We start from the raw sequence: 111,698 nt of genomic DNA, 5'->3' as shown, positions 1-111,698 counted from the left end.
CGGTTCGCTGTTCATCTTCACCCTGTTCGGGCTCTTGATAAAACTGCTGGGCGACCTGTGCTACACGCTGGTCGATCCGCGTATCGACTTTACGGCGAGGGCTGCCTGATGCTGAGACTTTCTCCCATCGGGCAGCGCCGCTGGGCGCGGTTCAAGACTCACCGGCGCGGCTGGTGGTCATTGTGGCTGTTTCTCGCACTCTTCGGATTGAGCCTTGGAGGTGAACTGGTCGCCAACGACAAACCGCTGTTGGTGACGTACCAGGGCGAATGGTATTTCCCGGCCTTCAAACGTTATACCGAGCAGGATTTCGGCGGCGAGCTGCCATTTCAACCGGACTATCGCAGTGCCCAGGTGCGCGAGCTGATCGAGGGGCAGGGCGGCCGCATGTGGTTTGCGCCAATCCCGTTCGGTTTCGACACGGTCAATTACGACCTCACGGAACCGGCACCGAGCCCGCCCTCCGGAGACAACTGGCTGGGTACCGATGATCAGGCGCGGGATGTGCTGGCGCGGGTGATTTTCGGCACGCGGGTGTCTCTGCTGTTTGCCTTGGCATTGACCGCCACCAGTGCGCTGATCGGCATCGCCGCCGGTGCCTTGCAGGGCTATTACGGCGGTTGGGTCGATCTGCTCGGGCAGCGTTTGCTGGAGGTCTGGTCGGGGCTGCCGGTGCTGTATCTGCTGATCATTCTGTCCGGATTCGTCGAGCCGAATTTCTGGTGGCTGCTGGGGATCATGGCGCTGTTTTCCTGGCTGAGCCTGGTGGACGTGGTGCGCGCCGAGTTCCTGCGCAGCCGTGGGCTGGAGTACGTGAAAGCCGCGCGGGCGCTGGGTGTCGGCGATACGCAGGTGATCGTGCGGCACATCCTGCCCAACGCCATGAGCGCGACGCTGACGTACCTGCCGTTCATTCTTACCGGGGCGATTGCGACCTTGTCGGCACTGGACTTTCTCGGCTTCGGCATGCCGGCGGGCAGTGCTTCGCTGGGTGAGCTGATCGGTCAGGGCAAGACCAATCTGCAAGCGCCGTGGCTGGGCCTGACGGCGTTCTTTGCGCTGGCGCTGATTCTTTCATTGCTCGTCTTCATCGGCGAAGCCTGCCGTGATGCCTTCGACCCGAGGACTTGATATGCGTGAACATTTGATCGAAATACGCGACCTGAGGGTTGCCTTCAAAGGCCAGGAAGTGGTCCACGGCATCGACCTCGACATCCGCCCGGGTGAATGCCTGGCGCTGGTGGGCGAGTCCGGTTCCGGCAAGTCGGTGACGGCCCACAGCATCCTGCAACTGCTCGACCCGAACATCACGCAGATCGAAGGCAGCATTCGCTATGAGGGCGAAGAGTTGCTCGGCGTGCATGAGCGTTATCTGCGGCAATTGCGCGGCAACCGGATCGCGATGATCTTTCAGGAGCCGATGAGTTCGCTGAACCCGCTGCACAGCATCGAGCGGCAACTGGGTGAAAGCCTTGCGTTGCATAAAGGCCTGGCCGGGGCTGCGGCGCGGGAACGGATTCTGGAGTTGCTGGAGCTGGTGGGTATTCAACGCCCCCATGAACGCTTGAAGGCTTACCCCCATCAGCTTTCCGGTGGGCAACGGCAACGGGTGATGATCGCCATGGCGCTGGCTTGCGAACCGCAACTGCTGATCGCTGATGAGCCGACCACTGCCCTCGACGTTACCGTGCAACGCAAGATCCTGCTGCTGCTCAAGGACCTGCAACAACGACTGGGCATGGCGCTGCTGATCATCAGTCATGACTTGAACCTTGTACGCACGATTGCCCAGCGTGTTGCGGTGATGCGCGCGGGCGAGATCGTCGAGCAAGCGACTTGCGAGCAGTTATTCCGGACGCCGCAGCATCCCTACAGTATCGACTTGCTCAATGCCGAACCCGGCGGCGTGGCGCTGCACAGGGGCAGTGCGGAGGATCTGCTGCAAGTGCGCGATCTCAATGTGCGCTTCCGGCTCGGTGGTGGCTGGTTGCGCCGCAAGTCCTGGCTGCACGCGGTCAATGGCATTGACCTGAGCCTGCAACGTGGACGGACCCTGGGAATCGTCGGTGAATCCGGTTCGGGAAAGTCCACCCTTGGGCAGGCGATCCTGCGTCTGATCGATGCCGATGGTGGCATCTGTTTTGACGGTGAAGCGCTGGAACATTTGAGCGGCAAACAACTGCGACCATTGCGCAAACGCCTGCAAGTGGTGTTTCAGGACCCGTTCGGCAGCCTCAGTCCGCGCTTGTGCGTGGAGCAGATCATCGCCGAGGGTTTGCAGGTTCACAGTGACTTGAACGCGCAGGAACGCGAGCAGGCCGTGATCGATGTCCTGCGGGAAGTGGGACTCGACCCGGCGACACGTCATCGCTATCCCCACGAGTTTTCCGGCGGCCAGCGGCAACGCATCGCCATCGCCCGGGCGCTGGTGCTCAAGCCGGATCTGATCCTGCTGGACGAACCCACTTCGGCACTGGATCGTACCGTACAGAAACAGATCGTCGCGCTGTTGCGCCGGTTACAGGAGGAACACGGTCTGACGTATCTGTTCATCAGTCATGACCTGGCGGTGGTACGAGCGCTGGCCCACGACTTGATTGTGATGAAGGACGGCGAGGTGGTGGAACGAGGGGAAACTGACGCGTTGTTCGGCTCGGCGCGGCATCCGTATACACAGGAGTTGTTGGCAGCGTCGTTTGCCGGTTTGAGCGCCTGAAACGACAAATCCCGCCACAGGGGCGGGATTTGTTCGCAGTCTGGCTGCCGACTTACGCCGGGAACAGCTCGGACAGTTTCATCGACAGCATCATGTCGCCTTCAACGCGCAGTTTGCCGCCCATGAAGGCCTGCATGCCGTCGGTTTCGCCGCTGACGATGCCTTTCAGGGTTTCGCTGTCCAGCACCAGTGTGCAGTTGGCGTCGGCGTTCTCGCCTTCCTGGATGTCGCAAGTGCCGTCTTTGACGATCAGAGCGTATTGCTTGTCTTCGTCAGTGATGTTGAAACCGAAGACCAGATCCAGGCCGGCAGCAGCGGCTGGGTTGAACTTGGCTTGCATTGCTTTTACGGCATCAGCTACGGAGGTCATGGTTCGATCCTTTTTGGTTGATTGCAGCAGGGTCACAGTAATCCGGACTCAGCGGAAAGTGATGAGTTCCGGGGCCTTCAGCAGTTGCAGGTGTGCATGACTGTTGAAGGAAGCCAGAGCCACCTCGCGACCGCGGAACTTCAGCTGGTTGAGCGAGGTGTTGACGATTTGCCAGTTCAGTTCAAAGGCCTGTCGGGCAGGCATTTGCGTGATCAGGTGGAGCAGGGCGGTGATGGTGCCACCGGAGGTGAACACCGCGATTTTCTGGGTGTTGTCGGCCTGATCGAGAATACGGTTCAGACCGGCCTGGACCCGTTCGACGAACCCCAGCCAGCTTTCCAGGCCGGGCGTGTCGTAGGTGCCGGCCAGCCAGCGTTCGATGATCAGGGCAAAGATGCGCTGGAACTCGCCACGGTTCTGTGCGGCGTTGCGCAGGATGTCCAGCGCTTCGGGTTCTTCGGGCAGCATGGCCGGCAGCAGGGCGCGGATCACGGCGTCGGCGTCGAATTCGTTGAAGGCTGAATCGATTTCCAGAGCCGGAACCGGCAGACCGGCAGCGGCGAACTGTTCCAGTGCGCTGTTGGCCGTGTGCTGCTGGCGGCGCAGATCACCTGACAGGCAACGGTCGAAGCTGACGCCGAGTTCGGCGAGGTGGCGGCCGAGGATCTCTGCCTGGCGCACACCCGTCGACGACAGGACGTCATAGTCGTCTGCACCGAAGGAGGCCTGGCCATGTCGAATCAAGTAGATGCTGCCCACGTCCGCGTCATCCCGGTACGTTGAAGGTTGTGGCGAGGTTATGGGGATGACGGAGAGCTGTCAATGAAAAAACATACGCTTGTTTGAAATGCCCGTTACAGGGCTGTTTCCAGAGGTTTCACGGCTGGCCGACGAGGCGGTGCATGGGTATGCTGGAGTCATCCCCGCGCGCGTTTTTCAACGGCGCATCGTTTGAAGGAGTCACTGTGGAGTTTTTGACTGAATACGCCAGCTTCCTGGCCAAGACCGTCACACTGGTCATCGCCATTCTGGTGGTGCTGGCCAGTTTCGCTGCGTTGCGCAGCAAGGGCCGGCGCAAAACCGCGGGCCAGCTGCAGGTCAGCAAGCTCAACGATTTCTATAAAGGCTTGCGTGAGCGCCTGGAGCAAAGCCTGCTCGACAAGGATCAGCTCAAGGCCCTGCGCAAGGGCGAGGCCAAATCCGAGAAAAAACAGAAGAAACACCCCGAAAGCAAACCCCGGGTGTTCGTGCTGGATTTCGATGGCGACATCAAGGCCTCGGCTACCGAGAGCCTGCGCCATGAAATCACTGCCTTGCTGACCCTGGCCACACCGAAGGATGAAGTTGTCCTGCGTCTGGAAAGCGGCGGTGGCATGGTGCACAGCTACGGTCTGGCCTCGTCGCAACTGGCGCGTATCCGTGAGGCCGGCGTGCCGTTGACCGTGTGCATCGACAAGGTGGCGGCCAGCGGCGGCTACATGATGGCGTGCATCGGCGAGAAGATCATCAGCGCGCCGTTCGCGATTCTCGGCTCGATCGGCGTAGTCGCGCAGTTGCCGAACGTCAACCGCTTGCTGAAAAAGCATGATATCGACTTCGAAGTGCTGACCGCCGGCGAATACAAACGTACCCTGACCGTGTTCGGCGAAAACACCGAGAAGGGCCGGGAGAAATTCCAGGAAGACCTGGACATCACCCATCAGTTGTTCAAGAACTTTGTCGCCCGTTATCGCCCGCAGCTGGCGATCGACGAAGTCGCCACCGGTGAAGTCTGGCTCGGCCTCGCGGCGCTGGAAAAACAACTGGTGGACGAACTCAAGACCAGTGACGAATACCTGGCGGACCGGGCGAAAAAATCCGAGGTCTATCACCTGCACTATGCCGAGCGCAAAAGCCTGCAGGAACGTATCGGCATGGCGGCCAGCGGTTCGGTGGACCGTCTGCTGTTGAGTTGGTGGAGCCGGTTGACCCAGCAACGTTTCTGGTAAAGCGGGCATAAAAAAACGCCGGTCGAATGACCGGCGTTTTTTTTGAGTACGCCCCGGGAATTTACCGGCGACGGAACAGCGGCAGCGGTTCGTCCGTGGCGGCCTGATAGGTCACCGAGAAGTCCTTGAGGCTTTCAAGGGCGTCGTACGGGTCTTTGTCCGCGCGCAGGGCGAAGGCATCGAAACCGCAGCGGCGCATGTAGAACAACTGGTCGCGCAGCACGTCGCCAATCGCCCGCAGTTCGCCTTTGAAACCGTAACGGTCACGCAGCAGACGGGCGTTGGAGTAGTTGCGGCCGTCGGTGAACGCCGGGAAGTTCAGGGCGATGACCTGGAACTGATCCACGTCGTCGCCGATTTCCTCGGCTTCTTCGTCGGCGTCCAGCCACACACCCAGACCGCCATCGCGGGCCTTGAGCATGCGGGCGTGTTCACGCCACAGCTGCAGCGGGACGATCAGGTCGTCGCAGTTGCTGATTTCGTCGATGTTGAAATCCTTGGGCAGCAGGTGCCAGGTTTCGTCGACGACCTCGTTGTTCTTAATGATTCGCTGCATAGACGCGTTCCTTGAAGAGGTCGATGCCAATACGCTGGTAGGTGTCGATGAAGCGCTCGTCTTCGGTGCGCTGTTCCACGTACACGTCGATCAGCTTGGAGATCACATCCGGCATGTCGTCCTGGGCAAAGGACGGGCCGAGGATCTTGCCCAGGCTCGCATCACGGCTGGCGCTGCCACCGAGGGAGACCTGATAGAACTCTTCACCTTTCTTGTCCACCCCGAGAATGCCGATGTGGCCGACGTGGTGGTGACCGCAGGCGTTCATGCAGCCGGAGATGTTCAGGTCCAGTTCACCGATGTCGAACAGGTAGTCCAGGTCGTCGAAACGGCGCTGGATCGATTCGGCGATCGGGATCGACTTGGCGTTGGCCAGAGAGCAGAAATCACCGCCAGGGCAGCAGATGATGTCGGTCAACAGGCCGATGTTCGGCGTGGCGAAACCGCTTTCACGCAACTCGCCCCACAGGGTGAACAACTGGCTCTGCTCGACGTCGGCGAGGATGATGTTCTGTTCGTGGGACGTGCGCAGTTGACCGTAGCTGTAGCGGTCCGCCAGGTCGGCGACGGCATCGAGCTGTTTGTCGGTGATGTCGCCCGGTGCAGCACCGGTCGGCTTCAGGGACAGGGTGACGGCGACGTAGCCCGGCTTCTTGTGCGGCAGGGTGTTGCGGGCGCGCCAGCGGGCGAAACCCGGGTGTTCCTTGTCGAGGGTGGCCAGTTCGGCGGTCTGGTTTTCCAGCGCCTTGTAGTCCGGGTCGACGAAGTGTTTGGCCACGCGATGCACTTCGGCTTCAGTCAGGGTGGTCTGGCCGCCGCGCAGGTGTTCCATCTCGGCATCGACTTTCTGGGCGAAGACTTCCGGAGTCAGCGCCTTGACGAGGATCTTGATCCGCGCCTTGTATTTGTTGTCACGACGGCCGTAGCGGTTGTAGACCCGCAGGATCGCGTCGAGGTAGCTCAACAGGTCCTGCCACGGCAGGAACTCGTTGATGAACGCGCCAACCACCGGAGTACGGCCCAGACCACCGCCAACCAACACGCGGAAACCGAGTTCGCCAGCGGCGTTGTGCACCGGCTCGAGACCGATGTCGTGGACTTCGATGGCCGCACGGTCGGAGGTCGAACCGTTGACGGCGATCTTGAACTTGCGCGGCAGGTAGGCGAATTCCGGGTGGAACGTGGTCCACTGACGAACGATTTCGCACCACGGACGCGGGTCGATCAACTCGTCGGCCGCGACACCGGCGAACTGGTCGGTAGTGACGTTGCGCAGGCAGTTGCCGCTGGTCTGGATCGCGTGCATTTGCACGGTGGCCAGCTCGGCGAGGATGTCCGGGATGTCTTCGACCGCCGGCCAGTTGAACTGCACGTTCTGGCGAGTACTGATATGGGCGTAGCCCTTGTCGTAGTCGCGGGCAATCTTGGCCATCATGCGCATCTGACGCGAAGTCAGCTGGCCGTAAGGCACCGCCACCCGCAACATCGGTGCGAAACGCTGGATGTACAGGCCATTTTGCAGGCGCAGGGGGCGGAATTCTTCTTCGCTCATCTCACCTGCCAGATAGCGTCGGGTCTGATCACGGAACTGCTTGACGCGGTCCTCGATGATCCGCTGATCGTACTCGTCGTATACGTACATATAAGTCCTGTTCTCAGGCTTTGGGCTACTCGGAAAACGCTGCGTTTTCGCTTGCTGGAGTCCGATGGTGCCTCGGCAATTACGCGCGCACGGCCGCGCACTCCCTAATGGAGCCGGGGCAATATACCCGTTTGCAGTTATGCGCAAAAGTGATGTTTGAGTATATGTAAAGAACCAAATCGCCTAACGAGAACGGGTGTCAACTAACCCACATTTGTCGTGCGGACAATCATCGTCTTAACTGTGGTCGAGTCTTTCTGCAATCACCGATAAAACCGACAAGAGGCGATGCAATGAGCAATCCAACCAAGGCAAGGAAAAGCGATAGCAGTGTCGATGCGTGGGCCATTCTGTTCCTGATCATTCTGGTCGTGGGCACAGCGGTGTTCTGGGTCAGTCATCAGTAAAACGACCCCTCCGGGCCCGCTGCCGACGATTGTCGGACAAAAAGCGGGATCAGGCGCTAATGGCCGGCGATTGAATGGCTATAATGCGCGGCCATTTTTCCCCGGGCCCGGATGTTTCATGTTCAAGTTTCTCCACATCAGTCTGCTTGTGCTGGGCCTGGCCTTTGGAGTCGGCGCGCGGGCAGAGTCTGTGCTGTTTCTGAATCCGGGTGCCACCGACGAAGCGTTCTGGGTCAGCTACTCGCAATTCATGCAGGCTGCCGCGCGAGACCTGGGTGTCGATCTGCGCATCCTCTATTCCCAGCGCCAGCCCGAAATGACCCTGGCCCAGGCCCGGGTAGCCCTGCAGGGCCCTGATCGCCCCGACTATCTGATGTTTGCCAACGAGCAATACATCGCGCCGCAGATCCTGCGCATGGCCAATCAGAGCGGGGTAAAGCTGTTTATCGTCAATGCCGCTCTGACCCCCAATCAGCAAGCACTGGTCGGGGACCGGGCCGATCGGATCGGCAGCCTCGTGCCCAATGACGAGGAGGGCGGTTACCTGTTGATGAAGGAGTTAATCCGCCTGCATCCACCGGTGGCCCCCGGCGCCAGCATTGAACTGCTGGCGTTCTCCGGCCTGAAGATCACGCCGTCGTCGCAGTTGCGCGAGCAAGGCATGCAGCGGGCGCTGGCCGAACATCCTGAAGTCCGTTTGCGGCAACTGGTCTACGGCGGCTGGACACAGCAGCGCGCTTACGAGCAGGCCCGGCAGTTGCTGGTTCGTTACCCCAAGGTGTCATTGGTGTGGGCGGCCAACGACGAAATGGCCTTCGGTGCGATGCGAGCGGTTTCCGAGATCGGGAAAGTGCCGGGCAAAGACGTGCTGTTCAGCGCGGTCAATACCTCGCCTGCGGCGTTGCAGGCCATGATCGACGGACGCTTGAGCGCCTTGCTCGGCGGTCATTTCACCCTGGGAGGCTGGGCGCTGGTAGAGGTGCACGATCATGCACAGGGAGTCGATCTGAGCGAGTACGGTGGCCGCGACCGACAGATTCCCTTGCTGCAACTGATCGACAAGGATCATGCCCGCCGAATGCTGGCCATGGGCACGTCGCCGGATTACGGCGTGCACTTTCACAAGATGTCGGCGAAGGGCCGCCCGGCCTCGTACCGCTATCCGTTCAACCTGCAGACCCTGATGCACTGAGGCGGTTCAGGCGCCCGCCAGATGCACCACCAGCTGCACGATGCCAAACAGCGTCAGGGCGAACACCGCCGTGAACGCAATGCCCAGGAAGATGAAATGGCTGGGCTTGCCATGGGTGAAGTCCCTTGCCCGGTTCTTGCCACTCTGCACGCCGAACGCCGCCGCCATGACGCTGTGCAGCATCTGCCAGAAGGTCGGTGGCTTGTTGTCGACTGGATCGTCCATAAATCCCTCGTCTGCCGTGTGTGTCAGACAAGCATAGCCAACCCATGAAAAAAGACCGCAGCCTGCGGGGCAGGCTGCGGTCTTTTGTTCGGGCTTTGGGTTAGTTGTCGTAACCCAGGTTCGGCGCCAGCCAGCGCTCGGTCAGGCTCAGTTCCTGGCCTTTGCGCGAGGTATAGCTCTGCACCTGATCCTTGTCGATCTTGCCCACGGCGAAGTATTGCGCCTGCGGATGGGCGAAGTACCAACCGCTTACCGCCGCCGCCGGGAACATTGCGTAGTGTTCGGTCAGGAACACACCGCTGCGGCCGGCGCGCATTTCCTGCGCCTCGGGGTCGAGCAGGGCGAACAGGGTGGCCTTCTCGGTGTGATCCGGGCAGGCCGGGTAGCCCGGAGCAGGACGGATGCCGGAATACTGCTCTTTGATCAGCGCTTCGTTGTCGAGCACTTCGTCCTTGGCATAACCCCAATGTTCTTTACGTACCTGCTGGTGCAGCCATTCGGCGCAGGCCTCGGCCAGACGGTCGGCCAAGGCCTTGACCATGATCGAGTTGTAATCGTCGCCAGCGTCCTGATAAGCCTTGGCCACTTCTTCGGCGCCGATCCCGGCGGTGGTGATGAAACCACCGACATAGTCGGTCACTTCGCTGTCCTTCGGCGCAACGAAGTCGGCCAGGGAGAAGTTTGGCTTGCCGTCGGTCTTGATGATCTGCTGGCGCAGGTGATGCAGGCGCGCCATTGGCTTGCCGTCATCGCCGTACAGCTCGATATCGTCATCGTGTACCTGATTGGCCGGCCAGAAGCCGAACACCGCACGGGCGCTGATCAGCTTCTCGTCGATCAGTTTGGTCAGCATTTCGCGAGCGTCCTTGTACAGCGAAGTCGCCGCTTCACCGACCACTTCGTCTTCGAGGATGCGCGGGAATTTGCCGGCCAGGTCCCAGGAGATAAAGAACGGTGTCCAGTCGATGTATTCGGCCAGAACGTTAAGATCGATGTTGTCCAGCACCCGGGTGCCGGTGAAGGTCGGTTTGACCGGAGTGTAGGAAGCCCAGTCGAACTGCGGTTTTTTCGCAATCGAGGCGGCGTAGCTCAGGCGTTCGGTACGGGCGCTGCGATTGGACGTGCGTTCACGCACGTCGATGTACTCTTCGCGGGTCTTCTCGACGAAGCCGGCCTTGAGTTCCTTGGACAGCAATTGCGTCGCCACGCCCACGGCACGGGAGGCATCGGTCACGTAGACCACCGCGTCGTTGCTGTACTTCGGTTCGATCTTCACCGCCGTGTGCGCCTTGGAGGTGGTCGCGCCGCCGATCATCAGCGGCAAGTGGAAGTCCTGGCGTTGCATCTCGCGGGCCACGTGGACCATTTCATCCAGCGACGGAGTGATCAGGCCGGACAGGCCGATGATGTCGCATTTCTCTTCGCGGGCCACCTGCAGGATCTTCTCCGCCGGCACCATCACGCCGAGGTCGACGATGTCATAGCCGTTGCAACCCAGCACCACGCCGACGATGTTCTTGCCGATGTCGTGCACGTCGCCTTTTACCGTGGCCATGAGGATTTTGCCCTTGGCTTCCGGCTTGTCGCCTTTTTCCAGTTCGATGAACGGGATCAGGTGGGCCACGGCCTGTTTCATCACGCGGGCGGATTTCACCACCTGCGGCAGGAACATTTTGCCGGCGCCGAACAAGTCACCGACGATGTTCATACCAGACATCAGCGGGCCTTCGATCACTTCGATCGGGCGAGCGAAGGACTGACGGGACTCTTCGGTGTCCTCGACGATGTGGGTGGTGATGCCTTTGACCAGTGCGTGCTCCAGACGCTTGTTGACGTCCCAGCTACGCCATTCTTCGGTCTCGGCTTCCTTGACGCTGCCGTCGCCCTTGTACTTGTCGGCGATGGCGAGGAGGGCGTCGGTGCCTTCCGGCGTGCGGTTGAGGATCACGTCCTCGACGGCGTCACGCAGTTCCTGCGGGATCTGGTCGTAGATTTCCAGCTGACCGGCGTTGACGATGCCCATGGTCAGGCCGGCGCGGATCGCGTACAGCAGGAACACCGAGTGAATCGCCTCGCGCACCGGGTTGTTGCCGCGGAACGAGAACGACACGTTGGACACTCCGCCGGAGCTCAGGGCATACGGCAGCTCGTCACGGATGTAGGCGCAGGCGTTGATGAAGTCCACAGCGTAGTTGTTGTGTTCTTCGATACCGGTGGCCACGGCGAAGATGTTCGGGTCGAAGATGATGTCTTCCGGCGGGAAGCCGACTTCGTTGACCAGAATGTCGTAGGAGCGTTTGCAGATTTCTTTTTTGCGCGCTTCGGTGTCGGCCTGGCCGGCTTCGTCAAACGCCATCACCACCACGGCAGCGCCGTAGCGTTTGCACAGTTTGGCGTGGTGGATGAACTGCTCGACGCCTTCTTTCATGCTGATCGAGTTGACGATGCCCTTGCCCTGAATGCACTTGAGGCCGGCTTCGATCACGTCCCATTTCGAGGAGTCGATCATGATCGGTACGCGGGAGATGTCCGGTTCACCGGCAATCAGATTGAGGAAGGTCACCATGGCCTTCTTCGAATCGAGCATCCCTTCGTCCATGTTGATGTCGATCACCTGGGCGCCGGCCTCGACCTGCTGCAGGGCGACTTCCAGGGCTTCGGTGTAGTTGTCTTCGCGGATCAGGCGGGCGAATTTGGCCGAGCCGGTGATGTTGGTCCGCTCGCCGACGTTGACGAACAGCGAGCTGCGATCGATGGTGAACGGCTCCAGACCCGACAGGCGGCAAGCCTTGGGAATGTCCGGAATCTGCCGTGGCGCGTAACCGGCGACGGCTTTGGCGATGGCTTCGATGTGGCCAGGGGTGGTGCCGCAGCAACCCCCGACGATGTTGAGGAAACCGCTCTGGGCGAATTCTTCGATGACCTTGGCGGTGTCCACCGGTAGCTCGTCGTACTCGCCGAATTCGTTCGGCAGGCCGGCGTTCGGGTGCGCCGAGACGTGGGTGCTGGCCTTGTCCGACAGCTCTTCCAGGTACGGACGCAGTTCACGGGCGCCGAGGGCGCAGTTCAGACCGACCGAAATCGGCTTGGCGTGGGCCACGGAGTTCCAGAATGCTTCGGTGGTCTGGCCCGACAGGGTACGGCCGGAGGCGTCGGTGATGGTGCCGGAAATCATGATCGGCAATTCGATGTGCAGCTCTTCGAACACGCCTTGCACGGCGAAGATCGCAGCCTTGGCGTTGAGGGTGTCGAAGATGGTTTCGATCAGGATCAGGTCGGCGCCGCCCTCGATCAGGCCTTTGGTGGCCTCGGTGTAGTTTTCCACCAGTTCATCGAAGGTGACGTTGCGGTAGCCCGGGTTGTTGACGTCCGGCGACAGCGAGCAGGTACGGCTGGTCGGGCCGAGGACGCCGGCGACGAAACGCGGCTTGTCCGGGTTCTCGGCGGTCTTGGCGTCGGCCACCTTGCGCGCCAGTCGTGCGCCTTCTACGTTGAGTTCGTAGGCCAGCTCTTCCATGCCGTAGTCGGCCATGGAAATGCGGGTGGCGTTGAAGGTGTTGGTTTCCAGGATGTCGGCGCCGGCGTCCAGATAGGCTTTCTCGATGCCGCCGATCACGTCGGGACGGGTAATGACCAGCAGGTCGTTGTTGCCCTTGACGTCGCTCGGCCAGTCGGCGAAGCGCTTGCCGCGATAATCCTGCTCTTCGAGCTTGTAGCTCTGGATCATCGTGCCCATGCCGCCATCGAGTATCAGGATGCGCTCTTTGAGGGCTTGCTTGAGAGCTTGAAGGCGGACGCTGCGATCGGACATTGGGACTACTCGAAAAAGACCATGACGAAGGAGCGGGATCATAACAAACCTGTGCGGATTTAGAGCATGTGGCGCTTTTGCATGAATATCGCTCATGTTGGCACGGGCGTCATAACGGTAGAATCGCGGCGTTTTTATTCAGGATCAGGATCAGGGATATGTCGTACCGCGTCGTCAGCATGGTGTTGCTGTTTTTGAGCTTTGGCGCGGCGGCGCAAAGTCCTGCGATCTCGCCTGCCATTTCTTACACCCGCGACATCCAGCCGATCTTCACCGAGAAGTGCGTGGCCTGCCATGCGTGCTACGACTCTGCCTGCCAATTGAACCTGGGCAGCGGTGAAGGCGCGGCCCGTGGCGCGAGCAAGATGCCGGTCTACGATGGCGAGCGCACCCAGGCAGCGCCGACCACGCGGCTGTTCTACGACGCTTTTGGCAAACGTGCCTGGCAGCAGAAAGACTTCTATTCGGTGCTCGACGCCCAGGGCAGTCAGGCGGCGCTGATGGCGCGCATGCTGGAGCTGGGGCACAAAACGCCGCTGACACCCAACGCCAAACTGCCGGAAGACATCGTCCTCGGCCTGCAACGGGAAAACATGTGCGCGATGCCCGCCGAGTTCGACGGCTATGCCGGTGCTCACCCGAAAGAGGGTATGCCGCTGGCGGTGACCGGCCTGACCGATCAGCAATACCAGACGTTGCAGCGCTGGCTGGCGTCCGGTGCGCCAATCGATGAGCAAGGCCTGGCGCCGAGCGCCAAGGAAGCGCTGCAGATCGTTCAATGGGAAAACCTGCTCAACCAGCCGGGTGCGCGGGAGAGTCTGGTCGGGCGCTGGCTGTTCGAACACTGGTTCCTGGCGCACATCTACTTCAAGGACGGCGAGCCGGGGCACTTTTTCCAGTGGGTGCGTTCGCGCACGCCGACCGGCCAGCCGATCGATCTGATTGCCACCCGCCGTCCCAATGATGATCCGGGCACCCAGGTGTATTACCGCCTGTGGCCGGTGCAGGGCGTGATCGTGCACAAGACCCACATCACCTATCCGCTGAGCGCGGCGAAGATGGCGCGGGTCAAAAGCCTGTTCTACAACGGCAACTGGCAGGTGCATGCGCTGCCGGGCTACGGGCCGCAGAGCCGGGCCAATCCGTTCGCCACCTTCGAGGCGATTCCGGCCCAGGCGCGGTATCAGTTCATGCTCGATAACGCCGAATACTTCGTGCGTACCTTCATCCGCGGCCCGGTGTGCCGTGGGCAGATCGCGACCGACGTGATCCGCGACAACTTCTGGGCGCTGTTCCAGGCGCCGGAACATGACCTGTACATCACCGACCCGAACTATCGCGGCCAGGCCACGCCGTTGCTGGCCATGCCGGGGCAGAACGACGATGTCGGCAGTGTCCTGAGCCTGTGGCACGACTACCGCAACAAGCGCAACAAGTACGAAGCCCTGCGCCGTGACAGCTACGCCGACCAACCGGCACCGAGCTGGTCGACCCTGTGGGCGGGCAACGACAATGCGCTGCTGAGTATCTTCCGCCACTTCGACAGCGCCTCGGTGACCAAAGGCCTGATCGGTGAAGTGCCACAGACCATGTGGCTGTTCGACTATCCGTTGCTGGAACGCACCTATTACCAGCTGGCAGTCAATTTCGATGTGTTCGGCAACGTTTCCCATCAGGCGCAGACCCGGCTGTACTTCGACTTGATCCGCAACGGCGCCGAACAGAACTTCCTGCGCCTGATGCCGGCCGACTCCCGCGAGGATTACCTCGACGATTGGTACCAGAGCAGCGGCCAGTTCAAGATGTGGCTGGATTACGAGTCCATCGACGACGACAAGCCGACCGCGCTGAAACTCGACGAAAAGGACCCGAAACACGACTTCGCCATGCAGTTGCTCGCTCGCTACGGCGACCTCAACGCACGGCCCGATCCGATCAACCGCTGCGTGGACGCCTACTGCTCGCGGCCGAACATCGACCCGGCGCTGCAAAATGCCGAACAGGCCCTGAGCCGCCTGACGGCGCGTCCTGCGGCGGGGCTGAAGGTGATTGATCAATTGCCGGAAGCGACCATGCTGCGCATCGAAACCCGCAGCGGCAAACGCGAGGTCTACAGCCTGCTGCGCAACCGCGCCCATAGCAACGTGGCGTTCCTGCTCGGAGAGTCACTGCGCTATCAGCCGGGGCTCGATACTCTGACCATTTATCCGGGCGTGCTCAGCAGCTACCCGAATTTCATGTTCAACATCCCGGCGGACCAGGTGCCGGCGTTTGTCGATGCCATGGAAAGCGCCAGGGATGCGCCGCAGTTCGAGAAGATCGTCGAACGCTGGGGCATCCGCCGCAGCCATCCGCAGTTCTGGTTTTATTTCCATGATCTGAGCCAGTACATCCACGAAACCGACCCGGTCGAAGAGGGCGTGCTGGACATGAACCGGTACGAGAATCTTTGATCGTTTGAACGATGGCCGCTGTCCCAATCCTGTGGAGTACGGGATCGGGAGCGCCATCGATGTTGATTTCAGTGCAGGCCTTGCGAGCGCTCGCCGCGTGGACGGTGGTCTGCCATCACTTCATGCAGATTTTCTTCGACTTCGAGGCGCGCGGGCCGATAGGGCAGTTGTTCATCGACAAGGGCGCGGTGGGCGTCGATATCTTTTTCGTGATCAGTGGACTGGTGATTTTCCTGTCCACCGAAGGCAAGGCGCTGCCGCCGGCTCGGTTTCTGCTGTATCGGCTGTTTCGGATTGTTCCGGCGTATTGGCTCTACACCGTGCTGATGGCGTTGCTGGTGGTGTTTGCCCGGCCGCTGCTGCCGGATCAGACGGTGGACTGGCGTCATTTGCTGCTGTCGTTGCTGTTTATCCCGACGGAAAACCCCGGCGGCTACGGGATCTACCCGACCCTAAATGTCGGCTGGACGCTGAACTACGAAATGCTGTTCTACGTGCTGTTCGCCTGGGCGCTGCTGTTTCGGCTGCAAGTGCGCCTGCTGGTGGTCGCGGCGCTGTTGTTTGCGGTGTGCCAGGCCTGGACCGGGTTTGGCTGGGTCAGCGAGTTTTATCGCTCGGACATCGTTTACGAATTCCTGCTAGGGATCGGCATCGGCATGCTCTATCGTCGTGGCTGGATCGGGCCAGCGCTCTGGCTGCCGTTGCTGGGGATCGGTGTGGCGTTGCTGGCGATCTATCACCTGCCGCCAGAACCCCGATTGCTGAATTGGGGCGTACCCAGCGCGGTGCTGGTCATGGGATGCATGGCGCTGGAGCGTTATGTCGAACGCAGCAGGCTGCTCAAGCTGCTGGGCGACTGTTCGTACTCGGTGTATCTGATGCACGTGCTGGTGCTGTCGGCCGGCGCTTATCTGGCCCGACGCTACGGGATCAACCCGTATTCGATGTTTATTGTCTGTGCGCTGGCCATCGGTATCGGTTCGTGGCTGAGTTACGAATGGATAGAAAAACGCAGCTATCAGTGGCTTAAAGCGCGGATTGACGGCGAACCTGGCGCTTAGCCGATTTGCGAACTATTCCTACGTAAATACTAGGACTTTGTGCCGCGCGCCGATTGGCGTAAACTCCGCCCAAGCCTGCGAGGAGTTTCCATGACCGCTATTACCATTACCGACGCCGCCCATGATTACCTGGCCGATCTGCTGTCCAAGCAGAACACCCCGGGCATCGGCATCCGCGTCTTCATCACCCAGCCTGGCACCCAGTACGCCGAAACCTGCATTGCCTACTGCAAGCCGGGGGAAGAAAAACCTGAAGACACCGCACTGGGGCTGAAAAGCTTCACTGCCTATATCGACTCGTTCAGCGAAGCGTTCCTCGACGATGCTGTCGTCGACTACGCCACCGACCGCATGGGCGGCCAGCTGACCATCAAGGCGCCTAACGCCAAAGTCCCGATGGTCAACGCCGACAGCCCGATCAACGAGCGCATCAACTATTACCTGCAAACCGAAATCAACCCGGGGCTGGCCAGCCACGGCGGTCAGGTCAGCCTGATCGATGTGGTTGAAGACGGCATTGCCGTGTTGCAGTTCGGCGGCGGCTGCCAGGGCTGCGGCCAGGCGGACGTGACCCTGAAGGAAGGCATCGAGCGCACCTTGCTCGAGCGCATTCCGGAACTCAAGGGCGTTCGCGACGTGACCGACCACACGCAGAAAGAAAACGCCTACTACTAAGGCGTTCGCTGCGGCAAAAAAAACGGCGCCCCGTGAGCGCCGTTTTTTTATGTCAGAGATTCAGCGCCCATATTGCGAGCAGGCCGTCATGGGCGGTAAAGATGTGCATGCCCCGCGCGATACAGCGACGACTCACTGAAATGATCGCTGCCCAACACCCGCCCGACCAGAATCAACGCCGTACGCCGAAAGCCCTTGGCGGCCACCTTCGCGGCAATATCCTCCAGCGTCCCCGTCACCCAGTCCTGATCCGGCCACGTCGCCCGGTGGATCACTGCAATCGGGCAATCCGCGCCGTAATGCGGCAGCAGCTCGGCGAGGATCTTCTCCAGATGATTGACCCCCAGATGAATCGCCATGGTCGCCCCGTGCTGCGCCAGGTTGCCCAGTTCTTCCCCGACAGGCATCGCAGTCTTGTCTGCGTAACGGGTCAGGATCACGCTTTGCGAGATGTCCGGCAATGTGAGTTCGGCGCCCAGTAGCGCGGCGCAGGCGGCGGTCGCAGTGACACCGGGTATGATTTCGAACGGGATTTGCAGCTCGCGCAGATAGCGAATCTGCTCGCCGATGGCGCCATACAGGCTCGGATCGCCCGAATGCACCCGCGCCACATCCTGACCCTTGGCGTGGGCGGTCTTGATCAGGTCGATGATCTGTTCCAGATGCAATTCGGCGCTGTTGACCACGGTTTCTGCCGAATGACCTTCCAGCACCGCCGCCGGCACCAGCGAACCTGCATAGATGATCACCGGGCAGCTGCGGATCAGCCGCTGGCCTTTGACAGTGATCAATTCCGGGTCGCCGGGGCCGGCGCCGATGAAGTAAACGGTCATCGTTGGATCCTGTGAAAGTAGGGCGGGTCGAGGCTTCAAGAGCACTTCAGATGAACAATGCTCATGATCGAAAGCGGGGATTATCGGGAATTTACGCCGCGCCGGCCAACGCCAGGGTTGCCTGAGCGTACTTTTGCCGGGAAATCAGCAGTTTTGCCGGGGCTTGAATCAGCTGTTCGGCGAGCGCCAGTGCAGCGCTTTCCGCCACCCCGTAGCAACCGGTGCGTTCGAAGGCGATCTGTGAATGGTGACTCAGTCGTTGCTGATAACTGGCCAGTTCCTCGCTGCTGAAATACAGCAACGGCAGTGCCAGTTGTGCCGCCAGTTCCTGCAGGCCGGGTTCGTCGCGTTTCAGGTCGATGCTGGCCAAAGCCCTGACCGCTTCGAGTTCGATGCGATGCGCCTGCAAGGCCTGGTCGAGCAAGGCGCGCAGCGTACTGGCCGGGCAGCCGCGCTGGCAGCCCAGGCCGACCACGAAGGTCGGCGCTGCGCTGTCATCGGTCATGCGTGGTATTGACCATCGCTTTTGCGGCGGAACAACCAGGCGCTGATCAGGCCCAGGGCCAACCAGAACGCCACGTTGGTCAACTGCGAAGCGATTTTGAACTGAGCTTCCAGTGCTTCCGGCGCGAGCATCGAGTGCACTTCCGGTTGCGGTGCGCCGATTACATGCGGCACGGCAAGGATCGCCACGCCGAGGATCTTCAGCAGCCAGTTGCCGCCGAACGCGATCAGCGCCAGGCCGACAGCGGTCGACGCGGCGGTGCCGATCCACCACATCTGGCGCGATGCCAGGTCAGCGGCGGCAGTACCCGGCAGTTCAGGGGGCAGGCCCATGGTCGGAGCGAGCACAAAAGTCGCGTAACCGGCCAGACCCCAGAGCAGGCCTTGCGAAGTTTTGGTCGGCGCACGCAGGGTATACAGGCCCGCCAGCATCAGGGCGAAACCTACGGCTACCACCAGGTTGCCGCCCGTGGTGGAGACCACGCGCTGCCAGCCGTTTTCCGGTTCCCAGGCTTCGGCATCATGGGTGTGGGCGGCGGTACCTGCGGCGTGTTCGTGAACTTCGGCCACCGGCTCGGCCTTCTCGTAGGTTTCGGCCTGAAGAATCAGCGGCGACACCCAGAAGCTTTGCAGCAACGTCAGGAGCAGGGCAGCCAGAAGGCCGGTGAAACCTGCGGTCTGCGCAATACGCTTGATCATGTCGTCAGGTCTCAGTGGCACGGGAACGCGGCGCTGTGGCGGGTATCGTGCGCAGCGTTGTGCACCGCTTCGATGTGCGAGAAACCGGCGAAGTAGACCAGGCTGGCGCCCAGGATCGAAGCGAAGATCGCAGCGGTCAGGCGTTGGCTCAGGGTGGTGGTGCTGGAGATTTTGTCCGTGTTGCTGCCGGTGCTGCTGATGATCGACATGGCGCTTCCCTCTGGAGTGTCAGCGGGTGAATGGAGCGCATGAAAACCCCTGCGAGCGGGCACGCAGAGGTTCGAACAGCGCCCGCCCACCGCGGGTTTGTTATGTTCAGTGACGCAGAATGCGCACTGTGTGTTGCGGGCCGGTCTCCGGGCTCGCGAGGGGTGGCTGTCTGCCGACCTGCAAGCGTCACCTTCCCATGCCCGTGGGCACAGTGGATCTGACGCTCTCTCGCTTACCGTTGCGGGGGCAGCACCGGACTGACATGGCTTTAGAGTAAAGCACATGATTCACCGGTTTCCCGTTTCACCCTTTGCAGGGCACCCGTAACAAGTTGTGTAGGAGACCATGGGCTGGGGTTTTTAGTCAATTGAATGGGGTGAGGTCTGTTTGGATAGGGGGGGCATATCCGTTGCTTCGGGAGCTGCCGCTGGCGGTTTCGCTCTTACAGCGAGTCACTTTTGGGGCGTTTGCCAAAAGTGACCCGCCGTAAGGGCGGAACCCTAAGTGGCCATAACCGCAGCAACGGATATGCCCCCAATCCAAACATTGACCGGTCAACACACGATGCGTAGCCTTGCGCTTTCGAGGTTCTTCGGCCCAGGCCGAAGCTAAGAAGGGAACGCGGTCCAAGCCGCGGCTGCCCCCGCAACTGTGAACGGTGCTGTTCGCTGCCACGCCACTGCCAGCTCAATCCAGAGCCAGCGGGAAGGCGCAGCGAATACCGGGCCAAGGCCCGAACACCGTCAGCCAGGAGACCTGCCTCGTCACAGATTCTCACTTTCAACCGGGCGGGGTGATCCGGTGGCGAACTCTCCAGGCACGCACTTGCGTTGCCGGTCTCGTCCCGTATGCCCGCCACCTTGCCAAAGGGCATCCGATGAAAACACTGGCCAAACTCCCCGTCACCATCGTCACCGGTTTCCTCGGCTCGGGTAAAACCACCTTGCTGCGGCACATGCTCGACAACGCTCAGGGCCGCCGCATCGCGGTGATCGTCAACGAGTTTGGCGAGCTGGGCATCGACGGTGAAATCCTCAAGCAGTGCACCATCGGCTGCACCGAAGAAGAAGCCACCGGTCGCGTCTACGAACTGGCCAACGGCTGCCTGTGCTGCACCGTTCAGGAAGAGTTCTTCCCGGTGATGCGCGAACTGGTGGCCCGTCGCGGCGACCTCGACCACATCCTGATCGAAACCTCGGGCCTGGCCCTGCCGAAACCACTGGTGCAAGCCTTCCAGTGGCCGGAAATCCGCAGCGCCTGCACCGTGGACGCGGTGATCACCGTGGTCGACAGCCCGGCCGTGGCCGCCGGCACTTTCGCCGCGTTCCCGGACCAGGTCGATGCCCAGCGCAAACTCGATCCGAACCTGGACCACGAATCGCCGCTGCACGAACTGTTCGCGGACCAACTGGCCAGCGCCGACCTGGTGATCCTCAACAAGGCCGACCAGACCAGCCCTGAAGATCTCGCTCGCGTACGCCTGGAAGTCGCCGAAGAGCTGCCACCAGCGGTAAAAATCATCGAAGCCAGCAATGGTCGCCTGCCGCTGGACGTGTTGATCGGCCTCGGTGCCGGTTCCGAAGAACACATCGACAGCCGCCACAGCCATCACGATCACCACCACGGTGAAGGCGATGACGATCATGATGACCACGATCACGACGCCTTCGACTCGATCTCCATTGAACTGCCGCAAGCCGAAGAAAGCCTGCTGCTCGTTGCGTTGACGCAACTGGTGGTTCAGCACGGCATCCTGCGGGTCAAAGGTTTCGCGGCGATCCCGAACAAGCCGATGCGCCTGCTGATCCAGGGCGTGGGCACGCGTTTCGACAAGCACTTCGACCGTCAGTGGGGTGCCGATGAAGCGCGTATCACCCGTCTGGTATTGATCGGCCAGGAACTGGACGCTGCCCAGCTCGAAGCGCAACTGCGCGCCGCGCTCAGCGTTTAAGCCATGCACCTGCTCAGGACCCAGCCCGGCGGTTTCGTGTCGGATGACAACATTGCCGACCTTGGACAAACCCCCGCCGAGCTGGTGATCCTGTGCAGCGGCGACTCCAGCCTCGCGCTGCTCGCGGAAGCGGCGGAGCAACTGCCCGACGATTACCCGAGCGTGCGGCTGGCCAACCCGATGCAGGTGCAGAATCATGCGTCGGTCGATCTGTACGTCGATGAAGTGCTGCGCCACGCCAAGGTCATCCTGATTTCGCTGCACGGCGGCATCGCGTATTGGCGTTATGGCGTCGAGCGGCTGGTCGAGTTGTCCGAGCGTGGCGTGCAGGTGATTCTGGTGCCGGGCGATGATCGTCCCGACCCGGAGCTCAGCGACTTGAGCACCGTGGGCGCCGAGGATCGCGACCGGCTCTGGCAGTTTCTGCGTCAGGGCGGCATGGGCAATGCGCTGGATTTCTTCCGCTGTCTGGCCAACCGCTGGCTGGCGCGGGATTACGTGTGGGGCGAGCCGCAAACCCTGCCGCGCACGGCGATTTACCACCCGAACAAAAACACCGCCGCACTGAGCGACTGGCAAGCCGATTGGCTGCCCGGTCAACCGGTGGCGGCGGTGTTGTTTTATCGCTCGCATTTGCAAGCGGCGAATACGGCGTTTATCGACGTGTTCTGCCAACGGTTGCAGGCTGCCGGACTCAATCCGCTGCCGATGGCCGTGGCCAGTCTGAAAGAGCCCGGCTGCCTGTCGGTGGTCGAGGACTGGCTGGATGAAGTCGAGGTCGCGGTGATTCTGAACACCACCGGTTTCGCCCAGTCCAGCCCGGAAGCGCCGCATCTGCGGCCGTTCCGTCGCAACATCCCGGTGATCCAGGCGATCTGCGCTCAGGACAACGAGCCCGGCTGGCGCGACAGCGAGCAGGGGCTTGGCCCTCGTGATCTAGCGATGCACATCGCACTGCCGGAGCTGGACGGCCGGATCATCAGTCGGCCGATCAGCTTCAAGGATCTGGCCTGGCGCAGCGAGCGCAGTCAGTCCGATGTGGTCTGCTATCGGGCGCAGCCGGAGCGCATGGATTTTGTGGCCGAACTGGCGCGACGCTGGGTCGATCTGGCGCGGGTGCCGAACGTTGAAAAGCGCATCGCCTTGATCCTCGCCAACTACCCGACCCGGGACGGGCGCATCGGTAACGGCGTCGGCCTCGACACGCCGGCCGCCGCGCTGAATATCCTGCGGGCGTTGCAGGCTGAGGGTTATCCGCTGCCGGCCGAATTGCCGGACAGCGGCACCGAGCTGATCCAACAACTGCTCGGCGGCGTCAGCAACGACCTCGACACCCTCGATCAGCGTCCGTGTCAGCAAAGCCTGGCGATGGACGATTACCTGACGATGTTCAACGCGCTGCCCGAAGCCAATCGTACGGCGGTGCTGGAGCGTTGGGGGGCGCCGCAAAACGATCCGATGTGCCGTGACGGGCGGATGATGATCGCCGGCCTGCGGTTTGGCCTGACCTTCGTCGGCATTCAGCCGGCGCGGGGTTATCAGGTCGATCCGAGCGCGGTGTATCACGATCCGGACCTGGTGCCGCCGCACGCGTACGTCGCGTTCTATTTCTGGCTGCGCCAGACCTACGGCGCCCACGGCGTGATCCACGTCGGCAAGCACGGCAACCTCGAATGGCTGCCGGGCAAAGGGGTGGGTCTGTCGGAGAATTGCTGGCCGGATGCATTGCTCGGGCCGCTGCCGAACGTCTATCCGTTTATCGTCAACGATCCGGGCGAGGGCGCCCAGGCCAAGCGTCGCACACAGGCAGTGATCATCGACCACTTGATGCCGCCGCTGACCCGTGCCGAAACCTACGGCCCATTGCGCAATCTTGAACTGCTCGCCGACGAGTATTACGAAGCGCAATTGCTCGATCCGCGCCGCGCCCGTGAATTGCAGCGCGACATCCTGCAACTGGTGCGGGATACGCAGATCGATCGCGAACTGCAACTCGACGAAGGCCTCGACAGCGATGCCGATGCGGCGATCTGGCTGCCGCGTCTGGACACTTATCTGTGTGATCTGAAGGAATCGCAGATCCGCGATGGTCTGCACATTTTTGGCGAGTCGCCGAGCGGGCGTTTGCGCATCGACACCTTGCTGGCGCTGCTGCGGATTCCGCGTGGTGATGGCAAGGGTGCGCAATCGAGTCTGTTGCGGGCGCTGGCCAAGGCGTTTCAGTTGGGGTTCGATCCACTGGATTGCACTTTGGCCGAGCCCTGGACTGGCCCGCGTCCCGAAGAGCTGCAGACGGTTAGCGGAGAATTGTGGCGCACCGCAGGGGATACCCGCGAGCGCCTTGAACTGTTCGCCACCCAGATGATCTCCCAGTCACTGCCATCCCCCTGTGGGAGCGAGCCTGCTCGCGATAGCGGTGTGTCATTCAAAACGGAATGGTCTGATCTGACGCCATCGCGAGCAGGCTCGCTCCCACAGGAGCCGCGCTGGGTTGAAGTCGGTGCAATCCTCGACAACCTGCGCGAAGTGATCGCCCCACGCCTGGACGCCTGCGGCCCGGCCGAAATGCGCGGTCTGCTCGACGCTCTGAGCGGTCGATTTGTCCCGGCAGGCCCAAGCGGTGCACCGAGTCGCGGTCGCCTCGATGTATTGCCCACCGGGCGCAATTTCTATTCGGTGGACGTGCGCAACCTGCCGACCACCACTGCGTGGCGGATCGGTTTCCAGTCCGCCACGCTGATTCTCGAGCGACACCTCCAGGATCACGGCGATCACTTGCGCCAGCTCGGCCTGTCGGTCTGGGGCACCGCGACCATGCGCACCGGCGGTGACGACATCGCCCAGGCCATGGCACTGATGGGTGTGCGTCCGGTTTGGGCGACGGGCAGTCAGCGCGTCGATGATTTCGAGATTCTGCCGCTGAGCCTGCTCGACCGGCCTCGGGTCGATGTCACGTTGCGGGTCTCCGGTTTTTTCCGCGATGCGTTCGCCAACCTGATTCGTCTGTTCGACGCCGCCGTGCAAGCCGTGGCGGAACTGGACGAGCCAAACGATCTCAACCCGTTGGCCGCCAAAGTGCGTGCCGAACGCGAGGCGTTGCGCCAGTCCGGGCTGGATGAAGAAGCGGCGCGGCGTCAGGCCGGCTGGCGGATCTTCGGCGCCAAACCCGGCGCTTATGGCGCGGGCGTGCAGGGCGCCATTGACGGTCGTCTGTGGCAGACCCGTGAGGATCTGGCCGAGGTCTACCTGAACTGGGGCGCCTACGCTTACGGTGGTTCCGACGAAGGCACCGCTGCCCGCGAGCAGTTCGTCCAGCGCCTGAGCCAGGTGCAGGCCGTGCTGCAAAACCAGGACAACCGCGAGCATGACTTGCTCGATTCCAACGATTACTACCAGTTCCAGGGCGGCATGCTGGCTGCCGTGGAAAGCCTGCGTGGTGAAGCAGCGGCCAGTTACCACGGCGATCACAGTCAGCCGGATTTGCCGAAGATCCGCACCTTGAAAGAAGAGCTGAACCGGGTGATCCGCTCCCGGGCGGCGAATCCGAAATGGATCGACGGCGTCAAACGCCACGGCTATAAAGGCGCGTTCGAACTGGCGGCGACGGTCGATAACCTGTTTGCCTTCGATGCCACCACCCAACTGATCGACGATCATCAGTACGCATTGCTGGCCGACGCCTATCTACTGGACCCGGCGACCCGGGAGTTCGTGCGCGAGCATAATCCCCACGCGCTGCGCGACATGACCGAGCGCATGCTCGAAGCGCAGCAGCGCGGGATGTGGCAGGAACCGGGTGCTTACAAAGACGCGCTCGAGAACCTGCTGCTGGATATAGAAGAAGAGAGCTGAACATGACCGACATTCCACATTTCCCGCTCTCCGCCGTGGTCGGCGCCGATGATCTGAAACTGGCGCTGTACCTGACCGCCATCGACCCGAAGATCGGCGGCGTGCTGATCGAAGGTCCGCGTGGCATGGCCAAGTCGACCCTGGCCCGGGGGCTGGCGGATCTGCTGGCCAGCGGTCAGTTCGTCACCTTGCCATTGGGCGCGACTGAAGAGCGGCTGGTCGGCACGCTGGATCTGGATGCGGCATTGAGCGACGGCCGCGCGCAGTTTTCTCCCGGCGTACTGGCCAAGGCTGACGGCGGTGTGCTCTATGTCGATGAAGTGAACCTGCTGCCGGATCATCTGGTGGACCTGCTGCTCGATGTAGCCGCCAGCGGCACCAACCTGATCGAGCGCGACGGCATTTCCCATCGGCATTCGGCGAAGTTCGTACTGATCGGCACGATGAACCCGGAAGAGGGTGAGTTGCGCCCGCAACTGCTCGATCGCTTTGGGTTGAACGTTGCTCTGAGCGGACACACGGCGCCAGTCGAGCGCGGGCAGATCATTCGCCGTCGGCTGGATTTCGATAGCGATCCGCAGGCCTTTTGCGGTCATTGGGAAACCGAGCAGCAAGCCCTGCGCGAGCGCTGTGAAAACGCCCGCAATGCCTTGGCGAATATTCCTCTCGACGATGAAGCGTTGGCACAGATTACCGAGCGTTGCTTTGCTGCCGGTGTCGATGGCCTGCGTGCCGATCTGGTCTGGCTGCGTGCCGCGCGGGCTCATGCGGCGTGGCGTGGTGCCGAAGCGATCGCCGAGCAGGACATCGATGCGGTCGCCGAATTTGCACTGCGTCATCGTCGCCGCGAACAGTCCTCATCCCATGCGCAGTCTACAGCGCAATCGCCGTCCGGCTCCCAGGCCGAGCCGAGTGCAGGGCAGGGGCAATGGGGTGAAATGCCGGCGCCGGCCCTGGCCACCGGCGCGCGCCGCGAAGTCCCTGTCTGGCCAAAAAAGCCTTAGGCATTCGCCCCCGATCCGACGCGGGGGCGAATGCCAGACCCCGCGCCGGACGCCTGGACAATGGTCGGCAAGGCAAGCGACACGCGGCCCGCAGCGGTTCGGTCAACTGGCCGGGCACCTTGCTCAATGGCCGCCCGAAAGTGCGCGCGGACCTGCTGTTTCAACTGCGCACCCGCACACCCCATGAACTGTGGCTGGTGATCGTCGATGCCTCCGCCTCTACCCGTCGTCATCAAGCGTTGAGCGATGCCAAGGGCGTGCTCGCGCAATTGTTCGACGATGCTTACCGGCAACGGGCGCGGCTCGCCTTGCTGACTGCCAGTGGCGCAGCGCCGAAATGGCAGGTGCAGGGTTTGAAAGCTTCCAGCGGATTGCGAACGTGGCTCGATGATTTGGGCGCGGGAGGCGGCACGCCATTGCTGGCGGCGCTGAACGAGGCCGAACACTGGCTGACGGTGCGCCGCAAACGATTCCCCGCCGAACAACAGCGCCTGCTGGTGCTCACCGATGGTCGTTTGAAAGAATGCTCGGGATTGCCGGTGCTGGCCTGTCCGGGCCTGTTGATCGATATCGAGCGCGGGCCGATCCGGTTGGGCCGGGCCAGACAGTTGGCGACCGCACTGGACGCGGATTACAGGCATATCGACGATTTATTGTCTGTCTGATGTCTATGCTGCATCCAGCCCACATCACAAGGAGTGAATCATGCGCGTACTGGTTGCCAATCCTCAGGACGATTTTCGCGTAAAGGCTTACGCCGGCACCAACGGCGTGCTGCTGGCCATGGACCTCGCCGAACCCCGTCGCAAAGGCCTGCTGGGGTTTGCCATCGAGAAGCAGCAGGGCGACAAACCGTGGCAGTTCCTGTTCAACAGCCTGACCTTTCCCGGCAAGGCTCACACCTTCCCGCAGTTTCACGCCACGCCCAGTGATATTGCACCGCTGCAGAAATTTCGCTGGGCCGATTACGCGGTCAATCCCGGTACAACGATGCATTACCGCGTACATCTGGCCTATGGCACGGCCGATGCGCCGGCGCTGGGGGAATCGCTGGAGCTGAGCATTACCTCTGACGATGGTCACCCGGCCAGTCAAAGCGTGATCTTCAATCGCGCCGTGGCTGCAAGCCAGGCGTTCCAGCGCAAGTTTCCGGATCTCGACGCGCAGATCAGCGCCGACAAGAACATGCCCATCGAAGCCTGGCCTGATGCGGCACGGCAATGGCTGGAGAACGGCCTGCTCGGACGCTTGCAGGGGTTCATCGAACGTGCGCCCGATGGCGAATGGGCGCTGGACATCGCGATCTACGAGTATCAGTTGCAAGCCATCATCGATACGGTGAACGCGGCCTTTGATCGCGGTGTGCAGGTACGGGTGCTGTATCACGCCAGGCCCGGTGACGAAGACACCACGATGAACGAGGCCAGCCTCGCCAAGTTGCCGGAAACCAGCAAGCGCGGGCGGGTGACCCACGATATTTTCCATGACAAGTTCATCGTCCTCAGCCGTATCGCTGGCGGTGAGCGGCAGCCCCAGGCCGTGCTGTGCGGCAGTACCAATTTCACGGCCAACGGTGTGTATCGTCAGGCCAACGTGGTGCATGTGCTGGACGACGCGGTCATCGCGGCCAGCTACCTGCAGACCTTCGAGCAGGTCTGGGCCACGCCGGCGGACGTTGGCGCCACCCGCGACTGGATCACTCAGCACAACCCGATGAACCCGGCGCAACCGCTGTTTGCCGGGTTCTCGCCGCGCAGTGGTGGCGCCGATCTGCGCGAGTTCGTCGACATCATCAATGCGGCGAAGAAGGACGTGCTGTTCGTCACCGCGTTCACCTTGCCCGACACCATTCTCAACGCGCTGCTCGGTCAGCCCCATGACGACATCCTGCGTTACGGCCTGCAGAACACCGCCAGTCGCATCACCGGATTCCACGCCGACCGCACGGCCGAGTTCGCCGCGACCGCGCTGCTCAACACCGGGCTGGAAGGCTGGCTGAAAGAGAACATGAAAGGCCAGAAGGGCAACCTGCTGGTGCACACCAAAGCCATCGTCACCGACTTCACCAGTGACAGCCCAACGATTATCAGCGGCAGTCACAACCTCAGCGCGGCGGCCAGCAACGGAAACGACGAGAACTTCCTGATCATCCGCGGCGACACCGAACTGGCGGACCGCTATGGTCTGGAACTGTTGCGCTTCTACGAGCATTACCGCTTCCGCTACTTCGCGAAGAAACTGGCGCTGAAGCAGGTGCAGCCGCTGGCGGCGGATGACAGCTGGACCAACGACTACTACGTCGAAGGGGATTTGCGCCAGCTGTCTCGCCTGCGGTTTGCCGGGCGCTAGAGCTTAAGCATCCATCGCCTGACGGTACTGCCGGGTGCGGCGACTGAGGTACAAGCGGTCGCGGATCAGCGCCCAGAGTGCCGAAACTTCGGGGTGCGGCTTACGCCCCCGGCTCAGGCGCGCCATCTGGAAACGCACCACGGCCATGTTCGCCAGCGCGGCCAGCGGTTTGCGTTTCCAGCGGATCGGCGGCAGTTGCGGTTCGCTGTGGCGGCCTTCGCGCCAGTGTCTGACCAGGCTCGGTTCGATGGCCAGCGCGGTGGCGATGCCGGCCATGTCGATGCCGCTGTCGAGTACCTGTTCGACGATGGGCAGGCGCCGGATGCCGCCGGTGACCATCACCGGCATGCGGGCCACGCTGGCCAGTTCGCTGGCCATTTCCAGAAAGAATGCCTCACGGGCCAGGGTGCGTCCGTCACGGGCTTCGCCCTGCATGGCAGGGGCTTCGTAGCTGCCGCCGGACAGTTCCAGCAGGTCGATCGGCTGTTCGTTGAGCCATTCGATCACCTGACGTGCGTCGTCCGTGTCGAAACCGCCGCGCTGGAAGTCCGCGGAATTGAGTTTCACCGCCACGCAGAACTGTGGTGAAACGGCCTGACGCACAGCCTCGATCACCGACAGCAGCAGGCGCGCACGGTTTTCCAGCGAACCGCCCCAGCGGTCGGTACGGCGATTGGTCAGCGGCGACAGAAACTGGCTGAGCAGATAGCCGTGAGCCGCGTGGATCTGGATGCCGGTGAATCCGGCTTTCTCGGCAAGCGCGGCACTCCTGGCGAAACGTTGAATGACATCTTCGATGTCGTCCTCGGTCATCGGTTTGGGCTCGGCGAACAGTTTCGAGAACGAACCCATTTCCAGCGCCACTGCCGACGGCGCCAGCGCTTGCTGGCCCATATTGGCGAAGGTCTGGCGGCCGGGGTGGTTGAGCTGCACCCAGACCTGCGCGCCGCCACTGCGGGCGATTTCCGCCCATTGGCGGAAACGGTCCAGATGCCGCTCATCTTCCAGCACCACGCCACCAGGGCCGGTCATGGCGCGGCGGTCGATCATGACGTTGCCGGTCAGCAGCAACCCGGCGCCGCCGTCGGCCCAGGCCTGATACAAGCGGAACAATTCGCGGGACGGTGCCTGGTCACGATCCGCGAGGTTTTCTTCCATGGCGGCTTTGGCGATACGGTTGCCGACGGTCTGACCGTTGGGCAGTTTCAAAATCTGGAAGGGCGACATTGCTTGACTCCTCATCAGTGATGGAGAGAGGCTAAGCTTAAAGTTAACTTTAATGTCAAGCAGGCAATTCGAGGCTGAAATGAAAATTGGTGAACTGGCGCAACAGAGCGGGCTGAGCGCTTCAAGCATTCGCTTCTACGAGGCTCAGGGCCTGATTCCCAAAGTGGAACGGCTGGGTAATGGTTATCGGCGCTACCCGCCGCAAGTGCTGCAAACCCTGAACATTATCCGCAGTGCCCAGCAGGCCGGGTTTTCTCTGGAAGAACTCAAACAGTTGCTGCCAGCCGCCGGCACCGGTGAATTCAAGCATGAAGAACTGGTGGAAGGCCTGACGCGCAAGGTCGAGCAGATCGAAGTCATGCAACAGCATCTGGCCCAAAGCAAGGCGCGGTTGCTGGAGGTGATCGACAGCATTCAATCCAAGCCCGAAGGCATGAGTTGCGGCGCGAATGCCGAACGGGTCCTGGCCTCGATTTACCCGGAATCCTGACGCAGCGGCGAAGGCGTACAGATTTTGAAATGATTTCCAGCTGTAGGAAAAGTCATCTGAGCCTGTACGCTTCAAGGCCTTTTTTCATTCAGGATTTGCATGAACACCCTCTCGGAGCCTCCCAGTTCTACTCAAAGAACCACGTTCCCCTCGCGCCATGGCGCGGTCTTGACGCACTCGCAGCATCCGGTTTTCCGACTCCCGACTATCGTTGATGGCGCAGCCTTCGAGCTTTCGCGCCGCACTTTGCCGTGCCCGGCAGCCTGAAATCACTGAAGAGAGATAGAGACAGAATATGGAATGGTTAGCGGATCCCACGGCATGGCTGGGCTTGTTGACACTGATCGTGCTGGAACTGGTACTGGGTATCGACAACCTGGTGTTCATCGCGATCCTGGCGGACAAACTGCCGCCGCATCAGCGCGACCGCGCACGAATCATCGGCTTGAGCCTGGCGCTGATCATGCGTCTTGGCCTGTTGGCGAGTATTTCCTGGCTGGTCACCCTCACGGCACCGCTGTTCGAGGTGTTCGGCAAGAGCTTCTCCGGCCGTGACCTGATCATGTTGTTCGGTGGTGTGTTCCTGTTGTTCAAGGCCACCATGGAATTGCACGAACGGCTTGAGGGCCACGTCGGCGAACGCTCGACCAACACCGCTTATGCATTGTTCTGGCCGATCGTGGCGCAGATCGTTGTGCTCGATGCCGTGTTCTCCCTCGATGCGGTGATTACTGCCGTGGGCATGGTCGATGAACTTGCGGTGATGATGATCGCGGTGGTCGTTTCCATTGGCGTCATGATCGTAGCCAGCAAGCCGCTGACCCGTTTCGTCAACGCGCACCCGACGGTGATCATGTTGTGTCTGGGCTTCCTGATGATGATCGGTTTTGCCCTGACCGCCGAAGGCCTGGGCTTCCACATCCCGAAAGGTTATCTATACGCGGCCATTGGTTTCTCGATCCTGATCGAAGTGTTCAACCAGATCGCCCGGGCCCGTCGCAAGCGCTCGATGCAGGGCTTGCGTCCGATGCGTGAGCGCACAGCCCACGCGGTGATGCGTTTGCTGGGAGGCCGTAAACTGGCGGTGGAAGAGGTGGGCGAGGAGATCTCTGACTTGCTGGACGATGGCGAAGCACCCAGTGCGGAGCTGTTCGACCGCCGCGAACGGGTGATGATCAGCGGTGTGCTGCAACTGGCCGAGCGTCCGATCCGCACGCTGATGACCGTGCGCGCGGATGTCGATCACATTGACCTGGCGGACGACGCAGCGGCGATTCGTACGCGACTGATGCACTCCTCCTATTCGCGTCTGCCGCTGATTCGCAACGGTGCGGTGGATGAACCGTTGGGCTTCGTTCACAAGAAGGAGCTGCTCAAGGAGTATCTGGCCGGTAACGAGCCGAACCTTGAACACCTGGCGCGCAAGACGCTGAACCTGCTCGACAGCTACTCGATCCTCAACGCACTGGAGCAGATGCGAGCGGCGTCGACCCACATCGCTTTTGTTGTAAACGAGTTCGGTGATTTTGTCGGCGTGTTGACCATGACCGACATTCTCGAATCGATCGCCGGTGAGTTGCCGGACGCCAGTGAAATCGCTGGCCCGGACGTGGTCGAGGAGCAGGGCGGGTTTGTGGTGAATGGTGCATTGAATCTGACGCAGATCCGCCAGCGCACCGGTTTCGTGGCGGAGCCGACCGAGGATTACCAGACCCTCGCCGGACTGGTCATGAGCTTGCTGGATCGCTTGCCGATGAAGGGCGATCGCCTGGAGCATGCCGGCTGGGGCATGACCGTGATGGCGGTCGAGGAGCGACGGGTAACGCGAGTGTTGCTCAAGCGTGAGGCCTGACGGCCTCACTGATGAAAGGTATACCGGTCTTTCCCGGTGTGCTTTGACTCATACAACGCTTCATCGGCCTTGATCAGGGCCTGGTTGAGGGTATCGCCATCTTCGACCCGGGCCACACCGATGCTGATGGTCACCGGATGCCGGGTAGTTTGCTCACGCACCACCCGGCATAACTCACCGGCCAAGGCCTCGACGTCCTCGCGGCGAACGCCCGCCAGATAAATCGCAAACTCCTCGCCACCCAGTCGCGCGTACTCGAACGGTGCCATTACCGCTTTGATGTCGGCCGCGATCCGCTTGAGCACTTCATCGCCGATGTCGTGTCCGTACACATCATTCACTTTCTTGAAGTTGTCGATGTCGATCATCGCCAGGTAATGGTCGTGCTCGCGGGGCAACGCTTGCAGGCTCTTTTCGGCTCGGGTCATGAACGAGCGGCGGTTGGGGATTTCAGTCAGCGTGTCGTTGTAGGCCTGATCCAGCAACAGCTTGGACATGATGTAGTTGTAGAGCTTGGTCTCGCGCAGTTTCAAAAACGTATAGATCGTCAAAGCACAGAGAAACACGCTGTAGGCGATGGTCATGACGCCTTTGAGTTCCAGCAGGCCGATACCGGTCCCCATGAAGGGGTTGAGTATCAGCCAGGTGACGACTTGCGCGCCGAAGAACGACCAGCGACTGAGTGGCAGAACGGAGGCGCTGTAAAGCGTGGTGGCGGCAGCGAGCACCAGCCAGATGCCATGAAAGGTCGGCGGCAGGCCGTCGATCACCAGCCGTATGCCCAGGGTGATGAGGAATACGAAGGTCAGGTTCAGCCAGTCGAAATGACGGGCCTTGCGCGTGAACATCAACACCACGGCGAGCACGGCGAACGCTGCGATGAACACCATCGAGCGCCAGGTGAAGCCCTGATCGCCGAGAAAACTGACAATCAGGTCGAAGGCCAGCCAGATACCCATGCTGGCCAGATAGATCAGCAGGCAGAACGAATGCAGCCGTTCGAACTCATGCTGGATGAACTCGTCCCACAGCTCGGCGGGTGCGGTTCGCTTCAGGACTTCGTCTTCAATGGTTTTGTACATTGCTGCCCGGATGCTTGCGCTGGTTGTCGAGAATCACCTGTCCCCACGGCCGGTATCGCAGGGAAAACACTGCACTTTGATGACAGCCGGTGGAAGTGGCATCCGGGGTTGCCGGCTCGGCGCGGAAAGGCTCGCCTTCACGGCTGACCTGACGGAACGCTTCACGCACGACGCCGACGGAGCAGGGCAGTGCGCTGGCATAGCCGTTGCGCACCAGCGGCGACAGGCGCCCGGTGCCGGCGCCGTCCTGCCACCAGACCTGCGCGCCGGCCGCCGTCAGATCCCCCAGCCATTGGGCGTTGACTGTCGGGCCAAGCTTGCCGGCACTGAAGGCGCTGACATGCAGCGGTGCGTCCAGTTTTGCTGCGAAATCCTTCAACTGACGCTGGAGCGTTGCCCGACGGTCGGCTGCCAGAAAGTGCAAATCATCCAGCTCCAGCGGCAGATACCAGCCGCTGACCGGCAGCTTCCACTCTTGGCTCAGCTTCTGTTGCTGCGCCAGCGATTGTCCCAGTTGCGCCTGCCAGTAGGCGCCGAGGCCGGCGCTGTCCAGTTCATCGATACGCTTGTAATACGCCGGGTCCATCGACAGCCCGAGCACCAGTTGCAGGCCTTGTTGTCGGGCGAGTTTCAGGCTGTTGGCGAGCCAGCCATTGGCGCCGCCAAAGTCCGAGTCACCGTACGAAGTCCATTGCACAATCACGGTTCGCGTGCCTTGCCGGGCCGTGTCCTGCCAGACCTTCTGCCACTGCGCCTGGGTCAGGCCGGCGTCGACATTCAGCGGCTGATAGAACACCCGCTCATCGGCCCGTGCAAGCGTGGCGCCCAACAGCAGGCAGAAAAACAACATCCATCGAGCCATCAGAAATTCCACTCCACGCCCAGCAGCACACCGTTGCCGCCTTCATACAGATTGCCGCCCAGCGACTGTTGATATTCGGTGCGTACCGTCAGTTTCGAGCGATAGGCGTTGTAGTGATCCTCGTCGTACCACCATTGCCAACGCAGACCGACACCGGTGCGCAGATCCTGACGCCAGTCGTTGCTTGGATCCTGGCTTGCAAATTCGAGGAAGCCGTAAGGCATGATCGTCTGGGCGCCGCTGTTCGGCAGCTTCCAGGCGTGCCCCTGCTGGAACCGCGACAGCCACTGGTGATCGCCCGCCTTTGTCCACCACGCGGCATCGAGATAGAGAAAGCGCTCGTCCCAGTCGTTTTCGTCGACGCGCCAGTCGTTGCGGTACTTGCCCTGATCGAGGAACGAAGCGGTGGCGCGCAGAAGGTAGTCGGTGCTGGTGTGACCGTCCTGGCGATGATCATTGATCTGATCCAGCAGTTTTTCCGGCACCAGCATCTGGCCCAGGCTCAGGCTGTGATTGTCGTCATCGTTGAACTGGCTCTGTTTGTAGATTTCGCCGTAGAAGTTGATGTTCTGCGTGCCCCACGGCTTGTAGCGCAGGCCGACACCTGCGGCGAGGGATTCGGCGTAACTGGAGCGCCCCTGGCCACCGAGCAGGACCCGGCCATACACAGAGAGCGTACTGCCGGCGCGGCTCGGTTCATCGCCGAGGGCGTGATCCCACATCGCCAACTGCACGTTTTGCGAATCGGCGTGGCGGCGCGAACCTTTGCTCTCGTCCGGGCGCACGAAGTCATTGGTGGAAACCCCGGCCGGTGACCAGGTACTGGCAATCGTCCGGCTGTCACGGCGGGAAAGGGTTTCATGGGCACGGCGCTGACGGTAGCGGCGCGCTTCCATGCTGCCATCCTCGTCGTCGGCGGCCACCGGGTTCTGTTCCATATCGATTACCCGGCGCAGTTCCTTGCGGGCCGAGGTGCTGTCTTCAACTTCGTCATAACGCCAGGCCAGGGTTTCACCGAGTCGGTAATCTTCGGGAAAGTCACGGGTGGCCTGTTGCAGATAGGGGATTGCGGTGGCGCGTTCCTCGCGGGTTTCGGCGCCGGCCAGACGCATGCCGTAGTCGGCGCGGTAACGCGGATTGTTCGGGTTGCGGCGTACGGCCTCGGCCAGCCATGCGGTGCTTTGCGGCAAGTCCCCCGCCTTTTGTGCGGTGACCGACGCTGCGTAGAAGTGCCCGGCGTCCGGTGCTTGTTGCAAGGCTTTACGCTGTCGTTCGAGTGCCTGGACATGATCGCCACGGGCGTCGGCGATGGCCGCACCGAGGGCCCATTCATTGGCGCCACGCGTCGTACTTTGCTGCCAGTAACCTTCAGCGGCCTGGCTATCACCGGCATTCAGCGCGCTTCGGCTGGCGGTGAGGCGGGCGTTGTCGCTCAGTTCTGTTGCGGGAATGCTGCGCCAGATGGCCAGCGCAGCAGCGGAATCGCCAGCGGCTTCGAGAGCGTAGGCCAGCGGCAGCCGGCCGCTGTGGTCACCGAGTTTTTCCGCTTGCTGGTAATACACGACAGCCTCACCTGGCCGGTCCGGCATCGCACAACGACCCAGAGCGCGATAATCGCCGGCGACCTGCGGGTGGTTGCCGATGGCTTGCTGAACGGCATCGCACTGGCCGTTTTCTGCGAGCTGCGCGAGTAACTGGCCACGGGTGGCGCCATCCACGTGGGTGAGCAACGAAGCCATTCGCCGTTGTTGTTCCGGTGTTGTGGTTTTCGAAGCTGCATAAAGCCCGGCCAGACGTTGGAGTGCAGTGGCCGGCAAGCGTCCTTGATGCCGGTCGAAAGCGGTTTCCAGCAATTGCTGCGCGTGGTCGCGATCACCGTTGTTGACTGCCAGATAAGTGGCCTGATTCAGCGAGGCCGGATTGCCGGTCTGCCGGTAGTGTAGCTCCCACAAGGTCTGCGCTTCGGTCATGCGGCCCATGCGTTGCGAAAGTTCTGCCCGACGTTTGACGATTTCAGGCGTTTGGGTCTGGCCGGCCAGCCACGCATCAACCTTGTCGCTGCGCCCCTGATCCTGCCAGACGTTCAAGATTTGCTCCTGACGGCGACTGTCCCACGGCTGCGGCAGTCGGGTGGTTTGCAACAGGTCGGTGGCTTGCAGGCGCTGGGCGAGTATCAGCCAGGTTTGCGGGTCGTCGTCAGGCGTGCAGCCGCGAAATTGCTTGAGCGCTGCTTCCGGATCCTGGCGCGACAACCATTCGGCGGTCTCCAGGCAAGGGCGTTGCAGATCGTTGCTCAAACGCTGCACGGTCGGCACGTCTTCGGTCTTGCGCGCCAGTTCCCACAGGCGCTGGCGTTGTGCGGGATCGGCCAGATCGGAGTCCGGCAACGACTGAATCCAGCGTTGTGCCTGTTGTTCGTGACCCATGGCGATGGCGCGGTCGACCATTGCCAGGCGGACTTTGCGTGCGGCCTCTGGACTTGGCGCCTGCTGCAGCAGTTGTTGCAGCGGTTTCTCGTCGAGGCGCTGCACGTAAGCATTGGCCAGACGTTGCCAGCCTTCGGCATCCAGCTGTTTACGGGCGGCGAGCGGTGCGAGCTGGTCGATGGTGCCGCTCCAGTCGCGCAGTTGCTCCGACCAGTTGGCCCGCGCCAGACGCAGGATATTGTCATCGCCCTTGGGCGACAGTTGCGCCAGCCAGTCGTGGGCCTTGGCTGCGCCGCCGAACTTGGCCAGGCTCAGGCTATAAGCCTGCCACAGGCGTACGCGGTCATTCAGGCTGCTGGTGGCCATCCAGCTTTCAACCTGAGTACTTGTGGGGGGATCCTGTTCGATCCAGGTCAGGCGCAGATCGAGAAGGGCGTCGCTGTTGGCCGGCAATGCTTGCATCGCGTCTTTGTAACGGCGTTGTTTGGCCAGCGACTCAACCAGCAGTGTCCGGGCTTCGTCGTTTTTCGGGACCTTTTCCAGCAAGTGGCGCATCAGACGCTCGACTTCCTTCCAGTTGCCTTTTTTCGCTTCGCGGTAACTGCGGTCCATGTAGGGATAGCTGCGGAACTGTTCGAAATCGCTCAGCGGCGCAGCCTGTAGCGGATACGCAGTGCTCAGGCCCAGCAGCAGGCTGCCCATCAACAGGGTGTGACGATGCACAGGCTTCATGCGACCTCCCGGACAATGCGGTAGGCGGCTTGTTGTTCACTGGCCTGATCGGCCAGGGCCTGTTCAAGGACTTCCTGAGTGATCATGCCCCGGGAAATCAGGTGTTCGCCGAGCGACATCTGTTCGGCATCAAAGTCGATCAGCGCCTGATTGAAAAGAGTCGGCGGCACCATACCGCGTACCTGCAACAGATTGCCCAGCAGCACCTGATGGCGGCTGACCCGCTCCAGCAAGGCTTCATCGTCCTGATGGCGCTCAAGCACTTCGAGCATATGACGCACTTCCTCATTCTGGCGGGGACTGGCGTACCAGTAGCGAATCCCCAATGTGACGCGGCCCTGGGGTGCCAGACGGCTACGCACCGGGCGTTTCAATTGACGGCTGATGGCGCCGAGCGAGACCTGGCTGACCGGGCCTTCGGAGGCCAGAATCAGGGTGTCGCCGTCTTCGGCCACCGGCAGCACGCCGTAGTGCGATGCGACCCGGCGTGGCACGGCATCGATCAGGCGCTTGTCGAGCTTGAACGGGTTGAGCGGAGCCCATTCCAGATCAAGCTGTTCGGCAAGGGTTTGCACAAGCTGCGTACTGTCGATGTATTCGCGCAGCAGCAATTCGCGCCCCAGGCGCCGGCGTACGGGACTGGTGATCGCCGCTTCCAGTTGCTCTTCGGTCAGCAAGCCTTTTTCCACCAGCCGATGGCCGAGCGGGGTGCGTTGTGCCTTGGTCAGTGCCGGGAATTCGTGGGTGGTCTTGTCCCAGGCTACGCGCCGCGAGTCGCCCATCTCCATCACCTGCCGCAGGGCGCGCAGGTTGGCGAAGAAGTTGACGAAGTTGCTCCACATCATGCGCGGCGCCGACAACAGCCCTTCGACCAGCCCGTAGTAGCGTGTGACGAACCAGCCACGCTGGAACAGGCGGTTGAACAGCATCAGCCCGTTGAGCCACAGCAGCACCGAGAGCAACGAGCTGTCGGCGAGGATCGATGGATAGCGCCATGACTCGGGGGAAATCACCGTGACCACCCACATCGCCAGCAGCACCAGGAACAGCAGGTTGACCAGAAAGCTCAGCAAATAAGCGATCAATCCGCGACGGTCACGCCACAGGAAGTAATTGAGCAGACCCTTGCGGCTCCAGCCGAGGTTTTTGGTGCCCTGGAACACGATGCCGACGATCCACCGTGATTTCTGCCGAATCGCATGTTGCAGGTCCCGCGGGAAATGTTCACGTACGCAGATTACCTGGGAGAACTCGCGGTTCATCCCGAACACCCAGGGTTGTTCCAGCGCCAGTTTCGGATCGCTGACCGAGTAGCGGGCGAAGATGCATTTCATGCCTTTCTGTTTCAGACGGAAACCGATGTCGTAGTCTTCGGTGAGACTCTGCACATCGAAGGCAATACCGTCGCCGTCTTCCAGCAGGGCACTGATGGCTTTACGGCTGAAACAGGTGCCGACCCCGGCACTGGGCACCTGGCCGGTGAGGGCTTCGCGGACGATGACGTCCTTGCCGTGGTTCTCGGCAAATTCATCGACGTAGTGCCCGGCGGTGAAACCTTTCCATTCCGGTGCGTAGGGATAGACCGGGATCTGGATCAGATCCTTGTTCGGCAGCAGGTAGTTGTAGAGGCGCAACTCCATGGGCGAAATCACGTCTTCGGCGTCGTGCAGGATGAACCCGGCGAACTGGATTTTCGCCTCGCTCTCGAAGCGCAGGATCGCGTCGATGATGTTGTTCAGGCAGTCGGCCTTGCTGGTCGGGCCCGGTCGGGCGCACACCACTTTGTGTACGTTGGGGTAGTGCTGGCAGACCGCGTCGACATCGGCCTGGGTCTCGGCGTCGTTGGGGTAGGTGCCGACGAAAATCTGATAGTTCTCATAGTCGATGGTCGAGGCGGCAAGGCGTGCCATCTCGCCGACCACGCCGACTTCGTTCCACGCCGGCACCATGATCGCCAGCGGCTTCTCGGGAATCGAGTACAGGCGTTCCTCGTCGGCACGCTTGAATTTTTCGTAGATCCGCCAGCGCCGGATGAACTTGCGGCTCCAGTACACCAGATCGATGAACAGGTCATCGAGGCCGAGGATGAACATCAGCAGGGCGAGGATGATCGCCACATACTTCAGACCAAACAGTACATACGCAAAGAAGTCGACCCAACCCAGACTCATACGCCGTTACCCGCCGCCGAGCGTGCGCTCGACCGGGCGTGGAGAACGGGGTGACAGGTGTTGAACCGGACAGCGGGCCATTGACGCAGAACCCGGGCCAACGGGGCTTTTTCAACAACCCCCGGACGAGTACCGAAAACCATCATGACGTTAAAGGACATGAACCCCTCCTGGGACGTGCAGAGCTACCACTCGAAAGCCGGCAGCACCTATCTCTTTCTGAGAAATAAAGAAAAGCAGCCGGATGGGAGCTTGTCCAATCCGGCCTCGAGGCTAGTTGTTACAGATCAATTGGAACGAAAGTGCCATTACCTGATGGCTCTTAGGTGGCACTTTCAGGAAAAGTTCCATCGTTTTGCTCGGGGGATGGTGCAGAGGGTACGCAGGGTGTGACGAAGCCAGCTCAGGTCATGGGCTGATTTGCGTGGCGTGGCGGGATATCGGGTTTTGCCGAGGAATTGGGAGAAGTCTTGCAGCAGGGATTCATCCGTACCGATGCCTTTCAGTTTTTTGACCAGTACACCTTCCTTGTAGAACAACACTGTTGGTGTACCCGTGACATCCGGATGTCGACACGACTGCGCGGTATCGAGCATGAAGATATCCATCCAGGGCCGGAAGGGCTTGGCGACTTCGAGAAAAACGGGGCCGGAGAACACACAGGCACCGCAATGCTCGTTGAAGAAGTACAGGACGACGAGGCGTCTGGCTTTCAAGACCTTCCGGTACGTCGGGGGCAACGCTGAATATCGAGTCGGCCTCGTCATTGGAGCCTCCTTTATTCGATGCACAAGACGTCACGACGTTAAAGGGGCAGCGGTCGCTGTCGCAACTGTCAGAGTTGACAGGTGCCGAGCACATTTTTTTTGTGCACCGCGCACCGATATGTGGCCCGAATACTCGTCGTGTGTAGCTAACGGTAGCGCGGTGTAATGACACCTCGCGTAACACTGGCTTCACCCTTCTTTTTATCTCTTTGATTCAAAACAAATTTAAATCCATTGCTGATTCCCCTCGAATCCCGTGGCACACTTTCTGCTGTCTATTCCGTAGTAACAAACCGTGTTCCGGTATAGCGGAATAAACAATCCTCTGGAGTGCTTGCCATGCATCGCCGACCATCCTTGTTCAAAGCGTGTGTTTTTGTTCTCGCGGCTTCGTCCGCTGTCATGGGTATGGCCCAGGCGGCCGACAGCAAGCTCGACAGCGTCCTGGCCCGTGGAAAACTGATCGTGGGCACCGGCAGCACCAATGCGCCGTGGCACTTCCAGGGCGCGGACGGCAAGTTGCAGGGCTTTGATATCGACATCGCCAGGATGGTGGCCAAAGGTCTGTTCAATGACCCGAACAAGGTCGAATTCGTGGTGCAGTCGTCCGATGCGCGGATTCCCAATCTGCTGACCGACAAGGTCGACATGAGCTGCCAGTTCATTACCGTCACCGCCAGCCGCGCGCAGCAAGTGGCGTTCACCCTGCCGTACTACCGCGAAGGCGTCGGCCTGCTGCTGCCGAACAACAGCAAGTACAAGGAAATCGAAGACCTGCAGGCCGCCGGCGACAGCGTGACCGTGGCGGTGCTGCAGAACGTGTACGCCGAGGAGTTGGTGCACCAGGCACTGCCCAAGGCCAAGGTCGATCAGTACGACAGCGTCGACCTGATGTATCAGGCCGTGAACTCGGGCCGTGCCGATGCCGCCGCCACCGACCAGTCTTCGGTCAAATACCTGATGGTGCAGAATCCCGGCCGCTACCGCAGCCCGACCTACGCCTGGAGCCCCCAGACCTACGCCTGCGCCGTCAAACGTGGCGATCAGGACTGGCTGAATTTCGTCAACACCACCCTGCATGAAGCCATGACCGGCGTTGAGTTCCCGACTTACGCCGCATCGTTCAAGCAATGGTTCGGCGTGGATCTGCCATCGCCCGCCATCGGTTTCCCTGTCGAATTCAAATGATCCCGTGAGAGTGGGGCGCCCTGACGCGCCCCGTTCAAGGTACTGCCAACCATGAACTATCAGTTGAACTTTGCCGCCGTGTGGCGCGATTTCGACACCTTGCTGGCGGGGCTCGGTCTGGGCCTCGAACTGGCGCTGGTGTCGATCGCCATCGGCTGCGTGATCGGCCTGCTGATGGCGTTTGCCTTGCTGTCGAAGCATCGCGCCTTGCGGGTGCTGGCATCGGTGTATGTGACGGTGATCCGTAACACGCCGATCCTGGTGTTGATTCTGTTGATCTACTTTGCGTTGCCGAGCATGGGGATCCGGCTGGACAAGATCCCGTCGTTCATCATCACCCTGTCGCTGTATGCCGGGGCATACCTGACCGAAGTGTTCCGGGGTGGTTTGTTGAGCATCCCCAAGGGCCAGCGCGAAGCTGGGCTCGCCATCGGTCTGGGCGAGTGGCAGGTGAAGGCCTACGTCACCGTGCCGGTGATGTTGCGCAACGTGCTGCCGGCGCTGTCGAACAACTTCATTTCACTGTTCAAGGACACCTCGCTGGCCGCCGCGATCGCGGTGCCGGAGCTGACCTATTACGCGCGCAAGATCAACGTCGAGAGCTACCGGGTGATCGAAACCTGGCTGGTGACCACGGCGTTGTATGTCGCGGCCTGTTACCTCATTGCCATGCTGCTGCGTTACCTGGAGCAGCGTCTGGCGATCCGCCGATAGGAGGCTGCGATGTACGAATCCCCCAGTTGGTTGCATGAGTTGTGGATTGCCCGCGAAGCCTTGTGGCAAGGCTTTCTGACCAGTGTGCAAGTGTCGGCGCTGGCGATTCTGTTCGGCACGGTCATCGGCGTGTTTGCCGGGCTGATTCTGACCTACGGCAAGTTCTGGATGCGCGCGCCGTTCCGCTTTTATGTCGACCTGATTCGCGGCACCCCGGTGTTCGTGCTGGTGCTGGCCTGCTTCTACATGGCGCCGGCGCTCGGCTGGCAGATCAGCGCGTTTCAGGCCGGTGCCCTGGGTCTGACGCTGTTTTGCGGCTCCCACGTGGCCGAAATCGTGCGCGGTGCGTTGCAAGCCTTGCCACGGGGACAGATGGAAGCCAGCAAGGCCATCGGCCTGACGTTCTATCAGTCCCTCGGTTATGTGCTGTTGCCTCAGGCGCTGCGGCAGATCCTGCCGACCTGGGTCAACTCGTCCACGGAAATCGTCAAGGCTTCGACCTTGTTGTCGGTGATCGGCGTGGCCGAGCTGTTGCTCAGTACCCAGCAGATCATCGCCCGGACGTTCATGACCCTGGAGTTTTATCTGTTCGCCGGTTTTCTGTTCTTCGTCATCAACTACGGCATCGAATTACTCGGCCGGCACATTGAAAAGCGGGTGGCCCTGCCATGACTCAAGCTCAAGTTTCCAACGTCCAGAACGGCCAGCCCCTGCTGGACATCCGTGGCCTGCACAAACAGTACGGCGCGGTCGAAGTGCTCAAGGGTGTCGACCTGAGCATGCAGCGCGGCAACGTGGTGACGCTGATCGGCTCCAGCGGCTCGGGCAAGACCACGCTGTTGCGTTGCGTGAACATGCTGGAGGAATTCCAGGGCGGGCAGATCCTGCTCGACGGCGAATCCATCGGTTATGACGAGGTCAGCGGCAAACGCGTGCGCCACCCGGAAAAAGTCATCGCGCGCCATCGGGCGATGACCGGCATGGCGTTCCAGCAGTTCAACCTGTTTCCGCACCTCACCGCGTTGCAGAACGTCACCCTGGGTTTGCTCAAGGTGAAAAAGATGCACAAGGACGAAGCCGTGGTCCTGGCCGAGAAATGGCTGGAACGGGTCGGCCTGCTGGAGCGGCGCAATCACTTTCCCGGCCAGTTGTCCGGTGGTCAGCAGCAACGTGTGGCGATTGCCCGGGCGATTGCGATGAACCCGAGCCTGATGCTGTTCGACGAAGTTACCTCGGCCCTCGACCCGGAACTGGTCGGTGAAGTGCTGAACGTGATCAAGGGCCTGGCCGAGGACGGCATGACCATGTTGCTGGTGACCCACGAAATGCGCTTTGCCTTCGAGGTCTCGGACAAGATCGTTTTCATGAATCAGGGGCGCATCGAAGAGCAGGGGCCACCCAAGGAACTGTTCGAGCGTCCGCAATCGCCGCGGCTGGCGGAATTTCTCAAAAGCACGCGGTTCTGACTTTTCACTTTTTCAATCAGGAGACACATCCATGAGCATTACGCGTTACGGCACCGGCAGCACTGCCGCTGGCGGCCAGCCACGTCCATTCGCCCGCGCGGTCGAGGCCGATGGCTGGCTGCACGTTTCCGGCCAGGTGCCGGCGGTGGATGGCGAGATCATTGTCGGTGGCATCGTTGAGCAGACTCACCAGACCATGAAGAACCTGATCGCGATTCTCGAAGAGGCCGGGTATGGCCTGGAAGACGTGGTCCGTGCCGGGGTGTGGCTGGACGATCCGCGGGATTTCAGCAGTTTCAACAAAGTCTTCGGCGAGTACTTCAAGCCTGAACACGCACCGGCCCGGGCCTGTGTGCAGGCGAGCATGATGGTCGACTGCAAGGTCGAAATCGACTGCATTGCGTACAAGAAAAAGGCCTGAGCATTGGCCGCTCCCGCGCAGAGCGTGGGAGCGATCTTTCGCGATAAACTCCCGGCACTTTGAATGGGAACCACTGAAATGACCGAAGACACCATCAAGCGCCGGGCACGCGGTCTGGACCGGGCGTTCGATATCCTCGATTTCCTCAAGGAGATCGGCCAGCCACTGCGCCCTAACGACATCGCCAACGGCATCGGCAGCCCGAAATCCACGGTCTACGAACTGGTGGCATCCTTGCTCGAACGGCGGATTCTGGAGCCGGTGGGCAAGGACGGTCACGTCTATCTCGGTCGTCAGTTGTACTTCCTCGGCCAGGCGCACTTGCGGCATTTCGACCTCAGTCGCGAGGCCGATCACGCCTTGCAGGAGATCGTCAGCCAGACTCGGGAAACCGCGCAGATGTGCCTGCTCAACGGGCGCAAATACACGGTGGCGCTGATGAAGGAGGGCGAGCGGCATTTCCGCATTTCCTCCGATATCGGTGAGAACGCGCCGATTCCGTGGACCGCGTCCGGACGTTTGCTGCTGGCGCATTTGAGTGACCAGCAGATCAACGACCTGATCGATCCGGACGATTTCATCCTGCCGGATGGCGAACGCCTGCCGATGGATACTTTTCTCAAGGAAATCCGTCAGGCCGGCATCGACGGATTCTTCTCGTTCGACAGTGTTGCCGACACGTTTACCCATTGCTTTGCCGCCCCGGTCAAAGACCCGAGCGGCGTGGCCATTTGCACCCTGTGCATCGTCGCACCGCGCGCCGATGCCAAGACCAACTACAACGACTATCGCCGGGTTCTGATCGAGAGCGCCAACAGCCTCGCCCGGCGTATCAACGAATAACTGCGCCCGCCAGCGGACGCGACTGTGAGGAGTTCGACCATGACGACTGCCAACAACACTGCTGCCGTGGAAAAGGGTGACGCCGCCATTGGCGCGCAACTGGTGCGTGACATCAGCCTGCCGGCGCTGGTGCTGCACCGCGAAGCGTTGGAGCACAACATCCACTGGATGCAAAAGTTTGTCAGCGACAGTGGCGCCGAACTCGCGCCCCACGGCAAGACCAGCATGACCCCGGCGCTGTTTCGTCGTCAGCTCGACGCCGGCGCCTGGGGCATCACCCTGGCCAGTGCCACCCAGACCCGTGCCGCTTACGCCCACGGCGTGCGCCGGGTGCTGATGGCCAACCAACTGGTCGGCACGCCGAACATGGCGTTGATTGCCGACCTGCTGGCGGCCGATTCGGGCTTCGATTTCTATTGCATGGTCGATCACCCGGACAACGTCGCCGATCTGGGCGCTTACTTCGCGTCACGCGGTGTGCGACTGAACGTGATGATCGAATACGGCGTGGTCGGCGGCCGTTGCGGTTGCCGGACTGAGCAGGAAGTCATCGAACTGGCCAAGGCCATCGGCGCGCAACCGGCGCTGGCCCTGACCGGTATCGAAGGTTACGAAGGCGTGATCCATGGCGATCACGCTGTCAGCGGCATCCGTGAATTCGCCGCTTCGCTGGTACGCCTCGCAGTGCAATTGCAGGACAGTGGCGCGTTCGCCATCGCCAAACCGATCATCACTGCATCGGGTTCGGCCTGGTACGACTTGATCGCCGAATCGTTCGAAGCGCAGAACGCTGGCGGGCGTTTCCTCAGCGTGTTGCGTCCCGGCAGCTACGTGGCTCACGACCATGGCATCTACAAAGAGGCCCAGTGCTGCGTGCTCGACCGTCGCAGCGACCTGCACGAAGGCTTGCGTCCGGCGCTGGAAGTCTGGGCTCACGTGCAGTCGATGCCGGAGCCGGGGTTTGCCGTGATTGCCTTGGGCAAGCGTGACGTGGCGTTCGATGCCGGGATGCCGGTGCCGTTGCAGCGTTACAAGGCCGGTGTGGTGCCAGCGGTAGGCGAGGATGTCGGTGCCTGCAAGGTCACGGCAGTGATGGACCAGCACGCGTTCATGACCGTGGCGCCGGGCGTGGAATTGCGTGTCGGCGACATCATTTCTTTCGGCACTTCGCACCCGTGCCTGACCTTCGACAAGTGGCGCGTGGGGCTGCTGGTGGACGAGCAGCTGTCGGTGATCGAAACCATGGAAACCTGTTTCTGATGAACACGCTCAGTCCATTGGGGCCGAACACCCCGCGCATCGCCCTGATCGGCGAATGCATGATCGAGCTTCAGCAGCGTGCCGACGGCAGCCTGCAACAGAGTTTCGGCGGCGACACGCTGAACACGGCTGTCTATCTGTCCCGCGCCATGGGCGACAAGGCGCAGGTGGACTACGTTACTGCGCTGGGTGATGACAGCTTCAGTGACGCGATGTGTCGCAGTTGGGCCGATGAAAACATCGGACTGGATCTGGTCCAGCGCTTGCCCGGTCGATTGCCGGGCCTGTATTGCATCCAGACCGATGCTGCCGGGGAGCGGCGCTTTCTGTATTGGCGCAACGAGGCGGCCGTGCGCGACTGTTTCACGACCCCGGCGGCTGCGCCGATTCTCGCGGCGTTGCCGGACTACGACGTGCTGTATTTCAGCGGTATCACGCTGGCAATGCTCGGTGCGCAGGGGCGGGCAAAGTTGATCGAGACCTTGATCGAAGCCCGCCAGCGTGACGCGCGAATCGTCTTCGACAACAACTACCGCCCACGCCTGTGGGCCTCGGTGGAGGAGGCGCGGGCGGCCTATCGCAGCGTGTTGCCCCATGTCGATCTGGCGTTGCTGACGGTGGACGATGAGCAGGCGCTGTTCCATTTTGAAGATTGTGACGCGGTGTTTGAGGCGTACGCGCAGATTGGCACGCCGGAAGTGGTGCTCAAGCGCGGTGGCGAAGCCTGCCTGATCCGTTGCGACGGGGAAGCGTTCGAAGTGCCGGCACAGAAAGTCGAGAAGGTGGTGGACACCACGGCGGCGGGGGATTCGTTCAGTGCGGCGTATCTGGCCAGTCGCTTGCTTGGGGGAAGTCCGACGGTAGCGGCGCAGGCCGGACATCTGTTAGCAAGCCAGGTTATTCAAGTACCCGGAGCTCTGATTCCGAAGTAATCGGTGAATGGCCGATTGCCGGGCAATCGGATCGCGAGCAGGCTCGCTCCCACAGTGATTGTGTGTCGTTCACGGTTCTTTTGTGGGAGCGAGCCTGCTCGCGATGGGCCCTGAAGGCAAACACTCAGTCGCGAAAAAACACCTGCACCAGGTGATAGCCGAACTTGCTCTTGATCGGCCCGTGCACGGTGCGCAGCGGTTTCTTGAAGATCACCGCATCAATCGCGCTGACCATCTGTCCCGGCCGCACTTCACCCAGATCGCCTCCGCGCTTGCCGGACGGGCAGGTCGAAAACTTCTTCGCCAGCACATCGAACGCTTCACCGTTGGCGATGCGTTGTTTGAGTTTTTCAGCCTCATCGGCAGTCTTGACCAGAATGTGGCGGGCTTGGGCTTTCATCGTGCAATACCTGTAGCGGGGTGACGGCGGGGCGCGGATTATGCCTCAAGTCACGGGTTTTGGCTGATCATCGTACGGATCTTGCCAGCCAGAAGATCAATGGAGAACGGCTTGGCTACCATGTCCATGCCGTCTTCCAGGAAACCCTGGCGTTCGGCGGCTTTCTGCGCATAGCCGGTCATGAACAGCACTTTGAGCCCCGGGCGATGCTGACGGGCGATTTCCGCCAGTTGCCGGCCGTTCATGCCCGGCAGGCCGACGTCGGTCACCAGCAGGTCGACGCGCAGGTCGGATTCCAGCAACGGCAGAGCACCTTTGGCGTCTTCGGCCTCGTGGGCGCGATAACCCAGCTCCTTGAGCAAGTCCATGACCAGCATGCGCACCGCCGGATCGTCCTCGACCACCACCACGGTTTCGCCGGTCGCGACGGCGGGTGTCTGCGTTGTTTCTTCCGTCACCACCGGTTCCGGCACCAGAGAATGCAGGCGAGGCAAGTACAGGCGTACGCAGGTGCCTTGGCCCGGCAGGCTGTCGAGGCTGACGTGCCCGCCGGATTGCTGGGCAAAGCCATAAATCATCGACAACCCGAGCCCGGTGCCCTGGCCAATCGGCTTGGTGGTGAAGAACGGATCGAAGGCCTTGGAGCGCACCGAGGGCGTCATGCCGGTGCCGTTGTCGCTGACCGCCAGCATCAGGTAATCACCGGCCTTGACCGGTTCGAGGGTGGTGATGTCGTTGCCGTCGAGGTAGACGTTGGCCGTTTCGATCAGCAGCTCACCGCCGTCCGGCATGGCATCGCGGGCGTTGATCACCAGGTTGAGCAGGGCGTTTTCCAGTTGGCTGACATCGGTGCTGACGGGCCAGACGTTGTCGGCCAGGCGCAAGGTCAGTTCGATCGGGTCGCCTTTGGTGCGGCGGATCAGGTCCTCCAGCGAATGGATCAGTTCATTGACGTTGAGGGTCTTGCGATCCAGCGACTGGCGCCGGGAGAACGCCAGCAAGCGGTGGGTCAACGCCGCGGCGCGATTGGCTGATGACACGGCCGCATCGGTGAACCGCCCGATCTCGTCGGCGCGGCCACTGGCGATGTAGCGCTGCATGAGGTCGAGGCTGCCGATGATCCCGGTCAGCATGTTGTTGAAGTCATGGGCGATGCCACCGGTGAGCTGACCGACCGCTTCCATTTTCTGCGCATGGCGCAAGGCGTCTTCGGCGCGTTCGCGTTCGAACATCTCGTTCTGCAAACGCTGGTTGGCCTGGGCCAGTTGCTCGGTACGCGCGCTGACGCGTTCCTCAAGGGTTTCATTGAGGTTGCGCAGGGCTTCTTCGGTTTTTTTGCGTTCGGTCTCGTCGATCACGAAGATGTAGAAACCGTTCACCGCGCCGTCCGGGCCGTGGCGTGGCAGGTAGTTCATCAGCGCATGTCGCTGGCTGCCGTCGCGGTGGGGCGTGTATAGGCTGAACGAGCAGGGGCGGCCGGCGAGTGCTTCGGCGATGTACGGGGCACGCAGGAAATAGGCCTCTTCGCCGATCACCTCGCGGATCGTGCGACCGTACAGCTCTTGAGGCGTGAGGCCGTACCAGTCGAGATACGCGGCGTTATTCAGGCGAAAGCGTTCCTCGTGGTCGACATAACTGATCAGGATCGGCATGGCGTTGATGATCAGTTGCAGCTCTGTCTGACTTTGCCGCAATGCCTGCTCGGTGTGCTTGCGTTCGGTCAAATCCAGCGCCGCGCCGAGAAAACGCATCGGCCGGCCATGATGGTCCTTGTAGCAGCGCCCGCGGGCGAACACCCAGCGCAGCTCGCCATTGGCTTGCAGCAATCGATATTCCTCGGCGTATTCAGTGCCATGGGTGATGCAATGCTTGATGCTGCGGGCAATCAGTGCGCGGTCTTCCGGGTGCACGCCGTGCAGGTATTCGCTGATCGGCAATTGACCGGACAGGCCCGGATCGACCCCGTGCAACTGGGCAAAGTGTGCATCGGCGATGAAGCGGTCTTCGCCGATGTCCCAATCCCAGGTGCCGACCGCATCGGTGGCTGCCAGCGCCAGTTGCAGGCGCTCCTCGGTCTGTTTTTGCGCCTTGAGGCTTTCTTCGGAACGCTGCTTGAGTTCCAGGGCGATTCGTCGGCGTTCGTTGGTCTCGATGGCGGTGACCAGAATGCCGGCCACTTGCGCGCTTTCGTCGCGAATCGGGCTGTAAGTCAGATCCAGCCAGAAGTCGGACTCCTTGCCGTCCCGTTGCAGGGTGAAGCGTCGCTCGCTGTAGGTTCGCACCTGGCCTTGTAGGACGGCGCTGTAAATCGGGTCGGTAAAGTCTCGAAGTTCAGGCCATATCTGGTGCGCCGGCTGTCCGAAAGCGTGCGGATGCTTGTTGCCGGCCAGCAGCGCAAACCCGTTGTTATAGATCTGGGTGAGCTGCGGTCCCCACAACAACAGCATCGGCATCGGCGAGTGAATCACGATGTCCACCGCGGTCCGCAGGCTCTGCGGCCAGGTGCCGGCGGCGCCCAGAGGCGTGCGGCTCCAGTCGGTTCGGGCAATCAAAGCCTGGGCGTCGTTGGTGTTCGGTACAGCGTTCATCACATCAGTCCTGAGCGTCGGTCGGTGAGGCGGCGTCTACTATCCTAGTGCGGTAGACGCTGAAAGGCCCGTCGCGTCACGACGCACGGTCTTTGGTTCATTGAAAGCTTCGCAGGTGATTTGGCCATGGAAATTGACGCATTGCTCAAACAACTGGCGAGCCGTCATGGTTCGGATCTGTTCCTGTCCACCGGCGCGCCGCCCTGTGCGCGGTTCGAAGGGGTGCTGACGCCTTTGAGCGATCAGCCGTTCAAACCCGGCGAGGTGGCGACTGTTGCCGCGTCCCTGATGGACGCTGAGCAGCGCCGGGAGTTCGACCGGGATCTGGAAATGAATCTGGCGATTTCCCGCACCGGGATCGGTCGCTTTCGGGTCAACATCTTCAAACAACGCAATGACGTGTCGATCGTGATTCGTAACGTCAAACTCGACATTCCGCGCTTCGAGGATCTCAAGTTACCCCCCGTGTTGCTGGAAACGGTGATGCTCAAACAGGGGCTGATCCTGTTCGTCGGCGCTACCGACTCGGGTAAATCCACTTCGCTGGCCGCACTGATCGACCATCGTAATCGGCACAGCAGCGGGCACATCGTCACGATCGAAGACCCGATCGAGTATATCCATCGCCACAAGAAGTCGATCATCAATCAGCGTGAGGTCGGGGTCGACACCCGCAGTTTTCATGCTGCACTGAAGAACACCTTGCGCCAGGCTCCAGACGTCGTACTGATCGGCGAAATTCGCGACCGTGAAACCATGGAGCATGCGCTGTCGTTTGCCGAAACCGGGCATCTGGTGTTGTCGACGTTGCACGCCAACAACGCCAATCAGGCGCTGGACCGGATCATCAATTTCTTTTCCGAGGAGCGCCGGCCGCAACTCCTGCATTCGCTCGGCAATCACCTCAAGGCTTTAGTCTCGCAGAGGTTGGTTCGAACAATCGACGGACAGCGCCGGGCGGCTGTGGAGGTGATGCTGGGATCCGCGACCATTGCCGATTTGATCAGGCGCAACGAATTGGGAGAGCTGAAAGGCATCATGGAAAAATCCGAAGAACAGGGAATGCTGACCTTCGATAAGGCGATATACCAACTGGTAATTGAGGGGGCTATCGATGAAGAGGAGGCTCTGAAACATGCGGATTCCATCAATAACTTGCGTCTGGCCTTGAAGTTGCGAGCGGGAGGGAAAGTCGAGGATGAAAACTTGCCAGGAAACTGGGGATTAATGGATTGAGCTGGTGCAACTGCAAACTTTCTCTTGTTTTTAATGATCTTCGGCTGTTCAGATGCCGTGATGTTGTATTGAAAAGTGTCGAGTGGCTTGTTTTGTATTTTTTTGAATGGTTTGGAAAAAGCAACTGACATCCTTGTGATGGATATTAAGTAATGCATGCCTGAATCTGTGTGGGCTGTTTACTTATATTGTAGGTTGTCTTTTAGGATTGTTCGAAATGATAGGTGAGTTGGAAAAGTTGTCTGTGGTAACTGCGGAAGCTGATATGAAGCAACGCGCTGCAGACGAGGTGGAAAAGAATTCTGTCGTATGGCATCTGAGTCAGATTTTAGAAAAATATGGCAATGTCGACTCGATGCAAGTTGATCTCTTGAATGAGTACTTCGACATGGTCGAGGGCTCGACGCTTTACAGTCTGCACAGCCCGCTGGTCAAACTGGTCCAAGACTTCCAGATACAGCCATTTGTAATTGAAAAAATTTCGTCGCTCGGCATCGAGTCGTACGAAGGCTGTGCGGTAACGGAAGATGCGAAGTTGTTGGTCTTCAGTGACGGTGGTCTGCTGCCCTTCTTGCCTCTCCGCAGCCAACAGCCGGACGAGCAGAAACAGATTGCGCTTTTGGCCCAATGCGCCATTAAGACAGGAGGGTTGGTATGGGACAGTCATGAGGGTAGCCTGGCTCAGTGGTTGAAGTTTAATGAGCTCGATGTACCTAATACCGTGGGCGGATGTAAAAAGCTTATTGAACATTTGAACCTTGTAATACCCGCCGCCGAACCGCTTGGCAATTACTGGGGGCAAATACGCGGTGAGGATGAACTGTCTGTAGTACTCACTGCCGAAGAGAAAAATCGAATCAAAACACACACGGCCACTTTGATACCTGACGGTGTGCGTTTGCTGAACAAGATCTCCGAGGAGGCTGGAGTCTCCCTGATAAGTGACAAAAGAAGTATTGCACGAACGATTCGTTCGATTCTGGCTCACGAAAAAGTTCAGAGTCTGGCATCGCGTCTAAATCAATTGCTGGGCTGGTATGGTACGAAGGAAGGAGAGTCGGTCACGTCTCAGGATTTGAGTCAGTTAATGGTGACCGCTGTTATTCTCGATCTGGATGTCGCTGACGCAAACCAGCGGCGTAATGTTGTTTGCGGGTATGACTTGTATCAGGTATCCAATGCCGATCTTCATCCGGACGTAATCCTGAAGGATTTCGAAAGTCACCTTGTGGCGGCACGCTCGGTCGCGCCTGAAACATCCGCCATGGCGGCCTATATCATGCTGGCGGAGCAGGCACCTGAGTTCCTTGTGAGCAATATCGGCGAGGAGATGACAATCGGCTCGATCGCCTGGATCAATTTTTGCGCTACGGTGGCAACCCTTGAGTTGAAATTGCCGGGGAGTGTTCGCCTGATGGATGCCAGTGCAGTCCAGAATGCGTCCGCTATCGAACCCTGTAGTCAGAACTTGCGTGAGTTGCAATCTGTCGCACTCGTTGATCCCATACTGGACTGGGGGCTTGTCAACGGTATTGTGACCCATGAAAAATTGGAGTCGAATGCCAGGGAAGCGCTGGACTTGTTGTTAGCCCGATATGAGGTCCATACGAATCTGCTATCCCGGGCGGTCAACGACCTCGCCAAGCCGTTACCCGACAAACAGATAATTGCATTGGAATTGTTGAAAGCAGCTCTCCCCACTTGTGATTTTCTCGAACAGAATGTTCTTTATGAAAACAATGCGAGCAAGCTCCTGAACTCCCATCTGGACTTTACGCCCGATGGCCTGAGGGAGAACACCCAGCCCGTGGCCAGGTCGATGGTAGAAGTGTATGCATCCGGAGAATTGCAACTCAATCGTTGGGACGTTAAGGACGGCTCGAGCATATTCAGACAATTCGGTGCCCCGTTGTATGCACTGCCATCGATCAAGCCATTTGTTATCACCAAAACCAAGAAATGGTATGCCGCTCTCAAAGACGCGCAGGGAACCTTGCTGAAACTGGCAGTTTCGCGGATGCCCTCTGCCGATCGACAGGTGTTTCTGAATAGCGACATCAGCGTTTTTACTCTGCGTCCTTCAGTTGCCGTCTATTTCACCGAGACGACCTCTACCGATGGCGGCTTTGCTGGCGCCTCTTCGCCGTTGAAAACACGACTGGTTGAAACGCAGGAAACCATCGACGCTTCTAGAGGGCGTTATGGGGTGGTGATATGTGCGCAGCGCGAGAACGGAGAGTTACTGTGTTACGAACTGCTTACTTTGCAGGCAGAGTGCCGTCGAAATGACCGGTTCGCCGTTTTGGCTTCCTTTGCAATGAACAGAAGCGCACGAGTGGACTTTGATGGCGACCCGAAAGAAAAGATAGCGGCAGCAGCCGTTGTAACATTGCCGTCAGACTTGGGTTGTTATACCGAAGGCCGAAAGTACTCCGAAAATGCTTCCAGCAAGGGAGTTATCGAGAAGTTGGGGGTCGTGCCTAAAAGAGCCCGTATCAAAGACTTCGACGGCACTGCTTATCAAGCTTTTAATGACGAACATATGAACGAGCTTGTGGCTTTTGTTCTGGATCATCATCCTCCAGCAACTTACAAGGATATCGAGGCTGTGGCGTTGAAACCCACGTCGCTGGAGGAAGTGCGGCAACGAACCGAAAGGATCAATGAGTACATTCTCAATCTGGTTATTCCCTTCAGAAGTTGTATTGCCGACCTTGCATCCGGTGACAAGGACCGCGTTGGTTCCGGTGTGTTCGGTTGTGTCATGGATGCCATCGGGTTAATCGGAACAGTTGTCGGTGTTGCCAGCAAAATCATGGGCGTAATGGCCAAATCGATATCGACCACGGCGAAAGTCGCGACTCTGGCCAAGTTTGCCCTGACCACGACTATCTCTGTGTTCAATCCACTGGACGGTTTTGGAGCGATGTCCAAAACCGGCGGGAAATTGCTTGCTCGCGGAGGTGCGCAACTAGGCCGCAGCGGGGTGCACGCGTTAACATCGGCGCGACTCCAGCTGCGTCGGTTGATAGGGCGCGCCAGGTCCGTGGATCTGATGAAAGCCAATGATTACGCACGGCTCTGCCAAGGAACGTGGAAACCTTCAGGTTCGACCAAGCTGTTGGATGTATGTGTAACTCAACAAGGAACCAAGTGGTTTGCCACTAACCGTTTCGGCCGTCCCTGGGGACCGAGTCTGGAAAATTTCAAGTTCGGTGACGCATTACGGCCATTAAAACTCAGACAGATGCTACCGGATCATTACACCGGCCATATCGTTCAGCGGGCCATGTCTCAGGCAGGCGTAAAGATTGACGGCGCTTTGGGTGCCCTGGTCAAGTCTGTCGATCGCCTGAACACCGATCTTGCGATCGGTCTCTTGTTTGGAAGCTCCGAAAAAGGGCGAGACAACATGTTGACGTTTCTCAAATTAATAAAAACGGATTTCCACGGATTTTCGTTCGGCAATTGCCTGTTGGAGGCCGTACAGCATGATCGACATACGATGATCATAGACACCGAGACCTATAAAGCATGGAAGGAATCGAAAGGGCAGCCGGCCAATAGTCATGTGTTCCTGAAAGTTTACGGTGAGAACATCCAGGAGCACTTTCATAACGAAAAGTCCAGCTTCAGTGTCATCGCCGGAGATCTCATTCATAAGCTGTTTCATGTCACACCGACCGCCAAGCCTGTGGCCCTCGCATCCAGACCAGATATCCGTTCCGGCGAACTCTATCAGTTGGACGTCACACCGTTGTTGAATCTGGCGCAGGGTCAGTTGCCGGTTGCGTCAGTGACGAAAGTTGAGGGTAAACCCGTTGCGGTATGGAACGGAGACAGTTTCAAGTCCTCCGCCAGTGAAGTGCAGTCCGGTCTCTTCGACAAGACCCGGACCATTGAAAACGCTGATACCTATGTGGTGATGTCCTTGCTGCTGGATCAGGCTTCGGGGGATCAGAGTTGGCGATTCCGTCGCAATGTGCAAACCATGCAGGAAGCCGTGACTGCCAGCAACGGCGAGAGGATAACCGGTGAGGTCCTGCTGGATTTTGACCGATAGGAAAGGCGTTCTCTGACCAGACATCAGTCAGGGTGAGTCAATCTTCAGCTCTGGTCGATCCCGAAACTGTTCCAGCGCTTCGGGATTGGCCAATGCATCAGTGTTTTTGACTGGCTGGCCGTGCACTACATTACGCACGGCCAGTTCCACCACTTTGCCACTAAGCGTGCGTGGAATGTCCGTGACCGCAACAATCTTCGCCGGTACATGGCGCGGTGTGGTGTTCGCACGGATCACCTGACGGATCTGCTGTTGCAGCGTGTCATCCAGCGTTACGCCTTCCTTGAGGCGCACGAACAGTACGACGCGCACGTCGTCCTGCCATTGCTGGCCGATGGCAACGCTGTCCAGCACCTCGGGGAGTTTTTCCACCTGACGGTAGATTTCCGCCGTACCGATGCGCACGCCACCGGGGTTGAGCACTGCGTCGGAGCGGCCGTGAATCAGCATCCCGCCGTGGGGCAATTGTTCGGCGTAGTCACCCTGGGCCCAGACGCCGGGGAACTGGCTGAAATAGGATTTGCGCAGTTTCTCGCCGTCCGGATCATTCCACAGTCCAATCGGCATCGCCGGAAATGGCCGGGTACACACCAGTTCACCTTTCTCACCGATCACCGGTTGCCCGGCGTCGTTCCACACTTCGACCGCCATGGCCAGGCTCTTGCCCATGATTTCGCCCCGGCGTACGGCTGACATCGGGTTGCCGTTGACGAAGCAGGACACGATGTCCGTACCGCCGGACATCGAGGACAGGCAAACGTCCGGTTTGAAGTCGCGATAGACGAAGTCATAACTCTGCGGCGAAAGCGCGGAACCGGTGCAGAGCAGGGTTTTCAGGTGGCTCAGGTCGTGGCTTTCACGGGGCTTGATGCCGCTGCTTTCCAGGGTTGCGAGGAATTTCGGGCTGGTGCCGAACACGCTGACCTGCTCGTCGTCGAGCAGCTCCAGCAATCGCTGGTTGTCCGGAAAAAACGGTGAACCGTCATACAGCACCACCGCGCTGCCGACCGCCAGCGCCGACACCAGCCAGTTCCACATCATCCAGCCGCAGGTGGTGTAGTAGAACAGTCGATCACCGGGGCCCAGATCCACATGCAAACCGTGCTCCTTGACGTGTTGCAGCAACACGCCGCCGGTGCTGTGAACGATGCACTTCGGCACGCCGGTGGTGCCGCTGGAATACAGCACGTACAGCGGATGGTCGAAGGGCACAGGGACGAATTGCGGCTCATCGCCCGGTTCGTAGAAGTCGTCCCACAGCGTGACGTTGGCGGGTGTCCGGTAATCCTTGGCATGGGCGTGAGGGCGTGCGTACGGCACGATGATCAGCTGTTGCAAGGTCGGCAGCTGTTCGAGGATTTCGTTGATCTTTACGGTCTGGTCGATCTCTTTGCCGGCGTAGCGGTAACCGGCACAGGTGATCAGCACTTTCGGTTCGATCTGGCCAAAACGGTCGATCACACCGTGGGTGCCGAAGTCCGGCGAGGAACAGGACCATATCGCCCCGAGACTGGTGGTCGCGAGCATCGCCACCAGGGTTTGCCAGGTGTTGGGCATGCACGCGGCAACCCGGTCGCCGAGTACGACGCCGGCCGCTTGCAGGCTGGCCTGGAACCCGGCGACTTGCCGGGCCAGTTCGGCCCAGGTCAACAATTCACGTTGGCCGTTTTCGCCGATGGCGATCACGGCGATGGCATCGTCCCGTCGACTCAGCAGGTGTTCGGCGAAGTTCAACGTAGCGCCGGGAAACCATTCGGCACCGGGCATCTTCAAGCCTTCGCGCAGAACCGCGTCGGGCTGGGTGTGAAAACTGATGCCGAAGAAATCCACGATCGCCTGCCAGAACGCTTCGCGTTGGTCGATGGACCATTGGTGCAGGGCAGGGTAGTCGTCGAGGTGCACCTGGTGACGCTGAATGATGAAGCGCCGAAAGCCGTCCATGCGGGACCGGGCAATGCGTTTGGCATCGGGCTGCCAGAGGATGTCGGACATGGTTTGCCTCTTGTTTTTGTTGTTCACATGACCTGTGGGAGCCAGCCTGCTGGCGATTGAGGTCGATCAGCCAAATGATGATCCGCTATCGCCAGCGGGCTGGCTCCCACAAGGGCAGAGCTTACTGCGCGAGCCACCCGCCATCGATATTCCACGCCGCTCCGCGCACCTGACTGCCGGCCTCGCTGCACAGGAACAACACCAGTTCACCGAGGTGCGCAGGGGTGACGAACTCCAGCGACGGCTGTTTCTCGGCCAGCAGATCGTGTTGCGCCTGTTGCGGGTCGACACCCTTGGCCGCGCGATCGTCGATCTGCTTCTGCACCAGCGGCGTCAGCACCCAGCCCGGACAAATCGCATTGCAGGTGACGTTGCTGGCGGCGGTTTCCAGGCCGACCACTTTGGTCAGGCCGATCACACCATGCTTGGCCGCGACATAGGCGGCTTTGCCGGTGGAACCGACCAGGCCGTGCACCGAGGCGATGTTGACGATCCGGCCCCAGCCCTTGGCGCGCATGCCCGGCAAACTCAGGCGGGTGCTGTGAAACACCGACGACAGGTTGATCGCGATGATCGAATCCCAGCGCTCCACCGGAAACTCTTCCACCGCCGCGACGTGCTGGATGCCGGCGTTGTTGACCAGAATGTCCACGCCGCCGAACTCGCGCTCGGCGTAGGCGATCATGTCGGCGATCTGCTCAGGGCTGCTGACGTCCGCCGGGTGATGGCCGACCTTGCCGCCGAACTGTTCGACTTCGGCGATTACCTTCGAGGCATCGCCAAAGCCGTTGAGGATCAGGTTGGCGCCAGCCTTGGCCAGCGTGAGCGCAATGCCCAGCCCGATGCCGCTGGTGGAGCCGGTGACCAGTGCGGTCTTGCCAGTAAGAGTCGTCATGAATACCTCACACAATGCCAGTGGCGTAGAAAGTGCCGATTACCACGAAAACCGCCAGGGTCTTGATCAGCGTAATACAGAAAATGTCTTTGTAGGCCTCACGGTGGGTCAGGCCAGTGACCGCCAGCAACGTGATCACCGCGCCGTTGTGCGGCAAGGTGTCCATGCCGCCACTGGCCATCGCGGCCACGCGGTGCAGCACTTCCAGCGGAATGTTGGCGGCGTGGGCGGCGCTGATGAACTGTTCGGACATCGCCGCCAGGGCGATGCTCATGCCACCCGACGCGGAGCCGGTGATGCCGGCCAGCAGGGTCACGGTGATCGCTTCGTTGACCAGCGGATTGGGAATGCTCTTGAGCCAGTCGGCCAGCATCAGAAACCCCGGCAATGAAGCGATGACCGCACCGAAACCATATTCAGACGCAGTGTTCATCGCCGCCAGCAACGCACCGCTGACGGCGCTTTTGCTGCCCTCGGCGAGCTTGCTTTTGATCGCTTTGAAACCGAATGCCAGGACCATCAGGATGCCGACCAACAGGGCTGCCTGCACCGCCCAGATCGCCGTGAGTTTGGCAATTTCGGTGGTGACGGGCGCAGCCATGCCCGGCAGCGCGAGGCTGTGGGTCTTGCCGTACCACTGCGGAATCCATTGGGTGAACAGCAGGTTCATGATGCCCACCGCCAGCAACGGCGACAGGGCGATCCACGGGTTGGGCAGTTTCAGGTCTTCGGCGGTTTCCGGTTCGTTGCGCAGTTCGGTACCGTAGCCTTCGCCGGCGTGTTGAGCCTTGTTGCGTTGGCGCTGCAAGAACAGCATGCCGGCGCAGAACACGAAAATCGTCCCGATCACACCCAGCCACGGCGCCGCCCAAGCGGTGGTATTAAAGAAGGTGCTGGGGATTATTTTCTGGATCTGTGGAGTGCCGGGCAGGGCGTCCATGGTGAACGAGAACGCGCCGAGGGCGATGGTCGCCGGGATCAGGCGCTTGGGGATGTTGCTCTGGCGGAACATTTCCGCTGCGAACGGGTAGACCGCGAACACCACGACGAACAGCGAAACGCCGCCGTAGGTGAGCAGGGCGCAGACCAGCACGATCACCAGCATTGCCTGACGGGTGCCGAGTAAGCGGATGGCGGCTGCGACAATCGAACGCGAGAAGCCCGACAGCTCGATCAGCTTGCCGAACACGGCGCCGAGCAGGAACACGGGAAAGTAAAGTTTGATGAAACCGACCATCTTCTCCATGAACACCCCGGTGAAGGCAGGGGCGACGGCAGACGGGTCGGTGAGCAGGACGGCGCCGAGGGCGGCGATCGGGGCAAAAAGGATAACGCTGTAGCCACGGTAGGCCGCGAGCATCAGCAGCGCGAGGGCTGCCAAGGCGATGATCACACTCATGGTGTGCTCCTTCGATTGTTATTTTTGTGGGTGGAACGGGTGTGAGAGGGGCTATAGCGAGAACTGTGCCAGAAGGTTAACTTGTTGAAATAAAAGGAATTAGTTTGATTTTTGGAGGCGGCTTTCGAGATTTTGTCTCTATTTTGAGACTTCTCTGGCTGTGAGGGAGCTTTCGCGGGCAAGCCCACCCCCGCAGTTGAACGCTTTCCCCCGTAGGAGCAGGCTTGCCCGCGAAGCTTTTGATGTAGTCCAGACTTAGAGAACTGTGTCTCTTTATTGAGACTCTGCGATTCCGAGCGCAAGCATTTTTTTATAAAGCGTCGACCGCCCCAGTCCCAGCCGCTGCGCGGCCTCAGTCACCTTGCCCCTGCATTGCGCGAGGGTGGATTGAATCAGTTGCCGGTCAAACCGCTCGCGAGCCTGACTGAAGGTCTCGTTGGTTGCCGGCTCTGACAGCGGTGCCAGCGTTCGTTCAACCGGTGTAAACGTGCCAATCGCCGCTCGAATGTCGTTCGCCGTCAGCATCAAGTCATCACTGAGCAACGCGGCGCGCTCCAGTACATTGCGCAACTCGCGAATGTTCCCCGGCCAGGCATGCTGCCCCAGTAATTCCAGCGCTTCGCGATTGAGTTCGTGCTGACTGCGCAGCTCTTCAAGAATCGCCTCACTGAGGGCCGGCAGGTCGTCCAGCCGTTCACGCAGCGGCGGCACCTGAATCGGTAGCACGTTGAGACGGTAGTACAAATCCGCGCGGAACTCGCCGCGCTTGATTGCTGCTTCCAGATCCGTCGAGGTCGCGGCAATCACCCGCACATCGCTCTGGATCACGTCGTTGGAGCCTACAGGCTCGAATTCTTTTTCCTGCAATACCCGCAGCAATTTGCTTTGCAATGGCAACGGCATGTCGCCGATCTCATCGAGAAACAGTGTCCCGCCCTGAGCGATCTGCAACTTGCCGGTGCGGCCCTTGCGATCAGCGCCGGTGAACGCGCCGGGCGCGGTGCCGAAGAACTCGGCTTCGAGCAGCGCCTCGGGAATTGCCGCGCTGTTGATGCTGACGAAGGCCTTGTGCGCCCGAGGCGAAGCGCCGTGGATGGCCTGGGCCAGCAATTCCTTGCCGCTGCCGGTCTCGCCCAGCAACAGAACCGGTGACTCGGCGCTGGCGCTGCGGCGGGCGCGACGCTTGACCTCCAGGCTCGCGGCGCTGGTGCCGATGAAGTGGGCGAAGTTGTATTTGGTCTGGCGTGCGCGCAGCAGCGAACGGGTCGAGGCCAGCTCCTCCTGCATGCTCAGGTAACGTTTGAGCATCGGCGACAGCGTGCGCAATTCGTCAAACAGGGCGAAACCGATGGCGCCGATGACCGATCCGGCGTCGTCATGGATCGGCAGACGCATCACCACCAGCGGTTCTTTCGGGGTGTCCTGCATGTCCAGCAGTATCGGCCGCCCGGTGCGCACCACCTCGCGCAGTAAGCTTCCGGGGATCACGCTTTCGCAGGGCTTGCCGATGGCCCCGGCGGCGGAGTCGAGCCCGAAGCGCCGGGCGTAGCGCTCGTTCATCCAGACGATGTTCGCATCGCGGTCGACAATCACCGTGCCTTCACTGGATTGCTCGATGATCTCGAACAGCGAACGGATCGCCAGGGTGCGAACCCGTTGGTAATCCTTGAGGCTTTCGGTGGTGTTCATGGCGGCGTCCATTGGCGGAAGTCAGGTGGCGCGATTATGCCTATCCCGGATGCGCCGCCGCCAACAGCTCTTTGGTATAGGGGTGCTGCGGCGAGTCGAACACGTCATGGCTGGCGCCGCGTTCGACCACCTTGCCGTCTTTGATCACGATCATGTCGTGGGCCAGTGCCCGCACCACCGCCAGGTCGTGGCTGATGAACAGGTACGTCAGGCCGTGTTTTTCCTGAAGCTGGCGGAGCAGGGCGACCACCTGTTTCTGCACGGTACGGTCCAGCGCCGAGGTCGGCTCGTCGAGCAGGATCAGCGCCGGTTTGAGCACCAGTGCCCGGGCAATGGCGATGCGTTGGCGTTGGCCGCCGGAAAATTCGTGGGGGTAACGATGACGGCTTTCGGGGTCGAGGCCGACTTCCTTGAGCACGCGGATCACCTGGTCGTCGCACTCGTCAGCGGTGGATTGGCAATGCACTTCCAGCCCTTCACTGATGATCTGCGCCACCGACATGCGCGGGCTGAGGCTGCCGAACGGGTCCTGAAACACCACCTGCATCTGGCGGCGCCACGGTCGTAGTTGCTTTTGGTTGAGGCCGTCGAGAGACTCGCCGTGAAAGCGAATGCTGCCTTCGGAGTCGAGCAATCTCAGGATCGCCTGACCCAGTGTCGACTTGCCCGAGCCAGACTCGCCGACGATGCCCAGGGTCTTGCCGCGCTGGATGTTCAGGCTGATACCGTCCACGGCGCGCAGGTATTGCTTGCGCTGGAACAGTCCGCCGCCAACGACGAAATCCACCCGCAGGTCTTCGACTTCCAGCACGTTTTCACGCTCGTCCCGGGGCAATGCTTCGCCTTCGGGTTCGGCATTGAGCAACACGCAGCTGTAAGGGTGTTTCGGCTCGGTGAACAGGGTTTCGCAAGGTGCCTGCTCGACGATTTTCCCGGCCTTCATCACGCACACCCGCTGGGCAATGCTGCGCACAAGATTCAGGTCGTGGCTGATCAGCAGCAGCGACATGCCAAGACGTTGTTGCAGGGATTTGAGCAGCACCAGGATCTTGCGCTGCACGGTGACGTCGAGGGCCGTGGTGGGTTCATCGGCGATCAACAGTTCCGGTTCGCAGGCAAGGGCCATGGCAATCATGACCCGTTGTCGCTGGCCGCCGGACAATTGGTGCGGGTAAGCCTTCAACCGTTCTTTCGGCTTCTGGATGCCCACCAGTTCAAGCAGTTCGAGAATGCGTTTCTGCGCTTCTTTGCCACCCATGCCTCGATGCAGAAGCAGGGTCTCGCCGATCTGCTTTTCGATTGTATGCAGCGGGTTGAGCGAGGTCATCGGCTCCTGGAAGATCATGGCGATGCGGTTGCCCCGCAGGTCGCGCAAGGTCTTGGGATCGGCACCGACCAGCTCCTGGCCGCGATAGCGAATGCTGCCGGTGGTTGTGGCTTCGCTGTCGGGGAGCAGTTGCAGGATCGAGTGGGCCGTCACCGATTTGCCCGAGCCCGATTCGCCCACCAGCGCCAGGCACTCGCCGGGGCGGATGTCCAGGCACAGATTGCGCACCACGGTCTGGCCATGGAAGGCGACGCTGAGGTCACGGATTTCGATCAGGTTGTCAGTCATTTCAAGGATCCGTTCATGAGCGCGGGTCAAAGGCATCGCGCAATGCTTCGCCAATGAATACCAGCAAGGACAGAATCAGCGCGAGGGTGAAAAACGCCGTCAATCCCAGCCACGGTGCCTGCAGGTTCTGCTTGCCCTGGCCGATCAACTCGCCCAGGGAAGCGCTGCCCGCCGGCATGCCGAAACCCAGGAAATCCAGCGCAGTGAGCGTAGATATCGCCCCGGTCAGAATGAACGGCAGGTAACTCAATGTGGCATTCATTGCATTGGGCAGGATGTGCCTGAAGATCACCTTGCGGTCGGTCAGGCCCAGGGCCCGCGCTGCCTTGACGTATTCCAGGTTACGCCCGCGCAGGAACTCGGCGCGCACCACGTCCACCAGCGCCAGCCAGGAAAACAGCGCCATGATCCCCAGCAGCCACCAGAAGTTCGGCTCGACGAACCCTGACAGAATGATCAGCAGGTACAGCACCGGCAGCCCCGACCAGACTTCGAGCAGACGCTGCCCCATCAAGTCGATCCAGCCACCGTAGTAGCCTTGCAGGGCGCCGGCCGCGATGCCGATCAGGGCGCTGACGAAAGTCAGCATCAAGGCGAACAGGATCGACACCCGCGCACCGAAAATCACCCGGGCCAGCACGTCCCGCGCCTGATCGTCGGTGCCCAGCCAGTTGACCGAAGTCGGCGGGCTTGGCGCCGGTTTGTTGAGGTCGTAGTTCGGTGTGTCGTCACTGAACGGGATCGGTGGAAACAGCAGCCAGCCACCGTCCTTGCGGATCAGGTTCTGCACATAGTCGCTGCGGTAATCGGCCTGGAACGGCAACTGCCCGCCAAACTCCTGTTCGGTATGGCGCTTGAATACCGGGAAGTACCACTGACCTTGATAACTGACGACCAGCGGTTTGTCGTTGGCGATCAGTTCGCCACCGAGGCTGATCACGAACAGACCAATGAACAGCCACAACGACCACCAACCCCGGCGGTTCTTCTTGAAGCGTTCGAAACGGCGACGGCCCAGAGGCGAGAGCTTGAGCATCAGGCATTCCTCGCGGCGAAGTCGATGCGCGGATCGACCAGCGTGTAGCACAGGTCGCCGATCAGTTTTATCAGGAGACCGAACAGGGTGAAGATGAACAGCGAGCCGAACACCACCGGGTAGTCCCGGGAGACAGCTGCTTCGTAGCTCATGCGCCCGAGGCCGTCGAGGGAGAAGATCACCTCGATCAGCAGCGAGCCGGCAAAGAACACACTGATGAAGGCCTGTGGGATGCCCGAGACCACCAGCAGCATTGCGTTGCGAAACACATGGCCATACAGCACCCGGCGTTCGCTCAGGCCTTTGGCGCGAGCGGTGACCACGTACTGACGGGTGATTTCATTGAGAAACGAGTTCTTGGTGAGGATGGTCAAGGTCGCAAAGCCGCCGATCACCAGCGCAGTCACCGGCAGAACAAGGTGCCAGAAGTAGTCGGCGATCTTGCCCAGGGTCGACAGGGATTCGAAGTTGTCCGAGACCAGCCCGCGCACCGGAAACCAGTTCAGTGACGTTCCGCCGGCAAACACCACGATCAGAAACATCGCGAACAGGAACGCCGGCATCGCATAACCGACGATGATCGCCGTACTGCTCCAGATATCGAAATGACTGCCGTGGTGCACGGCTTTGCGGATGCCCAGCGGGATCGACACCAGATAGGTGATCAGCGTGGCCCACAGCCCGAGGGAAATGGTCACCGGCATTTTCTGCAGGATCAGGTCGGTGACCGTGGCGCCCCGGAAGAAACTCTTGCCGAAATCCAGTTGCGCGTAGTTCTTGAGCATCAGCCACAGGCGTTCATGGGCCGGTTTGTCGAAACCGTACTGTTTTTCGATGTCCTTGATCAGTTGCGGATCAAGGCCTCGGCTGGCGCGGGAAGTGCTGCTCATGGTCTCGTTTGCGCCGCCGCCGACACTGGCGCCGCCGATCCCTTGCAGATGTGCAATGGCCTGTTCCACCGGACCACCCGGGGCGGCCTGGATGATCACGAAGTTGACCAGCAGAATGATCACCAGCGTCGGGATGATCAGCAGCAGACGCCGCAGTATGTAAGCCCACATCAGTGCGGTCCTCCGGGTCTGCCACGGCTGATTTTCTCGGCCGTCATCTGCTGGTTGGTCAGCGGTGTGCTGCTGATCTCCCACCAGCTTTCGATCGCTTCGTCATTGCTCGCCTGCACAGAGGGGATGCCGAAGCGGTTCCACCACACGGTCGATGTGCCCGGCGGGTAATAGTTGGGAATCCAGTAGTAGTTCCATTGCAGCACCCGGTCCAGCGCATGGGCGTAATGCAGCATGTCGGCCTGGGTCGAGGCGCGGATCAGGCCGTTGATCAAGGTGTCGACCGCCGGATTCTTCAGCACCATGTAATTGTTGGCGCCGGGATCGTTGGCCGACGCGGAACCGAAGTAATTGAGCAGCTCGCCGCCGGGCGACGTGGTGACCGGGTAACCGGTGACAATCATGTCGTAATCGCGGCTCATCAGGCGATTGACGTACTGCGAAGAGTCGATGCGGCGGATGTCGAGGTTGATGCCGATCTGTTTCAGTGTGCGCTTGTAAGGCAGCAGCAGCCGGTCCATGCCGTTCTGGCTGACCAGGAAGGTGAAGCTCAACGGTTCGCCCTGTACGTTGACCAATTGGTCTCCGTCCGGTTTCCAGCCGGCCTGTTCCAGCAGTTCCAGTGCTTGCAACTGTTTGTCACGAATCAGGCCGCTGCCATCGGTTTTCGGCGCCTCGAAGACCTGGGTGAATACCTCGTCGGGAATCTGCCCGCGCAACGGTTCAAGAATCTTCAGTTCGGCAGCGTCCGGCAGTTCCCGGGCGGCGAGGGCACTGTTGGAAAAGTAACTCTGCTGGCGGATGTACATGTTGCGCATCATCTGCCGGTTGCTCCATTCGAAGTCCCAGAGCATGGCCAGGGCCTGACGTACGCGGCGATCCTGGAACATCGGTTTTTGCAGATTGAACACGAAGCCTTGCGCCGATTGCGGTGCTTCGGTGGCCAGATGAGCCTTCTGCAGACGCCCGTCGCTCAGGGCCGGGCTGTCGTAGCCGATCGAGTAGCCGGTAGCGGAAAATTCGCGGTTGTAGTCGTAGGCGCCGCCGCGCAATACCTGACGAGCGACATCGGTGTCGCCGAAGTACTCGATGCTGAAGTGGTCGAAGTTGTAGAGCCCGCGGCTGACGGGCAAGTCCTTGCCCCACCAGTCGGGGTTGCGCTCGAAGGTGATACTGCGCCCGGAATCGACCTTGCCTACCCGGTAAGGGCCGCTGCCCAGCGGTGGTTCATAGCCGCCACCGCCGGCGAAGTCACGGGTCTTCCACCAATGCTCGGGAAACACTGGGAGGGTCGCGATGTCCAGTGGCAGCGTGCGGTTTTCATTGCTCTTGAAATCGAAACGCACGGTCAGTGGCGCTTCCACCTCAACGCCTTTGACGTCGGCGAACTGGGTGCGATAGCGCAGGCTGCCTTGGGTCATCAACAAGTCGTAGGTGTAGCGCACGTCTTCGGCGGTGATCGGTTTGCCGTCGGCGAAACGTGCCTTGGGGTTGATGAAAAAACGCAGGGACAGACCGTCTTCGGAGCGCTCCATCTTCTGTGCCACCAGCCCGTAGACGGTGTAAGGCTCGTCCATAGAACGCTGGGCCAGCGGGGAGTACAGCAGGCCGTCGATCTGGGTGACGCCGATGCCCTTGTCGATGTAGGGCAGGACATGGTCGAAGTGACCGATCTCGATCGCCGAGCGGCGCATCGTTCCGCCCTTGGGCGCTTGCGGATTGGTGTAGTCGAAGTGACTGAAATTGGCCGGATACTTCGCCGGTTCGCCGTAAACGGTCAATGCATGTTGCGGTGCAGCGCTCACACCGGCGGCGCCCATCAGCAGAGCCACGGCAGTGAACATCAAAGTGGAAAAAGCCAGTCGCATTGTCAGCCTTAGAGCCGGATGATCGATAAGCGCAATTTGTACGCGAGCCCGACACTGTTCGCCAGCCGCGTGGTGTAACCAAAACACAACGGCCCGCCATCTGGCGGGCCGTTACACAGCGCAAGGGACTAAGGATCAGTCCTGACGGCTGGTGACTTCCAGCAGGTGATAGCCGAACTGAGTCTTGACCGGGCCTTGCACGACGTTGATCGGTGCGCTGAACACTACGGTATCGAATTCCTTGACCATCTGGCCCGGGCCGAACGAGCCCAGGTCGCCGCCCTGACGGCTGGACGGGCAGGTGGAGTTGGCTTTGGCGACTTCAGCGAAATCGGCGCCGGCTTCGATCTGGGCCTTGAGTTCGTTGCACTTGTCTTCGCTGGAAACCAGGATGTGGCGGGCAGTGGCTTTGGCCATGGGGGAAATCTCCAATCAAATCAGTAAAGGGTGGAGCCTACCGGATTCAGTGGCCGATTTCTCGGCAAAGTTCCGTTCAGTTGTCTGATGCCGGCGCTCAGAGGTTGGCGGCCTGCAGGCGCAAGGCGTGCTCGACGTACAACTGGATCGAATCGACTGCTCCGGCGTGCTTGTCAGCGGTTCGACCCAGGCTGCGCAGATGATCAACTGGATAGTCGGAACGGATCACGGTGCCCAGATGAGAACTGTAGCGCCCGACGAAGCCATCGTTTTGCAAGGGTTCGGTCATGAAGTACTGCGACAGGGCCCGGCAGATGTCTCGCATCGGGTCGGGTTTCTGCATATTTATTGACGGCACGACACCACTCCAGGAGTAGTAGCGCACCTCATTGACCTGTTCGGCACCTTGCCCGCCCCAGCTCTGCGGCAGGCCTTGCGGGTACTTGTCATTGAAGTCGCCGACGCCTTCGGTCGTCAGGGCATTCAATGCGGCCAATGCATGTTGCGGCAGCGCCGTGGTCCCGCTGAGCAGGCACAGAAAGTCAGAAAACAGTGTGGCGACGTTCTGCGCCACGATTTCCGGCAGCTTTCCGGGGACCAGTGCCTTGCGCAGGAAGTCCGCCAGTTCCGAACCGTGATTCGGCCCGCTGACCGATGTCACGGATGCAACCTTGTGTGGGGCAAACGCTGCCGCGTACCGAGCAGCGAGTGCACCCTGGCTATGGCCGATCAGGTTGACTTTCGCCGCACCCGTGCCCTTGAGCACGGAGTCGATCTGGCAAAGCAGTTGTCTGCCGCGTACTTCGTTGTCGTGAATGGCTGACAAGTGAGGTACGAAAACCTGCACGCCGATGGCCTTCAACGCCTGCCTGACGTCGTGGAACAGCTCAAATGGGCCGATACGCTCGAATCCGAACAAACCGTGCACCAGGAGGATGGGGTAACGGGTGGTGGTGTCTTGTTGCATTTTTCATCCTTGATCGCAGAAGTTCATCGATATTTTCCGGGTGCCACTCTAAATCAGTCTTGGAGCTCTCGATGTATGAAGCGTCTGTCTCGGGAGACGGAAACTGGGTCGGTGTGCGCAGGAAATATCCTCAAAGTTTGGAATCCGGATCGGAATATCTGGACGTCTTTTGCCTCATCCAATGTATTTGTTCTGTAATTGCCTACCGGTTGCGATGCGATTGCCGCCGGAACGCGGTGTGGATGGACGACATCATTTTTCTTGTCTGACTGATTGAATAGAGGCTCTTCGACGCAGCAGTGAGCTGCAGGGCGTTTCCAGGGAGTGGAGCTACGAATGAATATGCAGAGCGCGCAAGAAGCGACACGGGGCAATGTTTTAGCCGTAACAACGATCGGCTCATCAGGGCACGCATGCCTGCGCGAACCGTCGGGTTCATTGCCTGCGGTGACCCTCGAATCGGTGGAAGGAGGTGTCCTTGATCCCTCGTTGAACAGAGTTGTCATCCGGATCGCGCCATATCCCGAAATGGCATGTGGTGACAGAGTGGTACTGAGCTGGCATGGTCTCGACATCGAGGGTTTGCCGTATCGACACGAGTTTGCGCGATCGATCAGCGAGTCTCAGTTGGGGAGGGATATCGTTTTTGTCGTCAGCAGTCCTCACATCGCTGCGCTGGATGGCGGTTCGCTGGAGGTGTTCTGGACGCTGAGCAGCATGAAATGGTTGTTGCCCGTCAACTCCGTCAGGACTCAGCTGAATGTGGGGGATGTTCTATACAGTCTGTTGCCGCCCACGGTTGACGATGCCGTTGGCGGGCACCTTGATCCGGCGCGCGTCAATGAAGGCACCACTGTCACTCTCCAGCCTTATGCCGGGATGTCGGTGGGTGATCGAGTGGAGTTGTTCTGGCAGGGGGCTGCAGAGCACGCTTCATTCCGGGACAGCTTGATTGTCGAGTCCTTCGCTGTTGGAGCGCCGCTGGTGTTCGGTGTCGATTCTCGATTCATCATCCCGCATCGAGGCAGCGAAGTGCTTGTCCGATATGTCATCGAACAAAAAAACGGAGCGCTGCGCGAATCGGGCTCCAGGAACATCGCCATTGCTCCGTTGGTGCGCGGCGTACTGGCCGCACCGCAAGTACTTGAAGCACGGGAAGGGGCGCTGAACGTACGCGAAACCATTGATGGCGTCAGCATAGTGATCAGCAATGCGCAGGTGGAGGTCGGTGAACTGGTTTATCTCAAGTGCGATGGCGAGCACTTCTTTCATCGTGATGATCGGGAAATAACCAGCGGAATGGAGATTGAGCCCCTGGTGTTTATCGTTCCCTATCGCTTCTGGCGCGAGCATGTCGGTACGGCTGTTCGAGTGTCCTATTCGATTGAGCGGCTGGATGATGTCAGTCAGGTATCCGATGTGGCACTGCTGCGCGTGCTGGCTTGATCAAGCGGCCTTCCGGGCAGGCATGCTCCGGAAGGCCGGTTTCATATTCAGGCGAGGGACGGTTTCCGCAGACGCTGCGCAGCATCGAGCAGCAGACCTTCCGTGGCAGCGAAGCCCAGGCAGCCATCCGTTACCGAGACGCCGTAGCGCAACGACTCACTCAATGGCTGGCACCCTTCGAACAGATGCGATTCGATCATCATGCCGACCAGTGAACGGTCTCCCTGTAGGCGCTGCTCCAGCACATCGTTGAAAACGTCCGGCTGACGAAGAGGGTCCTTGCCGCTGTTGGCATGGCTGCAATCGACCATGATCCGGCTCGGGATCTTCAGTCGGCTCAGTTCGGTATGGATTCGGGACACACTCGCGCGATCGTAGTTCGGCCCTTGATGGCCACCGCGCAGGACCAGGTGGGTATCCGGGTTGCCCGAAGTCGGAATGATTGCCGGATGGCCCTGGCTGTCTACGCCAAAATGGCGATGTGGATGAGCAGCCGAGCGCATGGCGTCGACGGCAATGGATACGCCGCCATCGGTGCCGTTCTTGAAGCCGACCGGCATGCTCAGCCCGCTGGCCATCTCGCGATGGATCTGTGATTCGGTTGTCCGCGCACCGATGGCGACCCAACTGAGCAGATCGTCGAAATAGCCCGCAGCCATGGGTTGCAGCAGTTCGGTGGCAACCGGCAGACCGAGTCGGATCATTTCCAGCATCAGTTCACGTGACAATGTCAGGCCGGCGGCCATGTCGTCGCTGCCATCGAGATGGGGATCGTAGGCCAGGCCTTTCCAGCCGACGGTGGTGCGGGGTTTTTCGACGTAAGCGCGCATCACGAGGAGCATTTCGCCGCTGACTTCATCGGCCAGTCGAGCAAGTTTGCCTGCGTATTCGAGCGCGGATTCAGGGTCGTGAATGGAGCAAGGGCCGACGACGACCAGCAAGCGATGGTCTTCGCCGTTGAGTATGGCGCGAATCGCCTGACGGTGATCGGCAACCTGCTGGTTCAAGGCATTGCTCAGGGGCAATTGCTGCTTGAGTTGCAGCGAACTGGGCAGACGCAAGGTCAATGCCTCGTTGGCCGGGTTCAGGGTGGACAGTGGCAGAGCAGAAACGGACGAGTTCATATTCGGTCTTCCTGGGCTGGTCGCGGGTCTTTCCCGCTGACTCGGCCCTATTGGGGTGTTCGACAGTTGGCCGTATTGGCTACGTGTGTTGGCTTGCCACCTGTGGGTGACCGATCGGAGGCGGCAGGCTGTCCCGAGCGGAGGCTGCTAAATCGCCAGGCGGTAAAGCTGTCGTAGCGGTAATAAGTGGCGTAGTTCATGTGGTTATTCCTCAAGTGTCTGGTGTGTCGCTGAAAGTTCAGGGCCTGAAAAAACAAAACCCCCGGTCGGGAGGCCGACCGGGGGTTGAGAATTCTCTCGTAGGCGACCCGTCTATGTGGGCGCCGTGTGGGTATCAGGCGCGCCAGTGGCTAAACCAATACCCAAAATAAAAGCTGGCTGGAGCGCAGATGCTGTTCACGCAGGCAGCCGCAACCGAGCGCTGGGCGCTGGTGGCATGAAGCTGTGCAAGGACGTTGAACATGGTCTGTCTCCGATGAATGCGCCGAGCTTACTAGAGCCCGATGCGCATCAGCAATCAGAAATTGCTATTGCAGGTACAAGAAGGCCTCTATCGGTTGAGCCTGTGACACACTATGGCTTTTCAGCTGCTCAGGGTCGAGTAGCGTCGCAGTCGCATCAGGGAGGGCAAGTCATGCAGGTGGTGGATGTGCAAACAAGCTTTCAATTGCGACCGGCATTGCCCGATGACCTGTCGTTTGCGCGAGAAATCACCCGTCGGAACATGCTTCGCTATTACATCAACTACGATCTGTTGTGGCAGGACGAAGCTTTCGATCTTGCCTGGGCCGGACGCGAGAACTGGTTGATTGAATGCGATGGCAGGCCCGTCGGTTATTTCAGCCTCAGTCGTGATGCTCGCGCGCTGTACATTCGCGAATTGCAGGTCTGCGAGGGTTTCCAGGGACAAGGAGCAGGATCCTGGGCGATCGATCAGGTTGTTGCAATCGCGCGCCAGGAACGTAGACCGGCATTGCGTCTGACCGTGTTCAAGAATAATCCGGCGCAAAACCTGTATCGCAGAAAAGGAATGGTTGTGCAGGGCGAGGACGAATGTTTCCTGAGGATGCAGCTCGATTTCAGTACACCTGTGCTCTGAAACGCACGGCCGGCAAGCCCTGAATGATGAATTGAAACTTTTTATATGTTGCTTGCCGCTAGGTCTGTCTGGCAGTTTTTGCTAAGGTGTCCGGCATCCCAATAAGACCATATCGCGAGGTGTCTGCTTGATTAGGGTGCTAGTGGTCGATGACCATGATCTCGTTCGTACAGGCATTACACGAATGCTGGCCGATATCGATGGCCTGCAAGTGGTTGGCCAGGCCGAGTCCGGGGAAGAATCCCTTATCAAGGCCCGTGAGTTGAAGCCCGACGTGGTGCTGATGGACGTCAAGATGCCCGGCATCGGCGGCCTGGAGGCCACTCGCAAACTGTTGCGCAGCCATCCGGACATCAAGGTGGTCGCGGTCACCGTGTGCGAAGAAGATCCGTTTCCTACACGATTGCTGCAGGCGGGCGCTGCGGGCTACCTGACCAAAGGCGCCGGATTGCCGGAAATGGTACAGGCCATCCGCCTGGTCTTTGCCGGCCAGCGTTACATCAGCCCGCAAATTGCCCAGCAATTGGCAATCAAGTCTTTTCAGCCAACCAATGATTCTCCGTTCGATGCCTTGTCCGAACGGGAAATCCAGATTGCACTGATGATTGTCGGCTGTCAGAAGGTGCAGATCATTTCCGACAAATTGTGCCTGTCGCCAAAAACCGTAAACACCTACCGTTACCGCATTTTCGAGAAGCTTTCGATCAGCAGCGATGTCGAGCTGACGCTTCTGGCAGTTCGTCACGGCATGGTTGATGCCAGCCTCTGACCATGACTGAAACATTCGATTCCGGCGCCTTCCTGTCGACTGTCAGCGGGCGTCCTGGCGTTTATCGCATGTTCGACAGCGATGCGCGTCTGTTGTATGTCGGCAAGGCCAAGAATCTGAAGAAGCGCCTGGCCAGTTACTTTCGCAAGACCGGGCTGGCGCCAAAAACCGCTGCTCTGGTCGGGCGAATCGCCCAGGTCGAAACGACCATCACCGCCAACGAAACCGAAGCCCTGCTGCTTGAGCAAACGCTGATCAAGGAGTGGCGGCCGCCGTACAACATTCTGTTGCGTGATGATAAGTCCTATCCGTATGTGTTTCTGTCTGACGGGCAATTCCCTCGTCTCAGCATCCATCGCGGCGCGAAGAAGGCCAAGGGCAAGTACTTCGGGCCTTATCCGAGTGCCGGCGCCATTCGCGAAAGCCTCAGTCTTCTGCAAAAGACGTTTTTCGTGCGTCAGTGCGAAGACAGCTATTACAAAAACCGGACCCGTCCGTGCCTCCAATACCAGATCAAACGCTGCAAGGCGCCCTGTGTCGGGCTGGTCGAGCCAGAGGTTTACGCCGAGGACGTGCATCACTCGGTCATGTTCCTCGAGGGCCGCAGCCATGCGTTGACCAATGAGCTGTCGACTGCGATGGAAGAGGCTGCAATCAATCTCGAGTTCGAACGCGCTGCAGAGCTGCGCGACCAGATTGCATTGCTGCGCCGCGTTCAGGATCAACAGAGCATGGAAGGCGGGACTGGCGACATCGATGTGATCGCTGCTTTCGTCAACCCTGGTGGTGCCTGCGTGCATTTGATCAGCGTGCGGGGCGGTCGGGTTCTGGGGAGCAAGAACTTCTTTCCGCAGGTTGGCATCGAGGAAGACGTTGCCGAAGTCATGGCGGCGTTTCTTGGCCAGTATTTCATCAGCAGCCCTGAGCGGGATTTGCCAAGCGAACTGATCGTCAACGTTGTTCATGATGACTTTCCCACGTTGGTCGAGGCGATTCAGGAACTTCGCGGGCGCGAACTGACGATCAGTCATCGGGTTCGCGGAACGAGGGCGCGCTGGCAGCAACTGGCCGTGACCAACGCCGAACAGGCGCTGGGCGCGAGACTGGCCAACCGTCAGCACGTTGCCGCGCGATTCGAGGCCTTGGCCGAGGTACTGAATCTGGATGAGCCGCCACAACGGCTGGAGTGCTACGACATCAGTCATTCCAGTGGCGAGGCAACCGTTGCGTCCTGTGTGGTCTTCGGGCCGGAAGGGGCGATCAAGTCGGATTACCGTCGATACAACATCGAAGGCGTAACGGCGGGTGATGATTATGCGGCCATGCATCAGGCGCTGACCCGGCGCTTCAGCAAACTGAAGGACGGGGAGGGCAAGTTGCCGGACATTCTGCTGGTGGACGGAGGCAAAGGGCAGTTGTCGATGGCGCGTGATGTGCTCAACGAACTGGCCGTGCCGGATCTGATCCTGCTCGGGGTCGCAAAAGGCGCAACGCGCAAGGCGGGTTTCGAAACTTTGTATCTGAATGATGCTGCGCATGAGTTCACATTGCGTGGCGACTCCCCGGCGTTGCACCTGATTCAACAGATCCGTGACGAAGCTCACCGCTTTGCAATCACCGGGCACCGCGCGCGTCGTGGCAAAACCCGACGTACGTCAACGCTGGAAGGCGTGGCGGGCGTAGGTCCGACCCGTCGCAGGGACTTGCTGAAACATTTTGGTGGATTGCAGGAGCTGTCTCGTGCAAGCATCGAAGAGATCGCCAAAGCACCGGGGATCAGCAAAAAGCTAGCAGAGTCGATTTATGCAAACCTGCATAGTGAGTAGAATGTCCATTCACCTCGTAGCCAGTTGTGCCGATGAATATCCCTAATCTGATTACCGTTCTCCGTGTCCTGCTCATTCCGATCTTCATTTTGCTGTTCTATCTGCCTTACCAGTGGAGTTATCTGGCCTCAAGTTCGGTCTTTGCCTTTGCGGCAGCAACGGACTGGCTGGATGGTTATCTGGCGCGACGCCTGGAGCAAAGCACTCCGTTTGGTGCGTTTCTGGATCCCGTCGCTGACAAATTGATGGTTGCCGTTTCGCTGGTGTTGCTGGTGCAAGAACACGGCAACTTGTGGCTAACACTGCCGGCAGCCGTCATCATCGGTCGCGAGATCGTCGTTTCGGCGCTGCGTGAGTGGATGGCCGAACTCGGTGCGCGCGCCCATGTGGCGGTGTCGAATCTGGGCAAATGGAAAACCGCTGCACAAATGCTTGCATTGGTGATCCTCTTGGCCAACCCCAAGGTATTCAGCTTCTGGGTTTTCATCGGTTATGCGTTGCTGATGGTATCGGCAGGGCTGACTCTGTGGTCGATGGTTCAATACCTTCGGGCTGCCTGGCCACATCTGAAGACCGATGTTGAAAAGAAATAAAACTTTTTTGAATCAAAGGGTTGACGGCGCTTCTGATTTCTATAGAATGCGCCACACCAAGCGGGAATAGCTCAGTTGGTAGAGCACGACCTTGCCAAGGTCGGGGTCGCGAGTTCGAGTCTCGTTTCCCGCTCCAAGTTTGTACAGCGTTTGTTGTTGCGCTACTGACAGCAAATGTTTTGAGGCCGAGTAGCAAAATGGTTATGCAGCGGATTGCAAATCCGCCTACGCCGGTTCGATTCCGACCTCGGCCTCCACTCTTGAAAACCCCGTAGATCAATGATCTACGGGGTTTTTTCTTGCCTGCGAGAAAGAGAGTACGCGCTCTTTGAGCGCAAGGCAGCGTATCAAGGGCCTGTCCATGGCCCGTACGTTGACGCTCCAGGAAAAAGCATCAACGCCTCCAATCTCAGCGGTCAAAATCGGCAGGTATTAATTTTTGCCTGATCGTGCACTTACCTGAAAAACCACTTCTTCTTTCCGGCAGGCGGTGTGTCTTTGCTGAATTTTGCTGCGATAGGGGCAGAGTGTCCCAGCGGCCAGTAAATGCCGTGGTTTGGCTCTGGGTCGAGATAGACCTTTATTTCGTCAAAGCCAGCCTTCTTCAGTTCTTCAATGACTGACCACTCAGAAAACCTTCTCATCTCAATGGTGGTGCCTGGGCCGCCGTGATAGACGAGGTCATGAAAGTACTGGATGTCACCGTTCTTCTTGACGTTCCTCAAGTGCGGACCGTTTTCATTTTCGGTAATGGTCCATTCGTGCAGGTCTGGAAAGTTCTCGGTCGTGATTACGCCGCGTTCCCCGGGGTGGAAGTACGGAACGGTGAATACAAAAACGCCACCTGGTTTGAGTAGGCGTCGGGCATTTTCAAAAGCCAGGCTTACGGGAGAAGCAACATGCTCGAATACGTCACTCGAGACGATAAAGTCGAGTGTCCCTTCCATGGCCGGGTCGATGTTGGTGATATCGACCCTCGGCTCCTGGTGGTAGAAGGTGTTTTTGTAGGCAATGCGATGCGCGAGGCGGCTGACATAACCATCCCAGCAGCTCATGCCGATGCCGCAAATGTCAGGGCGCGGCGGAGTTATTTCGGATATGGCGAGGCTGTTGCCAAAAAGCTCGGTGGTCAGGACTTGTACGATCGAGCGCATTCTCACGGTGGACCCGCAGCCGTTGCAGGAAGCTTCTTCGCGGGTCAGTCTGGAGATTTCGATAGTGTTGCTGGTATTGCAAATATTACAGGTGAAAGTAGTCATGCTCTCATCTTCAAAATTCATGCTTTCTCTCCGTGTCAAAGCCTATTGAGATGAAATTGTTTTTCTTCTAGTGAGCCGTTTACGCCTTGTTCTTAAAGGGTATTGCGATACTTGTCACCTCGCATCGGCTGCGGCGGATACTATCAAACACTCGCTAAAAAACCGGTTTTTTGTTTCTGAAAAAAACGATGGGAGGCGAAGGGCTGGGGTGCAGTCGGTGGTGCGCGCTGGCATAGGCTCTGAGAGTGTTGGCTCGTGCTTCCGGTTGTCATGGGCAATGACAGCCGCCGTCAAAGTCAGCGTGGCTGACAGGCCTATAAAAATCAGTAGCTTGCACAAAAGGAATAGTGCTAACCTATTGAAACTCTTGGAGTTATAGATGGATTCAGATTTGAGTTTGCAACGATTAGACGCAAACCTCAGAGCCAGCTATAAGAAAGCGTTATAGATTCATGATTTATGGATTTATTTTCTGGCATCGCAGTGAAAGATTTCGTCTCGGAATCAGCCTTTGCCAACTTGCTTCACCGGGGAGTGATGTATATATTTCCCCCTCTGCTGTACGGGCAGCATTCTGTCAGGATTGTGAACCGGCATCAGGGCTACGCAACACCGCGCTACCGCCCGAATGGCGAAACTGGTAGACGCATGGGACTTAAAATCCCCCGCTCGTAAGGGCGTGCCGGTTCGATTCCGGCTTCGGGCACCATCTTAAATCAAGGGTTTGCGAGCGAAAGCTGATGCAAACCCTTGTTTGTTTCCGGTCCGCAATTTTGACAGTGGTCCGCAATTCACTTCGTGGGCATGACCCTTTTGCCCTTGCGATTCCGAATGTACTGCTCGGTCATCACGACAGTGGTATGCCCAAGTTGATCCTTGGCCTGCATGATATCGCCACTCGACTCCGCCTTGTCGGTGCCGGCCTTGGCGCGTAAGTCACGCATTTGGAACTCGGCCTTCTCAACTCCAGCGGCCTCCCGGGCCAAATCAAACCGCCTCCGCAACATCGCCTCCGTCATCGGAGTGCCATCCTCTGTCACGATCAGCCGCGTCGAGCGGACCTTGTGCCCAGCTTTCCGGGCCATGATTCGATCAATCAAAAACTTCAGCTCGCCAATTACCTCGATTCGCCGTTTGGCCTTCGTTTTTCCCTGCAAAACCCAGATCTGGCCATCCCGGACGTCCCGCTCGTCCATCATGCGGGTGTCTGTGACCCTTTGACCGGTCAGGTAGGCCAGGTCCATCGCATCTTGTAGTCCTGGATCTGCTTTGTCGTAGACGCGTTTGAACAGTTCGTCTTCGACGTAGGTGTCCCGGCCGGTTTCTTTGTTGCCCTTGATGCCTGAGCAAGGGTTGGCAAGGGAGGTGTAACCTTTATCCCGGGCGTAGTTCCAGATCGCACTTAGCAGGGCTTTCTCACGGTTTGCGCGGATGGGTGCGGATTTTCGCCAAGTAAGGTACTGGCGTACGTGCAGCGGCTGGATTGTTTCCAGTGGCGCCGGTGGATCGTCGAAGAACGCCAACAGGTTCTTCAGCTCGCGGGCATTGTCTTTTTGGGTGCTTGCCGCCTTCGTGGGCACCACGTCGACCATGTACTTCTCTGCGACGTAGCGGAATGTGACAATCTTGGCGACCAGGTCAACAGCTGTCCGATCGCGCTCTAGCTTGGCGTATTCCATGATTGCCAAGCCGTAATCGCTGCCCAGCGCGATCTCTTTACGGTCTTTTCCGCCGGTGTCGTAGTAATAGTAGATGCGGCCGCTGGCCTTCTTGCGCTCTCTCAACCGGGCAATTGAGCCCGGCTTGCTTGCTCTTCGTCCCATCTCAACTTGCCTTTCTTGGCGACCATACTGGTTTTTCAGCTTCGTAGCTTCCGACGGCCGTCACTGCCTGCGTTGTCACCGCTGGCCAGCCATTGCGCTTGATAGAGTGCCGGATTCCGTTTTTCTTCAGGTTCAGGATCTGTCCTGCCTTGGTCCGCGCGCCGGTCAGCTCGCAAACCTCTTCGTGCGATAAAAATTGAATGTTCATGAGCGTTCCATGCCGCGCGCGGCGGCAGAAGGTGGTTATTCGGTAGTGATTTACTGCTGGAGGAGTTCGGCGGGGACTTTGACCGTGGAGCCGCGCTTGGCGAAGACCACTGCGCGGAACACGGCGATGGTGCGGGTTTCGCCAGACTGGCGGTTGAATGGGGTGTTCGTCGCGTCGGCCAGCCATTGGTGCCGGTGACCGACATCGATCCAGACGCCGTATTTCGTGATCAGATGCTCGGCGTCGGGCAGGGCGAATAGATCCAGCTGGCCGGCGACTGGCTGCTGGCTACCCTCGATCGCGTTGATTGCCCAGTCCAGCGCACGATCGGCCAGTTCCTCGGTGCGGACGCTGACCAGGCGGTTCATGGACGCCGGACTTTGTAGCAGTAGACGTAGGTGAACCAGGCGAGGGCAATCATGGCGTCACCTCCGAGGTTTCTGGAATATCCTCGAACGAATATGTCTTGATGATGCGCTCTTCGACGCCGGAGACCTTGATGAACTTGGCTTCTTCAACCCAGGGGTAGGCGTCTGGCTCGCCGTGCTTGCCGCCGCCGCTCATCTCACAAAACGCGAGAGCACGGCCATCGGGCAGGATGAAGGCCTTCACGTCGACCTCGTAGTTTCGCTCCCAGCTGTAGTGACACCAAGAAGCGATGCCGCGAACTTCCTCAGCCTCATAACGCACTTCGTTGATGGCGTCGTCATGCTCGTTTTCGTCGAACAGGGTGTCGAGAAGTTCGCCCGGTGCAGCGGACAGAAAAGCATTGTCGATGTTGCTGTCCTGTCCATCATCGTCGGTGAATGTGTAGGCGTAGCCGAACTCAAGCCCCTTGCGCATGACGAGCAGCTTCGCCAGTTGGCTGGCAGTGAGCTTGTTTAATGAGTGGTGGATGTTTGCATCGAGCATAGGTATTCCTTGCCGCTATAGCGGCTGACTTTGAAGGTGGAGGGAGTTACGGCTTACTGCGGGAGTTTGCCGAGGTGGTCTTCGAGGAATTGCTCGGTGAAGGGCTGGGGCGGATCCAGCTGTGCAGGCTTACCGTTTTCCAGTTCGTCTATCCGCTGATCCGCTGCGTTCAGGCGAAGCTGCAGGGCGGTATTCTCGGCACGGAATTGATTGATCTCGTCCTGAGCCTGGTCTACGACTTTTTGCGCTTCGTGCACATCGATCCAGTTGCCCATGGCCTGGTCTTCGAATTTCTGCACCGAGTTTCCGGAGGGAGAAAGCAGGAAGGCGTAGCGCGGTAGAGCGTTCAGCTTGTCCCAGAACTCGAAACCTTCACGCGTTTGTATGTTGTGCATCATGCAATCTCCATCGATACCAGATCATGGGCATTTACAACCGTCATGCCGAGCTCCTTGCCGATGTGCACTTCAAGGCTGGCGCCGCGAGAGTCCTGCCAGCCGGGCAGCGTGGCAACGGTGTCGCACTCCATCAGGGCTTTGATGTCGCGGCGCATGCATTCGCTCCAGGTGCCCGGATCTGGGTTGAGCTCGGCAGGGTTGATGACGCTGTGCCCGGCAGAGCGCAGGCTGGCGGCTGTGGAATGGAACAGCGGGAAGTTCAGATCCAGCATGTTGGTCATGGGACCGCTGAGGTAGATGCGCTTCATGCTGCCTCCTGCTGCGGCTGTTCTTGGCGCAACGCGCCCTGTACCGCTTCCACTACCCGGCGCAGATAGTTGAATTCGTGATTCTCCTCGACCGCCTTCTCGCCAACCGGGTAGTGCCACTCATCACCAAACAGTTCAGTGAGCAGCCTGTCGTGATGCCAGCATTCGTTTGGCGACTCGACGCTTCGCAAAACATCGATGTCGTGCCAGAGCTCACGCGCCTCATCCTTGCTCAGCTCATCCAGTTCCCAGTCGTGACGGCCGGTCTGTTGCCGGCGGCGCTGGACAATGCACTTTTTCGCAAATGCGTGAAGCGCGTTCCCGCTGAACCGCGTGCTGCTGATCCCGCGATCTAGGCAGTTCAGGATGTAGTGCCAATCACAATCCACCACGAACTCCGCCACCGTGCGAGGCCCCATGCCGCCCCAGTAAGCGTTCCAGCTATTGTCCCAGCAGTTGATCGTGATCTTGCCTTGGGCGGTCTGGTAGTTCGGATCGGATTCAGTTGGGCAATTGCGACGACCGAAGTCTTCGAAGAACACGGTGATCTGGTCAAGCCGCGGCGCGCCGGTGATCACCAGTTTTGTGACGGTCGAGCGCTCAACCTTCAGCGGCTCGGCCGGTTTGTTTTCTGTGGGCATGGTGATATCTCGCATGTATATTGCGTTGAAATCAAAGAGGGGTGCTGATGAAACTATTCCATTACACGGACGTCGCTGCGGTACAGTCCATTTTGACAAATAAAAAGTTGTGGCTAACGGATCTACGCTTTCTGAATGACTCGGAAGAAATGAAGCATGGATTAGAATACGTCCTGTCAGCGCTAAAAAAACCTTCTGTTGCTAATCGTATAAATCCCGAATATGTAGAGGCGGCGACGTCTTTCATTGATGATAATTTAAATTTCGATTTTTGTGATTTTTCAGCATCGCCACAAATTTTTGTTTGCTCGTTAAGTCAGTCGGATGACTTACTGAGCCAATGGCGTGCATATGGTTCATACGCCATAGAGTTTGACGGGGATTTATTGACTCAGAATAAGTCGGGCTGCAGTTATCGTTCGAAAGAAAAAGAGGCTATTGCATTTTCTTCAGTAATTGAAACGTTAAGGGCTGTAGGTCGCTCGCACCAGGCGAATCCACATCGTATGGGAGATGATGGTGTTGCGGCATACATTGACTTGATTAAGCTTGCCGCGACCTTTAAGCATCAAAGCTTTGAGGAGGAACAAGAAGTTAGATTGATACGTGGCGTTGATTTTAACGACGACGTTGATGTGAAATTTCGCCCTCGCGGAAATATTTTGATTCCCTATATAGAAGTTGAAATTCCTTTCGAGTCAATAACGGGCGTGCATATTGGTCCGATGCCAAATCAGGAGGTTGCATATTGGTCGATGTCAACTTTCGTGAATCAGTTGGATTTCAACTGGCACCATGACAATGCAGGAAATCATACAATCGACATTCAGCGCTCGAAGACTCCTTACAGGTCAACGCTATGAAGCTACGATTCAGCAATCACACTGCAAATTTTCTTGAGTCAATCGGCGCTTGCGAAGCGCGCAAGTATATTGGTGTCGATTCACCAGAAAAATTGATCACGTTTGACGTCCTATGCCGGGGCATGCCCGGGCGGTGGAGGGTGGTTAGGGATCAACTACAGTTAAACTTCAACGGAGAGGAAAAAGCGCTGGCGTGCGCGTAGAAGGCTACCCTCATGACAGAAAGAAGCACGGAAGATGCGATTCTTCGATCGATTGGCTGGCTCCTGGGCCAAGCCTCCTATTGGCTGCTCTTCCTCAGCGTGATGTTTTTACTCGCTCAATGCGCCTACTTTGCATATTCCGGTGACTGGCCAGCTCTACCGGTAAGTTTGTTGTTTGTGGAGCACCAGACCATGAGGGCCAAAGGGGCGGTAAGTCACCCGGCCTCTCTTATTCCCGACCTCTTCCATTCCGGGCCATGGCAAACATGGCTGGGAGTCTGGAGTTTCATTGAGTTCATCTCAGTGCCGGTGCTTATGGTGATTGTGTCGCTGTTACTCTTCTGCTTATCCCTTTGGTTCAAGCGGGAGGGAGAATAGCTACTAGAGTGGAGTCGCAGCACTTTTGGGTAACCGTTGCGATCATGTCGATCCGCGACTTTGTCACGATGGTGCGGAGATTCAGGTTGCGGTTTTCTGTGGGCATGGGGCGTCCTATTCCGGGGCATGCCCGGGCGGTGGAGGGTGGTGAGGGATCAGCTACAGTTGAATGGTCATTCACAAGGAGTGCAGAAAATGGCATGTCGAATTTGCAATGAACCGGCTGAGGACATCGCTCCACTTGGCGATTATCGGGATTGGAACTGCAGCGGATGCGGCCGGTATCGGATATCTGGAACTCTTCTGGCCGAGCTAGATGCAAATAAACAGCACCTTGATGTTGAGGCGACAAGGATTTGGATTGCTACCAATCGGGCAACAGGTGATGTACCGAACCTTTCAACGTTTGCAGCAAAGCAGCACAACCTGATAAGGGGTTAGGCAGCTACTGCATTGTTTTCAGCAACTCTCCAGGGATCGTTGGCCCTCGCCAAGGCAGCCATCGGCGGTGGGCTAACGCTGTTACCGCACATGTGCACCTGCTGTGTCTTGGTGAACGGCTTGCCGTCGGCACCGTGACTGATGATGTAGTCACCGGGGAAGCCCTGAGCCTTGTATAGTTCGGCCGGTTGCAGCATCCGAAGGCAGATGTCGACGATCACGTAGGGCGTGCCCTTGATAGTAACTGTGACCAGTCCCAGCCGATCCTTGGTTGTGATAGTTGGCGCTGGAGCGTCGGCGCCGCTCATATTCTCGGTACCGTAGTAGCTGATCAGGAATGCCGCGACCCGCAGCGCACCTGCTTCAACCTCTGGCGATAGCTGCAATTCGACCAGCGAGCTCTTGCCGCCCCCGCCAGCGGTGATCGTCGGGGCTGGCTCATCCACTCCCTGGCCGACGCTCGCGCCGAACTGACGCTCCATGAATGCTGTGACCAGCCCGTGGTGGGTGCCGCCGGCGCTGATGGTGTGCAGTGGATCGTCAGCGTCCCGCGCATCACAGTTACCGCGCAGGTGCACCAGGTTTGCCGTCACCAGCTGCTGCTGGCTGCCAGTGTTGGTCACCGTGGTCATCGGGTCCTCGATGTTCTTGGCGTCCGTGCTGTTGAATCCGCCATTCATCTGGGCCATGAACACCGTGGAGATGCCCATGGCGTGGGCAGCACCCGCCGGGCGCTGGTAGTTGCCCCCGCTGGTCATGGTCGGCAGTGGCTCGTCGAGGGCCTTGCCTTCATCCGAGAACCGGAATTTGACCAGGTGCGCCGCTGCGAGCGCGCGGTGGTTTTGGGTCATCAGTGTGCCGACTGGCTGATCGGCTGACGCTGGCTTGCCGCTATAGGCCGGGCCACCGGCGCCGACCATCACCGGACTGATCAGCGTCAGCTCGCCGCGATTCGCGCAGGTCACGGTCGGCAGCGGGGCGTGAGGATCGTTGATCCGGTCGCTGCCCTGGTGCGTGGCTGGGGCAATGATCGGGCTGGCCATGGCGAACGATCCGCCGCGTGGCCAGGACGTCACAGTGCGCAGCGGCTCATTCGCGGACTGAACGCTTTCGCCGGACCAGTTCGCGATCGGCACAATGAACGGGTCGGCGGCATCGATGACGAACTTCTTCATGCCCTTGGCGATTCGGCGAAGCGTGGCATCCGCTAGCGGAGTTGGTCGCCCGAAGATGCTTTTGGTCGGTACAGTCCAATCGATGCACTCGGCGGCGGTGCGCCACTTCTGCTGTCCCTTGACTGGATTCTTCGCGTGGGTCGGGTTGGGCCAATTGATTGGCTTGCCGTCGCAGCGTGCGAGCATAAACAGTCGTTCCCGGCTGGTAGGCGCGCCGTAGTCGCAGGCCTTTATAATCCGCCATTCAACGACGTAGCCCAGGCGCTCCAGCTCAGCCACGAAGACGGCCCAAGTCTGCCCACGCCGAGCCGGATCAGGCACCAGGAACTGGTTGTTCACCGGCACGACCTCTCCCTTGTCGGCGACTCGGTTGATCATGCTCTTCGGTTTGGTCGGATGCGGTATCAGGTCGAGGGTGATAACCCGGCCGGTGACCTTGCAGCGCTTGGCGATCAGCGGCCCCCACTGGAGGATCTGTTTCACGTTCTCCAGGCTGATGACGCGGGGCTTCTTCTTGCCGGCCCACTTCAGACCGATCCACGACAGGTTCCGGATCTCGCGCTTACGCGGCTGGCCGCCGGCGGCCTGGCTGTGGTGTGTGCAGTCCGGCGACATGTGGAACCAGCCAACCCCCTTACCGCCGCACTCGGTGTCCGGATCACCGTCGAACACGTCGGTGGTGTAGTGCACGGCGCCCGGGTGATTCACGGTGTGCATGCTGATCGCAGCAGCGCTGTGGTTCTTCGCCACGTTCACCGCGCGACCCAGGCCCATCTCCAGCCCGGTACCGGCGCCGCCACCACCGCAGAAGAAGTCGACAACGATCTCATCGTCCTGAGTGCTGAAGCCGAGTCCGTATTGAGTTTTGAAATCGAAGGGGTGTTTCTTCTGTTGTGCGGACATAGGTGATCCTCGCTGGCTGGCGTGATTCATGTAAGTGGGGTATTTGTGTTCGGCCCGGCATGGTGCCGGTCAAGGAGCGGTGATGTTCGCGAAAATTGTTGTCGGGTTATTGATCGGATTTGTAGGTGGTTTCGTTGGAGCTCGAGGGCCATCCTGGAGAAAGAACACAGAGATCATTTCTGAGGTATTACTTTTCATTGTTGGGCTCTCATTTCTCATTTCATCCTTCATGTACGGCGTGGTCTATGGTGTCATGGCGATTGTAGAAATTACTGCTGGCTTCTATGCGTACGGCAAAGCTTTTCGCTCAGAAAAAGCAAAGTCGTAAATTTCTCCTACCAGGCGCCGCCATCCGTGACCGGTGGTGGCAATTTGGTTTGGGTTGGGGTATTACGGGTGACCGGCATGGAGCCGGATCAAGGAGATGCACTTTGGATTTATTCAGCCCGCAGGTGAGTGAGGATCGACTTCATCAACATTTTCGGCGGATCAGCCAGAACTTACCCAGCAATGTGTATTGTCGAAAAGTTGTAGAAAATTGGGTTGAAGGCTTTCCCGACAGAGACGGGAAATTTGTAAAAGAGTTTCAAACAACATTTAACTCTAGCTTTTGGGAAATATATTTGCACGCAGCACTGCGTGAATTGGGGGCTACGTTTGATTGGAGTTATCATGCTCCAGACTTTGTTGTTTCGATCAAAGGCATCGAGTTTTTGATAGAAGCCACAACCGCAAATGCAGCACAAGATGGAGCTCCGGAGTGGAGTAAATCCCTCATGCCACCTCAGCCTGGAGAAATAAAATTCAATGAGCTAAATCGAGTGGCGATTATTCGTCTGGCAAATGCTTTTATGAATAAGTCAAGTCATTATCTTGAGAAGTATTCTAAGCTATCACACGTGAGTGATAGACCTTTTGTAATTGCTATAGCTCCGTTTGAACAACCTTGGTTTAATCTCCAGGTGTTTCGCGCAATTGAAGCTCTTCTTTTCGATTATTATGTTGATGAAGATGAGTACATGGCTGATCCAGAGAAATTTCCGAACGGCCCAGAGGGGCGAAGTTTAGGAAGCGTCACAAAGGATAATGGCTCTGAGATCGAATTGGGCTTTTTCGATTGTGACAGATTCAGTCATGTAAGCGCGGTTGTGTTTAGCAGCACTGCTACGTGGGGCAAAGTCGAAGCATTATCCGGGAATCCGTTATCTGTGGTGGCTACTCACTGGGAAACGCCGGACGGCATAAAGCGTATCGTCACTAAAGGCGGGGAAATAGGTGAAACAGTTACGGATGGGCTTCGTGTGTACCATAATCCTTTTGCCAAACATCCACTCTCACTAGAGGCTTTCCGAAGTGATCGTTTGGTGCAAGTTTGGACGGATCCGAAACTCCGGGAGATGACGTTTGAGAATGCGGAAAACGCTCTTCATCTTCGGCAGGCGATGATTGTGAATCCAACAGACGACTTCAAAGAAAGATCTGTAACAGAGTAAACCTGGCTATGGGTGAATAACCTCATCACCTGGATCGCGCTTCAATTCCGCCAGGCTCTCATTACGAAATATCCGCGCCACGTTTTCGCTTATCTGCACTTTGTGGCGCGGACTTCCAATGGCCTGATAAGAAAGCGTCGCCCCTAGCGAATGAGCGTTCAAGATCAGGTTCTGAATCGCCTCGCTGATCTCCTCGATTTCGTTCCAAGTCATCAGTTCTTCAAGCTTCTGCCTGGTGCCCAGCCGTAGCCGGTGCCGCAGTTCCTTCTCGTCGTACTCGATCCGCTTCTCGGCGGCCTTCGCCGATCTCTCTTGCCCAGTCTTGGCCATAGCCTACCTCTTCAATTCCGCTGGCCGGCAAGTCCAGCCAAGTCTGTCGGCGGCGCGTGGCCGCCCGGTTGGTGGTTCGTTTCACGCTGCGACCTTCACCTGATTCCAGGCGCCGGCGGAGTAGAACAGCTTCGCGGCCTGCGCCTCTTCCAGCGTGATCTCGGCCGGGATGGCGATCCATCCCGAGGCAAGAATGTGGTTCGGGTTGCAGCCGTTGCGCAGCTCCAGGTAGTAATGCTCGATCGCGTCAGTCAGGCGCTCGACCTTGTACATGCCCTGCGGCGAGATCTCCGTGGACTTCAGATACTCGGTGCCCAGCTCATCGCGGCACATCGCGGCGATGTAGATCGTCCAGTGATAGGAGAAGTCGAACAGGGCGTTGGCGATCGCCAGACTCCGGATCTGCCGGCAGTTCTTCCAGTTCACCATGATCTGGCTGCCGCTCGGATCGATGTTCACCACCGCGACGTGGTTGGTGCTGAGCAATGCCCGGCAACTGCGTTCGGCCCGGGCGAAACCGTTGTTCGGTTTGCGTTTTGATTTCATAGTGCGTCCGCCATCTTGCGCAGCGCCTTGCGGTCGGCAGCAGAAATCGGCTTCGGGCGCCGCTTGAGGACCGTTTCAGGGTCTATCCAGTCCCGCCGCGCGGGCCTGGGCTTCATCCGAGCTGTCGGCAGCTCTTTGAAGCTGCCGCCTGGCCGTTTCCAGAAGTCGGCCATCGCAGCGGCGATCTCATCCGACTCTGTCTGTTTTGCTCGAACCGCGTTGAGATTGAGACTGATCATGCCGCCACCTTGACCAGTCTCACACCGGCCATGCTGAAGTTTGCGCCCTGGGCAGCGACCATTGCGTCGAGCTTCTCCCAGTCCACGGTCAACACCGAAATCGGGGCGTGGCCGCCGGCGACTGCATGGATCAACGCTTCCAGGTCGAACACCTCGGCCTGCAGGTTCAGAGGCGTCGCAGTGGTGGTTGCTGGCTTCGCGGCAGACTGAACCGGCGCCGCAGCTTTCACCGGTGCCGGGCCTGCAATTGAAGCCTGTTCGACCGGCGACTTGGCCTTTGCCTCGTCCTCGATTCGCTTCAGCTCCTGCTGGCGGATCTCCTCCCGTTGCGCTTCGGCTTTTTTCTCTTCTGCCGCCTGGTGCTCCGCGATGCGCACCTTGATCAACGCGACCAGGTCGTCGTTCGCCTTCATCACCAGCTGCTGAACGTCGTTGAACAGGAAGGCGTGATCAACCGCCAGTTCGGCAAGGCTGGCCAGGTTCAGGCGAATTGCATCGGCGGCCTGGCTCGCGGCGATTTTCACCCGGGCCAGCTCAGTATCGACAGCGTCCTGCAAGCTTGCGATCGTTCGCTTGTTCTTCATGGCGCCGGCGAAGTCTGCGGCGACTGCCGGCAGGGTGACCCGGCCCAGCGTCTTGTTGATCGCTGCGACGTGATCTGTCAGCGACTGCTCTGCTTTCTGCTTGATGTTGGTTTTCACCAGCAGCTCTTGAGCTTTCACCAGTTTGTCGACCTTCAGTCGAGTCTCGCGAGCGTGGGCGCTGATCCGATCCAGTGAGGAAAACAGGTCGTCAATGGTCTGGGTTTGAGAAAGCGCCTGCTTCTTCGCCGTTGCGACGGCTTCTTCAACATCGCCACACCACTTCACGGCCTTCTTGGCGTCGGCGAAGTCCTGATCTGTAGTCAGCTCGGTCTTCACCGAGTCGATGACCGCCAGTGCCGATTCCTCGAACACCTTGAGGTTGCTCGCGGTGACCATGCCGGTCAGCTCGATCCGCAGCGCTGGTAGCTCGTCCGGGGCCTTACCGACGACAATCGACGGCGCCTCGGCCATTTCGAAGTTGGCCAGATCGGCCTCGAACTGTTTCCAGCCTTCGACCAGCTGCGCGGCGCGGCCGGCAACAGGCCGGTACTCCATGTGCACGAAGTTTTCGGCGGTGCCGTCGGAACAAACGAAAATCACGCGCTCGGCGCCGCTCACCAAAAGCTGCTGCTCGAGCTGCCAGAAGTAATGCGGCTCCAGATCTTCGGCCCGCACTTGGGCAGCCAGCGATTCATTCCAGAGTTTGTGTTCGAACAGCGTCTCGCCGAGCATCGTCGCGCCGTCCATGGAGGCGAGCAGGTTGCCGTCGGTGCCGACCACGGGATAAAGCTCTTCGCCGATCATCACCTCAACCAGTGGCCGGGCCAGTGCTTCAGTGGCGTGGCCTTTGTCGAAGATGTACTGCTGAGCCTGGGTGACTTCCGGCGCAATGCCGGTTTTCTTCATTGTCAGCAGTTCGGAACGGGTTTGGTACTTCGAGGCGCCCATCATTGCTGGGGCCTCGGAGGCGGTGAAGTGCTGGGCGCGGAGTGCGTGCCACTCGGCGGAGCCTTGAGCTACGTTGTGAATTTTCATGCTGCGTCTCCGTCGATGGCTTTGAGGTTATGGATGGTTTCGATCTGGTCGTCGCGCAGTGAATATTTGCTGCTGACGTTGAGGATGATGTGCTCCGGATTGGTTCTGCCTGCATCGATGAGCGGCCGCCATTTCTCGATGTTTTCCGTAAGAAGATCATCGGGGTAGGGTGGAAGGGCTTCTGGCTCAGGTTCTGGCTGCCGTTGCGGACTCACATCACGCGGCGCCTCTTCGAAAATTTTTCCTTCCATCTCGTCAGCAGTCGGCGCCGATCCAACCTCGGGGAAGGCCTTGCGCAAGGCTTGAGCCTCAGCGCACTTGGCGAGCTGGGCGAAAGCTCGGCGCTTCCACATCGAGTTCGGGGCCGCAGTGTCCTTGCTGGCCGTGGCGTAGTTTTCAAGCCAGCGTTCGTTGGCAGTGAACTCAGCGACCAGGCCGTTCGACATCTGGCGTTTCACCGTTACCCGGCACCACTCCGGATACGTGACATCGACGCCGCCCAGCTTGGCGGTGATCGGCGGCCCGTATTCAGGGTCACTGATTCCAGCGTATTGCCCGGTGCGCGCAGCCTGAATGCGGTACAGGCCAATGCCTGGCATCACGGTGTCCTGCATCTTTTTCGCTTTGGCGTTCCAGATCGGCACGATGTGCACGGGCTTCAGCATTGGGTCCAGGTGCGCGGCCTGGCAGTACGCCAGAACCATCACCACCGAGTTCTTTTCCGCGCCCGGGTAGAGGCTGCTGCTCAGCACTTCAACGAGTGCGGCCTCCGACATCACGGGAAGCTGGTCGTCCTGCTTCATTACTGCGCTCACGGGAGATCCTTGCCGCGCCCAGCGCAGCGATTTAATGCTTGGTTTATTGAGTGATGCGGTCAGCGAGGGCGCTGAGCAGCATCAGGAAGGTGAAAACGCCGATGGCGGAGAACGATCCACGCCGGATCAGAATGCGGCGGGCCAGCTGGCGACCGGTCACGGTCGAACCTTCACAGCGATCCGTTTGCCCTTCATGGACGGCGCCAAGCGTTGCGGGAGATTCGAAACCAACTCCTCGCGCTTGCGACCGATCACCTCGTTGAAGGGAAGGCCAAAGCCGAGTAGGGCGATCTTGTTTTCGATGTCGTCCAGTTGCTCATCAATCAGCGATTTAACCGGTGCCGTACTCATACAGTCTCCTCGCGCTGCTGACAGACGTCGCGCAGCCGCTCGCAGTAGTGGTTGAACTCGTCGATGGTGATGGCGCCGTCGGTGAAGAGCCGGGTGATCAGCTCCTGTACAAGCAAGCCTGTTTCTTCATGGGCGAAGGGAGCGGTCACACCATCGAGCGCCTTGTCGATCAAAATGTGCGGGCTCAAAAGCCGCACTCCTGTTCAACGCGATCGCTTTCGCGTTTTGCATCGCGGTACTCGTTGGCGTGCACCGCGACCAGGTCGCCGGCTAACGCTCGAACGATCAGCGGGTCACCGCCGACGGCTTCGACGGCCCAGGCGTGCAAGATCCCGCCGTCGCCGCGCCTGATCAGCTCAATCAGGATCTTCTCGATGTACCGATCCGGGTCTGGAGTCGCAGCCATGTGATCCGCCAGCGCTTCCGGCAGGTGATCAGCGTTCACCAGAACCTTGCTTCGGCCCACCGGATTCGGCGCTTCGATATGGCGCCGGCAGAGCAGATCGTCGACCGACTCGGCCAGCCATTCCTGACCAGCCTCCGTATCGAGAAAGTTGTCTTCCGGGATGAGCTTGCGTAGAGCTGACATGGTCGTCTCCAGAGTGGCGGGGTGTTGATCCAACAAAACTCGGATGCACTCATCCGCTCCGCTGGTTGCCGTTGGGCGCGGAGGGGAGTGCATTCGGGTGGTGTTGGAGGTGGGAGCGCCTAAATTGCTCAAGGAACCAGCGAGCTTGGCCGATATGTCTTCGCATTAATGCCAAATGCTTGAGATCTGGAGATCTAAATGTTCCTAAGTAAAGTTCGCACTGGTATGGCCCTTGTAATGGTTTCCTTCGCTTATGCCGTTCCAGCTTCGGCCGTCAGTGACGCCGTCACTGATCACAACACTGCGGTTGTAGCTGTCGCATCCACCCAGGCGTGCGCAAAAAAGCATCCAGAAGCAGGCATCACTTTAGAAAAATTCCTGACAGACCAGAAAGCGGACATATCAGACGATATGGCGAAACATATTCGTGAGGTTGCTACGAACCCTATGTACGAAATGGAGGTGAAGCAGTCGATTGAATTCTTCAACTCCAAAGGCGGCCAGAGCTTGTTGGACAGTGTCTGTGGTGGATTCATTACTGCGAAGTAATTGTCACGCTTGCTCATGTTGCTTTGATTCACACCTGATGCATGTTGGCGGCTATAGGCCGCAGTTTCGTCCGCATCGGGGTGCGATCTGGCCGGTGCTCAACCGGCATTCGGCGGAAGGGGGCGGGCGCATAGGGAAGCTAGGCAATGTAGCAGTGGGGCCGGCGGTGGAGTCTTATTCCAAGCCACCGGCAAAGAGCAGGGTTACTCTACGGTGCAAATCCAGCGGTGGTTATGCCGGTATGGCGCGCGGGTAAAGTGAACATCTGAGACCAAATTCATTCCGCGCTGCTGGAGGGCCTCGGTCAGTTGTACGAGTGTCTCTGCTTGGATCGTCATTGCTGTCACCTCGTCAGATTTACTGCGTTCATAATTCTTGACCTAGCGGGCAAGTTGCTAATTCATTTTTTCTACTTCGGCGATTGTTCAATCCATACCGCAGAGCGCTCCCTGACTGTCCCCCTCATCTGAGATTTAGGGCAAGGAGAGCTCTGCGCTATGGATTGATGCCGCTTCAGAAAAGCGGCATCAGTAATTCTAGGGGAATTGCTCGCGCCTCCTACCGGGTCATTCGCCAGTTCGGTCAACACCTCGTCCGCCGTCGCAGTTCTGCGCGTTGGTAGCCTTTCGGGGCTATCGGATCGCCGGTCGCCAGTAGTGGCAGCGCGATTTTGTTCACCTGACTTCATCTCGCCCCACAGGTGTGGCCGGGGCTGACCTCCCAGCGGGAGCCGGGTAATCGTTTATGGCGCGGATTGTTAAAGAGCGGCGCGGCTTTCGCTGCTGGGCCGTTGTTGCTTGGCTTGCGAATAAAAGTAGCAGTGCTGCTATTTAAAGTAAATAGCGCTGCTAATAATAATTGCGGCGGGCGTAAAAAAAGCCCGCTTTGGGCGGCGCTCTGATTGACGACTGGCTAACTGATAGAATCGCGCGACAGAACCATGGAGGTGTGGATGCGCAAATTATTGGTGGCGGGCCTGGCTTTCGCCGTGACGGGATGCGGGGGGAGCGATATTGATCGAGCGCGAACAGCTGTCGCTGATCGCTTGAAAGATCCTGACTCTGCAAAGTTCCGAAATGAGCGGCAGGTCTCCGATGGCGGTATTTGTGGAGAGGTGAACGGAAAAAATGGTTTTGGCGCCTATTCCGGATTCGCCCCATTCTTCGCAATGAAAAGGCCAGATGGTTTCGATGTAATGATCGACTCCGATCTGTCCGATCCATTCGTCAGTAAGGTTTGCGGCTATACGATTGCCAGCCCGAAAACAAAAGAGCCGGAGCAGACAAAGGAGATTCCTGGCGCCCAGTGGGCTGTGCAGGTGGCATCTGTCAGTAACGAGAAAACAGCCGAGAAGCTAATGCAAGATCTCAATGTCCCGGGCTGGAAGCCATACACGACGAGGCGAGACGGCAGGATCCGAGTTTTCCTTGGGCCATTCTCCACCCGGTCAGAGGCAAGCGCCTCGATGGATGAGTTGGCGAGCAAAAAAGCCTTGAAAGGGTTCGTGCTGCGATACCAGGAACCGGAAATGTCGAGCAAATAATCGTAGTTAGACAGGGAAGGGCGGGTATGAAAAAGCCCGGCGCTGGGCCGGGCTTTGATCAGTCGCTTTCTATTATTATCGAATGCTGATCAGTTATCTCTTTCACGTGCGTTATTTCTGAGGCGAACATAAGCCTGGGCCTTCCTGATTCGTCACACTCGTAATCTCCCGAAACGGAAATTAAATTTCCGAGAATTTTTTGACCAAGCTCGCTTGATACGTCCGGCATAACGCACCGGAGTGTGCCGACGCCGTTGATGTTTCTCAGATGGAATCGGCCGGAGTCAAGATCAACCTCTCGAACTTCGCCAACGAACGATCCCTGCCTCTTTTTAAGGGTGATCGGCTTGCGCAAGGCTTCTCTCAGAACGACTCTTTCACGGGTGGTGAGCTCTCCTTGCCCAGCATCAGGAGAAGAAATATCTAGCGTATGAATTCCTGCCTTGCCGGTTGGCGACAGCCTGAAAATTGCCTCTAAGCTCGCGTCGCGCATTGCAGGATCTGGTATCAGTTCTGCAATTCCATAATTCAACGCTTCATCTTCAATAAAGTCTGGAATTGTTGGGAGCTGACGTATGGCAAATTTAAGTGCGTTATAGATAGCCTCTGGCTCATCGCTACCCATCACCGATGGCAGCGGAGACACAAAAAAACCAGCATAAATACTGCCAGGGGCAAAGCCAGAAAATCTCAGGTCGAGATTACGAGAAAGACGCTTTGCATCCATGTCTGACAAATTGAAAATGGCTTTGGCTAACAGCTTGATTTGCTTTTCAGCAGATGTGCAGAGCCAGTTAAATGCATGCAGGCCTGGTGTATTTGTGGCAGTCGATGGTCCTTCGGCGTGGAAGACAAGATCCGAGTTATCTCTAATTTGAGCGAGAGGCATCTCTTCCAGGTACAGCTCTTCAAGTTTGTACTGGAATAGCTCAATCATGCCTGAAAGGTTCACTCCGCTGGAGGCCTCAGACATTCTTGCTGCCGCGATTTGATTCTGAAACGCGGAAGCTCTCTTATGGACTTGCTCTACCCACGTCACCATGGTGTCACCTCAATGATTCCTCGGCGATCCTTCTCGTTTAGGCCTTTTTTACTTGCTGACTTTGGCCCGACATACTGAAAGAAATCGTAAAAATTTGGCTGCCCTGCCAGATCAAAGGTGACATAGAAGTCTGCCCCATACTCCTTCTTGATTCGGATGTGTTCGACCTTCGAACCTATTGAGCAAAGGCCTGCTCGTTGCGCGATTTGGTCGTTAGGAAGGTAGATGGAGGTTTCGATATCACCTGGGGTTACCTTATCAGATAAAAAGCTCCCCGCGATTATCAATGGGAGGCCGTCTCCGACTGCCCGCAGTTCGCTCTCAATGAAGCGGTGAAAATTGCGCATCAAGCTCCGTCGATGTCCGCTGACGCAAAACATCTGCCTGACCTCGTCCCAAGTGGCGGAATGACAACCGGCGGGCAAGAAACCGCGATCATCGAGTTGTGGTAAAGGCAAATCGCATCTCCCTGCTCCATTTTCCCTATCTTGTCAGCCATGAACCGATACTGCGCGGCACAGCAAGGCATTTATCGCGAGTACATTGCCCACCAGAACACGTGCCCTAGGATCGATATCTGCTGCTCCTGGATCTGTTGGAACGTGTAGTCCTCGTCCGGATGCTCGTCGCGATTAAAGCTGCGCAAGCGAATCCCGATCGGGATCCGGTAGACCTGCTTCACGCGAAGCTGCCCGTTGTGGTTTATGGCGTACATTTCGCCGTCAACGATATCGCTCAGCGAGTTTTTCCCTACGTTAACGCCAACCGTGGCGCCGTCGCGCAGCACTGGCATCATGCTGTTCCCGCCGACCTTCACGCACTTCGCGTTGCTGAATTGAACGCCATTGTGGCGCAGGTCTTTCTTGAAGAAGCGCAGGCGCGAGCTGTCGCATTCCTCAATCGCAAACTTTCCGGATCCGGCTGCCAGCTCCACCTCATGGAGGAAAGGGACGTATACCTCGTCATCATCGAGCGGAGTTTCATCGTCCCAGGTCTCTATACTTCCTAATTTGACACTAGGCTGGATGCGCTCTTGCTGCACATTGGCGACAGTAGAGACCAGTCGAGAACTGACCTCGCTCGCGTCGAAATTCAAAGCCTTTGCGAGCTTCAGCAGCGCTTCTACATTCAGCGGCACCTTGCCGGTTGCATATTGACTGAAAGCACTCTGGCCAGACCAGCCACAAGCCTCGGCCACATCCGCCTGCGTAAGGCTACGCCCGGCAGCTTTTGCAGCTGATTTCCGCTGTTCGTAGATGGCCTTGAGCCTGGTGCTCTCGGCGATTTCTTCGGGGGTAAGGGGGCGGCGTATTTTCATACGGACAAGAGTATTAGCAGAGCTGATATCCAAGCAAACAGCGCTGCTAGTATTTTGTTGCTGATAAAAAGCAGCGCTGCTACTATCCATGGCAGATATCAAGCCGTGGAAATTCCATGAAAAAGATCCCTTTGAGCAAATACCTTGAAGAGCACGGCACTCAAGCCGCGCTCGCTGCTGCTCTCGGCGTGAACCAGAGCGCGATCTCGCAAATGGTTCGAGCCGGCAGAAGCATCGAAATCACCATTTATGAGGATGGGCGCATTGAGGCGAATGAGATTCGCCCGATCCCAGCGCGCCCCAGGCGCACAGCAGCCTGAGGCATTCACCGCTAGCTGCCTGAACAAATAATCGCCCAGGCAATGGCAGGGCGCCACGGAAACAAATTTGAGGTTTTACGAATGGAAGATTTTCTGCGGGCCTGCCAGAGCGCTGTGCTGGATAACGAAGCCAAGACCCTCGCTGCAAAGATGGGCGTTCCGCACGTTGGCCTGCTTCAGCGCGCAAATCCGGACAACGACGCACACCGCCTGACGGTGGAGCACTTGTTCGGGATCTTGCTACATACCGGAGACATGCGCCCTCTGGCGGCACTGGCGAGTGAATTTGGTTTCGACCTCGTAGCGAAAGCTGCACCGGAGCCACAAGCGCTGACCAAATCACTGATCAACGTCGGCAAAGAGGTCGCCGATCTGACTATCGCGGTGCACCAAGCGCTGGATGACAACCACGTCAGTTCTTTCGAGAAAAACTTGATCCGTCAGGAGATCAACCACGTTCGGCAGAGCCTGGACGTGATGGATGCCTCGGTGAAGGCTGCCTGAATCCGGGGCACAAAAAAGCCGACGGAGAAGGTCGGCTTATTCGCAAAACTAGAGAGGCCCGATTATGCAGAGCCAACCCAATTCCAGCAATACCCCAACCAATGTCGCGACACGTTTTTCGAATTCTGAAAACGTGTCGCGAACCATGTCATCGGTGGAAATCGCTGAGCTGACAGGAAAGCTGCACAAAAACGTGCTGGCTGACATCCGATCGATGTTCTCTGAACTGGAAATCGACTCGGCTGAGTTTTCAGCCCAGTACAAAGATGGCACGGGGCGAAGCCTTCCGTGCTTCAACCTCGATCGGGAAATGACCGACACGCTTCTGACCGGTTACAGCGCCAAGATGCGCCTGGCTGTCGTCCGCCGGTGGCGCGAGCTGGAAGGGCAGATCGCCCAGCCTCGCGAACTCTCTCGCATGGATCTAATTCAGCTCGCCTTTGAGGCTGAGCAGCAGCGCCTTCAGTTGACCATCCAGGTCGAAGCCCAGACCTCGAAGATCCACTCCATGGAGAATCTGTTCAAGGAAGGGATGACCCACACCCAGTTCTGCAAGGGCCTCAATGGGGTCAACGTCATGCAGGTGGGCAAGTACCTCGAGGGCCGGAGTTGGCTGTACAACGAGAGCAAATCTGGCCTGCGCTTCCGTGTGGCTTCGTACGCACGCGACAAGTATATGACCGAGCATCAAACCGAAGTCGCCCACCACGGCAAAGAGCCGTTCATTGCCTTCACGCCAGTCCTACTCAAGAAGGGCGCCGTGCGCCTTTACGATCTGTATCTGGCCGGCGAGCTGCCCATGAAGAAGAACTGGAACGGGTTGTTCACTCACGATAAAGCAATGCGCGGTGCCGCATGAGCATGGGTCTCATGGTCGCCGCCATGAAACTCCGCGTCGGTAATCCGCTGCGTAAGCTGGTCCTCATCAAGCTGGCAGACAATGCCAGCGATATGGGGGAGTGCTGGCCGTCCTACCAACACATCGCCGATCAGTGCGAGATCAGCAAGCGTTCCGTTATGAACCACATCACCGCGCTGTGTGAGTCAGGGCTGCTGCGCAAGGAAATCAGGAAGGGTGGGCCGAAGGGCAATTCGTCGAATGTTTATTTCCTGACCCTCGATGGTGGTGGTGCACCTCCTGCACCAGGGGTAGTGCAGCAGATTCACCAGGGTAGTGCAGCAGGTTCACCCCCTAGTGAATCTCCTGCACTAGGGGGTAGTGCAGGTGCTGCACCCAGAACCTGTCACTCTTCTGAACCAGTCAATGAACCTGTCATTGAACCAATTGCACCCCCGGCTTCCGCCGAGGTCGTGCCGGCTCAGTCCCGCAACTTGGTGCTGGTCGTTGATCGCGTCGATGCTCCACGGGTTGAGATCCCCGCTGACATGCCGGGCCCCAAAGACCAGTCCTGCAAAACCTTCAAGGTCTGGGCGAACTACGCCATGGCCTACCGCAAGCGATACATCACCTGGCCGGTGTGGAACGCCAAGGTCGGCGGACAGCTCGGCCAACTGGTCGACCGGCTCGGCGCCGATGTCGCTCACCACGTCGCGGCTCACTACCTGAAGACCAGCGACGCCGGCGTCCTGCGCAAATGCCACAGCCTCAACGAGCTGCTGGCCAACGCCGAGAGCTACCACACCCAGTGGGTAACCGGTCAGCGCATCAACGGAACCACCGCCCGCCAGATGGAGCGAACCGAGGCAAACGTCTCCGCCGCCGAGCAGGCCGCGCAAATGGTCTTGGCCAAGCGCCAAGGGGGAGAGCGCAATGAGTACCTTTGAAATGAACGATCACCAGGTTGCCGGGCTCGCTGCAGCGATCTGCGCCACCGCCGAGGCCATGGGGCAGGAAATGAACCCTGGCACCGCAGCGATGATGGCCGAAGACCTCTGCGCTTACTCGGTGCCTGCCGTGAAAGCCGCGCTGAAGGCCTGCCGCTTCGAGGTTAAGGGCAAGCTGGCTATGGCCGACATTCTCCAGCGGGTGCAGGCCGCCGACGGTCGCCCGGGCAAGGACGAAGCTTGGGCGATCGCCATGACCACGAACGACGAGTTCGAAACCGTGGTGCTGACCGATGAAATCCAGCTCGCGCTGGCTGCTGCGAAACCTGTCCTCGATGCCGGCGACAAGGTCGGTGCGCGAATGGCGTTCAACAGCGCCTATGAGCGGTTGGTGGGGCAGGCCCGGGAGGACAACAAGCAGGTGAACTGGCATGTCTCTGTCGGCTTCGACGCCAACCGCCGCACGCAGGCGATCACCAAGGCTGTGCAGATGCAGAGGATCCCGCAAGAGCGTGCCCGGCAATACCTGGCCGACTTGAGTGTCGCTCCGGTCACTGAAGACGGTAGGGCCGTCGTTGCGCTGCTCACCGGCGAAGTTGCGAGGCCTACGCCAAAGCTGCGCGAAAAGCTCGCTGCGGTGAAGGACTCGATGCTCGCCATGCGAAAAGCCTCGGCCGAGGAAAAAACAGAACTGCGAATTCTGGCAGCCAACGAGCTGGCCGATCGCCGGGCGCTGCTCATTCAGCAGGCCGAACAATTGAAAGCAAGGAGCGCGGCTCAATGACCGATATCACTGACCAGAAAAAGCAGGCTGAGGCCGGCTTCAAAAACTTCCACCGCAGCCTTTGCGAGCGCTTCGGCTACTTCCATGACGAGCTCGACTGGCAGCGTGACCAGGTCTCGCTGGAAGAACACATCGCTACGCAGTTCAGCCACGTCAATGCGGAGAACGCTGTGCTACGCGGGCAGGTAGATGCTTTGCAGCGTGCTGCCGGCCAGCTCCAGGAGCAGGTCGAGGCTCTGAGTGTGAAGGTGGCGCCATGAATCCCGAATACACGATCCGCGACCGGAGCGACATCAATCGCCTTGCCGGCGTCCTGTACGCGACTGACCTGACCAAGCCAAAGGTCGTGGTAGTGCGCGACGAGAAGCGCCCAGACGTATGCAACCGCAAGATGTGGGCAATGCTCAAGGACGTTTCCAACCAGGTGATCTGGTACGGCAAGAAACTCAGCGACGAGGACTGGAAGTGCCTTTTCAGTGCCTCGCTGGAGAAACAACGCGCAGAGCCAGGCCTCGACGGTGGCTTCGTCGTGATGGCCGTGTCGACGCGCAAGCAGTCGCAGAAGTGGTTCAGTGATCTGTTCGAGCTGATGCATGCCTTCGGTGCCGAGCATGACGTTCGCTGGACGGAGCGGGATAAGTGGGGAGGGCGGTACTGATGCGGACTGCCATCAAGGAAGTGAAGCAGAAGAGCTGCAAGGCCTGCGGCGACAAGTTCCGACCATCAGTCTCGACACAGAAGGCCTGCAGCGTGAAGTGTGCGCTGGACCTGGCCAAGCAACCGGCGAATCAGCAGGTGGCACGGAAGGCCATCGATCAGCGTGAGCGCCGTGAGATTAAGGTCCGCAAGGAAAAGCTGAAGAGCAGGGCAGATCATCTGCGCGAAGCCCAGGCCGCTGTCAACGAGTACGTCCGTCTGCGTGACGCGCACCTGCCGTGCATCAGCTGCGACTCGATGCCGAACGACAGCGATCTGATGACCGGCAGCCGCTGGGACGCTGGCCATTACCGATCCGTGGGCGCCTGTCCCGAGTTGCGCTTCGAGCCGCTGAACATTCACCGCCAGTGTGTGAAGTGCAACCGCAACCTGTCCGGTAACGCGGTCGAGTATCGCATCCGGCTGGTGCTGCGCCTCGGCGCCGAAACCGTGGCTTGGCTGGAAGGGCCTCATGAACCCCGTAAGTACACCGTTGAAGAAATCAAAACCATCAAGGCCGAGTACCGGGCCAAGACCCGAGAATTGAAAAAGGGGCAGGCAGCATGAATTACCACAACGTGATCTCAGCAGTAGTCCGGGCCTTGGCCGCCGAGACGATCAACAGTTCAGGCGGGTGCAGCGTCGAGCCACGGGTGCAGGCTAGCAAGCTCAAGGGCGAGATATCCGGGAAGGATGCCGCTCTACTGGCTGACTGCATCGTGCACAAGCTCCTGCATGCCCAGCTTTCTCCGCGGCACTGGAACGCCCTGGTGGCGAAGTACAGCACCCACCGTGGACGCAAGATTGACTCCATCGGCCGGCTGGTCGCCGTGGTGAAGACCCCGGCACCGCAGCGCTTCACACAGCAGGCCGTTCTTGTTTGGGCGGTACCGCAGCAGGTGAAGGGAATTCAGCGTGCGGTAACCCAGATCAAGGCGCCGAAACACCGGGAGAACAAGGAGGAGGGGCAGTGGGATTGGCGCAACGCGGCAGCAGACGCTGATGTTGCCCGGGCCAACAAGCATGCGCGCGCCGTAGCCGAGGAAAAGCCAGGCGAGATGATCGTCCTGGCCGACTCGAACTACGACATGACGAACTGGGATTCCCAGGGGCTTACAGAGCGCACTTACCAGCGCTGGAACAAATCGATCAAAGAGGCTTTGGAATCGCTTGTGAACGAGGCTCTGGTCGAGGCGCAGCACATGCTTGAAGCGGTCGGCGTGCTGGAAAGCGAGGCGGCATGAAATAGTCCCTCAAAAGGGCTTGCAATGTCATGTCGCCATGTCGCATTATTTACCCATCCTGTCATTCCTGCGTGTGTAGGACTGACAAACGAAACCCGGCCACCGCGCCGGGTTTTTTATTGCCTCGATTTTACCTGTAGCCAGGACAGCCTTATGGAGGCCTGGACGCCGTTGGCCGGTAGTGCGACGTACGGAATCAACACCGGCAGCCCGCGCACCTTGACCTCACATTGCTTTCGGGGTGGCGCGAGACTGGATCAGCGAGATCGATGCAATGGGGCGTCGACGTTGATAAGGCCTTTGGCGGACAGCGCGGAAAGACGCGCGCACCTATTCAGGGCCTCTGCATTCGCAGGGGCCTTTTCGTTTCCATCATGCACACGGAGTCGAGCGCATGGAGTATTTGCAGCGCCTGCTCGACAAGATCGACAGGTTTGAATTGCTGATCGCAGGACTGGTCGGCGCTGTCGTCGCAAGCTGGTGGCACAAGGACGATCTGGCGGACTGGCGCGCCTGGCTGATCTTCCTGATCACCGGTATCGCCTGCTCGCTGTACCTGACGAGCATGGTCAGCACCTACCTGGGTGTGACCGAGCCGAAGATCGTCGCGGGCATTGGCTTCCTTCTCGGCACCTTCGGCGGATCGCTGCTCGCGGCCATCAACCGAGCCATCAAAGCCGCTGACCTCTGGGCGCTTATTCGCCAGCGGTTCGGGGGAGGCAACCCATGAATCTTGAACTGATCAACTCCATCGCCTGCGGCTTGATTGCCTTCTGGGCGACCTGGTGTGTTCTGAGCGGACGAGTGCGGGACGGCGTTATCGGCAAGCTGATCTATTCGGCGATCGCCATCAGCGGGTTCGTCGTGATGAGCCGGGAGCAGACCATCTTCATGATGGGCCCGACCACGGCCGGGATCACACTTCACGTCTCTCTGGCCTTGGCCGGAATACGCCACATCTTCATGGTCATCTGGTGGCAGCGGGTGAAAGCCTGGCTGTGCCGGACGCTGAACTGTGAGCACTGCCTGCGCTGTGACAAGGCGCCGGGCGGGATCGAGCGCCGATCCAAGTAAGTCGCGACACGTTTCGCGAATCAGCAAATTGTGTCGCGACACGTCAGTTACTTGATTGTGACCTTTGAAGTGATCTCGTAAACCGAATAGCCCTTGGCCTGGAAGTCATCCCAAACAGTCTGTGGATCGAAACCGAAAAGGCGTTCTGATGTATCCAGGTCGATGGTCTTCTCGTTCACCTCTGGGCCAATCCAACGCAAGGCGTCCTCAGAGAGATCATCCAGTGATTTGTCTTCAGGAATGGCGAGCGCCCGATACTTCTGGTTGTTGTAGTAGGCCTTTGCTTTGAACTTCATATCTCTGCTCCGTGAGTGTTGGAGCACCACCAATACCGGCATCCAGCCACCATTTCAAGCATTGTGCGAGGAAGACGATGACGACCATTGCCTACAAAGACGGCGTGATTGCCTACGACTCTCGCCAAACCCGAAGCGATCGAATCGTTTCTGACAATGCCCCGAAGTGCCAGGTTGTTGATGGGGTCAGCTTTTTCCTGTCTGGTGCGGTGTGCGACGAGAAGGCATTGATTGCCGCCTACTTTGGCACCCCGTCACCTGTTCCTGTGGAGTGCTCTGGCTATGCGGTCGATGCCGGCAAGCTGATGCTGGTAGGTCATGATGACAAGACCGGGATCTGGAAACAGGAGCTCGATCTGTCCAACCCAGACGCCATTGGCAGCGGCGCCCAATATGCCTTGGCTGCAATGGATATGGGCGCAAGCGCTGAAGATGCGGTGCGCGCCGCGATGAAGCGGGACATCTACACCGGAGGCCAAGTCCGCACGGTGATCATCAACAAGGGGATGGCTGATGCCAAGACCAATGCCCCCGGCGTCACTGCTTGAACCGTCCCACCTTTCCGACTTCGGCATTCGCCTGACCCCGGCGCCCGAGGTCTGGGAATGGCTCCAGGCCGAGATCCTCGCCGGCACCGGCAGCATCCACAACGAAGAGCATGCCCATCTGATCGATGCGGACATTCGTGTGCTGTGGGCGTCTGCCGCCTTCATCAAGAAGGGACGGACAGTCGTCGGCCAAGCCGAACAGGTGGCGTTCCGTGCCGGTGGTTGGCAAAAGGCCCGGATGGAGCAGCAGATGCGTGATTGGTTCGGCGACGTGCCGGCCTACATCATCACCCTGGCAGCCGACTACTGCATCCAGTGCTCCGATGCTGACTTCTGCGCCTTGGTCGAACACGAGCTGTATCACATAGCCCAGGCAACCGATAAGTACGGGCAGCCAGCATTCACCCAAGACGGATTACCCAAGCTGGAGATGCGGGGACACGACGTTGAAGAGTTCGTCGGTGTCGTCCGCCGCTACGGTGCGAGCCCGGCTGTCCAGGAGCTGGTAGACGCTGCGAACAATCCTGCCGAGGTGGGGAAAATGAACATTGCGAGGGCCTGCGGAACCTGTCTGCTCAAGTCGGCCTGATTCTAGACAGGCCCTAGACGGATAAAGAACTTATGGCAGCCCTGAAAAATGAGGTGAAGAGCTTCATCGTTCAGGCCTTGGCGTGCTTCGACACACCATCTCAGGTCGCTGAGGCCGTCAAGAACGAATTCGGCGTGGTACTGACCCGCCAACAAGTTGAAAGCCACGACCCGACCAAGGCATGCAGCAAGGGGCTGGCGGTGAAGTGGCAGACCCTGTTCCACGACACCCGCCAGCGCTTCCGCGAAGAAACTGCCGAGATCCCAATCGCGAACCGAGCGTACCGCCTCCGGGCCATGAACCGGTTTGTCGAGCGAGCCGAGTCGATGAAGAACATCGGCCTAGCCATGCAGATCCTCGAGCAGGCTGCGAAGGAAGTCGGCGACGTCTACGTCAATCGGCACCGGAAGGATGATCCTGACGACGAACCGGCAATCCCGACGCGCATTCAGGTCGACGTAGTGGATGCGAGGAAGCCGAATGCCGAGCCTTAACGTTCCGCAGTCGCAGTTCCTCCTGTTGCCCCACAAGTTTCGCGCGTTCGTTGCTGGGTTCGGCTCCGGAAAGACCTGGGTCGGATGCTCAGCACTGAGCAAGCATTTCATGGAGTGGCCGGGGGTCAACGCTGGTTACTTCGCACCCACTTACCCGCAGATCCGAGACATTTTCTATCCCACGATGGAGGAGGTGGCTTACGACTGGGGGCTGAAGACCAAGATCAACCAGGCGAATCATGAGGTTCACATCTACAGCGGCCGGCAGTATCGCGGCACTGTGATTTGCCGATCGATGGAGAAGCCGCAGACCATCGTCGGTTTCAAGATCGGTCACGCGCTGGTCGACGAACTGGACGTGCTGACGTCGATCAAGGCGCAGCAGGCCTGGCGCAAGATCATTGCCCGGATGCGTTACAACATTCCCGGGCTGAAGAATGGCGTGGACGTAACTACGACGCCGGAAGGCTTTAAGTTCGTCTTTCTCCAGTTCGTGAAGCAGCTGCGCGATAAGCCGGCGCTGAAGGACATGTATGGACTGATTCAGGCCAGCACGTTCGACAATGAGCTGAACCTGCCTGACGACTACATTGAATCGCTGATGGAGTCGTACCCCGAGCAGCTGATCCGCGCGTACCTGAATGGCCAGTTCGTCAACCTGACGTCTGGATCCATCTATCACGCCTATGACCGAAAACTGAACCAATGCTTCGACACCGTGCAGCCCGGCGAACCACTGTTCATCGGCATGGACTTCAACGTTGGCAAGATGGCGGCGATCACTCACGTCAAGCGTGATCAGGGTCTGCCCCGCGCCGTGGACGAGTTGATGGATGGCTACGACACGCCGGACATGATCCGCCGCATCAAAGAACGCTACTGGGAACACACCGGCAACGACTTCCGGAAAACCTGCGAGATCCGGATCTACCCGGATGCCTCCGGTGATTCGCGCAAGTCGGTCAACGCCAGCCTCACCGATATCGCCATGCTCAAACAGGCAGGCTTCACGGTCATCGCGCCGGCGGCCAACCCACCGGTTAAGGATCGGATCAACGCCATGAATGCCATGTTCTGCAATGCACAGGGCGAGCGGCGCTACCTGGTCAACCCGTTCACCTGCCCGACGTACGCCGACGGCCTGGAGCAGCAGATCTGGGCGCCCAATGGCGAACCGGACAAGAGCCAAGGCAACGACCACGCCAACGACGGCGGCGGTTACTTCATTCACCGCGAGTACCCGATCGTTAAACCGGTCACCTCAATGAAAATGGGAGTCGCCCGATGACGGACGTCACTTTTACCCGTCCCGAGTACAAGGCGGCGCAGTACCGCTGGCGCTTGGTGCGCGACGTCTGCAAAGGATCGGAAACCATCAAGGCTGCCGGCGATCGGTATCTGCCAAGGCCCAATGCCGCTGACACCAGTGAAGACAACAAGCAGCGTTATGAGGCGTACAAGAAGCGGGCGGTGTTCTACAACGCCACCGGCAGAACGAAGCACAGCCTCGTCGGTGCAGTATTTCGCACCTGGCCAACGCTTACCGTCCCCGGCGCGCTTGATTACGTGGCCAAGGACGTAGATGGCCAAGGTGTGAGCGTCTACCAACAGTCCCAATCGGTGATTGGTCACCTGCTCGAGGTGGGCCGCCACGGGCTGCTGGTGGATTACGCCGCAGTCGAGGCTGGAACGGTCAGCAAGGCCGACGAGCTTTCCGGACGCGCCCGGGCAAACATCGCCAGCTACACCGCAGAGTCGATCATCAATTGGAAGACTCGTCAGGTCGGCGGCCAGCACCTGCTGAGCCTTGTCGTGCTGCGCGAGACGGTGGATGTGGATACGGATGATGGCTTCGGCAGTGAGCAGGTCGTTCAGTACCGGGTATTGCGTCTGGATCTTGCTGGGCAGTACACGCAAGAGGTGTGGCAAGAGGGATCGGGTAAAACTTCGCAGGTAGTCGCGCCGTTTACGCCGCTGAATGGCATAGGCCGGCCATGGCAGGTGATCCCGTTCCAGTTTGTTGGCAGCGAAAACAACGACACCACCATCGACGATGCGCCGCTGTACGACATGGCCGAAGTGAACATTGGCCATTACCGCAACAGCGCGGACTACGAGGAAGCGGCCTACCTGGTGGGCCAGCCTCAGCCGTGGATGGCAGGCCTTGATGAGCAGTGGCGCGATCATATGGAGTCCAACGGAATTTTCCTTGGGTCCCGCGCGCCCTGGCTGCTACCGGTCAGTGGCACCTGCGGCGTCTGGCAGGCCCAGCCCAACACGGTTGCCAAGGAGGCCATGGACGCGAAGAAGCAGGACATGGTTTCGCTCGGCGCCCGGCTGATTGAGCGAGGTAGTGCGGTGAAGACCGCGACCCAGGCCGACAACGACAGCGCAGCAGAACACAGCGTCCTGTCGCTGGTGGTCAGCAACGTCAGCGAGGCTTACAGCCAGTGTCTGGCGTGGATGGCTGAGTTCGTGAATGCCGCTGGCGAGGTGGTCTACAAGCTCAACCAAGACTTCAGCCAGATCACTCTGGACGCGACGATCCTGGTGGCGCTGTTCAATGCGGTGCAGGGCGGCAAGCTGCCGGAAGGCGACTTCTGGCAGTACCTGCGCGATCGAGGCGTGATCAACCCGGAGAAGACAGACGACGTAATCCGGGACGAGCTCGAAGCGCAAAGCACTGGTCCAGCCCTGGACGACACAGAGGTAAACCCGAATGGCGGCAAACCAAGCAATCCTTGATGCCACGATCCGGCACGCCGTCTTCCTCGAGCAATTGAAGTCGGGGGAAGTGGCAAAGTTCGCGCCATTCCTCAGGGAGATCGACCGCTCGATCCGTGAGCGGCTGACCCGGGCGGACCTGACGGATTACACCGTTGCGCGCCTGGAACGGCTGCTCAGCGAGGTCGACAGCCTGCTGCTGGGCATCTTCGACCGGTACAGCGAGAAGCTGAACCTTGATCTGGTGGATATCGCCAACTATGAGGCCGAGTTCGAGGCGACCAGCCTGACCCGGGCGGCGCCGGTTGGCGTTTCGTTCGACGCGGCAGTGCCTGGTGCTACTGCGATCCGTGCTGCAATCCTCACCAACCCGCTCAGCGTGCGCGGCGCGGATGGCGGCAAGCTGCTCAAGTCGTTCATTGATGGCTTCACCACCACCGAGCGGCAGCGCCTCACTGGCGCGATCCGGCAGGGCTTCTTCGAAGGCCAGACCAGCTTCCAGATCATCAAAAACATTCGCGGCACCAAGGCGTTGAAGTACAACGAAGGCATCCTGGCCACAACCAACCGGAATGCCGGTTCGATCGTGCGGACGGCAGTGCAGCACGTCGCTACTCAGGCGCGCATGGAGACGTTGAAAGCCAACTCCGATGTCGTGCAGTCGGTGGAGTGGGTCAGCACGCTGGATTCGAAGACGACCAGCCAGTGCCGGACGCTCGACAAGCGCCGCTTCAAGCTCACTGAAGGACCGAGGCCGCCGATCCACATCAACTGCCGCTCCACGGTAGTGGCGGTGACTCGCTTTAGCGAAATGTTCGCCGAGGGCGCCACGCGGGCATCCATCGGCGACAGCGGTGCGCAGCAGGTAAGGGCGGACCTCAGCTACTACGACTGGCTCAAGCAGCAGCCGGCGGCGTTTCAGGACAAGGCCATTGGCCCGATGCGGGCGAAGCTGTTTCGCGACGGCGGCCTGAGCGTAGAGCGCTTCGCCGAGCTGCAGCTTGATAGAAACTTTTCACCCGTGACCCTCGTGCAGATGAAGGCTCTTGAGCCTCTGGCGTTCGAGCGTGCTGGCTTACAACTCTGAGCATTTCGAGCGCTCATCTTCGAAGGAACGCATGTGTTTGATGTAGTTGCCGTTCCATCCGCTGAATGACTCTTTGGCGGCTGCAATCGCACTTTCCATTTGCTCGTTGGTGTGGGCCGAGAGTCCAAGCTGTACTGTCACTGCGAGCTTCAACGCAACGTAGTTGAGCTCGACAGGGGCATATGCAGTTAGCGCAAATGCAGATTTCATAACCTGCTTACCCGGTTCTCTCGGTATCTCCTTAGAGCCTGCGAAAGATCCTAAAAAGCTGCCCATGTCGCCGAGCAGATCTTCTGCCTTTTTTCGAGTGATCATTTCTCGTTCGTCCACGCGCTTTATGCAACCTTCGATGCGGTTCAGCTTTGCTGACGAAACAAGCGCGTATGCGCCGAAGCCGGCAGCAACAAGCGTTGCGAAGGCTGTAATGGATGTGACAAGCAATGTATTCGAGACGGTAGCAGTGTCCTTGGTCTCCTGAGAACTCAGCTCACGTTTCGCTCGGGTCGTTAGGCGCATTCCACGATTTCTCTTTAATTCGGGCAAGAACTCTACCCGGATTTTCACCACGCAGGCAGGGCCTGCACCTACGTCTCTGGGAGACACCCAATGCTGAAATTTCAACTGGATACCCTGGAAGGGGTAGATGAAGCCGTGCGCGCTCTTTACACCGAGAAGGACGGCAAGTTCGTACTCGGCATTGAAGGTCTGCCGCAGCAAGAAGATGTATCCGGCCTGAAGGCCAAAAACGCAGAACTATTGGCTGAAAAGAAAGAAATCGAACGAAAGGCGCGCGAGGCCGAAGACGCTGCACGCCTGGAGCGTGAAGAAGCCGCTCGCAGGTCCGGCAACGTCGAAGAGCTCGAGCGTTCCTGGACTGAGAAATTCACCCGCCGTGAAGCTGAGCTGACCGGCACGCTGGAGCAGGAGCGCGCAACGCTGAGCGGGCAGATCCGGGATCTGACTGTCGGCCGTACCGCTACTGACATCGCGTCTGCCCTGGCTGTTCAAGGCAGCGCCAAAGCCCTGTTGCCGCACATCGAGCGCCGTCTGAGCGTCGAGCAGCGCGACGGGAAGCCTGTTGTGGTCGTACTCGACGCGCAGGGCAAGCTCTCGGCGGCAACGCTGGACGAGTTGAAAGCAGAAATCGCGAATGACGCGGCGTTCGCGCCACTGATCGCGGGCAGTAAAGCATCGGGCGGCGGGGCCGGCGGTGCAGGTGGTGGGGGCGGGGCCCCGAAAGGAAAAATCGGCGGTACCAAAGAGGAACGCACGGCTGCTATCGCAAGCCGGTTCCCAGATATCCCTCAATCGTAAGGAAATAACTCATGTCCCTGTCGCAAATGCAGGTCTTCAACCAGTACATCATGCCTGCGACTCTCGAGACGCTGGATCAGTACCTGGCCGCTTTCAACGCTGCGAGTCGCGGCGCTATCGTGCTGTCCCCGGACGGCTTCACTGGCGACTTCCTCCAGGAGTCGTTCTTCCAAACCCTGGCTGCTGCACAGCGCCGCGTTGATCGCTACAGCACCAACGCCGCTGTTGCTGCCACCGACCTGACCGAGCTGAAGAACACTTCGGTGAAGGTCGCCGGCGGCTTCGGACCGATCCGCTACGAGCCATCGCAGATGACCTGGCTGGAGCGTCCAACCGCGCAAGGTATCGAAGTAGCGAGCCGCGCGTTTGCCGAAATCCTGCTGAAGGATCAGCTGAACACTGCGATTGCCGCTCTCGTTGCCGCGATCACCGCCCAAGCTGCCGCAGTCAACGATGTGTCGGCTGCCGCAGGTATCAGCTACGCCGGCCTCAACAACGCGCATGCGAAGTTTGGCGACGCCAGTCAGAACCTGGTCACCCAGGTGATGCAGGGCACCAGCTACCACAAGCTGGTCGGCCAGAACCTGACGAACCAGCAGCAGCTGTTCCAAGCGGGCAACGTTCGGGTGGTGGACATCCTCGGCAAGATCTCCGTTGTGACGGATGCCCCTGCGTTGATGCAGGCCGGTACCCCGAACAAAGAAATCATCCTGTCCTTGGTGCAGGGCGCTGCACTGGTCCATGACGGCCGCGACATCATCAGCAACGTCCAGACCACAAATGGCAAGGAGCGTATCGAAACCACGCTCCAGACCGATTACACCTTCGGCCTGGGCCTGAAGGGCTACACCTGGGACACCACCACCGGTGGCAAGTCGCCAACCGACGCCGAACTGGCAACCGGCACCAACTGGGACAAGACCGCTACCAGCATCAAGCACACCGCCGGTGTTGCTCTGATCGGTGACGCCTCCAAGTAACCCCATGATGTCCAAGCCGGGACGTGTGCCCGGCTTGGCGGAGATGCAATCATGAGCAATAAAATCTGGTACCTGCCCGGACCGTTTCACCAGTACCGGGAAGACGTGAAGGCGCTGGCGAAGGAACACGGCCTGCGCATCATCGACGCGAGCATCACCGAAAGTCGCGAGGGTGAGGCTGATGACGTGCCGGAGGTGACGGTGCGGCAGGTTGAACCGGCACCGGTGCTGCTGATCGCCGACAGCAATGACGGCGCGGCGCTGCAAGAGCTGATCGATAAGCTGAATGCTGAGCGCGACGGCATCGTGTTGCTGATCGACGCCGCCGAAGGTCTCTCGGACCTGGAGCACCCGGGCGCCGGTGAACTGCCGATTCGCCTGTTCGGAGCGCTGAAAGCTATTCATGAGGGCTTTGAATCCCTCACGGGTGAACGTGACAGCTTGGCGGGCGAGGTTGAATCGCTCCGCGCTGAAGTCGAACGCTTGAAGGCAGCAGCGGAACCGGCCGACAGTGCCGAGAAGATCGCAAGCCTCAAAGCGCAACTCGACGCTGCCAAAGTGCCGTACCGAGCGAATGCGTCGGTAGAGTCGCTGGAAAAGGCGGTTGCTGAGCTTCCGAAGGCGTAATAATCCGGGTGCCCAGTAACGTGGCATCCGATCCAGAACACCACAGCGAGCTCATTCATGACTCTTATTATCGAGGATGGTACCGGCAAGCCTGACGCCGAAAGCTACGCATCTGCCGAAGACCTGGCCATGTACGCCGTGAAGTTCGGCGTGGTCATCCCGGCGGAAGTGCCAGCAAAGGAGGCGCTGCTGCGTCGTGCCGCATTGGCGATGGATGGCATGACGTGGAAAGGGCGGAAGACCAACAGCGAGCAGGCCCTGTCCTGGCCGCGCCGTGGCGTTGAACTGGATCGCGAGATCAAGCCCGACAACTACCTTCCGGCGCGGATCCAGTACGGCCAGATGGCGCTGGCTGCCGAGATCCACACCGACGATGTCGACCCCATCGAGAAACGCAAAGGTGCGGTGACGCTGGAGCGAGTCGAGGGCGCGGTAACTCGCGAATACGCGACGATCCCGAACACCAGCGGACGGCTGCTGCCAGCGGCGCCTGACCGGCCGAGCGCAACGCAGTTTGCTGATTACCTACAGAAGCGGGGCCTATTCGCCGTCCGCGCATAGCTGACCAGGAGCCACCATGGCCTTCTACGACGAGATGGCCGTGATGGCTCTGGAGATGATCACAGAGTTCGGCCAGCCGGTTACCATCCGCGCAACGACTGTCGGTGAGTACGACCCGGAAACCGGTTCGGCACCGCCTGACAGCACCAAAGAGCAGACCGCCCAAGGCATCCTGCTCGACTTCACCGGTCAGGAATTCCAGAACAACAGCCTCATCAAGCAGGGCGACAAGAAACTCAAGATCGCCGCGCAGGGACTGGAGTGGGTGCCAGACCTGTTGAACAAGGTGATCATTCAGGGGCGCACCTGGTCCATTGTGCCGCCGCTGAAGGAGGTCAACCCGGCCGGCACCCCAATCCTGTATGAGCTGCAGGTGCGGTCATGAGCAGAGCGGGCACTGGCCAATCCGGTAGCTTCGCCCTGAGCCTGGCCGAATTCGCGGCCCAAACCAGTGAAGCCATCGACGCCAGTGTGCGCGAGATCATCATCGAGCTGGGTAGCAGCCTGATCCGCATGTCCCCCGTGGGTAACCCCGAGATCTGGGCGGCGAACGTCGCTCACCGCCAGGCGAACACCCGGGCGGCCGACGACTACGACTTCAAGGTGGCCGTGCGGAACACGCTGATCAACTTGGACGAAAGCAATTTCACCAAGGCGGGGAAGCTGAAGCGCGGCGTGAAGCACGCCAAGCCCCTGACCAAAACCGAGCGCGATCAGAACTTCAATGTGAACGGCTTGGTCGCCGGTAAGGACTACGTCGGCGGCCGATTCCGGGCGAACTGGCATCTGTCCATCGGTGTTATCGAGAACGTCACATTCGACGAGGTGGACCCGAGCGGCGCCGAGACCATCGCGGCCCTTGTTGCCGCCATAAGCGACTTCACCGCCGGCCAAATGGTCTACCTCATCAACAACTTGCCCTATGCGATCCCGCTGGAGTTCGGGCACTCGACCCAGGCCCCGAGCGGCATGGTCCGGGTAACCGTGGCCCGCTTCCAGCAGATCGTGCAGGAGGCCATTAGGAACAATCAGGTATGAGTCACGCACGCGCCCGTCAGGCCATCGAAACGAAGCTGGTCGCGTGGTCGGCTGCGCGTCCTATACGAGTGGC

At 59.3% G+C, this 111,698-nt stretch carries 111 protein-coding genes, 3 tRNA genes and 2 riboswitches (2 of these 116 running past the window's edge); of the genes, 63 read left to right on the top strand and 51 right to left on the bottom strand.

Going from position 1 to position 111,698, the window contains the following annotated elements; genetic code table 11:
* The 3 genes in view from DXT77_RS16180 to DXT77_RS16170 are tightly spaced (at most 1 nt apart) and all read left to right on the top strand, a layout consistent with a single transcriptional unit that may run on beyond the window.
* On the top strand, positions 1-109 hold the 3' end of the coding sequence (locus DXT77_RS16180; RefSeq protein ID WP_119428381.1) for a microcin C ABC transporter permease YejB. 956 nt of this gene lie to the left of the window's left edge; 109 of the gene's 1,065 nt are visible here — the last part of the coding sequence; its start codon lies beyond the left edge, outside the window; its stop codon occupies positions 107-109.
* Complete coding sequence (locus DXT77_RS16175) at positions 109-1,131, top strand: ABC transporter permease (RefSeq protein ID WP_119428380.1); 1,023 nt, start codon at positions 109-111, stop codon at positions 1,129-1,131. Before DXT77_RS16180 ends, DXT77_RS16175 begins: the two co-directional genes overlap by 1 nt.
* 1 nt (position 1,132) lies before the next feature.
* Complete coding sequence (locus DXT77_RS16170) at positions 1,133-2,716, top strand: ABC transporter ATP-binding protein (protein ID WP_119428379.1); 1,584 nt, start codon at positions 1,133-1,135, stop codon at positions 2,714-2,716.
* A gap of 52 nt (positions 2,717-2,768) precedes the next feature.
* On the opposite strand, the gene DXT77_RS16165 is transcribed toward DXT77_RS16170, so the two are convergent.
* Together DXT77_RS16165 and DXT77_RS16160 are read right to left on the bottom strand one after the other, a co-directional pair.
* A complete protein-coding gene (locus DXT77_RS16165) occupies positions 2,769-3,086 on the bottom strand; it encodes an SCP2 sterol-binding domain-containing protein (protein WP_114883460.1) in 318 nt (105 codons plus the stop codon).
* Positions 3,087-3,134: 48 nt separating this feature from the next.
* Positions 3,135-3,845, bottom strand: coding sequence for a histidine phosphatase family protein (locus tag DXT77_RS16160; protein ID WP_119428378.1), 711 nt, complete (start codon positions 3,843-3,845; stop codon positions 3,135-3,137).
* 206 nt (positions 3,846-4,051) lie between these two features.
* Between DXT77_RS16160 and sohB the strand changes: the two genes are divergently transcribed.
* A complete protein-coding gene (gene sohB / locus DXT77_RS16155) occupies positions 4,052-5,074 on the top strand; it encodes a protease SohB (protein WP_119428396.1) in 1,023 nt (340 codons plus the stop codon).
* A gap of 61 nt (positions 5,075-5,135) precedes the next feature.
* Here the strand turns inward: sohB and DXT77_RS16150 are convergent, their stop codons facing one another.
* Together DXT77_RS16150 and DXT77_RS16145 are read right to left on the bottom strand one after the other, a co-directional pair.
* Entirely contained in the window at positions 5,136-5,630 is a 495-nt protein-coding gene (locus DXT77_RS16150) for a DUF934 domain-containing protein (protein ID WP_085730747.1), read from the bottom strand.
* Complete coding sequence (locus DXT77_RS16145; RefSeq protein ID WP_119428377.1) at positions 5,614-7,272, bottom strand: nitrite/sulfite reductase; 1,659 nt, start codon at positions 7,270-7,272, stop codon at positions 5,614-5,616. The genes DXT77_RS16150 and DXT77_RS16145 overlap by 17 nt, the downstream gene beginning before the upstream one ends.
* A gap of 525 nt (positions 7,273-7,797) precedes the next feature.
* Here DXT77_RS16145 and DXT77_RS16140 point away from each other — a divergent pair.
* Entirely contained in the window at positions 7,798-8,871 is a 1,074-nt protein-coding gene (locus tag DXT77_RS16140; RefSeq protein WP_119428376.1) for an ABC transporter substrate-binding protein, read from the top strand.
* Positions 8,872-8,877: 6 nt separating this feature from the next.
* Here the strand turns inward: DXT77_RS16140 and DXT77_RS16135 are convergent, their stop codons facing one another.
* On the bottom strand, positions 8,878-9,096 hold the full coding sequence (locus tag DXT77_RS16135; RefSeq protein ID WP_065257810.1) for a DUF2970 domain-containing protein: 219 nt from the start codon (positions 9,094-9,096) through the stop codon (positions 8,878-8,880).
* Between the two features lie 100 nt (positions 9,097-9,196).
* Positions 9,197-12,907 carry a methionine synthase gene (metH, locus tag DXT77_RS16130; RefSeq protein ID WP_119428375.1) on the bottom strand — a complete coding sequence of 1,237 codons (3,711 nt, stop codon included), beginning with the start codon at positions 12,905-12,907 and terminating at the stop codon, positions 9,197-9,199.
* Between the two features lie 158 nt (positions 12,908-13,065).
* Between metH and DXT77_RS16125 the strand changes: the two genes are divergently transcribed.
* The 3 genes from DXT77_RS16125 to nfuA all read left to right on the top strand — a co-directional run bounded on the left by DXT77_RS16125 (position 13,066) and on the right by nfuA (position 17,096).
* Complete coding sequence (locus DXT77_RS16125) at positions 13,066-15,360, top strand: fatty acid cis/trans isomerase (protein WP_119428374.1); 2,295 nt, start codon at positions 13,066-13,068, stop codon at positions 15,358-15,360.
* Between the two features lie 59 nt (positions 15,361-15,419).
* Positions 15,420-16,421: an acyltransferase gene (locus DXT77_RS16120; protein WP_119428373.1), complete on the top strand. Its 1,002-nt coding sequence runs from the start codon at positions 15,420-15,422 to the stop codon at positions 16,419-16,421.
* A gap of 90 nt (positions 16,422-16,511) precedes the next feature.
* Positions 16,512-17,096, top strand: coding sequence for a Fe-S biogenesis protein NfuA (nfuA, locus tag DXT77_RS16115; protein WP_007959519.1), 585 nt, complete (start codon positions 16,512-16,514; stop codon positions 17,094-17,096).
* A gap of 86 nt (positions 17,097-17,182) precedes the next feature.
* On the opposite strand, the gene cobM is transcribed toward nfuA, so the two are convergent.
* The 4 genes from cobM to DXT77_RS16095 all read right to left on the bottom strand — a co-directional run bounded on the left by cobM (position 17,183) and on the right by DXT77_RS16095 (position 19,341).
* The gene (cobM, locus tag DXT77_RS16110; RefSeq protein WP_119428372.1) at positions 17,183-17,929 is read right to left on the bottom strand and encodes a precorrin-4 C(11)-methyltransferase; all 747 of its coding nucleotides are present in this window, start codon (positions 17,927-17,929) and stop codon (positions 17,183-17,185) included.
* 91 nt (positions 17,930-18,020) lie between these two features.
* The gene (locus DXT77_RS16105) at positions 18,021-18,434 is read right to left on the bottom strand and encodes a cobalamin biosynthesis protein (RefSeq protein WP_119428371.1); all 414 of its coding nucleotides are present in this window, start codon (positions 18,432-18,434) and stop codon (positions 18,021-18,023) included.
* A complete protein-coding gene (locus DXT77_RS16100) occupies positions 18,431-19,132 on the bottom strand; it encodes a CbtA family protein (RefSeq protein ID WP_085710086.1) in 702 nt (233 codons plus the stop codon). The genes DXT77_RS16105 and DXT77_RS16100 overlap by 4 nt, the downstream gene beginning before the upstream one ends.
* A gap of 11 nt (positions 19,133-19,143) precedes the next feature.
* Positions 19,144-19,341, bottom strand: coding sequence for a CbtB domain-containing protein (locus DXT77_RS16095; RefSeq protein WP_016983301.1), 198 nt, complete (start codon positions 19,339-19,341; stop codon positions 19,144-19,146).
* Positions 19,342-19,461: 120 nt separating this feature from the next.
* A riboswitch (cobalamin riboswitch) is annotated at positions 19,462-19,682 on the bottom strand.
* Positions 19,683-19,910: 228 nt separating this feature from the next.
* A riboswitch (cobalamin riboswitch) is annotated at positions 19,911-20,121 on the top strand.
* Positions 20,122-20,219: 98 nt separating this feature from the next.
* On the opposite strand from DXT77_RS16095, the gene cobW reads away from it, so the two are divergent.
* Genes cobW through DXT77_RS16070 form a run of 5 tightly spaced genes read left to right on the top strand, consistent with a single transcriptional unit; the run spans position 20,220 to position 28,498 of the window.
* The gene (gene cobW / locus DXT77_RS16090; protein WP_119428370.1) at positions 20,220-21,293 is read left to right on the top strand and encodes a cobalamin biosynthesis protein CobW; all 1,074 of its coding nucleotides are present in this window, start codon (positions 20,220-20,222) and stop codon (positions 21,291-21,293) included.
* 3 nt (positions 21,294-21,296) lie between these two features.
* On the top strand, positions 21,297-25,145 hold the full coding sequence (gene cobN / locus DXT77_RS16085) for a cobaltochelatase subunit CobN (protein WP_119428369.1): 3,849 nt from the start codon (positions 21,297-21,299) through the stop codon (positions 25,143-25,145).
* Between the two features lie 2 nt (positions 25,146-25,147).
* Complete coding sequence (locus DXT77_RS16080; protein ID WP_119428368.1) at positions 25,148-26,149, top strand: ATP-binding protein; 1,002 nt, start codon at positions 25,148-25,150, stop codon at positions 26,147-26,149.
* On the top strand, positions 26,131-26,814 hold the full coding sequence (locus tag DXT77_RS16075) for a VWA domain-containing protein (RefSeq protein ID WP_372238678.1): 684 nt from the start codon (positions 26,131-26,133) through the stop codon (positions 26,812-26,814). The genes DXT77_RS16080 and DXT77_RS16075 overlap by 19 nt, the downstream gene beginning before the upstream one ends.
* Before the next feature lie 40 nt (positions 26,815-26,854).
* Positions 26,855-28,498: a phospholipase D-like domain-containing protein gene (locus DXT77_RS16070; protein ID WP_119428366.1), complete on the top strand. Its 1,644-nt coding sequence runs from the start codon at positions 26,855-26,857 to the stop codon at positions 28,496-28,498.
* A gap of 3 nt (positions 28,499-28,501) precedes the next feature.
* Here DXT77_RS16070 and DXT77_RS16065 read toward each other — a convergent pair whose 3' ends face one another.
* Positions 28,502-29,725, bottom strand: coding sequence for an NADH:flavin oxidoreductase/NADH oxidase family protein (locus tag DXT77_RS16065; protein ID WP_119428365.1), 1,224 nt, complete (start codon positions 29,723-29,725; stop codon positions 28,502-28,504).
* A gap of 79 nt (positions 29,726-29,804) precedes the next feature.
* Between DXT77_RS16065 and DXT77_RS16060 the strand changes: the two genes are divergently transcribed.
* Complete coding sequence (locus DXT77_RS16060; protein WP_085710079.1) at positions 29,805-30,215, top strand: MerR family transcriptional regulator; 411 nt, start codon at positions 29,805-29,807, stop codon at positions 30,213-30,215.
* 295 nt (positions 30,216-30,510) lie between these two features.
* Positions 30,511-32,067, top strand: a complete 1,557-nt coding sequence (locus DXT77_RS16055) for a TerC family protein (protein WP_119428364.1) — start codon at positions 30,511-30,513, stop codon at positions 32,065-32,067.
* A 5-nt stretch (positions 32,068-32,072) separates the two neighbouring features.
* Here DXT77_RS16055 and DXT77_RS16050 read toward each other — a convergent pair whose 3' ends face one another.
* The 5 genes from DXT77_RS16050 to DXT77_RS16030 form a co-directional block, all read right to left on the bottom strand.
* On the bottom strand, positions 32,073-33,149 hold the full coding sequence (locus DXT77_RS16050; protein WP_119428363.1) for a diguanylate cyclase: 1,077 nt from the start codon (positions 33,147-33,149) through the stop codon (positions 32,073-32,075).
* Complete coding sequence (locus DXT77_RS16045) at positions 33,133-34,011, bottom strand: DUF4434 family protein (RefSeq protein ID WP_119428362.1); 879 nt, start codon at positions 34,009-34,011, stop codon at positions 33,133-33,135. The genes DXT77_RS16050 and DXT77_RS16045 overlap by 17 nt, the downstream gene beginning before the upstream one ends.
* A complete protein-coding gene (locus DXT77_RS16040) occupies positions 34,011-37,169 on the bottom strand; it encodes a phage receptor (protein WP_119428361.1) in 3,159 nt (1,052 codons plus the stop codon). Before DXT77_RS16040 ends, DXT77_RS16045 begins: the two co-directional genes overlap by 1 nt.
* Positions 37,166-39,340 carry a cyclic di-3',5'-guanylate-activated glycosyltransferase NrfB gene (gene nrfB, locus DXT77_RS16035; RefSeq protein ID WP_119428360.1) on the bottom strand — a complete coding sequence of 725 codons (2,175 nt, stop codon included), beginning with the start codon at positions 39,338-39,340 and terminating at the stop codon, positions 37,166-37,168. The genes DXT77_RS16040 and nrfB overlap by 4 nt, the downstream gene beginning before the upstream one ends.
* A gap of 335 nt (positions 39,341-39,675) precedes the next feature.
* Positions 39,676-40,107, bottom strand: coding sequence for a co-chaperone YbbN (locus DXT77_RS16030; RefSeq protein WP_119428359.1), 432 nt, complete (start codon positions 40,105-40,107; stop codon positions 39,676-39,678).
* A gap of 339 nt (positions 40,108-40,446) precedes the next feature.
* On the opposite strand from DXT77_RS16030, the gene DXT77_RS16025 reads away from it, so the two are divergent.
* From DXT77_RS16025 to DXT77_RS15990, 8 genes are all read left to right on the top strand, one after another.
* A complete protein-coding gene (locus DXT77_RS16025; protein ID WP_085710070.1) occupies positions 40,447-41,295 on the top strand; it encodes a transporter substrate-binding domain-containing protein in 849 nt (282 codons plus the stop codon).
* A gap of 51 nt (positions 41,296-41,346) precedes the next feature.
* Positions 41,347-42,009 carry an amino acid ABC transporter permease gene (locus tag DXT77_RS16020; protein ID WP_119428358.1) on the top strand — a complete coding sequence of 221 codons (663 nt, stop codon included), beginning with the start codon at positions 41,347-41,349 and terminating at the stop codon, positions 42,007-42,009.
* A 9-nt stretch (positions 42,010-42,018) separates the two neighbouring features.
* Positions 42,019-42,681 (top strand): amino acid ABC transporter permease, encoded by a 663-nt coding sequence (locus DXT77_RS16015; protein WP_114883423.1) that lies wholly within the window; start codon positions 42,019-42,021, stop codon positions 42,679-42,681.
* Positions 42,678-43,475 carry an amino acid ABC transporter ATP-binding protein gene (locus DXT77_RS16010; protein WP_085730768.1) on the top strand — a complete coding sequence of 266 codons (798 nt, stop codon included), beginning with the start codon at positions 42,678-42,680 and terminating at the stop codon, positions 43,473-43,475. Before DXT77_RS16015 ends, DXT77_RS16010 begins: the two co-directional genes overlap by 4 nt.
* A 31-nt stretch (positions 43,476-43,506) precedes the next feature.
* Positions 43,507-43,896 (top strand): RidA family protein, encoded by a 390-nt coding sequence (locus DXT77_RS16005; RefSeq protein WP_007912330.1) that lies wholly within the window; start codon positions 43,507-43,509, stop codon positions 43,894-43,896.
* A 78-nt stretch (positions 43,897-43,974) separates the two neighbouring features.
* The gene (locus DXT77_RS16000) at positions 43,975-44,739 is read left to right on the top strand and encodes an IclR family transcriptional regulator (RefSeq protein WP_119428357.1); all 765 of its coding nucleotides are present in this window, start codon (positions 43,975-43,977) and stop codon (positions 44,737-44,739) included.
* Between the two features lie 39 nt (positions 44,740-44,778).
* The gene (locus DXT77_RS15995) at positions 44,779-45,999 is read left to right on the top strand and encodes an amino acid deaminase (RefSeq protein ID WP_119428356.1); all 1,221 of its coding nucleotides are present in this window, start codon (positions 44,779-44,781) and stop codon (positions 45,997-45,999) included.
* Positions 45,999-46,931, top strand: coding sequence for a sugar kinase (locus DXT77_RS15990; RefSeq protein ID WP_119428355.1), 933 nt, complete (start codon positions 45,999-46,001; stop codon positions 46,929-46,931). Before DXT77_RS15995 ends, DXT77_RS15990 begins: the two co-directional genes overlap by 1 nt.
* A gap of 124 nt (positions 46,932-47,055) precedes the next feature.
* Here DXT77_RS15990 and DXT77_RS15985 read toward each other — a convergent pair whose 3' ends face one another.
* Together DXT77_RS15985 and DXT77_RS15980 are read right to left on the bottom strand one after the other, a co-directional pair.
* Positions 47,056-47,331, bottom strand: coding sequence for a peptidylprolyl isomerase (locus DXT77_RS15985; protein ID WP_119428354.1), 276 nt, complete (start codon positions 47,329-47,331; stop codon positions 47,056-47,058).
* 50 nt (positions 47,332-47,381) lie between these two features.
* Positions 47,382-49,919 (bottom strand): PAS domain-containing sensor histidine kinase, encoded by a 2,538-nt coding sequence (locus DXT77_RS15980; RefSeq protein WP_119428353.1) that lies wholly within the window; start codon positions 49,917-49,919, stop codon positions 47,382-47,384.
* Positions 49,920-50,045: 126 nt separating this feature from the next.
* On the opposite strand from DXT77_RS15980, the gene DXT77_RS15975 reads away from it, so the two are divergent.
* Together DXT77_RS15975 and DXT77_RS15970 are read left to right on the top strand one after the other, a co-directional pair.
* Entirely contained in the window at positions 50,046-51,155 is a 1,110-nt protein-coding gene (locus DXT77_RS15975) for a PilT/PilU family type 4a pilus ATPase (protein ID WP_119428352.1), read from the top strand.
* Positions 51,156-51,420: 265 nt separating this feature from the next.
* The gene (locus DXT77_RS15970) at positions 51,421-55,218 is read left to right on the top strand and encodes a hypothetical protein (RefSeq protein ID WP_147407008.1); all 3,798 of its coding nucleotides are present in this window, start codon (positions 51,421-51,423) and stop codon (positions 55,216-55,218) included.
* Between the two features lie 27 nt (positions 55,219-55,245).
* On the opposite strand, the gene DXT77_RS15965 is transcribed toward DXT77_RS15970, so the two are convergent.
* The 10 genes from DXT77_RS15965 to DXT77_RS15920 all read right to left on the bottom strand — a co-directional run bounded on the left by DXT77_RS15965 (position 55,246) and on the right by DXT77_RS15920 (position 68,157).
* Positions 55,246-57,210 carry an acetoacetate--CoA ligase gene (locus tag DXT77_RS15965; protein WP_119428350.1) on the bottom strand — a complete coding sequence of 655 codons (1,965 nt, stop codon included), beginning with the start codon at positions 57,208-57,210 and terminating at the stop codon, positions 55,246-55,248.
* Positions 57,211-57,331: 121 nt separating this feature from the next.
* Positions 57,332-58,105 carry a 3-hydroxybutyrate dehydrogenase gene (gene hbdH, locus DXT77_RS15960; RefSeq protein WP_119428349.1) on the bottom strand — a complete coding sequence of 258 codons (774 nt, stop codon included), beginning with the start codon at positions 58,103-58,105 and terminating at the stop codon, positions 57,332-57,334.
* 7 nt (positions 58,106-58,112) lie between these two features.
* Positions 58,113-59,504, bottom strand: a complete 1,392-nt coding sequence (locus DXT77_RS15955) for a GntP family permease (protein ID WP_119428348.1) — start codon at positions 59,502-59,504, stop codon at positions 58,113-58,115.
* A gap of 273 nt (positions 59,505-59,777) precedes the next feature.
* Positions 59,778-61,193 carry a sigma-54-dependent Fis family transcriptional regulator gene (locus tag DXT77_RS15950; protein ID WP_119428347.1) on the bottom strand — a complete coding sequence of 472 codons (1,416 nt, stop codon included), beginning with the start codon at positions 61,191-61,193 and terminating at the stop codon, positions 59,778-59,780.
* Positions 61,194-61,233: 40 nt separating this feature from the next.
* Positions 61,234-62,808 (bottom strand): ABC transporter ATP-binding protein, encoded by a 1,575-nt coding sequence (locus tag DXT77_RS15945; protein WP_119428346.1) that lies wholly within the window; start codon positions 62,806-62,808, stop codon positions 61,234-61,236.
* A 13-nt stretch (positions 62,809-62,821) separates the two neighbouring features.
* A complete protein-coding gene (locus tag DXT77_RS15940; RefSeq protein WP_119428345.1) occupies positions 62,822-63,844 on the bottom strand; it encodes an ABC transporter permease in 1,023 nt (340 codons plus the stop codon).
* Positions 63,844-64,905 carry a microcin C ABC transporter permease YejB gene (locus DXT77_RS15935; RefSeq protein ID WP_119428344.1) on the bottom strand — a complete coding sequence of 354 codons (1,062 nt, stop codon included), beginning with the start codon at positions 64,903-64,905 and terminating at the stop codon, positions 63,844-63,846. Before DXT77_RS15935 ends, DXT77_RS15940 begins: the two co-directional genes overlap by 1 nt.
* A complete protein-coding gene (locus tag DXT77_RS15930; protein ID WP_119428343.1) occupies positions 64,905-66,773 on the bottom strand; it encodes an extracellular solute-binding protein in 1,869 nt (622 codons plus the stop codon). The genes DXT77_RS15935 and DXT77_RS15930 overlap by 1 nt, the downstream gene beginning before the upstream one ends.
* 135 nt (positions 66,774-66,908) lie before the next feature.
* On the bottom strand, positions 66,909-67,190 hold the full coding sequence (locus tag DXT77_RS15925; RefSeq protein WP_041478733.1) for a peptidylprolyl isomerase: 282 nt from the start codon (positions 67,188-67,190) through the stop codon (positions 66,909-66,911).
* Positions 67,191-67,287: 97 nt separating this feature from the next.
* Entirely contained in the window at positions 67,288-68,157 is an 870-nt protein-coding gene (locus DXT77_RS15920; RefSeq protein WP_119428342.1) for a triacylglycerol lipase, read from the bottom strand.
* A 336-nt stretch (positions 68,158-68,493) separates the two neighbouring features.
* On the opposite strand from DXT77_RS15920, the gene DXT77_RS15915 reads away from it, so the two are divergent.
* The gene (locus DXT77_RS15915; RefSeq protein WP_256662956.1) at positions 68,494-69,603 is read left to right on the top strand and encodes a hypothetical protein; all 1,110 of its coding nucleotides are present in this window, start codon (positions 68,494-68,496) and stop codon (positions 69,601-69,603) included.
* A 47-nt stretch (positions 69,604-69,650) separates the two neighbouring features.
* On the opposite strand, the gene DXT77_RS15910 is transcribed toward DXT77_RS15915, so the two are convergent.
* Positions 69,651-70,727, bottom strand: a complete 1,077-nt coding sequence (locus DXT77_RS15910; RefSeq protein ID WP_119428341.1) for a 3-deoxy-7-phosphoheptulonate synthase — start codon at positions 70,725-70,727, stop codon at positions 69,651-69,653.
* Between the two features lie 634 nt (positions 70,728-71,361).
* On the opposite strand from DXT77_RS15910, the gene DXT77_RS15905 reads away from it, so the two are divergent.
* The 6 genes from DXT77_RS15905 (at position 71,362) to DXT77_RS15880 (ending at position 75,271) form a co-directional block, all read left to right on the top strand.
* The gene (locus DXT77_RS15905; protein WP_119428340.1) at positions 71,362-71,826 is read left to right on the top strand and encodes a GNAT family N-acetyltransferase; all 465 of its coding nucleotides are present in this window, start codon (positions 71,362-71,364) and stop codon (positions 71,824-71,826) included.
* A gap of 127 nt (positions 71,827-71,953) precedes the next feature.
* The gene (gene uvrY, locus DXT77_RS15900; RefSeq protein ID WP_032829778.1) at positions 71,954-72,595 is read left to right on the top strand and encodes a UvrY/SirA/GacA family response regulator transcription factor; all 642 of its coding nucleotides are present in this window, start codon (positions 71,954-71,956) and stop codon (positions 72,593-72,595) included.
* Positions 72,596-72,597: 2 nt separating this feature from the next.
* Entirely contained in the window at positions 72,598-74,421 is a 1,824-nt protein-coding gene (gene uvrC, locus DXT77_RS15895; protein WP_119428339.1) for an excinuclease ABC subunit UvrC, read from the top strand.
* A 32-nt stretch (positions 74,422-74,453) separates the two neighbouring features.
* Positions 74,454-75,014, top strand: coding sequence for a CDP-diacylglycerol--glycerol-3-phosphate 3-phosphatidyltransferase (gene pgsA / locus DXT77_RS15890; RefSeq protein WP_119428338.1), 561 nt, complete (start codon positions 74,454-74,456; stop codon positions 75,012-75,014).
* Between the two features lie 60 nt (positions 75,015-75,074).
* Positions 75,075-75,150 (top strand) — tRNA-Gly (locus DXT77_RS15885).
* A gap of 47 nt (positions 75,151-75,197) precedes the next feature.
* Positions 75,198-75,271, top strand: a tRNA-Cys gene (locus DXT77_RS15880).
* A gap of 198 nt (positions 75,272-75,469) precedes the next feature.
* On the opposite strand, the gene DXT77_RS15875 is transcribed toward DXT77_RS15880, so the two are convergent.
* Positions 75,470-76,294, bottom strand: coding sequence for a bifunctional 2-polyprenyl-6-hydroxyphenol methylase/3-demethylubiquinol 3-O-methyltransferase UbiG (locus tag DXT77_RS15875; protein ID WP_119428337.1), 825 nt, complete (start codon positions 76,292-76,294; stop codon positions 75,470-75,472).
* Positions 76,295-76,895: 601 nt separating this feature from the next.
* Between DXT77_RS15875 and DXT77_RS15870 the strand changes: the two genes are divergently transcribed.
* A tRNA-Leu gene (locus DXT77_RS15870) sits at positions 76,896-76,982 on the top strand.
* Between the two features lie 82 nt (positions 76,983-77,064).
* Here DXT77_RS15870 and DXT77_RS15865 read toward each other — a convergent pair.
* From DXT77_RS15865 to DXT77_RS15835, 7 genes are read right to left on the bottom strand one after another with little or no spacing between them, the layout of a single operon-like run.
* Positions 77,065-78,096 (bottom strand): tyrosine-type recombinase/integrase, encoded by a 1,032-nt coding sequence (locus tag DXT77_RS15865; protein WP_119428336.1) that lies wholly within the window; start codon positions 78,094-78,096, stop codon positions 77,065-77,067.
* Position 78,097: 1 nt separating this feature from the next.
* Positions 78,098-78,304 carry a DUF4224 domain-containing protein gene (locus tag DXT77_RS15860; RefSeq protein WP_119428335.1) on the bottom strand — a complete coding sequence of 69 codons (207 nt, stop codon included), beginning with the start codon at positions 78,302-78,304 and terminating at the stop codon, positions 78,098-78,100.
* A 50-nt stretch (positions 78,305-78,354) separates the two neighbouring features.
* Positions 78,355-78,672 (bottom strand): hypothetical protein, encoded by a 318-nt coding sequence (locus DXT77_RS15855; protein ID WP_119428334.1) that lies wholly within the window; start codon positions 78,670-78,672, stop codon positions 78,355-78,357.
* 49 nt (positions 78,673-78,721) lie between these two features.
* Entirely contained in the window at positions 78,722-79,216 is a 495-nt protein-coding gene (locus DXT77_RS15850; protein ID WP_119428333.1) for a hypothetical protein, read from the bottom strand.
* A gap of 53 nt (positions 79,217-79,269) precedes the next feature.
* On the bottom strand, positions 79,270-79,611 hold the full coding sequence (locus DXT77_RS15845) for a hypothetical protein (RefSeq protein WP_147407007.1): 342 nt from the start codon (positions 79,609-79,611) through the stop codon (positions 79,270-79,272).
* Positions 79,611-79,922 carry a DUF4406 domain-containing protein gene (locus tag DXT77_RS15840; protein WP_119428331.1) on the bottom strand — a complete coding sequence of 104 codons (312 nt, stop codon included), beginning with the start codon at positions 79,920-79,922 and terminating at the stop codon, positions 79,611-79,613. The genes DXT77_RS15845 and DXT77_RS15840 overlap by 1 nt, the downstream gene beginning before the upstream one ends.
* Positions 79,919-80,563, bottom strand: coding sequence for a hypothetical protein (locus DXT77_RS15835; protein WP_119428330.1), 645 nt, complete (start codon positions 80,561-80,563; stop codon positions 79,919-79,921). The genes DXT77_RS15840 and DXT77_RS15835 overlap by 4 nt, the downstream gene beginning before the upstream one ends.
* A 47-nt stretch (positions 80,564-80,610) precedes the next feature.
* On the opposite strand from DXT77_RS15835, the gene DXT77_RS15830 reads away from it, so the two are divergent.
* On the top strand, positions 80,611-81,426 hold the full coding sequence (locus tag DXT77_RS15830; RefSeq protein ID WP_119428329.1) for a DUF2971 domain-containing protein: 816 nt from the start codon (positions 80,611-80,613) through the stop codon (positions 81,424-81,426).
* Positions 81,427-81,641: 215 nt separating this feature from the next.
* Positions 81,642-82,007 carry a hypothetical protein gene (locus DXT77_RS15825; protein ID WP_119428328.1) on the top strand — a complete coding sequence of 122 codons (366 nt, stop codon included), beginning with the start codon at positions 81,642-81,644 and terminating at the stop codon, positions 82,005-82,007.
* Between the two features lie 437 nt (positions 82,008-82,444).
* Here DXT77_RS15825 and DXT77_RS15820 read toward each other — a convergent pair whose 3' ends face one another.
* Positions 82,445-84,526, bottom strand: coding sequence for a DNA cytosine methyltransferase (locus DXT77_RS15820; RefSeq protein WP_119428327.1), 2,082 nt, complete (start codon positions 84,524-84,526; stop codon positions 82,445-82,447).
* A gap of 82 nt (positions 84,527-84,608) precedes the next feature.
* Here DXT77_RS15820 and DXT77_RS15815 point away from each other — a divergent pair, with 82 nt between their 5' ends.
* Positions 84,609-84,854: a hypothetical protein gene (locus DXT77_RS15815; RefSeq protein WP_119428326.1), complete on the top strand. Its 246-nt coding sequence runs from the start codon at positions 84,609-84,611 to the stop codon at positions 84,852-84,854.
* A 103-nt stretch (positions 84,855-84,957) separates the two neighbouring features.
* Complete coding sequence (locus DXT77_RS15810; protein ID WP_119428325.1) at positions 84,958-86,019, top strand: hypothetical protein; 1,062 nt, start codon at positions 84,958-84,960, stop codon at positions 86,017-86,019.
* Positions 86,020-86,025: 6 nt separating this feature from the next.
* Here DXT77_RS15810 and DXT77_RS15805 read toward each other — a convergent pair whose 3' ends face one another.
* The 8 genes from DXT77_RS15805 to DXT77_RS15770 all read right to left on the bottom strand — a co-directional run bounded on the left by DXT77_RS15805 (position 86,026) and on the right by DXT77_RS15770 (position 90,508).
* Complete coding sequence (locus DXT77_RS15805; RefSeq protein WP_119428324.1) at positions 86,026-86,349, bottom strand: hypothetical protein; 324 nt, start codon at positions 86,347-86,349, stop codon at positions 86,026-86,028.
* A gap of 81 nt (positions 86,350-86,430) precedes the next feature.
* Positions 86,431-86,895 carry a hypothetical protein gene (locus tag DXT77_RS15800; protein WP_119428323.1) on the bottom strand — a complete coding sequence of 155 codons (465 nt, stop codon included), beginning with the start codon at positions 86,893-86,895 and terminating at the stop codon, positions 86,431-86,433.
* Positions 86,892-87,134, bottom strand: a complete 243-nt coding sequence (locus tag DXT77_RS15795; protein ID WP_119428322.1) for a hypothetical protein — start codon at positions 87,132-87,134, stop codon at positions 86,892-86,894. The genes DXT77_RS15800 and DXT77_RS15795 overlap by 4 nt, the downstream gene beginning before the upstream one ends.
* A complete protein-coding gene (locus DXT77_RS15790; protein ID WP_119428321.1) occupies positions 87,131-88,753 on the bottom strand; it encodes a YqaJ viral recombinase family protein in 1,623 nt (540 codons plus the stop codon). The genes DXT77_RS15795 and DXT77_RS15790 overlap by 4 nt, the downstream gene beginning before the upstream one ends.
* Positions 88,750-89,556, bottom strand: coding sequence for a phage recombination protein Bet (gene bet, locus DXT77_RS15785; protein WP_119428320.1), 807 nt, complete (start codon positions 89,554-89,556; stop codon positions 88,750-88,752). Before bet ends, DXT77_RS15790 begins: the two co-directional genes overlap by 4 nt.
* Before the next feature lie 168 nt (positions 89,557-89,724).
* Positions 89,725-89,919 carry a hypothetical protein gene (locus DXT77_RS15780; protein WP_119428319.1) on the bottom strand — a complete coding sequence of 65 codons (195 nt, stop codon included), beginning with the start codon at positions 89,917-89,919 and terminating at the stop codon, positions 89,725-89,727.
* The gene (locus DXT77_RS15775) at positions 89,916-90,107 is read right to left on the bottom strand and encodes a hypothetical protein (RefSeq protein WP_119428318.1); all 192 of its coding nucleotides are present in this window, start codon (positions 90,105-90,107) and stop codon (positions 89,916-89,918) included. The genes DXT77_RS15780 and DXT77_RS15775 overlap by 4 nt, the downstream gene beginning before the upstream one ends.
* Entirely contained in the window at positions 90,104-90,508 is a 405-nt protein-coding gene (locus tag DXT77_RS15770) for a hypothetical protein (protein WP_119428317.1), read from the bottom strand. The genes DXT77_RS15775 and DXT77_RS15770 overlap by 4 nt, the downstream gene beginning before the upstream one ends.
* A gap of 198 nt (positions 90,509-90,706) precedes the next feature.
* On the opposite strand from DXT77_RS15770, the gene DXT77_RS15765 reads away from it, so the two are divergent.
* Both DXT77_RS15765 and DXT77_RS15760 read left to right on the top strand, forming a co-directional pair.
* Positions 90,707-91,057, top strand: a complete 351-nt coding sequence (locus DXT77_RS15765) for a hypothetical protein (protein ID WP_119428316.1) — start codon at positions 90,707-90,709, stop codon at positions 91,055-91,057.
* Positions 91,058-92,009: 952 nt separating this feature from the next.
* A complete protein-coding gene (locus DXT77_RS15760) occupies positions 92,010-92,600 on the top strand; it encodes an SPOR domain-containing protein (protein ID WP_158593096.1) in 591 nt (196 codons plus the stop codon).
* A 58-nt stretch (positions 92,601-92,658) separates the two neighbouring features.
* Here the strand turns inward: DXT77_RS15760 and DXT77_RS15755 are convergent, their stop codons facing one another.
* From DXT77_RS15755 to DXT77_RS15745, 3 genes are all read right to left on the bottom strand, one after another.
* Positions 92,659-93,642, bottom strand: coding sequence for a hypothetical protein (locus DXT77_RS15755; RefSeq protein WP_119428314.1), 984 nt, complete (start codon positions 93,640-93,642; stop codon positions 92,659-92,661).
* On the bottom strand, positions 93,636-94,100 hold the full coding sequence (locus tag DXT77_RS15750) for a hypothetical protein (RefSeq protein ID WP_147407006.1): 465 nt from the start codon (positions 94,098-94,100) through the stop codon (positions 93,636-93,638). Before DXT77_RS15750 ends, DXT77_RS15755 begins: the two co-directional genes overlap by 7 nt.
* Positions 94,101-94,171: 71 nt before the next feature.
* On the bottom strand, positions 94,172-94,960 hold the full coding sequence (locus DXT77_RS15745; RefSeq protein ID WP_119428394.1) for a S24 family peptidase: 789 nt from the start codon (positions 94,958-94,960) through the stop codon (positions 94,172-94,174).
* Positions 94,961-95,076: 116 nt separating this feature from the next.
* Between DXT77_RS15745 and DXT77_RS15740 the strand changes: the two genes are divergently transcribed.
* The 11 genes from DXT77_RS15740 to DXT77_RS15690 all read left to right on the top strand — a co-directional run bounded on the left by DXT77_RS15740 (position 95,077) and on the right by DXT77_RS15690 (position 101,367).
* Positions 95,077-95,280 (top strand): Cro/CI family transcriptional regulator, encoded by a 204-nt coding sequence (locus DXT77_RS15740; RefSeq protein ID WP_119428312.1) that lies wholly within the window; start codon positions 95,077-95,079, stop codon positions 95,278-95,280.
* 81 nt (positions 95,281-95,361) lie between these two features.
* A complete protein-coding gene (locus DXT77_RS15735) occupies positions 95,362-95,784 on the top strand; it encodes a phage regulatory CII family protein (RefSeq protein ID WP_119428311.1) in 423 nt (140 codons plus the stop codon).
* Between the two features lie 64 nt (positions 95,785-95,848).
* Positions 95,849-96,643, top strand: coding sequence for a Rha family transcriptional regulator (locus DXT77_RS15730; protein WP_119428310.1), 795 nt, complete (start codon positions 95,849-95,851; stop codon positions 96,641-96,643).
* Positions 96,640-97,569 (top strand): helix-turn-helix domain-containing protein, encoded by a 930-nt coding sequence (locus DXT77_RS15725; protein WP_119428309.1) that lies wholly within the window; start codon positions 96,640-96,642, stop codon positions 97,567-97,569. Before DXT77_RS15730 ends, DXT77_RS15725 begins: the two co-directional genes overlap by 4 nt.
* Positions 97,556-98,353 (top strand): hypothetical protein, encoded by a 798-nt coding sequence (locus tag DXT77_RS15720; RefSeq protein WP_119428308.1) that lies wholly within the window; start codon positions 97,556-97,558, stop codon positions 98,351-98,353. Before DXT77_RS15725 ends, DXT77_RS15720 begins: the two co-directional genes overlap by 14 nt.
* Entirely contained in the window at positions 98,350-98,613 is a 264-nt protein-coding gene (locus tag DXT77_RS15715; RefSeq protein ID WP_119428307.1) for a hypothetical protein, read from the top strand. The genes DXT77_RS15720 and DXT77_RS15715 overlap by 4 nt, the downstream gene beginning before the upstream one ends.
* Positions 98,610-99,011 (top strand): recombination protein NinB, encoded by a 402-nt coding sequence (locus DXT77_RS15710; protein ID WP_119428306.1) that lies wholly within the window; start codon positions 98,610-98,612, stop codon positions 99,009-99,011. The genes DXT77_RS15715 and DXT77_RS15710 overlap by 4 nt, the downstream gene beginning before the upstream one ends.
* Complete coding sequence (locus tag DXT77_RS15705; protein WP_119428305.1) at positions 99,011-99,616, top strand: recombination protein NinG; 606 nt, start codon at positions 99,011-99,013, stop codon at positions 99,614-99,616. Before DXT77_RS15710 ends, DXT77_RS15705 begins: the two co-directional genes overlap by 1 nt.
* Positions 99,613-100,293, top strand: a complete 681-nt coding sequence (locus DXT77_RS15700; protein ID WP_119428304.1) for a hypothetical protein — start codon at positions 99,613-99,615, stop codon at positions 100,291-100,293. Before DXT77_RS15705 ends, DXT77_RS15700 begins: the two co-directional genes overlap by 4 nt.
* Before the next feature lie 394 nt (positions 100,294-100,687).
* Positions 100,688-101,023: an MFS transporter gene (locus tag DXT77_RS15695; protein WP_119428303.1), complete on the top strand. Its 336-nt coding sequence runs from the start codon at positions 100,688-100,690 to the stop codon at positions 101,021-101,023.
* Positions 101,020-101,367 carry a hypothetical protein gene (locus DXT77_RS15690; protein WP_119428302.1) on the top strand — a complete coding sequence of 116 codons (348 nt, stop codon included), beginning with the start codon at positions 101,020-101,022 and terminating at the stop codon, positions 101,365-101,367. The genes DXT77_RS15695 and DXT77_RS15690 overlap by 4 nt, the downstream gene beginning before the upstream one ends.
* A 47-nt stretch (positions 101,368-101,414) precedes the next feature.
* Here DXT77_RS15690 and DXT77_RS15685 read toward each other — a convergent pair whose 3' ends face one another.
* Positions 101,415-101,663: a hypothetical protein gene (locus tag DXT77_RS15685; protein ID WP_119428301.1), complete on the bottom strand. Its 249-nt coding sequence runs from the start codon at positions 101,661-101,663 to the stop codon at positions 101,415-101,417.
* 77 nt (positions 101,664-101,740) lie between these two features.
* Between DXT77_RS15685 and DXT77_RS15680 the strand changes: the two genes are divergently transcribed.
* From DXT77_RS15680 to DXT77_RS15655, 6 genes are read left to right on the top strand one after another with little or no spacing between them, the layout of a single operon-like run.
* Complete coding sequence (locus DXT77_RS15680) at positions 101,741-102,211, top strand: proteasome subunit beta (protein WP_119428300.1); 471 nt, start codon at positions 101,741-101,743, stop codon at positions 102,209-102,211.
* The gene (locus DXT77_RS15675) at positions 102,177-102,800 is read left to right on the top strand and encodes a putative metallopeptidase (protein WP_119428299.1); all 624 of its coding nucleotides are present in this window, start codon (positions 102,177-102,179) and stop codon (positions 102,798-102,800) included. Before DXT77_RS15680 ends, DXT77_RS15675 begins: the two co-directional genes overlap by 35 nt.
* Before the next feature lie 32 nt (positions 102,801-102,832).
* Positions 102,833-103,294 carry a DUF2280 domain-containing protein gene (locus DXT77_RS15670; protein WP_119428298.1) on the top strand — a complete coding sequence of 154 codons (462 nt, stop codon included), beginning with the start codon at positions 102,833-102,835 and terminating at the stop codon, positions 103,292-103,294.
* On the top strand, positions 103,281-104,582 hold the full coding sequence (locus DXT77_RS15665) for a terminase large subunit domain-containing protein (RefSeq protein ID WP_119428297.1): 1,302 nt from the start codon (positions 103,281-103,283) through the stop codon (positions 104,580-104,582). The genes DXT77_RS15670 and DXT77_RS15665 overlap by 14 nt, the downstream gene beginning before the upstream one ends.
* Positions 104,579-106,039, top strand: coding sequence for a DUF4055 domain-containing protein (locus tag DXT77_RS15660; protein WP_119428296.1), 1,461 nt, complete (start codon positions 104,579-104,581; stop codon positions 106,037-106,039). The genes DXT77_RS15665 and DXT77_RS15660 overlap by 4 nt, the downstream gene beginning before the upstream one ends.
* Complete coding sequence (locus tag DXT77_RS15655; RefSeq protein WP_119428295.1) at positions 106,014-107,105, top strand: minor capsid protein; 1,092 nt, start codon at positions 106,014-106,016, stop codon at positions 107,103-107,105. Before DXT77_RS15660 ends, DXT77_RS15655 begins: the two co-directional genes overlap by 26 nt.
* Here DXT77_RS15655 and DXT77_RS15650 read toward each other — a convergent pair.
* Positions 107,094-107,621: a hypothetical protein gene (locus DXT77_RS15650; protein ID WP_119428294.1), complete on the bottom strand. Its 528-nt coding sequence runs from the start codon at positions 107,619-107,621 to the stop codon at positions 107,094-107,096. The genes DXT77_RS15655 and DXT77_RS15650 overlap by 12 nt on opposite strands.
* Positions 107,622-107,711: 90 nt before the next feature.
* Between DXT77_RS15650 and DXT77_RS15645 the strand changes: the two genes are divergently transcribed.
* The 7 genes in view from DXT77_RS15645 to DXT77_RS15615 are tightly spaced (at most 57 nt apart) and all read left to right on the top strand, a layout consistent with a single transcriptional unit that may run on beyond the window.
* Positions 107,712-108,419, top strand: a complete 708-nt coding sequence (locus DXT77_RS15645) for a hypothetical protein (protein WP_119428293.1) — start codon at positions 107,712-107,714, stop codon at positions 108,417-108,419.
* Between the two features lie 11 nt (positions 108,420-108,430).
* Complete coding sequence (locus DXT77_RS15640; protein ID WP_119428292.1) at positions 108,431-109,399, top strand: major capsid protein; 969 nt, start codon at positions 108,431-108,433, stop codon at positions 109,397-109,399.
* 51 nt (positions 109,400-109,450) lie between these two features.
* Positions 109,451-110,026 (top strand): hypothetical protein, encoded by a 576-nt coding sequence (locus DXT77_RS15635; RefSeq protein WP_119428291.1) that lies wholly within the window; start codon positions 109,451-109,453, stop codon positions 110,024-110,026.
* A gap of 57 nt (positions 110,027-110,083) precedes the next feature.
* Positions 110,084-110,587 (top strand): DnaT-like ssDNA-binding protein, encoded by a 504-nt coding sequence (locus DXT77_RS15630; RefSeq protein ID WP_119428290.1) that lies wholly within the window; start codon positions 110,084-110,086, stop codon positions 110,585-110,587.
* Positions 110,588-110,603: 16 nt separating this feature from the next.
* Entirely contained in the window at positions 110,604-110,972 is a 369-nt protein-coding gene (locus DXT77_RS15625; RefSeq protein WP_119428289.1) for a hypothetical protein, read from the top strand.
* Complete coding sequence (locus tag DXT77_RS15620) at positions 110,969-111,625, top strand: hypothetical protein (protein WP_119428288.1); 657 nt, start codon at positions 110,969-110,971, stop codon at positions 111,623-111,625. Before DXT77_RS15625 ends, DXT77_RS15620 begins: the two co-directional genes overlap by 4 nt.
* Positions 111,622-111,698 carry the beginning of a phage tail terminator-like protein gene (locus tag DXT77_RS15615; protein WP_119428287.1) on the top strand. 352 nt of this gene lie beyond the right edge of the window, so only the first 77 of its 429 coding nucleotides appear in the window; its start codon is at positions 111,622-111,624; the stop codon falls past the right edge of the window. Before DXT77_RS15620 ends, DXT77_RS15615 begins: the two co-directional genes overlap by 4 nt.

It is taken from the genome of Pseudomonas sp. 91RF (assembly GCF_003576265.1).
Classification (GTDB): domain Bacteria; phylum Pseudomonadota; class Gammaproteobacteria; order Pseudomonadales; family Pseudomonadaceae; genus Aquipseudomonas; species Aquipseudomonas kribbensis.
Note: the sequence above shows the minus strand (reverse complement) of the source record. Positions and strands in the feature narration are given on the sequence as shown.

Excerpts from the sequence above, each read along its gene's own strand:
- DXT77_RS16175 (WP_119428380.1), top strand. The coding sequence starts at position 109 with ATGCTGAGACTTTCTCCCATCGGGCAGCGCCGCTGGGCGCGGTTCAAG.
- DXT77_RS16170 (WP_119428379.1), top strand. The coding sequence starts at position 1,133 with ATGCGTGAACATTTGATCGAAATACGCGACCTGAGGGTTGCCTTCAAA.
- DXT77_RS16165 (WP_114883460.1), bottom strand. The coding sequence starts at position 3,086 with ATGACCTCCGTAGCTGATGCCGTAAAAGCAATGCAAGCCAAGTTCAAC.
- DXT77_RS16150 (WP_085730747.1), bottom strand. The coding sequence starts at position 5,630 with ATGCAGCGAATCATTAAGAACAACGAGGTCGTCGACGAAACCTGGCAC.
- DXT77_RS16145 (WP_119428377.1), bottom strand. The coding sequence starts at position 7,272 with ATGTACGTATACGACGAGTACGATCAGCGGATCATCGAGGACCGCGTC.
- DXT77_RS16140 (WP_119428376.1), top strand. The coding sequence starts at position 7,798 with ATGTTCAAGTTTCTCCACATCAGTCTGCTTGTGCTGGGCCTGGCCTTT.
- DXT77_RS16135 (WP_065257810.1), bottom strand. The coding sequence starts at position 9,096 with ATGGACGATCCAGTCGACAACAAGCCACCGACCTTCTGGCAGATGCTG.
- metH (WP_119428375.1), bottom strand. The coding sequence starts at position 12,907 with ATGTCCGATCGCAGCGTCCGCCTTCAAGCTCTCAAGCAAGCCCTCAAA.
- DXT77_RS16125 (WP_119428374.1), top strand. The coding sequence starts at position 13,066 with ATGTCGTACCGCGTCGTCAGCATGGTGTTGCTGTTTTTGAGCTTTGGC.
- DXT77_RS16120 (WP_119428373.1), top strand. The coding sequence starts at position 15,420 with ATGTTGATTTCAGTGCAGGCCTTGCGAGCGCTCGCCGCGTGGACGGTG.
- nfuA (WP_007959519.1), top strand. The coding sequence starts at position 16,512 with ATGACCGCTATTACCATTACCGACGCCGCCCATGATTACCTGGCCGAT.
- cobM (WP_119428372.1), bottom strand. The coding sequence starts at position 17,929 with ATGACCGTTTACTTCATCGGCGCCGGCCCCGGCGACCCGGAATTGATC.
- DXT77_RS16105 (WP_119428371.1), bottom strand. The coding sequence starts at position 18,434 with ATGACCGATGACAGCGCAGCGCCGACCTTCGTGGTCGGCCTGGGCTGC.
- DXT77_RS16100 (WP_085710086.1), bottom strand. The coding sequence starts at position 19,132 with ATGATCAAGCGTATTGCGCAGACCGCAGGTTTCACCGGCCTTCTGGCT.
- DXT77_RS16095 (WP_016983301.1), bottom strand. The coding sequence starts at position 19,341 with ATGTCGATCATCAGCAGCACCGGCAGCAACACGGACAAAATCTCCAGC.
- cobW (WP_119428370.1), top strand. The coding sequence starts at position 20,220 with ATGAAAACACTGGCCAAACTCCCCGTCACCATCGTCACCGGTTTCCTC.
- cobN (WP_119428369.1), top strand. The coding sequence starts at position 21,297 with ATGCACCTGCTCAGGACCCAGCCCGGCGGTTTCGTGTCGGATGACAAC.
- DXT77_RS16080 (WP_119428368.1), top strand. The coding sequence starts at position 25,148 with ATGACCGACATTCCACATTTCCCGCTCTCCGCCGTGGTCGGCGCCGAT.
- DXT77_RS16070 (WP_119428366.1), top strand. The coding sequence starts at position 26,855 with ATGCGCGTACTGGTTGCCAATCCTCAGGACGATTTTCGCGTAAAGGCT.
- DXT77_RS16065 (WP_119428365.1), bottom strand. The coding sequence starts at position 29,725 with ATGTCGCCCTTCCAGATTTTGAAACTGCCCAACGGTCAGACCGTCGGC.
- DXT77_RS16060 (WP_085710079.1), top strand. The coding sequence starts at position 29,805 with ATGAAAATTGGTGAACTGGCGCAACAGAGCGGGCTGAGCGCTTCAAGC.
- DXT77_RS16055 (WP_119428364.1), top strand. The coding sequence starts at position 30,511 with ATGGAATGGTTAGCGGATCCCACGGCATGGCTGGGCTTGTTGACACTG.
- DXT77_RS16050 (WP_119428363.1), bottom strand. The coding sequence starts at position 33,149 with ATGTACAAAACCATTGAAGACGAAGTCCTGAAGCGAACCGCACCCGCC.
- DXT77_RS16045 (WP_119428362.1), bottom strand. The coding sequence starts at position 34,011 with ATGGCTCGATGGATGTTGTTTTTCTGCCTGCTGTTGGGCGCCACGCTT.
- DXT77_RS16040 (WP_119428361.1), bottom strand. The coding sequence starts at position 37,169 with ATGAAGCCTGTGCATCGTCACACCCTGTTGATGGGCAGCCTGCTGCTG.
- nrfB (WP_119428360.1), bottom strand. The coding sequence starts at position 39,340 with ATGAGTCTGGGTTGGGTCGACTTCTTTGCGTATGTACTGTTTGGTCTG.
- DXT77_RS16030 (WP_119428359.1), bottom strand. The coding sequence starts at position 40,107 with ATGACGAGGCCGACTCGATATTCAGCGTTGCCCCCGACGTACCGGAAG.
- DXT77_RS16025 (WP_085710070.1), top strand. The coding sequence starts at position 40,447 with ATGCATCGCCGACCATCCTTGTTCAAAGCGTGTGTTTTTGTTCTCGCG.
- DXT77_RS16020 (WP_119428358.1), top strand. The coding sequence starts at position 41,347 with ATGAACTATCAGTTGAACTTTGCCGCCGTGTGGCGCGATTTCGACACC.
- DXT77_RS16015 (WP_114883423.1), top strand. The coding sequence starts at position 42,019 with ATGTACGAATCCCCCAGTTGGTTGCATGAGTTGTGGATTGCCCGCGAA.
- DXT77_RS16010 (WP_085730768.1), top strand. The coding sequence starts at position 42,678 with ATGACTCAAGCTCAAGTTTCCAACGTCCAGAACGGCCAGCCCCTGCTG.
- DXT77_RS16005 (WP_007912330.1), top strand. The coding sequence starts at position 43,507 with ATGAGCATTACGCGTTACGGCACCGGCAGCACTGCCGCTGGCGGCCAG.
- DXT77_RS16000 (WP_119428357.1), top strand. The coding sequence starts at position 43,975 with ATGACCGAAGACACCATCAAGCGCCGGGCACGCGGTCTGGACCGGGCG.
- DXT77_RS15995 (WP_119428356.1), top strand. The coding sequence starts at position 44,779 with ATGACGACTGCCAACAACACTGCTGCCGTGGAAAAGGGTGACGCCGCC.
- DXT77_RS15990 (WP_119428355.1), top strand. The coding sequence starts at position 45,999 with ATGAACACGCTCAGTCCATTGGGGCCGAACACCCCGCGCATCGCCCTG.
- DXT77_RS15985 (WP_119428354.1), bottom strand. The coding sequence starts at position 47,331 with ATGAAAGCCCAAGCCCGCCACATTCTGGTCAAGACTGCCGATGAGGCT.
- DXT77_RS15980 (WP_119428353.1), bottom strand. The coding sequence starts at position 49,919 with ATGAACGCTGTACCGAACACCAACGACGCCCAGGCTTTGATTGCCCGA.
- DXT77_RS15975 (WP_119428352.1), top strand. The coding sequence starts at position 50,046 with ATGGAAATTGACGCATTGCTCAAACAACTGGCGAGCCGTCATGGTTCG.
- DXT77_RS15970 (WP_147407008.1), top strand. The coding sequence starts at position 51,421 with ATGAAGCAACGCGCTGCAGACGAGGTGGAAAAGAATTCTGTCGTATGG.
- DXT77_RS15965 (WP_119428350.1), bottom strand. The coding sequence starts at position 57,210 with ATGTCCGACATCCTCTGGCAGCCCGATGCCAAACGCATTGCCCGGTCC.
- hbdH (WP_119428349.1), bottom strand. The coding sequence starts at position 58,105 with ATGACGACTCTTACTGGCAAGACCGCACTGGTCACCGGCTCCACCAGC.
- DXT77_RS15955 (WP_119428348.1), bottom strand. The coding sequence starts at position 59,504 with ATGAGTGTGATCATCGCCTTGGCAGCCCTCGCGCTGCTGATGCTCGCG.
- DXT77_RS15950 (WP_119428347.1), bottom strand. The coding sequence starts at position 61,193 with ATGAACACCACCGAAAGCCTCAAGGATTACCAACGGGTTCGCACCCTG.
- DXT77_RS15945 (WP_119428346.1), bottom strand. The coding sequence starts at position 62,808 with ATGACTGACAACCTGATCGAAATCCGTGACCTCAGCGTCGCCTTCCAT.
- DXT77_RS15940 (WP_119428345.1), bottom strand. The coding sequence starts at position 63,844 with ATGCTCAAGCTCTCGCCTCTGGGCCGTCGCCGTTTCGAACGCTTCAAG.
- DXT77_RS15935 (WP_119428344.1), bottom strand. The coding sequence starts at position 64,905 with ATGTGGGCTTACATACTGCGGCGTCTGCTGCTGATCATCCCGACGCTG.
- DXT77_RS15930 (WP_119428343.1), bottom strand. The coding sequence starts at position 66,773 with ATGCGACTGGCTTTTTCCACTTTGATGTTCACTGCCGTGGCTCTGCTG.
- DXT77_RS15925 (WP_041478733.1), bottom strand. The coding sequence starts at position 67,190 with ATGGCCAAAGCCACTGCCCGCCACATCCTGGTTTCCAGCGAAGACAAG.
- DXT77_RS15920 (WP_119428342.1), bottom strand. The coding sequence starts at position 68,157 with ATGCAACAAGACACCACCACCCGTTACCCCATCCTCCTGGTGCACGGT.
- DXT77_RS15915 (WP_256662956.1), top strand. The coding sequence starts at position 68,494 with ATGAATATGCAGAGCGCGCAAGAAGCGACACGGGGCAATGTTTTAGCC.
- DXT77_RS15910 (WP_119428341.1), bottom strand. The coding sequence starts at position 70,727 with ATGAACTCGTCCGTTTCTGCTCTGCCACTGTCCACCCTGAACCCGGCC.
- DXT77_RS15905 (WP_119428340.1), top strand. The coding sequence starts at position 71,362 with ATGCAGGTGGTGGATGTGCAAACAAGCTTTCAATTGCGACCGGCATTG.
- uvrC (WP_119428339.1), top strand. The coding sequence starts at position 72,598 with ATGACTGAAACATTCGATTCCGGCGCCTTCCTGTCGACTGTCAGCGGG.
- pgsA (WP_119428338.1), top strand. The coding sequence starts at position 74,454 with ATGAATATCCCTAATCTGATTACCGTTCTCCGTGTCCTGCTCATTCCG.
- DXT77_RS15875 (WP_119428337.1), bottom strand. The coding sequence starts at position 76,294 with ATGAATTTTGAAGATGAGAGCATGACTACTTTCACCTGTAATATTTGC.
- DXT77_RS15865 (WP_119428336.1), bottom strand. The coding sequence starts at position 78,096 with ATGGGACGAAGAGCAAGCAAGCCGGGCTCAATTGCCCGGTTGAGAGAG.
- DXT77_RS15860 (WP_119428335.1), bottom strand. The coding sequence starts at position 78,304 with ATGAACATTCAATTTTTATCGCACGAAGAGGTTTGCGAGCTGACCGGC.
- DXT77_RS15855 (WP_119428334.1), bottom strand. The coding sequence starts at position 78,672 with ATGAACCGCCTGGTCAGCGTCCGCACCGAGGAACTGGCCGATCGTGCG.
- DXT77_RS15850 (WP_119428333.1), bottom strand. The coding sequence starts at position 79,216 with ATGCTCGATGCAAACATCCACCACTCATTAAACAAGCTCACTGCCAGC.
- DXT77_RS15845 (WP_147407007.1), bottom strand. The coding sequence starts at position 79,611 with ATGCACAACATACAAACGCGTGAAGGTTTCGAGTTCTGGGACAAGCTG.
- DXT77_RS15840 (WP_119428331.1), bottom strand. The coding sequence starts at position 79,922 with ATGAAGCGCATCTACCTCAGCGGTCCCATGACCAACATGCTGGATCTG.
- DXT77_RS15835 (WP_119428330.1), bottom strand. The coding sequence starts at position 80,563 with ATGCCCACAGAAAACAAACCGGCCGAGCCGCTGAAGGTTGAGCGCTCG.
- DXT77_RS15830 (WP_119428329.1), top strand. The coding sequence starts at position 80,611 with ATGAAACTATTCCATTACACGGACGTCGCTGCGGTACAGTCCATTTTG.
- DXT77_RS15825 (WP_119428328.1), top strand. The coding sequence starts at position 81,642 with ATGACAGAAAGAAGCACGGAAGATGCGATTCTTCGATCGATTGGCTGG.
- DXT77_RS15820 (WP_119428327.1), bottom strand. The coding sequence starts at position 84,526 with ATGTCCGCACAACAGAAGAAACACCCCTTCGATTTCAAAACTCAATAC.
- DXT77_RS15815 (WP_119428326.1), top strand. The coding sequence starts at position 84,609 with ATGTTCGCGAAAATTGTTGTCGGGTTATTGATCGGATTTGTAGGTGGT.
- DXT77_RS15805 (WP_119428324.1), bottom strand. The coding sequence starts at position 86,349 with ATGGCCAAGACTGGGCAAGAGAGATCGGCGAAGGCCGCCGAGAAGCGG.
- DXT77_RS15800 (WP_119428323.1), bottom strand. The coding sequence starts at position 86,895 with ATGAAATCAAAACGCAAACCGAACAACGGTTTCGCCCGGGCCGAACGC.
- DXT77_RS15795 (WP_119428322.1), bottom strand. The coding sequence starts at position 87,134 with ATGATCAGTCTCAATCTCAACGCGGTTCGAGCAAAACAGACAGAGTCG.
- DXT77_RS15790 (WP_119428321.1), bottom strand. The coding sequence starts at position 88,753 with ATGAAAATTCACAACGTAGCTCAAGGCTCCGCCGAGTGGCACGCACTC.
- bet (WP_119428320.1), bottom strand. The coding sequence starts at position 89,556 with ATGAAGCAGGACGACCAGCTTCCCGTGATGTCGGAGGCCGCACTCGTT.
- DXT77_RS15780 (WP_119428319.1), bottom strand. The coding sequence starts at position 89,919 with ATGAGTACGGCACCGGTTAAATCGCTGATTGATGAGCAACTGGACGAC.
- DXT77_RS15770 (WP_119428317.1), bottom strand. The coding sequence starts at position 90,508 with ATGTCAGCTCTACGCAAGCTCATCCCGGAAGACAACTTTCTCGATACG.
- DXT77_RS15765 (WP_119428316.1), top strand. The coding sequence starts at position 90,707 with ATGTTCCTAAGTAAAGTTCGCACTGGTATGGCCCTTGTAATGGTTTCC.
- DXT77_RS15760 (WP_158593096.1), top strand. The coding sequence starts at position 92,010 with ATGCGCAAATTATTGGTGGCGGGCCTGGCTTTCGCCGTGACGGGATGC.
- DXT77_RS15755 (WP_119428314.1), bottom strand. The coding sequence starts at position 93,642 with ATGGTGACGTGGGTAGAGCAAGTCCATAAGAGAGCTTCCGCGTTTCAG.
- DXT77_RS15745 (WP_119428394.1), bottom strand. The coding sequence starts at position 94,960 with ATGAAAATACGCCGCCCCCTTACCCCCGAAGAAATCGCCGAGAGCACC.
- DXT77_RS15740 (WP_119428312.1), top strand. The coding sequence starts at position 95,077 with ATGAAAAAGATCCCTTTGAGCAAATACCTTGAAGAGCACGGCACTCAA.
- DXT77_RS15735 (WP_119428311.1), top strand. The coding sequence starts at position 95,362 with ATGGAAGATTTTCTGCGGGCCTGCCAGAGCGCTGTGCTGGATAACGAA.
- DXT77_RS15730 (WP_119428310.1), top strand. The coding sequence starts at position 95,849 with ATGCAGAGCCAACCCAATTCCAGCAATACCCCAACCAATGTCGCGACA.
- DXT77_RS15725 (WP_119428309.1), top strand. The coding sequence starts at position 96,640 with ATGAGCATGGGTCTCATGGTCGCCGCCATGAAACTCCGCGTCGGTAAT.
- DXT77_RS15720 (WP_119428308.1), top strand. The coding sequence starts at position 97,556 with ATGAGTACCTTTGAAATGAACGATCACCAGGTTGCCGGGCTCGCTGCA.
- DXT77_RS15715 (WP_119428307.1), top strand. The coding sequence starts at position 98,350 with ATGACCGATATCACTGACCAGAAAAAGCAGGCTGAGGCCGGCTTCAAA.
- DXT77_RS15710 (WP_119428306.1), top strand. The coding sequence starts at position 98,610 with ATGAATCCCGAATACACGATCCGCGACCGGAGCGACATCAATCGCCTT.
- DXT77_RS15705 (WP_119428305.1), top strand. The coding sequence starts at position 99,011 with ATGCGGACTGCCATCAAGGAAGTGAAGCAGAAGAGCTGCAAGGCCTGC.
- DXT77_RS15700 (WP_119428304.1), top strand. The coding sequence starts at position 99,613 with ATGAATTACCACAACGTGATCTCAGCAGTAGTCCGGGCCTTGGCCGCC.
- DXT77_RS15695 (WP_119428303.1), top strand. The coding sequence starts at position 100,688 with ATGGAGTATTTGCAGCGCCTGCTCGACAAGATCGACAGGTTTGAATTG.
- DXT77_RS15690 (WP_119428302.1), top strand. The coding sequence starts at position 101,020 with ATGAATCTTGAACTGATCAACTCCATCGCCTGCGGCTTGATTGCCTTC.
- DXT77_RS15685 (WP_119428301.1), bottom strand. The coding sequence starts at position 101,663 with ATGAAGTTCAAAGCAAAGGCCTACTACAACAACCAGAAGTATCGGGCG.
- DXT77_RS15680 (WP_119428300.1), top strand. The coding sequence starts at position 101,741 with ATGACGACCATTGCCTACAAAGACGGCGTGATTGCCTACGACTCTCGC.
- DXT77_RS15675 (WP_119428299.1), top strand. The coding sequence starts at position 102,177 with ATGCCAAGACCAATGCCCCCGGCGTCACTGCTTGAACCGTCCCACCTT.
- DXT77_RS15670 (WP_119428298.1), top strand. The coding sequence starts at position 102,833 with ATGGCAGCCCTGAAAAATGAGGTGAAGAGCTTCATCGTTCAGGCCTTG.
- DXT77_RS15665 (WP_119428297.1), top strand. The coding sequence starts at position 103,281 with ATGCCGAGCCTTAACGTTCCGCAGTCGCAGTTCCTCCTGTTGCCCCAC.
- DXT77_RS15660 (WP_119428296.1), top strand. The coding sequence starts at position 104,579 with ATGACGGACGTCACTTTTACCCGTCCCGAGTACAAGGCGGCGCAGTAC.
- DXT77_RS15655 (WP_119428295.1), top strand. The coding sequence starts at position 106,014 with ATGGCGGCAAACCAAGCAATCCTTGATGCCACGATCCGGCACGCCGTC.
- DXT77_RS15650 (WP_119428294.1), bottom strand. The coding sequence starts at position 107,621 with ATGCGCCTAACGACCCGAGCGAAACGTGAGCTGAGTTCTCAGGAGACC.
- DXT77_RS15645 (WP_119428293.1), top strand. The coding sequence starts at position 107,712 with ATGCTGAAATTTCAACTGGATACCCTGGAAGGGGTAGATGAAGCCGTG.
- DXT77_RS15640 (WP_119428292.1), top strand. The coding sequence starts at position 108,431 with ATGTCCCTGTCGCAAATGCAGGTCTTCAACCAGTACATCATGCCTGCG.
- DXT77_RS15635 (WP_119428291.1), top strand. The coding sequence starts at position 109,451 with ATGAGCAATAAAATCTGGTACCTGCCCGGACCGTTTCACCAGTACCGG.
- DXT77_RS15630 (WP_119428290.1), top strand. The coding sequence starts at position 110,084 with ATGACTCTTATTATCGAGGATGGTACCGGCAAGCCTGACGCCGAAAGC.
- DXT77_RS15625 (WP_119428289.1), top strand. The coding sequence starts at position 110,604 with ATGGCCTTCTACGACGAGATGGCCGTGATGGCTCTGGAGATGATCACA.
- DXT77_RS15620 (WP_119428288.1), top strand. The coding sequence starts at position 110,969 with ATGAGCAGAGCGGGCACTGGCCAATCCGGTAGCTTCGCCCTGAGCCTG.